At 63.8% G+C, this 115,343-nt stretch carries 97 protein-coding genes and 5 pseudogenes (1 of these 102 running past the window's edge); 53 read left to right on the forward strand and 49 right to left on the reverse strand.

Going from position 1 to position 115,343, the window contains the following annotated elements; all coding sequences use genetic code 11:
* Nucleotides 1–196 precede the first annotated feature (196 nt).
* Nucleotides 197–496, reverse strand: a complete 300-nt coding sequence (locus ACH49N_RS25120) for a hypothetical protein (protein WP_397504785.1) — start codon at nt 494–496, stop codon at nt 197–199.
* An 863-nt stretch (nt 497–1,359) separates the two neighbouring features.
* On the opposite strand from ACH49N_RS25120, the gene ACH49N_RS25125 reads away from it, so the two are divergent.
* From ACH49N_RS25125 to ACH49N_RS25170, 10 genes and pseudogenes are all read left to right on the forward strand, one after another.
* On the forward strand, nt 1,360–2,532 hold the full coding sequence (locus ACH49N_RS25125) for a thiolase family protein (RefSeq protein WP_358275408.1): 1,173 nt from the start codon (nt 1,360–1,362) through the stop codon (nt 2,530–2,532).
* A gap of 509 nt (nt 2,533–3,041) precedes the next feature.
* Nucleotides 3,042–3,482 (forward strand): PaaI family thioesterase, encoded by a 441-nt coding sequence (locus ACH49N_RS25130; protein ID WP_397504787.1) that lies wholly within the window; start codon nt 3,042–3,044, stop codon nt 3,480–3,482.
* A 27-nt stretch (nt 3,483–3,509) separates the two neighbouring features.
* Nucleotides 3,510–3,905, forward strand: a complete 396-nt coding sequence (locus ACH49N_RS25135; RefSeq protein ID WP_159923457.1) for a Zn-ribbon domain-containing OB-fold protein — start codon at nt 3,510–3,512, stop codon at nt 3,903–3,905.
* A complete protein-coding gene (locus ACH49N_RS25140) occupies nt 3,905–5,050 on the forward strand; it encodes a thiolase family protein (protein ID WP_358275404.1) in 1,146 nt (381 codons plus the stop codon). The genes ACH49N_RS25135 and ACH49N_RS25140 overlap by 1 nt, the downstream gene beginning before the upstream one ends.
* 253 nt (nt 5,051–5,303) lie before the next feature.
* On the forward strand, nt 5,304–6,428 hold the full coding sequence (locus tag ACH49N_RS25145; RefSeq protein ID WP_358275403.1) for an acyl-CoA dehydrogenase family protein: 1,125 nt from the start codon (nt 5,304–5,306) through the stop codon (nt 6,426–6,428).
* 5 nt (nt 6,429–6,433) lie between these two features.
* Nucleotides 6,434–6,892, forward strand: coding sequence for a MaoC family dehydratase (locus ACH49N_RS25150; protein WP_358275402.1), 459 nt, complete (start codon nt 6,434–6,436; stop codon nt 6,890–6,892).
* A gap of 34 nt (nt 6,893–6,926) precedes the next feature.
* Nucleotides 6,927–7,616 carry an SDR family NAD(P)-dependent oxidoreductase gene (locus ACH49N_RS25155; protein ID WP_358275400.1) on the forward strand — a complete coding sequence of 230 codons (690 nt, stop codon included), beginning with the start codon at nt 6,927–6,929 and terminating at the stop codon, nt 7,614–7,616.
* A gap of 390 nt (nt 7,617–8,006) precedes the next feature.
* Nucleotides 8,007–8,912, forward strand: a complete 906-nt coding sequence (locus ACH49N_RS25160) for an SDR family NAD(P)-dependent oxidoreductase (protein ID WP_358275398.1) — start codon at nt 8,007–8,009, stop codon at nt 8,910–8,912.
* Nucleotides 8,913–8,970: 58 nt separating this feature from the next.
* Nucleotides 8,971–9,423, forward strand: a complete 453-nt coding sequence (locus ACH49N_RS25165; RefSeq protein WP_358275396.1) for a nuclear transport factor 2 family protein — start codon at nt 8,971–8,973, stop codon at nt 9,421–9,423.
* A 564-nt stretch (nt 9,424–9,987) separates the two neighbouring features.
* A pseudogene (locus ACH49N_RS25170) lies at nt 9,988–10,357 on the forward strand (IS110 family transposase); the annotation flags it as partial.
* Nucleotides 10,358–10,561: 204 nt separating this feature from the next.
* Here the strand turns inward: ACH49N_RS25170 and ACH49N_RS25175 are convergent.
* From ACH49N_RS25175 to ACH49N_RS25195, 5 genes are all read right to left on the reverse strand, one after another.
* Nucleotides 10,562–11,425 (reverse strand): acyl-CoA thioesterase II, encoded by an 864-nt coding sequence (locus ACH49N_RS25175; RefSeq protein ID WP_358275395.1) that lies wholly within the window; start codon nt 11,423–11,425, stop codon nt 10,562–10,564.
* Between the two features lie 81 nt (nt 11,426–11,506).
* A complete protein-coding gene (locus ACH49N_RS25180) occupies nt 11,507–12,655 on the reverse strand; it encodes an acyl-CoA dehydrogenase family protein (protein WP_358275393.1) in 1,149 nt (382 codons plus the stop codon).
* Nucleotides 12,656–12,757: 102 nt separating this feature from the next.
* Nucleotides 12,758–13,816, reverse strand: coding sequence for an acyl-CoA dehydrogenase family protein (locus tag ACH49N_RS25185; protein ID WP_358275392.1), 1,059 nt, complete (start codon nt 13,814–13,816; stop codon nt 12,758–12,760).
* The gene (locus ACH49N_RS25190) at nt 13,813–14,967 is read right to left on the reverse strand and encodes an acyl-CoA dehydrogenase family protein (protein ID WP_159923471.1); all 1,155 of its coding nucleotides are present in this window, start codon (nt 14,965–14,967) and stop codon (nt 13,813–13,815) included. The genes ACH49N_RS25185 and ACH49N_RS25190 overlap by 4 nt, the downstream gene beginning before the upstream one ends.
* 86 nt (nt 14,968–15,053) lie before the next feature.
* Nucleotides 15,054–16,262: an amidohydrolase family protein gene (locus tag ACH49N_RS25195; RefSeq protein ID WP_358275391.1), complete on the reverse strand. Its 1,209-nt coding sequence runs from the start codon at nt 16,260–16,262 to the stop codon at nt 15,054–15,056.
* A 232-nt stretch (nt 16,263–16,494) separates the two neighbouring features.
* On the opposite strand from ACH49N_RS25195, the gene ACH49N_RS25200 reads away from it, so the two are divergent.
* Complete coding sequence (locus ACH49N_RS25200; RefSeq protein WP_358275389.1) at nt 16,495–16,800, forward strand: hypothetical protein; 306 nt, start codon at nt 16,495–16,497, stop codon at nt 16,798–16,800.
* A gap of 27 nt (nt 16,801–16,827) precedes the next feature.
* Here ACH49N_RS25200 and ACH49N_RS25205 read toward each other — a convergent pair whose 3' ends face one another.
* From ACH49N_RS25205 to ACH49N_RS25225, 5 genes are all read right to left on the reverse strand, one after another.
* Complete coding sequence (locus ACH49N_RS25205) at nt 16,828–17,424, reverse strand: TetR family transcriptional regulator (RefSeq protein ID WP_358275387.1); 597 nt, start codon at nt 17,422–17,424, stop codon at nt 16,828–16,830.
* Nucleotides 17,425–17,518: 94 nt separating this feature from the next.
* On the reverse strand, nt 17,519–18,988 hold the full coding sequence (locus ACH49N_RS25210) for a class I adenylate-forming enzyme family protein (protein ID WP_358275386.1): 1,470 nt from the start codon (nt 18,986–18,988) through the stop codon (nt 17,519–17,521).
* Complete coding sequence (locus ACH49N_RS25215) at nt 18,985–19,881, reverse strand: enoyl-CoA hydratase (RefSeq protein WP_358275384.1); 897 nt, start codon at nt 19,879–19,881, stop codon at nt 18,985–18,987. The genes ACH49N_RS25210 and ACH49N_RS25215 overlap by 4 nt, the downstream gene beginning before the upstream one ends.
* Before the next feature lie 151 nt (nt 19,882–20,032).
* Entirely contained in the window at nt 20,033–21,265 is a 1,233-nt protein-coding gene (locus ACH49N_RS25220; protein ID WP_358275383.1) for a CaiB/BaiF CoA-transferase family protein, read from the reverse strand.
* Nucleotides 21,262–22,503, reverse strand: coding sequence for an acyl-CoA dehydrogenase family protein (locus ACH49N_RS25225; RefSeq protein ID WP_358275381.1), 1,242 nt, complete (start codon nt 22,501–22,503; stop codon nt 21,262–21,264). Before ACH49N_RS25225 ends, ACH49N_RS25220 begins: the two co-directional genes overlap by 4 nt.
* Nucleotides 22,504–22,607: 104 nt before the next feature.
* Here ACH49N_RS25225 and ACH49N_RS25230 point away from each other — a divergent pair, with 104 nt between their 5' ends.
* The 10 genes from ACH49N_RS25230 (at nt 22,608) to ACH49N_RS25275 (ending at nt 33,374) form a co-directional block, all read left to right on the forward strand.
* Entirely contained in the window at nt 22,608–23,399 is a 792-nt protein-coding gene (locus tag ACH49N_RS25230) for an enoyl-CoA hydratase-related protein (protein ID WP_358275380.1), read from the forward strand.
* Between the two features lie 87 nt (nt 23,400–23,486).
* The gene (locus ACH49N_RS25235) at nt 23,487–24,374 is read left to right on the forward strand and encodes an amidohydrolase family protein (RefSeq protein WP_358275378.1); all 888 of its coding nucleotides are present in this window, start codon (nt 23,487–23,489) and stop codon (nt 24,372–24,374) included.
* A gap of 37 nt (nt 24,375–24,411) precedes the next feature.
* Nucleotides 24,412–25,599 (forward strand): acyl-CoA dehydrogenase family protein, encoded by a 1,188-nt coding sequence (locus ACH49N_RS25240; protein ID WP_358275376.1) that lies wholly within the window; start codon nt 24,412–24,414, stop codon nt 25,597–25,599.
* A 111-nt stretch (nt 25,600–25,710) separates the two neighbouring features.
* Complete coding sequence (locus ACH49N_RS25245) at nt 25,711–26,511, forward strand: enoyl-CoA hydratase-related protein (RefSeq protein WP_358275375.1); 801 nt, start codon at nt 25,711–25,713, stop codon at nt 26,509–26,511.
* Nucleotides 26,512–26,600: 89 nt separating this feature from the next.
* A complete protein-coding gene (locus tag ACH49N_RS25250; RefSeq protein ID WP_358275374.1) occupies nt 26,601–28,214 on the forward strand; it encodes a class I adenylate-forming enzyme family protein in 1,614 nt (537 codons plus the stop codon).
* Nucleotides 28,215–28,382: 168 nt separating this feature from the next.
* Nucleotides 28,383–29,147 carry an SDR family oxidoreductase gene (locus tag ACH49N_RS25255; RefSeq protein WP_358275373.1) on the forward strand — a complete coding sequence of 255 codons (765 nt, stop codon included), beginning with the start codon at nt 28,383–28,385 and terminating at the stop codon, nt 29,145–29,147.
* Nucleotides 29,148–29,187: 40 nt separating this feature from the next.
* Nucleotides 29,188–30,447: an acetyl-CoA C-acetyltransferase gene (locus ACH49N_RS25260; RefSeq protein WP_358275372.1), complete on the forward strand. Its 1,260-nt coding sequence runs from the start codon at nt 29,188–29,190 to the stop codon at nt 30,445–30,447.
* A gap of 128 nt (nt 30,448–30,575) precedes the next feature.
* Nucleotides 30,576–31,325, forward strand: coding sequence for a GntR family transcriptional regulator (locus ACH49N_RS25265; RefSeq protein ID WP_358275370.1), 750 nt, complete (start codon nt 30,576–30,578; stop codon nt 31,323–31,325).
* Between the two features lie 301 nt (nt 31,326–31,626).
* Entirely contained in the window at nt 31,627–32,526 is a 900-nt protein-coding gene (locus tag ACH49N_RS25270) for an SDR family NAD(P)-dependent oxidoreductase (RefSeq protein ID WP_358275368.1), read from the forward strand.
* Nucleotides 32,527–32,528: 2 nt separating this feature from the next.
* On the forward strand, nt 32,529–33,374 hold the full coding sequence (locus ACH49N_RS25275) for an enoyl-CoA hydratase-related protein (protein WP_358275367.1): 846 nt from the start codon (nt 32,529–32,531) through the stop codon (nt 33,372–33,374).
* Between the two features lie 17 nt (nt 33,375–33,391).
* Here the strand turns inward: ACH49N_RS25275 and ACH49N_RS25280 are convergent.
* From ACH49N_RS25280 to ACH49N_RS25290, 3 genes and pseudogenes are all read right to left on the reverse strand, one after another.
* Nucleotides 33,392–33,744 (reverse strand): annotated as a pseudogene (locus ACH49N_RS25280) (benzoate/H(+) symporter BenE family transporter); the annotation flags it as partial.
* A gap of 290 nt (nt 33,745–34,034) precedes the next feature.
* Nucleotides 34,035–34,355 carry a WhiB family transcriptional regulator gene (locus ACH49N_RS25285; protein WP_358275365.1) on the reverse strand — a complete coding sequence of 107 codons (321 nt, stop codon included), beginning with the start codon at nt 34,353–34,355 and terminating at the stop codon, nt 34,035–34,037.
* 216 nt (nt 34,356–34,571) lie between these two features.
* Nucleotides 34,572–35,537 (reverse strand): PDR/VanB family oxidoreductase, encoded by a 966-nt coding sequence (locus ACH49N_RS25290; RefSeq protein WP_358275363.1) that lies wholly within the window; start codon nt 35,535–35,537, stop codon nt 34,572–34,574.
* 275 nt (nt 35,538–35,812) lie between these two features.
* On the opposite strand from ACH49N_RS25290, the gene ACH49N_RS25295 reads away from it, so the two are divergent.
* Nucleotides 35,813–35,968, forward strand: a complete 156-nt coding sequence (locus ACH49N_RS25295) for a hypothetical protein (RefSeq protein ID WP_358275362.1) — start codon at nt 35,813–35,815, stop codon at nt 35,966–35,968.
* 147 nt (nt 35,969–36,115) lie between these two features.
* Here the strand turns inward: ACH49N_RS25295 and ACH49N_RS25300 are convergent, their stop codons facing one another.
* The 11 genes from ACH49N_RS25300 to ACH49N_RS25350 all read right to left on the reverse strand — a co-directional run bounded on the left by ACH49N_RS25300 (nt 36,116) and on the right by ACH49N_RS25350 (nt 47,982).
* A complete protein-coding gene (locus tag ACH49N_RS25300; protein ID WP_358275360.1) occupies nt 36,116–37,108 on the reverse strand; it encodes a nitronate monooxygenase in 993 nt (330 codons plus the stop codon).
* A 37-nt stretch (nt 37,109–37,145) separates the two neighbouring features.
* Complete coding sequence (locus ACH49N_RS25305) at nt 37,146–37,904, reverse strand: enoyl-CoA hydratase/isomerase family protein (RefSeq protein ID WP_358275359.1); 759 nt, start codon at nt 37,902–37,904, stop codon at nt 37,146–37,148.
* Nucleotides 37,905–37,908: 4 nt separating this feature from the next.
* Complete coding sequence (locus ACH49N_RS25310; RefSeq protein ID WP_358275357.1) at nt 37,909–39,189, reverse strand: cytochrome P450; 1,281 nt, start codon at nt 39,187–39,189, stop codon at nt 37,909–37,911.
* The gene (locus ACH49N_RS25315) at nt 39,186–39,908 is read right to left on the reverse strand and encodes an enoyl-CoA hydratase-related protein (RefSeq protein ID WP_358275355.1); all 723 of its coding nucleotides are present in this window, start codon (nt 39,906–39,908) and stop codon (nt 39,186–39,188) included. Before ACH49N_RS25315 ends, ACH49N_RS25310 begins: the two co-directional genes overlap by 4 nt.
* Nucleotides 39,908–40,711, reverse strand: a complete 804-nt coding sequence (locus tag ACH49N_RS25320; protein ID WP_358275354.1) for an SDR family oxidoreductase — start codon at nt 40,709–40,711, stop codon at nt 39,908–39,910. Before ACH49N_RS25320 ends, ACH49N_RS25315 begins: the two co-directional genes overlap by 1 nt.
* A gap of 75 nt (nt 40,712–40,786) precedes the next feature.
* Nucleotides 40,787–41,557, reverse strand: a complete 771-nt coding sequence (locus ACH49N_RS25325; RefSeq protein ID WP_358275420.1) for an SDR family NAD(P)-dependent oxidoreductase — start codon at nt 41,555–41,557, stop codon at nt 40,787–40,789.
* Between the two features lie 266 nt (nt 41,558–41,823).
* On the reverse strand, nt 41,824–42,579 hold the full coding sequence (locus ACH49N_RS25330) for an SDR family oxidoreductase (RefSeq protein ID WP_358275352.1): 756 nt from the start codon (nt 42,577–42,579) through the stop codon (nt 41,824–41,826).
* 231 nt (nt 42,580–42,810) lie between these two features.
* Nucleotides 42,811–43,599 carry an SDR family oxidoreductase gene (locus ACH49N_RS25335; RefSeq protein WP_358275351.1) on the reverse strand — a complete coding sequence of 263 codons (789 nt, stop codon included), beginning with the start codon at nt 43,597–43,599 and terminating at the stop codon, nt 42,811–42,813.
* A 120-nt stretch (nt 43,600–43,719) separates the two neighbouring features.
* On the reverse strand, nt 43,720–44,823 hold the full coding sequence (locus ACH49N_RS25340; RefSeq protein ID WP_358275349.1) for a Rieske 2Fe-2S domain-containing protein: 1,104 nt from the start codon (nt 44,821–44,823) through the stop codon (nt 43,720–43,722).
* Between the two features lie 72 nt (nt 44,824–44,895).
* On the reverse strand, nt 44,896–46,542 hold the full coding sequence (locus ACH49N_RS25345; RefSeq protein WP_358275347.1) for an AMP-binding protein: 1,647 nt from the start codon (nt 46,540–46,542) through the stop codon (nt 44,896–44,898).
* A gap of 42 nt (nt 46,543–46,584) precedes the next feature.
* Complete coding sequence (locus ACH49N_RS25350; protein WP_358275345.1) at nt 46,585–47,982, reverse strand: MFS transporter; 1,398 nt, start codon at nt 47,980–47,982, stop codon at nt 46,585–46,587.
* A gap of 231 nt (nt 47,983–48,213) precedes the next feature.
* Here ACH49N_RS25350 and ACH49N_RS25355 point away from each other — a divergent pair, with 231 nt between their 5' ends.
* Both ACH49N_RS25355 and ACH49N_RS25360 read left to right on the forward strand, forming a co-directional pair.
* Nucleotides 48,214–49,359 carry a CoA transferase gene (locus ACH49N_RS25355; RefSeq protein WP_358275343.1) on the forward strand — a complete coding sequence of 382 codons (1,146 nt, stop codon included), beginning with the start codon at nt 48,214–48,216 and terminating at the stop codon, nt 49,357–49,359.
* Complete coding sequence (locus tag ACH49N_RS25360; RefSeq protein ID WP_358275341.1) at nt 49,343–50,080, forward strand: TetR/AcrR family transcriptional regulator; 738 nt, start codon at nt 49,343–49,345, stop codon at nt 50,078–50,080. Before ACH49N_RS25355 ends, ACH49N_RS25360 begins: the two co-directional genes overlap by 17 nt.
* A 26-nt stretch (nt 50,081–50,106) precedes the next feature.
* On the opposite strand, the gene ACH49N_RS25365 is transcribed toward ACH49N_RS25360, so the two are convergent.
* Both ACH49N_RS25365 and ACH49N_RS25370 read right to left on the reverse strand, forming a co-directional pair.
* Nucleotides 50,107–51,075, reverse strand: coding sequence for an alpha/beta hydrolase (locus ACH49N_RS25365; RefSeq protein ID WP_358275339.1), 969 nt, complete (start codon nt 51,073–51,075; stop codon nt 50,107–50,109).
* A 47-nt stretch (nt 51,076–51,122) separates the two neighbouring features.
* Nucleotides 51,123–51,266 carry a hypothetical protein gene (locus tag ACH49N_RS25370; protein ID WP_358275337.1) on the reverse strand — a complete coding sequence of 48 codons (144 nt, stop codon included), beginning with the start codon at nt 51,264–51,266 and terminating at the stop codon, nt 51,123–51,125.
* Between the two features lie 205 nt (nt 51,267–51,471).
* Here ACH49N_RS25370 and ACH49N_RS25375 point away from each other — a divergent pair, with 205 nt between their 5' ends.
* Together ACH49N_RS25375 and ACH49N_RS25380 are read left to right on the forward strand one after the other, a co-directional pair.
* Complete coding sequence (locus ACH49N_RS25375; protein ID WP_358275336.1) at nt 51,472–52,497, forward strand: ferredoxin--NADP reductase; 1,026 nt, start codon at nt 51,472–51,474, stop codon at nt 52,495–52,497.
* Nucleotides 52,498–52,530: 33 nt separating this feature from the next.
* Nucleotides 52,531–53,142, forward strand: a complete 612-nt coding sequence (locus ACH49N_RS25380; RefSeq protein WP_358275334.1) for a TetR/AcrR family transcriptional regulator — start codon at nt 52,531–52,533, stop codon at nt 53,140–53,142.
* A gap of 78 nt (nt 53,143–53,220) precedes the next feature.
* Here ACH49N_RS25380 and ACH49N_RS25385 read toward each other — a convergent pair whose 3' ends face one another.
* Nucleotides 53,221–53,877, reverse strand: a complete 657-nt coding sequence (locus ACH49N_RS25385; protein ID WP_358275332.1) for a TetR family transcriptional regulator — start codon at nt 53,875–53,877, stop codon at nt 53,221–53,223.
* 228 nt (nt 53,878–54,105) lie between these two features.
* On the opposite strand from ACH49N_RS25385, the gene ACH49N_RS25390 reads away from it, so the two are divergent.
* From ACH49N_RS25390 to ACH49N_RS25420, 7 genes and pseudogenes are all read left to right on the forward strand, one after another.
* Entirely contained in the window at nt 54,106–55,134 is a 1,029-nt protein-coding gene (locus tag ACH49N_RS25390) for a phosphotransferase family protein (RefSeq protein WP_358275330.1), read from the forward strand.
* 1 nt (nt 55,135) lies between these two features.
* Entirely contained in the window at nt 55,136–55,891 is a 756-nt protein-coding gene (locus tag ACH49N_RS25395) for an SDR family oxidoreductase (protein WP_358275329.1), read from the forward strand.
* Between the two features lie 17 nt (nt 55,892–55,908).
* The gene (locus tag ACH49N_RS25400) at nt 55,909–57,225 is read left to right on the forward strand and encodes an acyl-CoA dehydrogenase family protein (protein ID WP_358275327.1); all 1,317 of its coding nucleotides are present in this window, start codon (nt 55,909–55,911) and stop codon (nt 57,223–57,225) included.
* A 1,281-nt stretch (nt 57,226–58,506) separates the two neighbouring features.
* Nucleotides 58,507–60,006, forward strand: a pseudogene (locus ACH49N_RS25405) (acyl-CoA synthetase); the annotation flags it as partial.
* 39 nt (nt 60,007–60,045) lie between these two features.
* Nucleotides 60,046–60,885, forward strand: coding sequence for an enoyl-CoA hydratase/isomerase family protein (locus ACH49N_RS25410; protein WP_397504788.1), 840 nt, complete (start codon nt 60,046–60,048; stop codon nt 60,883–60,885).
* Nucleotides 60,886–61,492: 607 nt separating this feature from the next.
* On the forward strand, nt 61,493–61,882 hold the full coding sequence (locus tag ACH49N_RS25415) for a hypothetical protein (protein WP_358275322.1): 390 nt from the start codon (nt 61,493–61,495) through the stop codon (nt 61,880–61,882).
* Between the two features lie 271 nt (nt 61,883–62,153).
* Nucleotides 62,154–62,412: pseudogene (locus ACH49N_RS25420) on the forward strand (IS21 family transposase); the annotation flags it as partial.
* Between the two features lie 351 nt (nt 62,413–62,763).
* On the opposite strand, the gene ACH49N_RS25425 reads toward ACH49N_RS25420, so the two are convergent.
* The 5 genes from ACH49N_RS25425 to ACH49N_RS25445 all read right to left on the reverse strand — a co-directional run bounded on the left by ACH49N_RS25425 (nt 62,764) and on the right by ACH49N_RS25445 (nt 68,910).
* Nucleotides 62,764–63,441, reverse strand: a complete 678-nt coding sequence (locus ACH49N_RS25425; protein WP_358275321.1) for a hypothetical protein — start codon at nt 63,439–63,441, stop codon at nt 62,764–62,766.
* Between the two features lie 11 nt (nt 63,442–63,452).
* Nucleotides 63,453–65,012 (reverse strand): phenylacetate--CoA ligase family protein, encoded by a 1,560-nt coding sequence (locus tag ACH49N_RS25430; RefSeq protein WP_358275319.1) that lies wholly within the window; start codon nt 65,010–65,012, stop codon nt 63,453–63,455.
* 762 nt (nt 65,013–65,774) lie between these two features.
* Nucleotides 65,775–66,515, reverse strand: coding sequence for an SDR family oxidoreductase (locus ACH49N_RS25435; RefSeq protein ID WP_358275318.1), 741 nt, complete (start codon nt 66,513–66,515; stop codon nt 65,775–65,777).
* Nucleotides 66,516–66,646: 131 nt separating this feature from the next.
* Complete coding sequence (locus tag ACH49N_RS25440) at nt 66,647–67,546, reverse strand: SDR family NAD(P)-dependent oxidoreductase (RefSeq protein ID WP_358275316.1); 900 nt, start codon at nt 67,544–67,546, stop codon at nt 66,647–66,649.
* Between the two features lie 128 nt (nt 67,547–67,674).
* Nucleotides 67,675–68,910, reverse strand: a complete 1,236-nt coding sequence (locus ACH49N_RS25445) for an NmrA/HSCARG family protein (protein ID WP_397504786.1) — start codon at nt 68,908–68,910, stop codon at nt 67,675–67,677.
* Here ACH49N_RS25445 and ACH49N_RS25450 point away from each other — a divergent pair.
* The 13 genes from ACH49N_RS25450 (at nt 68,832) to ACH49N_RS25510 (ending at nt 86,988) form a co-directional block, all read left to right on the forward strand.
* Nucleotides 68,832–70,178 carry an acyl-CoA dehydrogenase family protein gene (locus tag ACH49N_RS25450; protein WP_358275315.1) on the forward strand — a complete coding sequence of 449 codons (1,347 nt, stop codon included), beginning with the start codon at nt 68,832–68,834 and terminating at the stop codon, nt 70,176–70,178. The two genes, ACH49N_RS25445 and ACH49N_RS25450, sit on opposite strands and share 79 nt — an antisense overlap.
* A 154-nt stretch (nt 70,179–70,332) precedes the next feature.
* Nucleotides 70,333–70,917, forward strand: coding sequence for a TetR/AcrR family transcriptional regulator C-terminal domain-containing protein (locus ACH49N_RS25455; RefSeq protein WP_358275313.1), 585 nt, complete (start codon nt 70,333–70,335; stop codon nt 70,915–70,917).
* A 530-nt stretch (nt 70,918–71,447) separates the two neighbouring features.
* On the forward strand, nt 71,448–72,608 hold the full coding sequence (locus ACH49N_RS25460; RefSeq protein WP_358275312.1) for a thiolase family protein: 1,161 nt from the start codon (nt 71,448–71,450) through the stop codon (nt 72,606–72,608).
* Complete coding sequence (locus ACH49N_RS25465) at nt 72,605–73,009, forward strand: OB-fold domain-containing protein (RefSeq protein WP_358275310.1); 405 nt, start codon at nt 72,605–72,607, stop codon at nt 73,007–73,009. The genes ACH49N_RS25460 and ACH49N_RS25465 overlap by 4 nt, the downstream gene beginning before the upstream one ends.
* 1 nt (nt 73,010) lies before the next feature.
* Nucleotides 73,011–74,564 carry an AMP-binding protein gene (locus tag ACH49N_RS25470; protein WP_358275308.1) on the forward strand — a complete coding sequence of 518 codons (1,554 nt, stop codon included), beginning with the start codon at nt 73,011–73,013 and terminating at the stop codon, nt 74,562–74,564.
* A 212-nt stretch (nt 74,565–74,776) separates the two neighbouring features.
* Nucleotides 74,777–76,267 (forward strand): MFS transporter, encoded by a 1,491-nt coding sequence (locus tag ACH49N_RS25475; protein WP_358275306.1) that lies wholly within the window; start codon nt 74,777–74,779, stop codon nt 76,265–76,267.
* A gap of 193 nt (nt 76,268–76,460) precedes the next feature.
* Entirely contained in the window at nt 76,461–76,814 is a 354-nt protein-coding gene (locus ACH49N_RS25480) for a nuclear transport factor 2 family protein (protein ID WP_159923571.1), read from the forward strand.
* A 560-nt stretch (nt 76,815–77,374) separates the two neighbouring features.
* The gene (locus ACH49N_RS25485; RefSeq protein ID WP_358275417.1) at nt 77,375–78,922 is read left to right on the forward strand and encodes a Re/Si-specific NAD(P)(+) transhydrogenase subunit alpha; all 1,548 of its coding nucleotides are present in this window, start codon (nt 77,375–77,377) and stop codon (nt 78,920–78,922) included.
* A gap of 8 nt (nt 78,923–78,930) precedes the next feature.
* Entirely contained in the window at nt 78,931–80,346 is a 1,416-nt protein-coding gene (pntB, locus tag ACH49N_RS25490) for a Re/Si-specific NAD(P)(+) transhydrogenase subunit beta (RefSeq protein WP_358275305.1), read from the forward strand.
* A gap of 981 nt (nt 80,347–81,327) precedes the next feature.
* Nucleotides 81,328–82,275, forward strand: a complete 948-nt coding sequence (locus tag ACH49N_RS25495; protein ID WP_358275303.1) for an ABC transporter permease — start codon at nt 81,328–81,330, stop codon at nt 82,273–82,275.
* Nucleotides 82,272–84,254 (forward strand): dipeptide/oligopeptide/nickel ABC transporter permease/ATP-binding protein, encoded by a 1,983-nt coding sequence (locus ACH49N_RS25500; RefSeq protein WP_358275302.1) that lies wholly within the window; start codon nt 82,272–82,274, stop codon nt 84,252–84,254. The genes ACH49N_RS25495 and ACH49N_RS25500 overlap by 4 nt, the downstream gene beginning before the upstream one ends.
* Nucleotides 84,251–85,300, forward strand: coding sequence for an oligopeptide/dipeptide ABC transporter ATP-binding protein (locus tag ACH49N_RS25505; protein ID WP_358275300.1), 1,050 nt, complete (start codon nt 84,251–84,253; stop codon nt 85,298–85,300). Before ACH49N_RS25500 ends, ACH49N_RS25505 begins: the two co-directional genes overlap by 4 nt.
* 86 nt (nt 85,301–85,386) lie before the next feature.
* Nucleotides 85,387–86,988 (forward strand): ABC transporter substrate-binding protein, encoded by a 1,602-nt coding sequence (locus ACH49N_RS25510; RefSeq protein WP_358275298.1) that lies wholly within the window; start codon nt 85,387–85,389, stop codon nt 86,986–86,988.
* 315 nt (nt 86,989–87,303) lie between these two features.
* Here the strand turns inward: ACH49N_RS25510 and ACH49N_RS25515 are convergent, their stop codons facing one another.
* Nucleotides 87,304–90,798: a protein kinase gene (locus ACH49N_RS25515; protein WP_358275297.1), complete on the reverse strand. Its 3,495-nt coding sequence runs from the start codon at nt 90,796–90,798 to the stop codon at nt 87,304–87,306.
* 144 nt (nt 90,799–90,942) lie between these two features.
* Here ACH49N_RS25515 and ACH49N_RS25520 point away from each other — a divergent pair, with 144 nt between their 5' ends.
* A complete protein-coding gene (locus tag ACH49N_RS25520) occupies nt 90,943–91,614 on the forward strand; it encodes a cyclase family protein (protein WP_358275296.1) in 672 nt (223 codons plus the stop codon).
* Between the two features lie 41 nt (nt 91,615–91,655).
* Here the strand turns inward: ACH49N_RS25520 and ACH49N_RS25525 are convergent, their stop codons facing one another.
* The 3 genes from ACH49N_RS25525 to shbA form a co-directional block, all read right to left on the reverse strand.
* Entirely contained in the window at nt 91,656–91,946 is a 291-nt protein-coding gene (locus ACH49N_RS25525) for a ubiquitin-like small modifier protein 1 (RefSeq protein WP_358275294.1), read from the reverse strand.
* Nucleotides 91,943–93,043 carry an exo-alpha-sialidase gene (locus ACH49N_RS25530; RefSeq protein WP_358275292.1) on the reverse strand — a complete coding sequence of 367 codons (1,101 nt, stop codon included), beginning with the start codon at nt 93,041–93,043 and terminating at the stop codon, nt 91,943–91,945. Before ACH49N_RS25530 ends, ACH49N_RS25525 begins: the two co-directional genes overlap by 4 nt.
* Before the next feature lie 63 nt (nt 93,044–93,106).
* Nucleotides 93,107–93,697, reverse strand: a complete 591-nt coding sequence (gene shbA, locus ACH49N_RS25535; RefSeq protein ID WP_358275291.1) for an RNA polymerase sigma factor ShbA — start codon at nt 93,695–93,697, stop codon at nt 93,107–93,109.
* A gap of 177 nt (nt 93,698–93,874) precedes the next feature.
* Here shbA and ACH49N_RS25540 point away from each other — a divergent pair, with 177 nt between their 5' ends.
* A complete protein-coding gene (locus ACH49N_RS25540) occupies nt 93,875–95,062 on the forward strand; it encodes an ATP-binding protein (RefSeq protein WP_159927345.1) in 1,188 nt (395 codons plus the stop codon).
* A 78-nt stretch (nt 95,063–95,140) separates the two neighbouring features.
* Here ACH49N_RS25540 and ACH49N_RS25545 read toward each other — a convergent pair whose 3' ends face one another.
* A complete protein-coding gene (locus ACH49N_RS25545) occupies nt 95,141–95,569 on the reverse strand; it encodes a CBS domain-containing protein (RefSeq protein ID WP_358275415.1) in 429 nt (142 codons plus the stop codon).
* Nucleotides 95,570–95,810: 241 nt separating this feature from the next.
* On the opposite strand from ACH49N_RS25545, the gene ACH49N_RS25550 reads away from it, so the two are divergent.
* A complete protein-coding gene (locus tag ACH49N_RS25550) occupies nt 95,811–96,497 on the forward strand; it encodes a M50 family metallopeptidase (RefSeq protein WP_358275413.1) in 687 nt (228 codons plus the stop codon).
* Nucleotides 96,498–96,513: 16 nt separating this feature from the next.
* Here the strand turns inward: ACH49N_RS25550 and ACH49N_RS25555 are convergent, their stop codons facing one another.
* The gene (locus ACH49N_RS25555) at nt 96,514–97,521 is read right to left on the reverse strand and encodes an NAD(P)H-dependent glycerol-3-phosphate dehydrogenase (RefSeq protein ID WP_109333855.1); all 1,008 of its coding nucleotides are present in this window, start codon (nt 97,519–97,521) and stop codon (nt 96,514–96,516) included.
* 143 nt (nt 97,522–97,664) lie between these two features.
* On the opposite strand from ACH49N_RS25555, the gene ACH49N_RS25560 reads away from it, so the two are divergent.
* Complete coding sequence (locus ACH49N_RS25560) at nt 97,665–99,269, forward strand: FMN-binding glutamate synthase family protein (RefSeq protein WP_358275289.1); 1,605 nt, start codon at nt 97,665–97,667, stop codon at nt 99,267–99,269.
* Here the strand turns inward: ACH49N_RS25560 and nhaA are convergent.
* The 3 genes from nhaA to ACH49N_RS25575 all read right to left on the reverse strand — a co-directional run bounded on the left by nhaA (nt 99,260) and on the right by ACH49N_RS25575 (nt 104,295).
* The gene (gene nhaA, locus ACH49N_RS25565) at nt 99,260–100,561 is read right to left on the reverse strand and encodes a Na+/H+ antiporter NhaA (protein WP_358275287.1); all 1,302 of its coding nucleotides are present in this window, start codon (nt 100,559–100,561) and stop codon (nt 99,260–99,262) included. The two genes, ACH49N_RS25560 and nhaA, sit on opposite strands and share 10 nt — an antisense overlap.
* Before the next feature lie 86 nt (nt 100,562–100,647).
* On the reverse strand, nt 100,648–101,475 hold the full coding sequence (locus tag ACH49N_RS25570; protein WP_358275285.1) for a methyltransferase domain-containing protein: 828 nt from the start codon (nt 101,473–101,475) through the stop codon (nt 100,648–100,650).
* A gap of 120 nt (nt 101,476–101,595) precedes the next feature.
* Nucleotides 101,596–104,295, reverse strand: a complete 2,700-nt coding sequence (locus ACH49N_RS25575; RefSeq protein ID WP_358275284.1) for an AAA family ATPase — start codon at nt 104,293–104,295, stop codon at nt 101,596–101,598.
* A gap of 123 nt (nt 104,296–104,418) precedes the next feature.
* On the opposite strand from ACH49N_RS25575, the gene ACH49N_RS25580 reads away from it, so the two are divergent.
* Together ACH49N_RS25580 and ACH49N_RS25585 are read left to right on the forward strand one after the other, a co-directional pair.
* Nucleotides 104,419–106,353: a 2-oxoacid:acceptor oxidoreductase subunit alpha gene (locus ACH49N_RS25580; protein ID WP_358275283.1), complete on the forward strand. Its 1,935-nt coding sequence runs from the start codon at nt 104,419–104,421 to the stop codon at nt 106,351–106,353.
* A gap of 5 nt (nt 106,354–106,358) precedes the next feature.
* A complete protein-coding gene (locus tag ACH49N_RS25585; RefSeq protein WP_358275411.1) occupies nt 106,359–107,423 on the forward strand; it encodes a 2-oxoacid:ferredoxin oxidoreductase subunit beta in 1,065 nt (354 codons plus the stop codon).
* On the opposite strand, the gene ACH49N_RS25590 is transcribed toward ACH49N_RS25585, so the two are convergent.
* From ACH49N_RS25590 to ACH49N_RS25620, 7 genes and pseudogenes are all read right to left on the reverse strand, one after another.
* Nucleotides 107,420–108,757: an aromatic acid/H+ symport family MFS transporter gene (locus tag ACH49N_RS25590; RefSeq protein ID WP_358275281.1), complete on the reverse strand. Its 1,338-nt coding sequence runs from the start codon at nt 108,755–108,757 to the stop codon at nt 107,420–107,422. The genes ACH49N_RS25585 and ACH49N_RS25590 overlap by 4 nt on opposite strands.
* A 74-nt stretch (nt 108,758–108,831) precedes the next feature.
* On the reverse strand, nt 108,832–109,626 hold the full coding sequence (locus ACH49N_RS25595; protein ID WP_358275279.1) for a 1,6-dihydroxycyclohexa-2,4-diene-1-carboxylate dehydrogenase: 795 nt from the start codon (nt 109,624–109,626) through the stop codon (nt 108,832–108,834).
* Nucleotides 109,627–109,640: 14 nt separating this feature from the next.
* Nucleotides 109,641–110,783, reverse strand: a pseudogene (benC, locus tag ACH49N_RS25600) (benzoate 1,2-dioxygenase electron transfer component BenC); the annotation flags it as partial.
* A gap of 36 nt (nt 110,784–110,819) precedes the next feature.
* Entirely contained in the window at nt 110,820–111,329 is a 510-nt protein-coding gene (gene benB, locus ACH49N_RS25605) for a benzoate 1,2-dioxygenase small subunit (RefSeq protein ID WP_358275278.1), read from the reverse strand.
* A 14-nt stretch (nt 111,330–111,343) separates the two neighbouring features.
* Nucleotides 111,344–112,726, reverse strand: coding sequence for a benzoate 1,2-dioxygenase large subunit (gene benA, locus ACH49N_RS25610; protein ID WP_358275276.1), 1,383 nt, complete (start codon nt 112,724–112,726; stop codon nt 111,344–111,346).
* Between the two features lie 171 nt (nt 112,727–112,897).
* A complete protein-coding gene (locus tag ACH49N_RS25615; protein ID WP_358275274.1) occupies nt 112,898–113,905 on the reverse strand; it encodes a 2Fe-2S iron-sulfur cluster-binding protein in 1,008 nt (335 codons plus the stop codon).
* 2 nt (nt 113,906–113,907) lie between these two features.
* Nucleotides 113,908–115,119 (reverse strand): cytochrome P450, encoded by a 1,212-nt coding sequence (locus ACH49N_RS25620; RefSeq protein WP_358275273.1) that lies wholly within the window; start codon nt 115,117–115,119, stop codon nt 113,908–113,910.
* Between the two features lie 211 nt (nt 115,120–115,330).
* Between ACH49N_RS25620 and ACH49N_RS25625 the strand changes: the two genes are divergently transcribed.
* Nucleotides 115,331–115,343 carry the 5' end (the start) of an AraC family transcriptional regulator gene (locus ACH49N_RS25625; RefSeq protein ID WP_317765120.1) on the forward strand. Its footprint extends 929 nt past the window's final position, so 13 of the gene's 942 nt are visible here — the first part of the coding sequence; it begins with the start codon at nt 115,331–115,333; its stop codon lies beyond the right edge, outside the window.

Consider the following 115,343-nt stretch of genomic DNA (forward strand, 5'->3'; position numbering starts at 1 on the left):
AGAGGCCCTGATTGCGATGGCGACACTGACCCGAGGAGGGGCCTGCCCAGCTCTGCCACATCATTAATCGCCCATCAAAGGGTCAGGACAGCCACACATGATCGACGGCATTGCGGAGCCTGCGGAGACGCTGTTGCATACCCGTTCACGGAGAAGAACCCGCCACCCCGCCGCGAACTTGGCCTTCGGGGAAAGTTTAGCTGCGGGTCCCCCTGGCCGTCCCGGATCCCGCGCGAACCCTCTCGTTGCGAACGTTGCCCAAGACGATGCCGTGACGTTGTTTGCCGATCGTGCGGTTGCCGCCGTTCCGGGATTCACGCTCACGGGAGTCGAACGCTGCAGCAGTGGAGGCGATCTGCCGCAGGACCGACGGGCTTTCGGTGCCGGTTGAGCTTGCCGCCGCTCGGTTGCGGGCGATGTCGCCCGAGCAGATCCTGCAGCGGCTGCCGCCCAGCAGGTGCGGTGCGGACCTGGCCGCGGACGAGCTGCTGGACACTCTGTCGTCCGTGGTGAAAAAGTCGATCGTGATCCCGGAGGAGCACGGGATGGTGGTTCGGTTCCGGATGCTCGAGTCTCTCCGCGAATTTGGTTACGAGAAACTCGAACAACTCGGCGAGGCTCTCGCTTGCGCCGCCGGAGACGGGACTGGTACGAGGCGTTCGCGCTTGCATCGGAGGCGGAGTGGATCAGCGGCACCATCTCGACTGGATCGCCCGCCTGCGGCGGGAACAACCGGACCTGCGGGGAGCTCTCGACTTCAGCGTTGACGACGATCCGGCCCGCCGGGGCTGTGCACTCCAACGCGCTGTTCTTGTTCTGGGATTCCAGGATCTTTTTCGTTGAGGGGCGGCGCTGGCTCAACGAATTGCTTGCCCACGAAAGTGGTCCACGCACTGCCGAATGGACCAAAGCGTTCTACGGTGCAGACCAGTGAACCGATGGTATGCGCGTTCGTCTCCTCGACGGAATGCTTGCCCTTTACAGCGGTGATCTGAAGTGCGCATCCTCGCAACTCCGAACGGCCGTTGTGCCGTCCGGGAATGCCGAGATCGAACGCGTCGAGATTGACGAATCCACTAATGTGAGGTTCGCGCCCCCGCCGCCGAGGACTCCAGCGCAGGGCAGACCGTTCAACTTGCGTTGGTGCTGCCTCAGCGCTGTCACAAATTGGGTTCGGCGTTTCTCGATACAGTCCGCACAGTCTGCATGACGAGCCGCGGGTGGCCCACCGGCACCGCTCCTGACACGGCCCGCACAGTCTGGGGGACCGACCTGGTTGACGCACACTTCTTTCGCTATATAGTGAACTGATTAAGCTAAAACCCGGGCGTTGATCGGCCGGCTGAGGACGGGAAAAATATGAGGGATGCAGTTGTAGTTGCGCTGGCGCGGACGCCGATTGGAAAGCGTGGGGGAGGATTGTCGGCCCTTCATGCGGTTGACACGACGGCACAGGTATTAAATGCGCTCGTCGAACGGGCGGGAATCGACCCCTCCATCATCGAAGACGTGCACTGGGGCAATGTAATCAGTGTGGGCCAGCAGTCCGGGAACGTCGCACGAATGGGTGTGCTGGCCGCAGGCTGGCCCGAGAGCGTCCCCGGGTTCACAGTCGATCGTCAATGCGGCTCCTCCCAGCAGGCCATCTCCACCGCCGCGGCAACAGTGATTGCCGGTCATGCCGACGTCGTCGTCGCGGGTGGAGTCGAGATGATGTCGAGTGTTCCGATGGGCGCCGCCACTGTGGAGGGAACAGGTGAAATGGGTGGGCCGGCGGTGCATCGATACGCCGACGCCCTTTCGGCTCCCGGATTCGGCGGACGGTTCAACCAGGGTGCCGGAGCCGAGCTGATCGCTCGCGAGTGGGGGTTGTCCCGCTCACAGCTCGACGAGTACTCCGTGCGTTCACACGAGCGGGCCGCACAGGCGCAGGACAGTGGATGCTTCGACGACGAGATCGTGCCTGTTAGGGTGCAAGACAATATTGTCAGCGCTGACGAGGGTATTCGACGCGGGTCGACGGTCGAGAAACTCGCGACCCTCAAGACTCCATTTTTGGACGGGGGAGTGATCACCGCCGGTAACGCGTCGCAGATCTCCGACGGTTCGGCGGCACTGCTAATCACCACTTCGGAAAAGGCTAGGCAACTGGGGATCCGGCCTTTGGCACGGATCCACACTGCCGTCGTCACGGGTGACGATCCGGTCAAGATGCTGACCGGTCCGATCCCCGCGACACGACTTGTGTTGAAGCGTGCGGGGCTGTCCATCGAGGATATCGATGCTTTCGAAGTCAACGAAGCTTTCGCGTCGGTTCCGCTGGCGTGGCAGGCAGAGACTGGGGTGCCGGACAGCGCGCTGAACCCACTTGGAGGCGCTATCGCACTCGGGCATCCGCTCGGGGGATCAGGCGCTCGCCTGGCCGCAACGTTGATCAACCATCTCGCGCACACCGGTGGCCGATTCGGACTCCAGACGATGTGTGAGGGTGGTGGAACCGCGAACGCCACCATTTACGAGAACCTCCGATAGCAGGCGGTGAGGCGACCGCCGCAACCCGCCCGAAGACATCTCAGTGCACACATGCGGGCAGGACGGATGTCGCATTCCGAGTCCGTCAAGGTGCGGTGATGAGCGACCGAGTCGGGGACCGGATAGACCACAGCAGCCGGACGCACGACATCCCGTGCGTCCGGGGCAGGTGCCTCGGTTGTCGCCGCACTCGCCGGCAGGTGCGCCTTCGCTCCTGCGCCGCCCTCGCATCGGTGCTGGTCAGCGCACTCGAGCACATCCAGCTGCTTGTTGCTTCACTGGCCAGTTGTAGCCCCGAGGTTATCCGATTGCTTCCGGTCTCTAAGAGGCTCCCTCGGTTTAAGGCCTACTCTCCGTATCTCCACGCTGCACTTGAATCGGTGCGGCGTCTCAGCGTCGAAAGGGGCCTTGTGTCCACGACCGGCCGGAACCATGTCGAACAGCCGCCAGCATCGGTGGACCAGAGCGATCCATCCTCACCGTTCTATGCGCCAACTTCGCCTGGCGGAATGAGCCTGTGCCACGGGTGCCGTCGGTTGAATCGCTGCAGGCTCGGGATCGAGAGCGAACAACTCGACGAGACCGGTGCCGTGATCAGCCGTGTGGTGTGTCCCCCGACCGAAGAAGGAGGTCCGAAGGTCGCACATGGCGGGTGGACGGCTGCGGTCATGGACGAACTGGCTGGGCACACGCTGACGATGAACGCAGAATTTGCAGTCACGGGGACGCTGACCGTCAGGTTCGTTCGTCCGGTGCCACTTGGTTGGCAGCTGATTGGTCGGGCGTGGATCACCGAACGCGAGGGCAGAAGGGTGTTCATCAAGGCGACCCTGGAGCTCGGGAGTTCAGAGACGATCGTGGCGGAGGCCGACGCCATCATGATCAAACGTCCAGCCACCCACTTCGAGTCGCATTACAAGTGGTTGGAAGGCCAACAGCGTATAGATTAATAGTTTAGCTGATGATACTGTTTAGACATGACGACGTTCGTAGCGCCGGCCGACTTGTTCCGGGTCGACGGTGACCGTGTGTATTTGATCGCTTCGAGGTCCGCCACGTCGGATCACCTGGTTTTTCCTGCTGAGCCTGATCAGGAAGTCGTGGAGCTGGCACCGGAAGGCCTGCTTTACACGTGGACAAGCCAGGAGTTCCCGCCTCCGTCTCCCCCGGCGCTGCCCGACGGAGAATTTCGACCGTTCGGTGTGGGTTATGTGAAGTTCCCGGAGGGGCTCCTCGTCGAGGGCAGGCTGACGACGTGCAATCCCGACGAGTTGACGATTGACGGCCGTATGCGCGTTGTCGTCGTGCCCTTTGCTGGCGGTGACACCTTTGCTTTCGCTCCGGTGACGGACAGCGCAGAAGGAGAACAGTGATGGCGGCGGTATCGATCATCGGGGTGGGAATGCACCCCTTCGGGCGGTTCCCGGGTAAGTCCGCTCTCGACATGGGCGCGGAGGCCCTGCATTCGGCGCTCCGTGATGCCGGGATCTCCTGGTCTGACGTGCAGATGGGATTTGCGGGCAGTCTGGAGGTTTCCAATCCAGACTCGATCGTCGGGAAGATGGGACTCACTGGGATCCCCGTCTACGGCGTGTTCAACGGCTGCGCGACGGCCAACACCTCACTCTCGATGGCAGCCAAAGCAATCGAACACGGTGAGGCCGATATCGCGGTCGCCGTCGGATTCGACAAGCATCCGAAGGGTGCCTTCTCCGCGGATCCCTCCGTGCTCGGACTGCCGGACTGGTATGCGCAGACCGGGCTCTTCCTCACCACGCACTTTTTCGGGATGAAGATCAATCGTTACATGAGCGATTACGGCATCTCTCCGCGGACCCTCGCTCGGGTCGCCGCCAAGAACATGCGTAACGGTGAACACAACGAAATGGCATGGCGCCGGAAACCGATGTCCGAAGAGGAGATCCTGGCGGCGCGGTACCTGAATTACCCACTCACACAGTATATGTACTGCGCCCCGGACGAGGGTGCAGCCGCGATCGTGCTGTGCAGATCCGATCTGGCGCGCAAGTACGCCTCGACACCGATTACCCTGAGTGCGTCGGTTCTCAGGAGTCGGCGAGAGGGAGCGTTCGAGATGCAGAGCACCTCGCTTCCGCTGACCGGAGCGCCGAGCCCCACTGTCGATGCCTCGCGTGCAGCCTTCGAGATCGCCGGAGTGGAACCGAGTGATGTCGGGGTCGCGCAACTGCAAGACACGGACGCCGGCTCCGAGATCATGCACTTGGCGGAGAACGGATTCTGCGCCGACGGCGACCAGGAGAAGCTCATCGCTGAGGGGCACACCGAGATCACCGGCGTACTGCCGGTCAACACCGATGGCGGGCTGATCGCGAACGGTGAACCGATTGGTGCCTCGGGCCTCCGTCAGATCCGCGAAGTCGTCTTGCAAATGCGTGGCCAGGCCGGCGCCCGTCAGATCGAGAAGGTTCCCTCGGTGGGGTACACCCACCTGTACGGTTCGCCAGGAACCGGCGCGGTCAGCATCCTGGTCCGATGAGGGCATCGCCGGTTCCGCTCTGGCGCAACCGGGACGTCGCTGGCTTGCACAGAGATCAAGTCGTGTCGGCACCCCACGAGACGCTGGTGGGATTCGAAGTGCCGATTAAGTTTCGAAGAGTCACGGGTGACACGTCCCTCGGGGTGCCCTCGCCGCACACGCGAACGGTTCCCAGACGGAGTCGCCGACACGCGGTGCATACGCACGTGAGCACACGTCGACGAGAGCCGAAAGGGTATTCATGGGATTCACGGTGACCGCAGAACAACAGGCACTGCGCGAAGTCATGCAGGCGTTCACGACCAAGCACTCGTCCGAGGTGCAGGTGCGAGAACTGATGGACACGACGGAGTCTTTCGACCCGGTTGCATGGTCGGCTCTGTCCGAACAGATTGGTGCTCCGGCACTGGTGATACCCGAGAAGTTCGGTGGCGCCGGATTTGGATTCGGCGAATTGGGTATCGTGCTGGAGGAGAGCGGGCGGTCCCTACTGGCCGCGCCGCTGCTCTCGTCGAGCGTGCTGGCGACGTACACACTCCTGCTGTCGGAGGATGACGTGCTGTGCGCCGAGCTGCTGCCCGGGTTGGCTGAGGGTGCGCGACTGGGCACCCTGGCCGCCGGCGATGACGACTTGGTGATCGCCCCGAACGGACAGACCACCGCTCGGCACAGCGACGACGGGTGGCGCGTGACCGGCGCGAAGGCGTACGTACTCGATGCGATGTGTGCGGACTTCGTGATCGTAGCGGCCGATACCGAATCCGGGCATTCACTCTTTGTCGTCGATCTTCCACAGACGGAGGTCGACATCACTCCACTGACGGTGATGGACCAGACGAGGAGCTTCGCACGGGTGGACCTCTGCGAGGCGCCCGCGCGTCCGTTAGGGCGCGCTGGTGCCGCGGGAGAGATCCTGGAGCGGGTTGCCGACGTCGCCTCGGTCGCGTTGGCGTGCGAGCAGGTAGGTGCAGCCACGGAGGTATTGGAACGAACTGTCGAGTACCTGAAGGTGCGGAACCAGTTCGGGCGCCCGATCGGCTCCTTCCAGGCACTCAAGCATCGGTGCGCGGACATGCTCGTCGAACTCGAGTCGGCGAGATCCGCAGCGACCTACGCAAGTACGGCCGTCGAGGAGAACTCTCCCGACCTTCCTCAGGCAGCGGCCATTGCGAAGACCTACTGTTCGGAGGCCTTCTACCACATCGCCGCCGAGAGTATTCAGATGCACGGCGGCATCGGGTTCACCTGGGAACATCACGCCCACCTCTACTTCAAGCGAGCGAAGGCCTCGGAGTTGCTCTTCGGGTCTCCAGCACACCATCGAGCACGACTGGAAACACTGATCGGCCTTGTTCCGCACACGACCGCGAAAGGATAGTTCACATGCGCACATTCACCTCCATTGATGACATCTGCGCCGCAGTAGGCGACGAACTCGGCACCAGCGAGTGGATCCAGATCACCCAGGACCGCGTCGACCGATTCGCCGATGCGACCGGTGACCACCAGTGGATCCACGTCGACGTCGAACGCGCGACAGCGGAGAGCCCGTTCGGCGGCCCGATCGCACACGGCTATCTGACGCTGTCGCTGGTACCGATGCTCGGATGGCAGATCTTCGAGATCAAGGGTTCGAAGATGGGCATCAATTACGGTTCGAACAAGGTGCGGTTCATCAACCCTGTGACAGTCGGCTCGCGCTTGCGCCTACGTGCGAAGCTGCTGTCGGCAGAAGCATTGCAGGATGGATCACTCCAGATGATCGTCGGTCAGACGATGGAGATCGAGGGGCGGGACAAGCCTGCACTCGTCGCAGAAACGGTGAGCAGGGTCGCTTTCTGAACGGCGAATATCTACGGACTGGAAGGGAAGACCGGTGGCGGAGCGCGCGGTAATCGTGTCGGGAGGCAGCGGGGGACTGGGTGTCGCTGTCGTCAGGAAACTCATCGACACCGGATGGCACGTTGTTGTGCCATGGATCGCCGAGGCGGAACTCGAACGGTTGCCGCAGTCGGAACTAGTTACTCTGTGCAAGGCAGACCTGTTCGTCGAAGAGCAGGCCCGGTCCGTCATCGTTGCAGCGCAACCCAACTCAAAGGCACCGTTGAAGGCCGTCGTGAACCTGGTCGGAGGATTTGCCATGGGCGACTTGGTTGCTGAAACTCCGATCGATGATTTCGACCGCATGATGCAGCTGAATCTTCGGCCACTCTACCTGCTCACGCAAGCTGCACTTCCGTCGCTGATCGAATCGGGCGGTGGCTCGATCGTGGGAGTCTCGGCGCGCTCTGCCTTCACTCCGTTCGCGGGAGCCGCCGGGTATATCACGGCCAAAGCGGCCGTGTGGGCGTTCGTGCACGCGCTTTCTGTGGAGTATCGCGACTCCGGAGTCAGGGCCAATGTCATCATGCCGTCGGTGATCGACACCCCCGGTAACCGTGCATCGCAACCGGAGGCCTCGCATCATGGATGGGTGTCACCCGAGCGGGTTGCCGAGACGATCGAGTTCCTGGTATCCGACTCAGCGAGTTCGGTAAACGGTGCTCGAGTGCCGGTCTCCGGATAAATTCTCGGCAACATAATGGTGGACGGCCGACGTGGCCACTCGCCGATATGTTCCGATGTCAGCATGGACTGACGCGGTGCGATCGCCGCCAAGAACACACCGCGTCAGTCCGCTCGAGAGTATGTCAAACAAAATACGAAAAGACTGAACTCGATCAAGACTCCCTGATCGCATCCGCGCCCCGAAGGCATCCGTCACGAGGCCCAATCGCGAGGAATCTGACCGAAACCGGAACGGTTCAGGCATCGAAGTCCTGCTCGGAGCGGAATGCGTGCTGTCATTGACGTGGTCAGTCGTGAATTCCCATGTGTCGCAAACGTAAGACATACGTTCGATTGAGATTGGTCCTTCGGGACCTCGGGAAGGCCAACAGTTCAGAAGAGGTGCCGAATGCACGAAACGCGAGTCGCAGTGGTGACGGGATCTTCCGACGGGCTTGGGTTCGCTCTGGTCAGACATCTCGCGACCTCCCTTGGGCCGGATTCAGCAGTTTACGTCACCGGCCGGAACGTAGAACGCGGTGAGGCCGCGGCACACCGCCTGCGGCGGGCTGGGCATCACGGTGTGAGATTCGCGCGTCTTGATGTTTGCGATGAAAACGACGTAGCGCAGTTCGTGTCCGATATCGGAAAAGAGCACGGCGGCATCAACATCTTCATCAGCAATGCGACAGCACATTTCAGTCGCGATAGGCCGCAGGCGCAAGATGTTGCCCAATTCATCGGGACCAACAATCTGGCGCTCACTCGCCTGATGCGTGAGACGAGGGACTTGCTGAGGCCCGGGGGCCGCTTTATCACGATGGCGAGCAGTTTCGGTCGTCTACGTCGTGAAGCGGCAGTGGGGTACCCGCGTCTTGAGGTTTTCGCTGACGCGTTCGGACAAAACTGGTCCTTTTCCGAAGATCAGGCGGCACGTCTGTCCGATGCCGCCCTCACACTCGACGACATCGATGACATCATGACAAACTATGTAGCCGATGTTCGTACTGGCGTAGCTGCCCAGAAGGGCTGGCAGGACTGGATCAACGTTCCCTCCAAGGCCGGTCAGATTGCAGCAACCCGTGCGTTCGCGCGTCTCTTCAACCCGGGCGATGCGAACGGTGTTCTGGTCAACGCCGTGGATCCAGGCTTCACCGACACCCCTGGCGCTCGCGGGTTCGGTCTCGACACTAGATCCGCTCGCAACGTGGACGAGTCGGCAGCGATCGCTACGTGGGTAGCACTGCTGCCCACGGGGACGACGGCACCACATGGAGAGTTGATCAAGGATCGCCGGGTTGTGCCGTGGCCGTAGCCGGACTCCTCCGGGGCCCGAGCCCCCTCCGTGCGTAGAGGGAAAGTGATGGCAACCAATGGATTTGTCGGATATCGACTCGGGCCGAACTGCCACGGAGCGCATGTTGGACGAGCAAGGAATTCGCGATGCCTGCATGCGTTACTGGGCTGGTGTGGACCAGCGCGATCCTGGACTGTTCGCCTCCGCCTTCACCGCCGAGGCAGAGATTTCACTGCTTGGCCGGGCAGTCAAGGTAACCGACCTGGTGCGACAAGGGCTCGACGGAGGCTTCATTCACTCGTCTCATAGTTTGGCGAGTCAGTCGATTACCCTCGGCCGCGCAGGAACCGCCTCAGCCACCAGCTTTGCGGTGGCGCATTTGCTCGCCGCCTCAGGTTCGATCTTCGTGCGCGGACTCAGGTACGACGATGCCCTTGTCCTGGTTGAAGGTGGGTGGCGAATCAGTCGGAGAGAGCATCGAACACTTTGGCAGTACGACGTGGCATCGGTTGTTCCCCACATCTCATGACTGCGAGCCTTGATGCTTGGACGTTCCGACTGTTGCTGGTCCAGATTCACCGTCGATCGATGGCCGAAACCGGGGTGGGTCTACGGGAAGTACCCCGTTCGAGGCGAAGGCATGTCAAGTAGGTGAGGCTTGCCGGTCGAATAGTCGAACAGCAGAGAAGGACACCATCGTCATGGACGCAACCCCGTGGCTCCCGCATCCCCCGACCTAGTCTAGTCCGTCTCGCCGGAACTCCGTTGATAAATCGAACACGACTGTCGCGGACCGCACCATGCACTTGTCCTCGATCCACTTCAGGCGCCGCACTCGTATTCGGTGACATCTCCACACCCTGGTCGTCACCGCCACCCACCCGATCGCAACATTTCGTGGCTTGGTGGACCGAGCATCAGCGGGTCGGGTTCGGTTTCGATATCGCCGGGAGACTTTGTCGGCCGGTCTCCATCCCGGCGGGCGTTCGCGGGGATCCTGCAAGCCCGGAAAGGCGCCCACACGCTGTTGCGTTGAGAAACGGGAACTGACCGTAGAACGTCTGGCACGGGCCGTCACCTGCTAAAACTAATGCCCCTCACGGCCGCACGCTACCGACACTGTCACCACGGCTCGGGCGCAAGGTTCGACGCCGGTGACGCCAGCCTGCTCGCCATCTGGTGGACACGAACCAACACAACCACCGGTCGCACGCCGGCGACAGCCCGTCCGCCGACGCGATCAGGGTCCTTGCCCGCGGCACCAGGATTTGATCTGGGCGGACTCGGTACCAATGCATTGCGCTCGGCGCTGCGCGTGTATTAGCCAGCTGCGCCGAGGTATCGACGCCTGCACGACCGCGACGCGCTGGCCATATCCGATCGCGCACCGACGGCCGCGCACCTCACCCTGTCGGCGATCCGCGCGCCCTGAACGAGCTGGTCACCAATGCAACCTCGGCACGCCTATCAGCCACAGGCGAGCCACTTCGAGAACATGGTCTGCCGTGAGGTTTCGCGTCGGGGTTTTCGTGGGCATCGGAAACTGACTGACCGGACGGGGCGCAAAGGCTCTTGGGAGGAGCAGAATCTCGGTTTAACAAGGCATTTCGGAAGAGCCGCTTCATTGTGCCGGTGCTCGACATCGTCGCCTTCCGCCCCACTGAGTCTCACGACACAGGGCGAATGAGGCCCTCCTGAAGTACCGAGGCCACGTGGACACCGTCCGCGGTGTAGAACGCGCCCCGGCACAACCCCAGCCCGCCGTAGGCTGTGGGCGACACCTGGTCGTAGAGGAGCCATTCGTCGACCCTGAATGGCCGGTGAAACCACACGCAGTGATCCAGGGAGGCGATCATCACGCCTGGATGGGTGGGAGGAAGGCCGTGAGGGAGGAGTGATGTAGAGAGGAATGTCAAGTCTGCGATGCAGGCCAGTAGGGCATTGTGTGTGTTCTGTCTGGAGGTGGGGAGTGGCTCGACCGCACGCATCCAGACCTGAGAGTGTGCAGTGAGACCGGTAGTGCTCGCCGGGGCGCTCGCTGGTCCCGTGGGCACGATCCGGATATCGAGTTGCTCCCACTCGCGGTAGAACTGGGGCCACTCGTCGGGGCGATCATGGGCCAGGTCGGCTGCGCTGTGCAGGTCGTCCGGCGGCGTGGTGCTCGGGACAGGAAGCTGGTGGTCGAATCCGTCCACTTCCTCGCGATGATAGGACATGCGTGCCGAGAACAGTCGAACATCGCCCTGGTACGCGTCGACATTCCGGCTCGCGAATGAACCGCCGTCTCGTACGCGTTCGACGGCGAATCGGATCGGCCGGTCAGCGCTACCAGGACGCAGGAACTGGCACTGGACGGAGTGTGCCGGCCAGGGTTCGGGCAGAGTCTGTGAGGCGGCCTCCATCGCCATACCGGCCACCTGGCCACCGAACACTCGGGGAAGCCGGTAACGTGTCGGTTGGCCTTCGAAGACCGTCGGCGCGATCTGTTCGAGATCGATCAGCTCCAGCAGATCACGGTGCTTCACGGACATGAGTGCTCCTCGGGGCGTGTTGTTCCACGGCGGCGGTTACGGGTTGTTGGCGTCGGATCGCGGCCTGGGATTGCCGAGGCGTCAATAGCCCAGTTTGCGGCCGACCAGATCGAGCATGATCTCGTTCGTGCCACCGTAGATCCTCTGGACACGCGCGTCGCGCCACAACCTGGCGATTTCGTACTCGTTCATGTAGCCGTAGCCACCATGCAATTGGAGGCAGCGGTCGACGATTTTCCACTGGGTTTCGGTCGTCCACCACTTCGCGCCGGCGGCCTCCTCGGCCGTCAACTCGCCCGAGTTCACTCGCATGATGCACTCGTCGACATAGATCTGCATAACATCGATCTCGATCTTCATCTGTGCGAGCGCGTGACGATTGATCTGGAACTTGCCGATCTCTTGGCCGAAGGCCTTGCGTTCGAATGCGTATTCGCTGGTGAGAGCGACGGCACGGCGGGCCTGCGCGACGGCGTGGATTCCGATCGCCAGTCGTTCGGCCGGCAGGTTACGCATCAGGTGGTAGAAGCCCCGGTTCTCTTCGCCAAGGAGGTTCTCCACCGGAACTCGCACATTGTCGAAGAATAGTTCGGCGGTGTCCGCGGCCTTCTGGCCGATCTTGTCGAGATTGCGGCCGCGGGTGAAGCCCTCCATTCCGGTTTCCAGGACGATCAGACTGATGCCCTTGTGGGGCTTTTCGGCATTGGGATCGGTGCGGCAGACGACGACGACGAGGTCGGCCAGCATTCCGTTCGAGATGAACGTCTTCGCGCCGTTGACGACGAAATGGTCACCTTCGCGTCGGGCGGACGTCTTGACGTTCGCCAGATCCGATCCGGCGCCCGGTTCCGACATCGCGATCGCCGTGATGTACTCACCGGACATGTACTTGGGCAGCCAGCGCTGCTTCTGCTCATCCGTTGTCAAATCGCGGAAATATCCGGCGAGAATGTCGTTCTGGACACCAAGGCCGATTCCGACAGAGCCTGTCGCGTGGTACTCCTCGTTGAGGATCGCGTTGAAGCGAAAATCGTCGAGGTCGGAACCCCCGAACTTCTCCGGCATGTCCCACCCGATGAGGCCGAGCTTTCCGGCCTCGAGCCAGGCGTCGCGATCGGCGTAGCCACGTTCCTCCCATTCCACGGAGTGCGGTGCGCAGTGGGTCTCGAAGAACGCTCGTGCGGTTGCCCGGAACTCGTCGTGTTCGGGTTCGAAAATTTTACGTCGCATCGGTTATCCCTCCGTCTGGAACTGGAACGGTGACCGCTGTGCGGTCTCGGCAATCAGCTGAATTGAGTTTCTGTTAACTGTTGTGGAACGTCCTGCAGGGAGTCAGTGGGAAACCGCGAAATCCCACACCGATCCGTCTGAGCACATGGCGCGACGTCCGAGGTCGGTCGACCACTCGGTCGGTGTCCCGAAATCACGGTTCCAGGACAGGGCACGAGTGGTGAAGTGCCGCAGCTGGTGGTCGAGGGTGAATCCGATGGCACCGAACGCTTGGTGCACGTTGCGGCCGACTCCCACCGCGGCTCGCCCGGCCTGAATCTTTGCCACGGCTGTGGCAATCGAGCTCGTATCGGACACGAACCCGTCCTCAGCGGCGACGGTGACGGCGTGTGCGGTCGCGGCCTTCGCGGTCGTCAACAGGCCGACGGAGCGAGCGATCAGATCCTGCACCGCCTGGAATCTGCCGATCGGCCGACCGAACTGGTGCCGTTCCGAGACATGAGTGATCGCGAGATCGAGGGAGCGCTCCAGCGCACCGCAGATTTGGATCGATCGAGCCCATGCTCCCCGTGTCCGCAGCTGCATGCGAAGGTCGGACGACACCGAGGTGACATCCAGATCGCGGCCGGCGAAGCGGACGACGGCGCAGTTCTCGCCGGCTAGGTCGCCGACGGGCGTGATCGTCGCACGATCCAGCGGAAGGTACCCGATGAAGTCCTTCCCGACGATCAGGATGTCCGCGGCCACCGCTGCCCACGGAACTGCAGGCAAGCGGATGTCGTCGGCGGAGATATGCGAACGTGCCAGATCGACGCAGACGGCGGTGCTCGGAGATCCCGATGGGGTTTCGCCGAGCTCGGTGAGTAGCCAGGCGCCCAGCAGATCGGTTTCGGCCAGGGGGGCGGGAAGTGCATGGAATCCGGCGCGATCGAGCAGGACGGATGCTTCCATGAGCCCGGCGCCGCTACCGCCCGAAGACTCCGGTGTGGTCAACAGTGTCAGACCGGCCTCGCCGAGGAGGTTCCATGCGTCGACAGAAAATGGGAGGGACACAGTCGGACTGTGGAGGTGGGGCTCGACGATCGATGCGAACATGTCGTCGGCCAGTTCGCGCAACGCGTTGATTTCGTCCGCGGTCGGTACGTGCAAGGTCGATGTCATCGAAGTCCCAATCCTCGGGCGATGACCCCGCGGAGAATCTCGCTGGTGCCACCGCGAAGTGTAAAACCGGGGGAGTGCAGCAGAGCTTCGGCAAGGAGCCGGGAGATCTCGTCGTCCGACTCCAGATCAGGACGGACCTCGGGAATCAGCTCCGCGCACTCGCTCACGAGGCGTTGCTCGTAGGACGTGCCGATCTCCTTGACCACGGCCGCGCTCAGATCGGCCGACTCGTTACCGGATAGCGCACGCGCGACGGAACCGGAGAGGTGGCGCAACGTCATCAGGTCGGCGACAAGGCCGCCGAGGGTCGTCATCGCACCGCTGTTCTCGGGGTCCAGTCGGGTCGCGACACTGTCGAGTAGCGGTTGCGGTGAGAGGAACCGCTCCGGCCCACTCCGTTCGAAACCGAGTTCCGACCCGACCTGGCCCCAGCCCGAACCTATGGCGCCCACGACCATGTCATCGGGTACGAAGACGCGGTCGAGGACAACCTCGTTGAAGTGGTGCTGTCCGGTCAGTAATTTGATCGGTCTGATCTCGATGCCCGGTGAGTCGAGGGGGACGAGGAATTGGCTCAGGCCGTCGTGGCGGTGGGTCGGATCGAGTTCGGACGTACGGGCGAGGACGAAGAAGGCTTCGCTGTGGTGGGCTCCGGAAGTCCAGACCTTGGTCCCGGTGACGTGCCATCCGCCGTCAGCGCGAACGCCCCGGGTGCGAACTGCGGCCAGGTCGGAACCGGCCTCAGGTTCGCTCATTCCGATCGCGAAGTGGCAAGTACCGTTGGCGATTCGGGTCAGATAGCGTTCACGTTGAACGGTGTTCCCGTGCCGGACCAGTGCCGGGGCGACCTGCCGGTCAGCGACCCAGTGGGCGGCGACGGGGGCACCGTGGGCAAGGAGTTCCTCGGTGACGACAAAACGTTCCAGGTGGGTACGTCCCGGACCCCCGAAGTCGGTAGGGATTGTCATACCGACCCAACCCTGACGGGCGAGACGTTGGCTGAATCCGGGATCCCACGAGGAGATCCAGGAGTCCACACGGGACTCCCACCGGTATTGCTCGCGATCCGCGGCGAGGAATTCCCTGACCGCTCTGCGGAGGTCAATTGTCTCCGCAGGGAGCGGGACAACGTCCGGGACTAATCCAATCATGGTCGGAACCACCTCTTGCTCGATAGGTGTTGCGCGGCGCCGTGGATTCGGGAGGGACCACGGCGCCGCGCTCGATCAGCCGACGGTCAGGCGCCGGTGAACAGCCCTATTCCGTTGTCGCGCAGGAACAGTTTTCGTCGTTCTTCTCCGAGCCCTTCGGCCTTCTGGAAGAAGTCGGCCGGTTCGCGCAGACCCTCGGCGTGTGGCCAGTCCGAGCCCATGACCAGGCAGTCCACCGTGCCGAGCTTGTCGGCCATGGTGACCGTGTCGTCCTCCGGATACGGGACTACGCGGATGTGGTTCTTGAAGATCGTGCTCGGCCGCTCGGACAACTGGCCTCCGAGCCAGCGGCCGTTTCGTGCCATGCCACGACTCTTGTCCATGTGCCGGATGAAGTGCGGAACCCACTCGGCTCCGAACTCGCTGACGAGGACCTTGATATTCGGGAAGCGGCCGAACAGGTTGTCGAAGATCAGGGCCGACAGGGTGTCGGTGATTGGCCGCTCGCCGTAAGTGTTCTGCCACTGCCATGCGGAGAACTGGAAGGGCGGAACCAACTTCCAGCCCCAGTCTGCGGCGACATTGGCCTGATAGTAGAACTCCGAGATGTGGTAGGAGACGACAACCTTCGCCTCGTTGACGCGGGCCCAGAACGGGTCGAAGTAGGGATCACCGGGGGATCGGCCGTAAGCGGGGCCGGCAGGGAGCATGATGAACCGCGCGCCCGCGTTCAGAACTCGGTCCAGCTCGGCACAGGCCCGATCAAGGTCGCGCAACGACAGCAACGCAGGAGCGTGGATTGTGTCCTTGTAGCAAAAGCCCCAGTCCTCGTCGATCCAACGGTTGAACGACTCGAGGTTGTCGTAGAGAACCTCCGCGTCGTCGAGGTAGGCCTCCGCGAGCAGTCCCCAGCCGCCCGGGTACATCACGGTCTTCTCGATCTGCTGCTCGGCGAGCTGGATGAGACGCTTGTCCCGGTCGCGGTACTCCGGCTGGATGGGCTCGTAGAACCGCTCGGCGTCGGTAGCGTTACCTGAAGCCCGTTGCTTGAGCATCTCGACCAGAGATCCCGGTACGTAGGCCTGTTCGAGGTCTGCTTCGAGGGCGGTGACGATGCGGTCGTTCGCAAGCAGGACCTTACGGTCGAACCCGGGTGCTTCGATCGGCCGTACCGCCGTGTGCAGCTTGTTCTTCGGCATGAAGCGTGTGAATGCGTCCGGTGCCTCGTAAGAGTGCTGGTCGAAGTCTGTCAGTAGGTAGGGGAGCTTTCCCACAGAGTTCTGGATCAGCGCCATTGCTCACCTCCGGGTGTGTCGTCTCGGCAGGACGAGGTTTGGTGGAGATCTCCACCGTTGATGTGGTGGAAGAGTTCCACCGTTGATGTGGTGGAAGATCCACCGTTGTGAGACAGAGTATCAGTCTGAGATATTGTCGCGCAATGGGTATACCGGTATATAATTAAGCTTATCAGTGAGGGTGTTCTGCCCGAACATCATGACCAGTGGACGTACTTTTGGAGGTAGGTACATGGATCCTAAGCGGGTCGGAAGCGACTCCGTTCTTCGCCACGCGAGCAGGGATTTTCGCCCAGTGGAAGGCGGCCGAAGGCTGGCGGTGCCGCGTGTCGGCGTCCTGCCGGGCCGGCCTGCGCACGAGATAGTGGCGTTTGCTCGGATGTGGTTGCCCTACGGTGGGGCTCCCGCCGAGGAGATCTTCGAGCAGTTCGGCATGTCGACGCGCCGCTTCCGTGAAGCGCTCTGGGCAAGTGTCCGTGCTACCGGTACGAATTTGAGCGACCAGATAGCCCTCACTGCCGTCTATCCGCGCGTGTAGGCGCGGGTCGGACCCCGCGCGTCCGGCTCACCGGCCCTCTGGGCCGCACAGACGAAGTGCGTCAGCGAACTGATCCCCGAGAATCCGTTCGATGGTGGTGTCCTCCGGGCTGGCCTGCCATGCCCAAAGGGCGGCCGCGAGGCAGGCCACGGCGAGGTTGGCGAGAAGAATATCCGTGGTGGCGGGAGACTGCTCATCGCGTTCCCGCGCGAGCTGGCGGGCAATGCCACGTTCCCACCGCAGTCGCATTCGCATGCTGCGTGCCTCGAGTTCACGGGTGGTCATGACCAGACGTGTCAGGCGCTGTCCCTCCGAGGAATCATCGTCGAGCAGACCGCGACCGAAGCGGGCCACCGGTGATGCCAGGGCGGCGAGGTTCTGGCGCGGGTCTTCCCGTTCGGCGATGTGTGCCACCATCTCGGCGACCGCGTCGGTCTCGTTGGTGAACAGCACTTCCTCCTTGGACCCGTAGTAGCGAAAGAAGGTCGCGCGTGACACCCCCGCCAATTCCGTGATCTCGTCGACACCAGTGGCGTCGTAGCCTTGCTTCTCGAAGAGCTCCAAAGCGGCATCCTCGATGTCGCGGCGCGTCCGGGTTCGGTTCCGTTCGCGAAGCGACGTCATGATGTCTACTCTCCTGTTCGGGTGCTGTGCCATGCACGATGGGATAGAGCGACGATAGCAACGTCGAGCTGTCGAGGATGTGGTCGTCGGCTGGCTAGCCTTCTTTACCGCTGCGAAGAAGCGCCCGTTGCAGCTTGCCTGCCGAGGTGCGGGGGAGCCGGTCGACGAAGACGACCTTGCGAGGGAGTTTGTAGCTTGCTAAGCGGTCCGCGAGGTCGGCCAGCACATCGTCCGGCGAGACCGGCTCGGAAGCGACCACGAATGCGACAACCTGTTCGCCGCGCCGTTCGTCGGGGAGCCCGATAACTGCGGCGTCCGTCACTGCGGGATGGCGGAGGAGCTCGATCTCGACCTCGGCCGGCGCTACCTGGAATCCCGACACCTTGATCATGTCCTTTCGGCGGTCGACAATCCACAGACGGCCATCGGGATCGATCCGGCCCACGTCCCCTGTGCGGAACCACCCACCGGGGAGAAACGTCTCGTCGGCGGCATCCGCGGGTTGCGTCGTGTAGCCGCTCGCCACACACGGGCTGCGCACCTCGATTTCATTGTCCACACCGAGCCGAATCTGGGTGCCTACGGTTGCGAATCCGGGTGAGTCCAGGCGCCACAGGGCAGGCGAATCGACCGGGTTGAACGCAGTCGCGAATGCTTCGGTCATGCCATAGGAGCAGAGAAATCCGATTCCGGTTCGGGACGTGATCACCGACGCAAGGTGCTCCGGAACGGCGCTTCCTCCCCACATGAAGAACCGAAGACCGGGGAAGTCTCGCCGGCTCAGGGTGGGGAGTTCCGCCAAGCGGTTGGCCACACTTCCGGCAAGAGGCCACACTGTAACGGCGTCCTCCCTGAGTTGTCGGATGCACTGGTCGAAGTCGAACCGCTCGAACAGGGTGACCTTCGCCCCCGCGGATACTGCGGCGCCCATCATGGACGTACCGAAGATATGGCACAGCGGCAGGGAGATCTGGAGTCGATCCTTTTCCGTCAGGTTCAGATGCCGTACGAGCTGGCCGATGCCGCCCGCCAGGCTTGAGTGGGTGTGCACCACCCCTTTAGGAAGGCCGGTCGTGCCAGAGGAGAATGGAATGCACAGTTCCCGGCGCGAATTCCCGGAGCCGGACTCGTGGTCCGTCGAGATCACCGGAATCTCGGTTCCGCACGGACTCGTGCGGATCTCCTCGGCGCGAATGCAGACAGGAAAACCGCCTGCCATCCGCTCGTGCCGTGCCGCGACGATCGCTGCTTGCGCACTGACCGGCGCAAGCGTACGCCGGAGCTCCCCGTCGGTCCAGTAGGGATTCGGTGTCACGAACGCCGCGCCGATCCGGGCGAGTGCGAACTGCGCAAAGACATACTCAGGGCTGTTCTCCAACAGAAGCACGGTACGCATTCCGGCACGTATACCGGCGTCGACAAGTATAAGTTCGGTTCGATGGACGGCGCGGTCGAACTCCCGGAATGTCCATCGCGCTCCTTCGAATTCGAGAGCGACCCGCTCAGGCCACCGTTCGGCGGCTCGTGCCGGAAGCGATGCGTAGTCGGTGAATCGTTTGATCATGCGCGGTGTGGATTCGCGGTCTGCAGCGGTCCGGCAGCTTTCCAGTCCTCGATGTCAGGGCCCGGTTTCGCCGCCGGGAACTTGTCCTCGTGCAGCGCCGTCCAGTGTGCATGACCCAGCTGGTGCAGACCGAAACTGTGGCGGAGCGACTCCTGAAATCCCATCGCATCCACTGCGCCATTGACCGAGTCCTTGATCAGGAGGCGGGCCATCGCCGGGCGGCGGGCGATGCGACTCGCGAACTCGACGGTACGCTCGCCGAGTTCCTCCCCGGGGAACACCTTGGATACCATGCCGATCCGGTGCGCCTCCTCCGCATCGATGGCATCTCCGGTCAGGAGGAGCTCCTTCGCCCTGCGCGGACCGAACTCGAACGGGTGCGCCATGTACTCCACCCCGGGCATCCCCAGCCGAACCGCCACGACATCGGCGAACAATGTGTCCTCCGCCGCCACAATGAGGTCGCATGCCCACATCAGCATAAGCCCGGCCGAAATCACCTTGCCGTGGACCTGTGCGATGGTGATCTTCCGCAACTCCCGCCACCGCCGGGTGCACTCGAAGTAGTAGTGCCACTCCTGCCGCATACGGCGCTCGACGTGAGACTCCGCCGTACCACCGTCGATGCGGAACGTCGGATGCTGGCGTGGCCCGGGCAACTCCTCGAGTGCCGCGATCTCGGAGCCCATATCGTGACCGGACGAGAATCCGGCTCCGCTGCCGGACAGAATGATCACATCGATCGAATCGTCCTGCTCGGCTCGCCGGAACGCATCGTCAAGCTCGGTCAGAAGACCTCGGTTCTGCGCGTTCCTCGTCTCGGGTCGATCGAGGACGATGCGAGCGATGTTGCCCGCGCCCACCGTCTCGTACCGGATGAATGTGTAGGTCATCTCGAGTCCTTCATTCTGTTTCTGACATCACAATTGCAGCGGGTGCCGTTGGATACTCGGTTGGGGGACGCGCGCCGGTGATCGTCAACTCACACCGCGCAGCTCGTGTGGTAGCGAGCGATGCAGCCGGAGTCGACTATCCAGGGTTCCATCAGACGACGCCCAATTTGCGGAGTCGGGCAACATCTTCCGGACCCTTGCCGAGGACTCCGGTGAGAATTTCGTCGGTGTGCTCACCGAGATTCGGCGGCCGACGGTACTCCGCGATCGGCGTCTGCGAGAGCCGTATCGGGTTCCGGAGCAGGTCGAGCGCGTCGTCCTCGTCACGCTGGAGCATCCCACGGTGGACAACCTGAGGATTCGCGAACACCTCGGGGATCGAGTTCACCGGACTACATGGAACGCCCGCCTCCTCCAACCGTTCCACCCAATACGCGGACGGGTGCTGTCGAAAGATCGCTGACAGCTCATCGAGAACGAGATCGCGATTCTCGATGCGGGCCGAGACGGTCGCGAACCGCGGATCGTCGACGAGTCCGTCCCGGCCGAGAGCCCGTGCGAGTGCGGAGAATTGAGGTGCTGTGCTCGCGACGACGAAAATGTCCTCACCGTCCGCGCACTCGAAGGCCTGGGACGGGATGCCGCCGAAGCCACCGTTGCCGCGGCGAGGGGCGGGAACGCCGGAGACGAGGTAGTTCTGCACGTAGTGCGAGAGGGAGGCCAGCCCGCAGTCGAGCAGCGATATGTCGATGTACTGACCGGCGCCGTCCGAGACATCGCGATGCCGAAGAGCAGCCAGGATGGCGGAGGTCGTGTAGAGGCCGGTGATGACGTCGACCATCGAGACACCGACCTTCATCGGGCCCGCTCCGGGCTCGCCGTCAGGAAGGCCGGACACGCTCATCATGCCGCACATTGCCTGGAAGACCCCGTCGTATCCGGCACGTGATGCGTAAGGGCCGTCCTGACCGAAGCCCGTCACGGAGCAATAGATCAGGCCGGGATTGACCTCACGCAGTTCGTCGTAACCGAGCCCGTACTTTGACAGCACCCCTGTTCGAAAGTTCTCGATGAATACGTCGGACTCGGCGGCGAGCGCGCGAATCAGATCGGCACCCTCCGTCCGTGAGTGATCAACCGTGATGGATCTCTTGTTCCGGTTGGTGCTCAAGTAGAAGCCGGACGTGTGATCCTCGGGATCGCCCAGGAACGGGGGGCCGTACTGTCGGGCGTCGTCACCGGAGCCTGGGCGCTCCACCTTGATGATGTCGGCGCCGAGATCGCCGAGGAGCTGTGTGGCGAACGGAGCGGCGAGGATGCGGCTGAGATCCAGAATGCGTATCCCGCTCAGCGCGCCTGCGACTGGATTGGCAGAGCGGGTCATCGGCGGGGCTCCTTCGGAAGATTCAGCACACGCTCACTAATGATGTTCTTTTGGATTTCACTGGCGCCCGCATAGATCGTTTCTGCGCGACTTCGGATGAATGCGCGACGCATCGCCGTCGCCTCGTCGATGGTCACTTCCTGGGCGTTCGGATCACCGTCCGTTCGCCAGTCCGTTCCGAGCAAAGCCTCCGGACCGAGCACGTCCATTGCTACGTCGGTGAACTTCTGGTGCCATTTCGACCAGTAGTACTTGCCGATCGATGCCTCCGGGCCGAACTTGCCCTCGCGCAGCGCGGTGGTCAATGTCCGCAGATTGTTGTATGCCATGATCTGCAGGCCGATATACGAGTCGACGATCCGGCTCCGCAGCGCCGGATCGTCGAGTGCACCGCGATGCCGTGCGAGCGTGTCCAGATGCTTCATCTCGCGGACGAACGAGAACTGGTAGTTGAGTACCGACGTGGCCCGCTCGTGTCCGAGGGTGGTCATCGCGGCACTCCAACCGACACCCACCGGACCGAGGACGTTGTCCTGAGAGGTGCGGGCATCGTCGAAGAAGACCTCGTTGAAGCCGCTGTCTCCGAGCATTGTTCGAATGGGCCGGACGGTGACGCCTGGCTGGTCCATTGGAATGAGCAGATAGGACAGACCGGCGTGCTTGGAGGAGTGAGGGTCCGTCCGCACGATGGCAAACATCCAGTTCGCGTGGTGGGCGAAGGTGGTCCAGATCTTCTGACCGTTGATCACCCACTCCGTTCCGTCGAGCTGCGCCCGAGTTCCCACATTGGCAAGGTCGGAGCCTGCGCCGGGCTCGGAGTACCCCTGGCACCAGACCACCTCGCCGCGGGACATGGGTAGCAAGAGTCGCTTCTTCTGTTCCTCGGTGCCGTAGCTCAAGGCCGTCGGCGCCATCAATGTCTCTCCGTGAAAGGCGGCACGTGGCGGGGCGCCGGAACGCGCATACTCCATCGCGAAGATGATTTCTTGGGTCATGGTGGCGCCGCGGCCACCATATTCGGGCGGCCACGAGAGGCCGAGCCAGTTGCCGCGTCCGAGTTCGTGCTCCCAGGCGCGACGCAACTCCCAGTTGTCATCATCATCGGGGCCGCCACGGTCGGCCTGGCCGGCGAACTCCCCGGTCAGGTGGTCGGCGAACCAGGTCCGCACCTCCTCTCGGAAGTCGCGGTCGGCGTCGGAAAGGGTGAGCCCGCCGAAACTGTCTACTGAGGCATCCATGGTCGTATAGTACAATTAGTTATCGAATTATACGAGATGCGCGGGTGGATGGTCGGAAATCCCGAAGGCCCGGACCCAAGCGGAGTGGTGTGGAGGAGTGATCGATGCAGGAAATCTACTGGACGTTCGACGAGGGCGTCGGCACGATCACACTGAACCGGCCGGGTGCCCGTAACGCTTTCACTTTCGCGATGATTCGCGAGTGGGAGCGTCTGATCCGTCATGCAGGCGACGACGACGACGTCCGTGTCGTCGTCCTGACCGGGGCAGGCGACAAGGCGTTCTGCTCGGGTGTGGATCTGGGGCAGATTTCCAATGCCGATTCCGGACTGACTCCGATCGAGCGGAAAGCACAGTTACACGACGAGATACATAGAGTGGCCCGGGCAATGGCAACTCTCGACAAACCGGTGATCGCCGCGATCAACGGCGTGGCGGTCGGAGCAGGTCTCGACATGGCCCTCATGTGTGACATGCGGATCATGTCGTCGACCGCATCACTGTCCGAGGGATATATCCGTGTCGGGCTGACGCCCGGCGACGGTGGAGCCTATTATCTGCCGAGAATCGTCGGCACGTCCAAGGCGCTGGAGCTGCTGCTGACCGGCGACTTCGTCTCGGTGGACGAGGCCCTTCGCATCGGACTGGTCAACCGTGTAGCGCGTGCGGAAGACTTCGCAGAGGAGACCCGTGCGTTCGCGCAGTCCATCGCTCGGCACGCGCCGTTGACGAGCCGGATGATCAAGCGGATCACTTACCAGTCGGCCGGCGCAGATTTGAATACCGCACTCGATCTTGCCTCCTCACACTTCGCCGTCATCGCGGCGACCGAGGACTCGGCCGAGGCGTTGTCGGCGATGAAGGAGAAGCGGGCACCGGTCTATCGAGGCCGGTAGCCCTCTGATGAGACCGCCGCGAAGTCGGTCAGGCCAAAGGGGATCGTGCGGTGATGTGCCGACCCCGACGAGAGCGAGGAGATGGACATGACAGATCAAACGGCGGCGTCCGCGGAGCCGGAAGTGTTCGATGCCTGGATCAACCTGCCGTACCTGCCGGGAGAGGTGACTCCCGACCCCTCCGTTGTGGCGAGGTTCAAACGGGGAAACAGCGCCTACGAGGGCGGTGAGACGATCGCCGATGTGGTAGCCGAGATGGACCGACTAGGTATCGCGGCCGGCGTGCTGACCAAGGTGCCACGCGAGATCACGCCCCCGTTCGTGCACGGCACGAAGTCCGGCGAGCAGGTGCTGCGCGAGACGTGTGCGCGGCTGGCCGAGATTCAGCGTGACTACCCGGGCCGCTTCGTCACCTCGGTCGGCATCGACCCACGACTAGGTTACGAGGCCGCGCGGCATGTTCGCATCGCAGTGCGGGAGTATGGGATCAAGTGTATCCGTATCATTCCGATGTTCACCGGCATCGCCATCGACGACAAGCTGGCCTATCCGGCCTACACCGCCGCCTGCGACGAGGGTGCGGTCGTCTCGATCAATGTCGGCGTACCGGGGCCGATGAAACCCGCGAAGCTTCAGCGCACGATTCTGATCGATGAGGTCGCCCTCACCTTCCCGGACCTGAAGCTCGTGATGAGCCATTTGGGTGACCCGTGGATCAGCGAGACGATCGCCATGCTGATCAAGCACCCCAACGTTTTCGCCATGACGGCGGGATGGGCTCCGAAGTACGTCCCCGAGGAAATTCTCACCTTTGCGCAGCGCCGCAATCCGCGCAAGCTCATGTGGGCCTCGGACTATCCGATTTTGCCGATCGAACGCACGATCGTGGAGGGCCGCGCCCTGCCTCTTGCCGGGGCTGCCCGGGACGGCTACCTCGGTGCCAACGCGGTCGAGGTCTTCGGTAAGCCGAGTTGATCATTTTACCGCCCGTCTAGGATCAGGATTCCACGACATGGACATCGATTTCGCCCCGAACGTCGCCGACTTCCGCGAGGAGGTTCGAACGTGGTTTTCCGAGCATCTGGTCGGAGACTTTGCCGCGCACCGCGGTGTCGGCAGTCCCACCGACGACACCGCGTGGGATCTCAGGGTCGAGTGGGAGCGCGAACTCTCCCGAGGCGGCTGGCTGGGTCTGACGTGGCCCACTCGCTACGGAGGTAGAGGGCTCGGCCTCGCCGAGGAGATCGTATTCGAGTACGAGTACGCGCGTGCTGCTGCACCGGCGAGGGTCAGCACCCAGGCGCTCGATCTGCTCGGTCCGACCCTGATCGCCTGTGGCACCGAAGAGCAACGCCAACGCTTCCTGCCGAAGATCCTCGCGGTCGAGGAGATGTGGGGGCAGGGGTGGAGCGAACCCGGTGCGGGTTCGGATCTGGCCGATGTGCGCACACGCGCCGCTCTGGATGCCGAGAATGTATGGCACGTCAACGGGCAGAAGATCTGGACCACCTTTGGGCATAACGCGGACTGGCTCTACGTGCTCTGCCGTACCGATCCCGATCTGTCGTTGCGTCACCGGGGATTGTCGCTGCTCCTGATCGACGTCGCCCAGGACGGAGTCGAGATCCGGCCGATCGAGAACATCGTCCGGTCGACCGAGTTCAGCGAGTGCTTCTTCAACGATGCACAGACTCCGCTCGATCTCACCGTGGGTGAGGTCAACGGTGGATGGCCGGTCGTGATTACGACCCTCGGGTTCGAGCGAGGGAGCGCCCTGATGCCGATACAGCTCGGTATGGAGCGGGAGTACGACGCCATGCTCGACCTGGCTCGACGCGGTGGTGCGATTGACGATCCCGCGATCCGCCGACGCCTCGTGGACGTGTATATCGGCGTCAAGCTCATGCGCGCGACGAACCTGCGGGTGGTCGCGGACCTCCTCGACGACGAAGCCCCGGAGCCGGGCGCAGCGACGGCCGCCGCTTCCGTTACGACGAAACTCTTCGCCTCGACGCACCATCAGCGCATGGGCGAGCTCGCCATGGACATCGTGGGAGCGGAATCATTGTTCGAGGGAACCGAGCCTGCCGCAGGAATGCGAAAGCTGTTCCTGTCGTCACGCGCGGAGACCATCTACGGTGGCACCGCCGAGATCCAGCGCAATATTGCCTCCGAGCGCCTGCTGGGACTTCCGCGCTGATCGTCCCCTACCACCCGGACGGCGATCGAACACTGATGGGCTGTGGCGACTGCGATAAGCCGATCCGGACCGCAAACTCTGCGCTACACAGCGCGATTGGAAGGACTGACCATGGATGTCGACGAGTCGCTGCTCCTGGTGTCGGAGCCCGCAACGGGTGTTGCAATGATCACCCTCAATCGTCCCGAGAGTCTCAATGCCCTCACTTGGCCACTGATCGACGAGCTACGCAGGGTCCTGTCGGAGGTGCACCGGCAGCACGATGTGCGCGTAGTTGTCCTTACCGGTGCCGGTCGCGCGTTCTGTGCCGGCTCGGATGTGGGGGGTGCCCGAGGGCGCAGTGACGTGGATATCCCGACTCGTTTCGAGGCACAGCGCCGCACGTCCGGTCTGGCGCTCGCCGTGCGTCAGCTTCGGCAGCCGGTAATCGCGGCGATCAACGGTCCGGCCGTCGGCGCGGGCCTCGGACTCGCACTTGCTGCCGATGTGCGGATCGCCGGCGAGTCGGGTTCGTTCCGTGATGGTGCGATCCGAATGGGGCTGAGCGCGTGCGAGGGCGGGATCAGCTGGAGCCTCCCGCGTCTGGTGGGGACGTCCAACGCGCTCGAGTTGATGCTGACCAATCGGTTGGTTTCGGCGGGGGAGGCGGAGCGGCGCGGGATCGTCTCGGCTGTCCACCCCGACGACGAGTTGCTTCCTGCAGCCATTGACCTGGCCGCGCAGATCGCGGGTTTCTCACCGTTCGGGCTTGAAGCGACGAAGGAAGCATTCTGGGCGAACCAGAATTGTGGCTTCGGCGAGGCGGTTGACCGGGAGAACCGTACCCAGATACTCGCGGTGAACACTGCCGATTCGCGGGAAGCGATGTCGGCCTTCCTCGAGCACCGAAAGCCGGTGTTCGAGGGCCGGTGACGGTTCGGACCGGGGCGGCAGTTGGCCGGTGTACACGATCTCGGAGCCCGGACACCCGCGATCGACGAGCGAGTGAGGTGTGAGTAATCGTGACTGAAGTATGCAGGCTACCCGAGCTGGGCGAGAGCGCCCGTCCCGGTTGGTCGTACCTACCTCATGGTGCGGTCGACCACAACCCGACCGGCACAGCCAGGACCGTCGACGACTGGTTCTCCGATGTCGCGAGTCGGCATCCGGCCCGGGTTGCGATCTCCTGGCTCGACGGGACGACGGTGTGCACGTTGACCTGGGGTGAGCTCTTCGCTCGGGCCACCTCGGTGGGTGCGGCTCTCCGCGATCGTCCCCTTCGGCATCGGAGGGTGGGGTTGTTGGGGCGTGAGCGGGTTTCGTGGATGGTGGCGATGTATGGTGCCGCTCGCGCCGGGTGCGCGGTCGTGCCCATGCCGTCCGGTGAGACGGCGGAGGGTCTCGCTGCCCGTTGTGCGCAAGTCGGCATTGATCTGCTCGTTACGGTCGGAGAGGTACCCATCGCCGACTCCACGCTGCTGGTACCGGAAGTGGTGAGCGTGGGCGAACTCGAAAATGTCGGAGTCGGCTTCCGAGATCATTCGGATGGCGCGCACCCTGATGACCCATTCCTTTTGCAGTTCACATCGGGTACGACCGGACAACCCAAGGTGGCCGTGCTATCCCATCGAGCCGTGCTGGGGTCGGCTCGGCACTATGCGGCCGCTGCCGGCGCCACCGACGGAACCGTTCTACTCAACCCGCTGCCCCTCGAGCATGTCGGCGGCGTCGTCGGAGGGGTGATGAGCGCGCTGGTGACTGCGGGAACCTATGTCGCAGTGGGACGAATCGACCCCCGCTCGACAGTCGAGGCCATCCGAAGACTCCGGCCTGGCATTGTCGGGATCGTGCCGACGATGGTCATCGACATCCTGTCCCTGGACGGTGTCGTGGCGGAGGACTTTGCCTCAGTCGCGGCCGTGGTTGGTGGTGCGACCAGTGTCGACCCGGTGCTCATCGATTCGCTCGAGGAGCGACTGGATACCAGGTTCCTCGTGGCATACGGCCAGAGCGAAGCTCCGTGCATGACGATGAGTTCGCCCGATGATCCGCCCTACGAACGAACTCGTACGCTCGGTCGGCCGCTACCGGAACGGGATTACTGCGTAAGCGCGGATGGACGTCTCGTCGAGGAGGGAACGGTCGGTGAGTTGTGTGTTCGTGGGCCGCTCATCATGTCGGGCTATCTCGACTCCAGTGGGCGAACGGTCTCGGTGTGCGACGAGCATGGATGGATGCGCACCGGGGATCTGTGCTCGATGAGCCGGGGCGTTGTCACCTTTCACTCACGCATTCGAGAGGTCGTGATCCGGGGTGGCGAGAACCTCTATCCCGCGGAGATCGAGTCCGTAATCGCCCGCATGGCGGGTGTGGAGGAGGTGGTGGTGTTCGGCATGGCAGATCCCAGGCTCGGGGAGCAGCCGGTCGCAGCGGTGCGGCTCGTGCCGGGATCGACGATCACCGACACCGACCTCGCGCAGTACGTGAGCGCGTGTTTACCCCGGCAGAAGCAGCCGACGCGGTGGTTCCTCGTCGAGGACTTTCCCCGTACCGCCACCGGCAAGGTGCGCAGGCTTGCCCTTGCCGGGCAGCTCGGACGATGGGATGGGCAACCGGTAGTACGGGGCCGAGATTAGTGCAATAATTAATCGGTATCCCCGAACCGGTGGCATGGTCGACCAGATCGTGCCGGCTTGGCGGTGGAATGCCGCGAGCGTCTCACACCGAGACACAGTCTGCGCGGAATCACCGGATACCGGTGCGATTCGGAAGAGTCGAATTCAATCAACAAGCGAGGAGTGCAGATGTCGTCGTTGTCCGGGCGCGTCGCCCTGGTCACGGGTGCCGCGGGGGCTGGGATAGGCAAGGCGATCGCCACCAGGCTGGCAGCGGAAGGTGCGACGGTCGTCGTCACGGATTCGCACGAGCGTCGGCTGGCGGAGGCAGTGACCGACATCCGCCATGCGACCGGAGGTACCGCGGTCGGGCACGTGCTCGACGTCGGTGACCGCGAGCAGATCGTGGCCGTGACCGACGCCGTTCGCGCGGAGTTGGGACCGATCTCGATCCTGGTGAACAACGCGGCGGTGAACGTGATCGGGTCGATCTTCGATTACGAGCCGGCCTCGTGGGACCGGGTGCTCGCGGTCAATCTGACTGGTCCGTGGATGCTTTCCCGGCAGGCCATGAACCACATGCGTGATGCTGGAGCGCCTGGAGTGATCCTTAACGTGTCGACCTACGCTCCGGATGTCGGTGGGGAAGGGATCGAGACGCCCTACGCGGTCAGCAAGGGCGGCCTCAGCGTGTTGACCCGTTGCTGCGCCCATGAGGGAGGCCCCCACGGGATCCGGGTGAATACCCTGTCGATGGGCATGGTGACCGGGACGCGCTTCACCGACACGCTGCATCCGGAGATGCAGGAGGGCGAGCGGGTCAAGACGGCCCTGGGGCGGCTGCCGCGCGTCGAGGACATCGTCGAGGCCGCGGCGTTCCTGGTGTCGGACCGCTCCGCATCCATCACCGGCGAGATCGTGAACATTTCTGCGGGATCGCACATGCGGTACTGACCTCGAATTCATCGACGAGAAATTCAACTGGAGGAGACCAATGGCAGAGGCAGTGATCGTCGCCGCCGCGCGCACACCGATCGGCCGCGCGTACAAGGGCGCCTTACGTGACATGCGCCCCGACGACCTGGCTGCGACAGCGGTGCAGGCCGCTGCGGCGCAGCTCCCTGCGCTTGACCCGAGTGAGATCAAGGACCTCATGCTCGGGTGCGGTGCGCCGGGAGGTGAACAGGGCTTCAATATGGGACGGGTGGTCGCCACGCTGCTGGGGTGGGACACCGTACCCGGAACGACCATCACCAGGTACTGCGCATCCAGCGTGCAGACGACGCGGATGGCACTGCACGCAATCCGTGCGGGCGAGGGCGACGTCTTCGTCGCAGCGGGCGTCGAGGCAATCAGCAGGGGACGGCGTGGCCACGCGGACACCCCACCCGTCGACGAGAATGCAGATCCCCGGGATCGCTCCGCGAATCCGTGGACGAATCCACTCTTCTCGTCTGCCCAAGCACTGACCCGCGAGCGCACGCAGGGTGATGCCCCCGTTTGGCAGGATCCCCGGACGTCCGGTGGTCTGCCGGATGTGTACATCGCAATGGGACAGACCGCGGAGAATGTCGCTCAGGCGTACAACGTTTCGCGGCAGGAACAGGACGAGTTCGCGCTGCGTTCCCAGACGCTCTATCAGCAGGCCGCCGAGGCCGGCTTCTGGAAACGGGAAATCACTCCGATCACGCTGCCTGATGGCCAGGTGCTGGATCGTGACGAAAGTCCCCGTGCCGGAACCACGCTCGAAAAGCTGGCGGCATTGTCTCCGGCATTCCGGCCGGACGGAACCGTCACCGCTGGCAACGCGTGCCCACTCAATGACGGCGCTGCGGCGCTGATCATCATGTCCGATCGGAAGGCTGCAGAGCTGGGAATCACCCCCCTGGCACGTATCGTTTCGACCGGGGTGTCCGCCCTGTCACCCGAGATCATGGGACTCGGGCCGATCGCCGCCACCCGCAACGCACTCGCGAACGCCGGGATGTCGGTCGGGGACATCGACCTCTTCGAGATCAACGAGGCGTTCGCGGCTCAGGTGATCCCCTCCTACAAGGAACTGGGGATCCCGCTCGACCGGCTGAACGTCAATGGCGGCGGCATCGCTGCAGGTCACCCCTTCGGAATGACTGGTGCTCGCATCGCGACGACGTTGATGAACTCCATGCGGTGGCATGACAAGCAGTTCGGGCTCGAGACGATGTGTGTGGGCGGCGGTCAGGGTATGGCAATGATCTTGGAGCGCCTGAGCTGAGGATCCGCTGCGTCCGCCAGTAGCTGGCCCGTCGAGGCATCGGTGACCGATGCGCCCTCGTCAACGCGGCGATCCTGCGGGTTGATATGATTGAATGATTGCACGATTGACCGCCGAATGGAGGGCATATGTCGGTTGGTACAGAGTCGTCGTTGGTGCGGGTTCCGAAGGCCGGTGAACTGGTAGCGGCCAAGTTGAGGCGACAGATCGTGACCGGCGAGCTGAAGCCCGGGGACCCGCTCCCCGGTGAGTCCGCGCTCATGGAGCGGTACGGTGTGTCCCGGCCGACCATGCGTGAGGCATTTCGCATCCTCGAGTCGGAATCCATCATCGTCGTGCTGCGAGGCGCCCACGGAGGCGCGCGGGTTCTGGCGCCTGACGAGTCGGTTGCGGCGCGTCACATGGGCTTGCTCTTGCAGTACCAGGGAGTGGCACTGGCCGATGTCTATCGCGCTCGCACAGAGATCGAGATTGCCGCTCTGCGCGCGTGGGGAGGCAACGAGCCGGACCTGAAAAGGCTGACCGAGCTCGTCGAGGAGGGGCGTAGTTTGCTTGGGGATCCGGTCGGGTTCGCGAGACTCGACACTCGGATCCATCAGGCGATCGTGGACCTGGCTGGGTCTCAGACCATGTCCATCATGATGGGGATGCTCCTGCACATCATGGATGCGCACAACCGTCTATACATTACTACTCACGGCCCCGAGCATGAACTCGTCGTCGACCAGTTGGCGTACCGGTCCTACCGGCGGCTGTTGAAACTGTTGAGAGAGGGCGACATCGACAGCGCAGTAGCCCACTGGCTTCGCCACCTTCGCAAGGTGGCCAACGTCATGCTCGACGATTCCGGTACGACACTCGTCGAAGTACTGTCGTAGAACCACCCTGCGATTCGCAAAGGGCGCGTGATGTCATCACGCGCCCTTTTTCTCTGTCCGATAACGACTCCGGAACGACAACCGTCGAGGCCTGCCCAAGGCCGCAAACGGTTGGCTCCAGCTCGTGATTAAGGTATAAATAACTAACTGATTAAGCTCTTGGTTGTGAGGGCCGCAGATCTTCGGCCGAATGCGGTCGGAAGTCCGCCGCCTCCCTGGACCCCCGGTTGACCGAGGGCGAGCTCAGTCAATTCCAGATTCGGAAGAACCCGCGAGTTCGGTATACACAAGGAGAAGTTCTATGGGTCTGCATGATAATCGTGTCGTCGTCGTGACAGGTGCGGGCCGCGGCATCGGCCGTGAGCATGCCCTCGAGTTCGCCCGCCAGGGGGCCAAGGTGGTCGTCAACGACCTAGGGCCGGTGGACGAGACCGTCGCCGAGATCCGCGACGCCGGGGGAGAGGCAATCGGAAACAACGACGATGTCTCCGACTGGGACGGTGCCGGCCGCCTCATCCAGTCCGCACTGGACGCCTTCGGCGATCTGCACGTTCTGGTCAACAACGCCGGAATTCTGCGTGACAAGATGTTTGTGAACATGGACGTCGACATGTGGGATGACGTCATGCGGGTCCACCTCCGGGGAACGTTCTGCCCGACCCGGCATGCCGTGAACTACTGGCGGGCCAAGCACAAGGAGGGCGACCCCGTGCAGAATCCCAGCATCGTCAACACGTCCTCACCCTCAGGTCTGTACGGCAATGTCGGCCAGTCCAACTATGGAACGGCGAAGGCGGCGATCGCCGGGCTCACGGTGATCCTTGCGGATGAACTCGCGCGGCTGGGAGTTACGGTCAATGCGATTGCCCCCAGCGCACTCACACAGATGACTGCCGGACTCGACGCCTACGTCGCGCATCTGGAGCAGATCAAAGAGAAGACGGGCTTCGACTATGGTTCACCGGCAAACATCGCTCCGCCGGTGGTGTGGCTGTCCTCGCCGGAGGCTGCGTCCATCACCGGCCGCGTCTTCAACGTCAAGGGCGGCAAGATTGGTGTGGCGGAGACCTGGGTTGCGGGGCCGGAAGAAGAGCGGTTCGAAAAATGGGATTCGGCCCAGCTCGGCGAGGTCATTCCTCGCCTGGTGGCCTCGGCTCGCCCCAATTCCGACGGTTCCGGCAACCCGCGTGTGGGCGGCTGACAGTGCCGACCCACGGGATCAGCGTCGAGCGGGACGGGGCGGTCGCGGTCGTGTGGCTCGATCGCCCCGACCGTGGCAACGGGTTCACCTCCGCGATGCAGGTCGAGTTGCATGATCAGCTCGCTACACTCGACTGCGAAGATGACGTTCGAGCGATCGTCGTCACCGGCCGAGGGCGGTTCTTCTCCACTGGCGCTGACATGGACCCCGAGGGCACCAACTTCGCTTTCGATGAGGACCGGACCCGGCAAGCACGCCTCATGATGCGCGATCGACCACGCCCGTGGAAGATGCGCACCCCGATTATTGCCGCGATGAACGGATCAGCGGTCGGTCTCGGTCTGACCTTCCCTCTGCAGTGGGATATACGGGTGGTCAACGAGGAGGCCAAGTACGGGTTCGTATTTACCCGGCGCGGTCTTATACCGGAACAGAATTCGCTGTGGCTCCTGCCGAAACTGGTTGGTCTTGCGACTGCAACGGAGCTTCTCCTCACCGGTCGGCTATTCAGTGGTGCCGAAGCCCGACAGATGGGAATCGCCACCCACGCGGTACCTCCTGACCGGGTGCTTGACACCGCCATGGGACTGGCCTCTGAGATCGCCCGCTGTACTAGTCCCGCTGCGGTTGGCGTGACGAAGCAGTTGATCTACTCGCTTCTCTCAGAAGCCGACCGAGAGGTGGCCTTCCACCAGGAATGGGAGATCTTCCGCGATCTGGGGAGTAAGCCCGACTCGGCGGAAGGAGTGGCCTCGTTCATCGAGAAACGTGATCCGAACTTCACCTCCGGAAAGCATTACGAGATCGCTAGCGACGGCTTCAGGGCCTGGGAGCGCCCCAAGATCTGACCGCCGGTGCCCGGTACCCATATCTCATGCCTAACAGACGATGCGCCGATGATGATCGTCCCGGGAATGGTCCAGAAAAAAGCGAGTGGCAGGCGATACAACCAGCTGCATAGCACCGGCAGCAGGCCGTTGAGAAAGAAGACCCTGAAGATCCAGGACGCCATCTGAGAAGGTGACAAACCGCCGGCCGACCCTGCCGCCAAGATCACTGCGACCCGCCCGGCGGCGGAGAAGATAAGACCGATGAGGCCGTTCGCGGCGTAGATTCCGCCGAGATCTGCGATGACGCGGCCGGCCATGAGGGTCGTTCGAAGCGCGGGTATCGAGACGCGACGTCCGTGACGCGGGACGGTTTCTCCGTGGTGGCCATGCGGCGCGCTCCTACCGACGGTGTGGCTTTGTACGCATAGCGGTCGCAAGAAACGCTTTGCGTACGAAAGTCATGGCGTGGATCATAACCGCATGGGTCTCGAAGCTCGAAACGGTCAACCGATCGGACGGCGCAGCTACCCGAAATCACGACAGCCATGTACGGACGCGCTAGGGAGGGAATGTCATTGATATTGACATGCCCATCCGCGTGTTGAGGAGAGAAGGTTCCGCTGCGGTAGCGGGGCGGCCGCCGTATCGATTCACCGCGGACGAGTGGTCGCGGTGGCGTTAACTCGGTTGTGGTGCTGCCGTAGCGGGTGTGTTCCCGCGGTGACGAGCCGTTCGGCGTGTACGTCGGGTGTGGCGGGCGCGTTCATTCTCGGACATGCCACCCCAGATGCCGTAAGTCTCGGCGGCGGTGAAGGCGTGGGCGCGGCAGTCGGCGAGCACGGGGCAGTCCTGGCAGATCTGTTTGGCGGCGCGCTCACGTTGGGCCCGGGTCGAGCCGCGTTCACCGTCAAGGGAGAAGAAGATCTCGGTGTCGGCACCGCGGCAGGAGGCGCGGCCTTGCCAGGCAAGGTTGATGAGGTGGTGCGGATGATCAGGCACTGCGGGATAAGTCGCTTTCGGAGTCGAACGGTCGAACGATTCGCAGGCAAGCGGGCACGCACTAGTGCGAATGGCGTCGTTCGCGTGACATATCGTGGTCAGGCGCTCTTGGCCCGTGATTCGACGAGCTCCACATCAAGTACCCGGCTCCGCGGATGCGGAGCCGGGCACTTCTCGCTGTGTCCCCGACGATGTCGACTGGGAAACGCCCTGGAGTCAGAGCTCGAGAACGAGCCGGGGACAGGCGGCACGCGAGACACAGATGTACATGCGGTCGTTCGCTGCCTGCTCCTCCGCGCTGAGAATCGAATCGCGATGCTCCACTTCGCCGGCCAGGACCGTGGTCTCGCAGGTTCCGCAGGTTCCGTCCTGGCACGAAGAATACACATCGACGTCGGCGTCCTGTAAGACCTGGAGAACCGAGCGGTCCGGGGGAACGACGAGAACCGTTCCGCTATCGGACAGTTCGACTTCAAACGAGCCCATGGATGTCTGCTGGTCGAACTCCTTGGGCTCGAAGCGCTCCATGTGCACCGAGCCGACCGGCCAGCCAGCGGTGCGCTCCTCGATCGCCTGCAGCAGTCCGCTGGGTCCGCAGGTGTAGACCAGTGTCTCTGCGCGATGCCCGTCCAGCACAGTGGCTAGGTCGATAAGTCCGACCTCGTCCTCCGGATAAAGCCGGACTCGATCGCCGGACAGCGTGGTGATCTCGTCCAGGAAACCCATCGACTGCCGCGAGCGACCGCCGTAATGCAGTTCCCATTCCGCACCGGAGGCCTCGGCGGCGGAGATCATCGGAAGTAACGGCGTAATACCGATACCACCGGCGATGAACACGTAGCGGGGGGAGGGGAGCATACGGAAGTGGTTCCGCGGCCCCTTGACCTCAATCGCGGCCCCGACGCCGATCTCGTCCACTATGTAGGACGAGCCACCCCTGCTGGCCGGATCCCGCAGGATTCCGACACGATAAGTGCCGTTGTCGGAGGGAGTGCCACACAGGGAGTACTGGCGTGTCAAACCATTCGGGAGACAGAGGTCGATGTGGGCGCCCGGATCCCAGGAGGGCAGAGGGGCTGATGTGGAATTCTCGAGTTCGAGCACCACCACGCCCTCGGCGACCGCGTCACGTCGGCGAACTCGAAGGTGAAGATGGGCCTCGTCTCGGCCGGATACTGCCATGGGGACTCCTTGGACTGTTGCTTTATTTGAAAGTGTGCGCGACACCCGCGCGGCTCAACGTCATTGATATAGTCCTTCGCCCATCGGAACGGGAACCGCCCAGATCGAAGTCGTTTCTGGGCATGATCAACCAGTGGCGAAGGATTACAGTCGGCTCTTCATCGACGTGAAAATCCAGATCGACCCGGCATTTTGGTGGACGTCAACCCCTGATTCTCGGCAGTGCGTCGCGGCGGGCCCTCAGCCGTCACCTCTTCCATATCGATATGTTTCCCTTGAATGAGTCTTCGAACTACGCGGGGAGCGTCGCTGCTACCTCTATCGGCGACTCCGACGCCGAGATCGATTTCGCGACGACGATGACCGTCGCGGCTCAGATCCGCTCGGCTGCCGGATCCGTGGTCGACCTGATGACGCCGTCGGACAGCTAGTGGTTACACCGCCGGGGCATTGTCGACTACGCCCTGTGCTTCGGCCTGCCTAGGTACGTTCTTCGGCACGGTTATCGCTTCTCCCTTTGCGGGTCCGCGGGACTCCGTCACCGCCGCGCCTGGTGAAGTGTCGACGATCTCACGGTGTCAGACCGAGACGGGGGAATCCGTGGCGACCAGGTCGGATAGGCGGGACCGGATGAGGGACTCTGCGTCACCGACTATTCCGTTCACCAGGTCCGCGACCGTGGGTATGTCGTGGACCAGGCCCTGTGCCATTCCCGCAGTCCAGATGCCGTAATCCAGGTCTCCGGTGACGTACACCTGCCGTCCCCGCTTGCCCGCCACCAGATCACGAACATCGTCGAACGTCGCTCCGCCGCGCAGCATCTCGACCACTCGTTCGCTGACGGCATTGCGAGCCACCCTCGAGGTGTTCTTCAGCTCGCGGAAGATGAGATCGGTCTGACGGATATCGGCCTCGAGAATGTGGTTCTTGACGTTCGGGTGTATCTCGGCTTCGGCGGTGCACATGAATCGCGTGCCCATGTTGATGCCGTCCGCGCCCAGTGCCAAAGCGGCGACGAGACCACGTCCGTCCGCGAATCCGCCGGAGGCGATGATCGGGATTTCCAGTTCGTCCGCGGCTGCTGGGATCAACACCAGGCCGGGGATGTCGTCCTCGCCTGCGTGTCCCGCGCATTCGAAACCGTCGATACTGACGGCATCGACGCCGAGTTTCTGAGCGGAGACCGCATGGCGCACGGTTGTGCACTTGTGCACCACAGTGATTCCGGCTGCCTTGAAGTCGTCGAGGTGTTCCACCGGGTTGGAGCCGGCGGTCTCGACGATCTTGATCCCGGACTCGATGATCGCGCGCCGGTACTCGGCGTACGGTGGCGGCGAGATGGACGGCAAGATGGTCAGGTTTACGCCGAACGGTTCGGAGGTGAGTGACCGGCATCTCTCGATCTCCTCGCGCAGTGCTGCCGGGGTGGGTTGAGTCAGCGCGGACAGGAACCCCAGTGCGCCGGAGTTCGCCACGGCGGCCACCAGCGGAGCGGTTGCTACCCACTGCATCCCGCCCTGGACCACTGGGTGACGGGTGCCGACGAGATCGGTCAGGCTGGTTCTGATCATAGGAGCTCCAGTTCGATTCGAGAGTGCATCGTGACAGTCACGACTTCGTCTGTCCTTCTACGAAGGTGCGATGCTCATCGGAAGCCATGCTGTATCGCTCGGTCATCAGAGAGTGGCCGACGGGCCCGGTCAAACTCGATTCCAGGTACATATTGAGGGCACGCTTCGTGTCTTGGAGCGCACCCGGCGGCTGCGCGGCCAGACGGTGCGCGATTGTGGTGGCCTCGGAGAGAACGTCGTCACGTGGTACGACCCGATTGGCGATGCCCATCGACTTCGCCTCGTCGGCGCCGATACGCCCTCCCAAGAGCAGCATCTCCTTTGCCCGGAGCAGGCCGACATGCAGCGGCCAGGCCACCCCGCCGTCTCCACAAACCAACCCGACGGCGATGTGCGGATCGGCGATGAAAGCGGTTTCCGACATCACCACGAAGTCGCTGAAGGCGAGGAAGCTCGCGCCCAGGCCGACGGCGGGACCGTTGACGGCAGCGACAATGGGAAGCGGGAAGTGGACTAGTTCGACGAGAAGACGGCGGGCTTCATCGACATTGCGCCAGCGGCCTACGGGATCCAGCGATAGTTGCATCATCTCGTAGTCCCCGCCGGCGCTGAAGGCCTTGCCGGCTCCGGTAACGACCACAGCTCGCGCCTCGCTGTCGTCGGCGAGCTGTCGCCACAGCGAGAGAAATGCGTGGTGCATCGTGACGCTGGTGGCGTTACGACTCTCGGGCCGATTGAGTGTGACGATTCGCACGGGTCCGTCGGATTCGATGAGGATCTCGGGTTCCTCGGTCATGAGATCAGGCGCCTTCCGAATCGAGGTGTGGAGCGTCCCATCGGACCGGGAGGGTCTGACGACCCCAAAGGTGGAACTGAGGGATCCGCTCGGACTCCCCGTCGAGCCGAAGATGGGGGAGACGGGTACGGAGGAGCTCGAGAGCCCGGTTCCCTTCGGCGCGGGCCAGCGGCGCACCGAGACAGAAGTGTGCACCCCCACCGAAGGCCAGATGCCGACGGAGAAACTTCATGGGGCGGTCGAGGCGGAACTCGTCCGGATCCTCCCACTGTTGCGGATCCCGATTCGCAGATCCGAACAGCAGCATGACCTTCGACTTCTCGGGAATCGGGCAGCCGGAGACAGTCACGTCGTCGGCGGTGGTACGAAACAGTCCCAGAACGGGCGGATCCATCCGGAGACTCTCTTCGATGGCCGGTTGAATCAGTTTGCCGTCCTCCACGATCCGGTCCCACAGCGACGGCGTCGAGAGTAGGCGATATGTGACGTTCGTGAGCATCGAGGTGGTTGTGTCGTTACCCCCGGTGAGGGCGGTGGCCAGCACGTAGTCAATCTCGGAAGGCGTCAGGGTACGGTCACCGTACTTCTTGACGAGCATGAAGCTCAGCAGGTCGTTCGGAAGGACGGTTCCGAGGTGCGTCTCGTCGGGTTCCTCGATCGAGGCGCCTCGAAGCAGTTCCCGCCGGCGCTCGAGGTGTGGCTCAAAGTACGCGTGAAGTCGGCGGGCCGCGGGGGCTACACCGTTCTGTTCCGGAATGCAGAAGGCCCCAAGGAACTCGTCGGTCATCTCCTTGATCTCGAGTGCGTCCTCGGGGGAGACGCCGATGAGCTGCGCGATGATCCTGATCGGGAGCAACACCGCGAACTCGGATGCGAAGTCACCCTGTACCCGGTCGTCGGCTGTCATCTCGTCGATGAGATCGTTGATCGTCGAGTCGATGAGATCGGCGTAGACGACACCGGCATTGGCCGGCAACCAGGTTCGGAACAGCGCGCGGAAGGCACGACTGTCCTCGGCGTCTTGATTGAATCCGATGGCGCGGTGGAACTGGGGGCTGCTCCCGTACCGGGCAGACCATCGCGCGGCCTCGGCGTCGTTCAGGGCGGCAAAGATGTCCGAGAACCGGGTGAGGCTGTAAAACTCGGGCGAGAACTCGGCAGTGTGGCGAACGGGACACTCTTCTCGCGCCTTGCCGAACGCGACGAACGGATCGTCCGCGAACTCCGCCGACATCGGATTGAAATCTTCGTCCACCATCGAACCTGCGAAGTCGTGATTACTCATGTGGCTGTCTTCCATGCTCGGCCCCTCTTTTTGTGCTCCTGAAGTGCTGCTGCTTCCAGCTGTTGACCTTCCGCCGGCGATACCCGGTCGATCTCGACGCACAGTTGTTTGACCGTCGACGCCAAGTCGGGGTCCATCGCGGCGATCCGGCCCGCCAACGCGACCGCGTGCTGGTGGAGGTGCTCTGCCGGAACTACTTCGGTCACCAACCCGAGCCGCAGAGCGACGTCCGCCGGCAGCGGATCGTTTGCAAGGATCATTCTTCTGGCCCAGCTCTGCCCCACGGCCCGGGGCAGGTGAACGGTCAGCCCGCTTCCGCTCATCGCACCGATCTTCAGGTGTGTATCGCGGAACACTGCGTCAGGACTTGCGATCAGCATGTCGCATGCGAGGGCGAGTTCCAGTCCACCGGTGACCGCAGGACCGTTGATGGCGCCCACCAAGGGCTTCGGGAAGGAGTGCGCGCGCCGGATGGCGTCGCCGACGACTCCGCGGGGCGCATCCGGTTTGCTGAATTCGGCGAGGTCGAGGCCGGCGCAGAAGCCCTTCCCTGCGCCGATCAAGACGATGGAGTGGACTGCGGTCTCCGTTGCCGCTCTGTCCATCTCGGCGACCAGCCGACGCGCGAGCGTGCTGGTGAGTGCGTTGCGTGCATCGGGTCGATTGAGGGTCCAGACTTCGACGCCGCCGGGCTGTCCCTGGACAAGTAGCTCGCTCATCAGTACGAATCCCAGAGAACGGAGTACCCACCGTCGACATTAACCGTCTGCCCGTTGATGTAGCCGCCTGCGTCGGAAGCCAGGAGCAGGGCGAGACCTGCGAATTCGCGCGCCTCACCTACTCGTCCCGCGGGGCAGCGATCCAGATACCGGCGCAGCCGACCCTCGTCGGACAACACCGCCTCAGCCTGGCGCGTCTCGAACAGCGCTGGCGCGATTGCATTCGCGCGAATCCCGTGTTTTCCATACTCGCACGCGAGATTGCGGGCCATCTGTGCCAAGGCTGCCTTGGTGATGCCGTAGGGGCCGTTGTCCGAACTTCCGAGGGTCGATCCGATGACGGACGACGTGAAGATGATCCTGCCCCACCCCTGATCCACCATGTGTGGCAGCACATCGCGACAGAACCAGTGGGCCGACATGATGCTGCTGTCGATGAACTTGGTCAGAGTGCGATCCTCGAGGTCGGTCGTTTCGCCGACCCAGATGTTCATTCCGGCGTGCAACAGCAGCGCATCGATCTGTCCCACCTCTGCACGTGTCCGGGCCATCAGGTCGGTGACCGAGTCACGGTGGCCGATGTTGGCCACGATCGGGTGGGCGCGGTCGGCGCCGACCGCCTCGTTGACCTGGGCGGCCGCAGCGCCGGTACTTTCGGTGTCACGCCCGACGATGACTACGTCGGCACCGTGTCGGGCGAGTTCGTGAGCCGCGGCGAGACCCATGCCGCGAGTGGATCCGGTGACGAGGGCGACGCGCCCTGTCATGGAGAAGATGTCTGAGTCGGTAGAGGCGATTGCCATCGCGGCGACGTCCTGTTCGTAGGGAGTTTTGCGTCGGTGTCGGGTTATGGTCGACAGGAACTCGGTGGACACCGGTCAACGTGGGGTGAAGCGCTGCGCGCCGTCGAGGCGAACGACCTCCCCGTTGAGGTAGTGGTTGGTCAGCATGCCGAGCGCGAGATCCGCGAACTCCGATGTTCTACCAAGCCGTTTCGGAAGGGGAACGTTGGAGCGGAACTTCTGCAGTGCCTGCTCGCCGACGGTTTCCATCGTCGCTGTCTGCATGGTGCCAGGGGCGATCGTGTTGAGTCGAATACCGAAGGTGCCGAGGTCGCGGGCACCGGCCAGCGTCAGTCCGATGACGCCGGCCTTCGCCGCCGCATAGGCGCTCTGGCCGATCTGCCCCTCGTACCCAGCGATCGACGCCGTTTGAACTATGGCACCGCGCTCGCCGTCGTCGTCCGGATCATTGGTGGCCATGTGCGCGCTGACCAGTCGCAGAACGTTGTAGGTTCCGGTGAGATACAGGTCCAGCGTCCTGGTAAATCCGTCGAGAGTGGCCGGGGAACCGTCCCGCTGGACGATGCGCTCGGCAACGCCCCATCCGCCGTGGGCAAGGACGGCGGAACGCAGGTGGCCGAGACGGGATGCGGCCTCGATCGCCGCCGAGACACTGTCGGAATCGGTGACGTCGGTGCGTGCGTACACCACGGAACCACCCAGCTCGTCGACCAATTCACGGGACCGGTCGTCGGCGAGGTCGGCGATGACCACTGCTGCGCCGTGCTCGTGCAGTCGACGGACCACCGCCTCGCCCAGGCCCCCGGCGCCACCGGTGACAATGGCAGCGGTGCCGGACAGATTCATCGAGGTCATGGTTTCCTCCCTTCGTCTCGATTCGTCCGGGTGTGGATCGCGGTCGAGCCGCGACGCCCTCAATAAGACAAACTATCTACCGGATTAACTTCGGTCAAGACAGACGGCATGTGCCTTCCGGAACCCGAGCATGGTCCACGACGAGGTCACGCACCGGGCGTGGGAGGCGCACGGTGCGTGACAGGGTCGGGCGCGGAAGGGGCGGACGTGTGGGTGAACGGCGGCGACGCGGTTCCGAGGTCGATGCCTTCCGGTGATTACCGGAACTTCGACCGGCCCCCGTCGGCGAACAGCGTGCGTCCCGTCATGTAGTCCGAGTACGGACTGCTGAGGAACACGACGATACGGCCGATGTCGTCGACGGGGTGCCCCATGCGCTTGATCGGACGCTCTAGCATCTTGTCGAGCTGCTCGTCGCTGAGACCGGCCTTGACGCGTTCCCACGCGGGTGACGAACCCGTCGGGACGATGACGTTCACGGTGATGCCGTACCGCCCCCACTCTGTTGCGACCGCCTTCGTCAGGCCACGAACCGCTTCCTTCGCAGCCGCATAGGTGGCCATGGTAGCGCCACCTTCGGTGCCCGCGTTCGAGCCGAAATTGACTACTTTCCCGCCCCTTTCGCGGAGGTGTGGGAAACATGCCTGCATGCAGTTGAACGTTCCGAGAACCGAGGACCGATAGGCATCGAGGAGGTCGTCGGAGGTGGCGTCTTCGAAGGGCACGAATCGGAGGGTCATCGCGTTGTTGACGAGTATGTCGAGCCTGCCGAACTCGGACACAGTGGTGGCCACGGCGGCGTCGACCGCAGTGCGGTCCCGGACATCGCAGGCGACGGCCAGGGCGGAGCGGCCGGCTGCGGTGAGGTCGTCGGCCACCTTCCGTGCGTTGGCGGGCGAGATGTCGGCGATCACGACGGCTGCGCCGTCCGCGGCCAGTGCGTGAGCGGTTCCTTCACCCAAGCCCTGCCCCGCACCCGTAATCAAGGCGACCTTGCTATCCAGTAAACCCATTGTGATTCCTCTAGATCGACGTTGTGACGTGGTCATGGATGCCTGAGCGGCAGGGCGGTCCGTATGGGTACGTATCGGTACATCGAGATTCCGATATCCCAGATGCGTCAGTCACCCGCCGCGTTCGGTCGGGCGTGTCCGGCATTGGCAAGGTCAAAGTCGCTCTTGGATGCCATGGCCCAGTCGGCGAAGGGCAGCTGCGGCATTTCCGGCCGATGTCCCCGGCAGCAATCAGGAGGTCGCGGGCAGTCCGAAGCCGGGCACCAGCCTGCGGTGCGTGTCCTGCAGTCCGGCGATGTAGGCGTCCGGATCGGTCGCCCGCAGGGCATACTCCTCCATTACGGGCGGGTAGGTGGTCGAGAGGAAGCGGTCACTTTCGATGAGATCGATCAGCATCGTCGCGGCGGCCTCCGATGTCACCGCGGTGCGGACGGACTCCCGCACGTATTCGTTGTCGTCCGCATGCGCAATGAGCATCGGGGTGAGCATGCCCTTCGGGCAGAAGCAACTGGTGATCACCCCTCGCGGACCGTAGGTCATGGCCATCCACTCGGCGAGGGCGAGTTCGGCGTGCTTGGAGGCCGCGTAGGCGGCCGACATGGGGTTGGTTGTCAGCGCGTTGGCCGAGGCGACCATGGCGAAGTGTCCCTCGCCGCGCTCGATCCAGGCGGGAAGCAGGGCGCGGGTGGCGTACACGACTCCCATGACGTGCACATCCCACATCCGCTGCCAGATACCTTCATCGCTGAAGGGGGTGGTCTGCGCGCCGATCCCGGCGTTGTGCACCCAGATGTCGACGCCACCGAGTTGATCGACGGCGGCGCGGATCTGTGCCTCATCGGTGACGTCGGCGGTGATCGGGATCCCGCCGACCTCGGCAGCGATTTTCTCCGCTGCCTCGGCGTCGAGATCGATTACCCCGATGCGCGCGGCGCCTCGTTCACGGGCGATGCGGCAGGCCTGCGCGCCCAGTCCTGCTCCGCCGCCGGTGATCGCGACTATACGACCGGACAACTTCATTTCGATTCCTTCACTGGTGGGGACGTCTGGGCTGATCCCGTGGTCCGAGGCTCACTGCGGCCACTGTGGGTGCCGAAACAGTGGTGGGCGCCCTGGAAAGCCTGGGTACCCACCACATGATCAGCGTGCGGCGCCCTGCGCTTCGAAGGCCGCACGCTCGGGCACATCGGGGCTCGCGTCGGTTCCGGCGGTCTGCAGGTGCGGAGTCGACGCACTGCCGAGTTCGCCGTCCGGGTAGAACTGCATGGCCCACTTGCGGATTGCACGGAAGCCCTTACCCTCGGCGGTGGCCAGCGCCGGCGGGTCGGAGTACTTCTGGTGCTTCCAGATGACGATATCTGCCTCGAACTGGTTGTTGGCGTAGCGCTGCCGTCGCTCGAGCGATGCCGGTTGGTGCGGAGAGTCGTCGCCAGGGATTCGGTCCAGCCACACCGATGACCGGATGTCCGAGGTCTCGTCGTCGACCGGAGTTACGGTGACAATCACCCGCTGGTTGTCCGGGCCCTCGAACGCGGCCATGCCGATACCGATACCGATGTTGATCACGTGGCCGAAGCCGTGGACGGCCCCGTTCGGTGTGAGCACCGTCTTGTCCTTTGTTGCACCGAAGACCATCTCGAAATCCACGTAGGCGATTGGTCCTTCGAATTCCTGGCGGAGGGATACCGGTAGATTGGCGGCACGATGCACGAACTTGAAGTGTGCGAGGTCGACGCTGTTTTCCATCACGTACTGCGGGTGAAGCTCGAGGCCGGAGTAGGACAAGGTGCCCTCCGGGTAGGTGCGGTAGAAGTCCTTGGCGGTGCGGCCGTCCGAGTAGGCCTCGAACACATCCAGCACGTCGAAGAACGGTTCGCGCCCTTCGAGGTCATGCCAGATGTAGACGCTTTCATTCTTCTCGACCACCGGCCACGTGCGCATTCGACGCGTCGGGTTCGGACGACCCTGGTAGGGGATGCATACGTTGCGTCCCTGCCCGTTCCACTCCCATCCGTGGAATGGGCAGACGATCCGGTCTTCTTCGACCCGGCCGCCATGACCGAGGTGGGCGCCCAGGTGCTCGCAATAGGCGTCCATGACTGTCAAGTTTCCGGAGGTCGACCGCCAGGCAACCATCTCCTGACCGAAGTACTTCATTCGATGGACTTGGCCGGGTTCGATCTCGGCGGACCAGGCAACCTGGAACCAGCCGGTGGGTTTCATCGACAATGCAGGCTTGACCATGTTTACGTTCCCTTCGAACTAGTGCGAAATAGGCCGCTGTCGGCCGGTGGAGTCAACGACTCTGGTTGGGGCTTATCGCGTCGGGCTCCAGTCCGGCGCCTCGACGAGCCTGTCCCAAGCGTCCTCGGGAAGGCCCTTTTCCCGGAGCTTGTACTTTTGCACCTTGCTGGTCGGTGTCATCGGGAACTTCTCGACCTGGTGGACGTAGCGTGGGACGAAGAAGTAGGGAGCATGTTCGTCGATGTAGCGGCACAACGCGAGCGGGTCGATCGTCGTCCCGGGCTTCGGGAGCACGTAGAGCAGCAGCTCGTACTCGTGCAGCTGGGATGCGTACTCGATGTCGGTGGGTCGGACACCCACCGCGGCGGTGTCCAGGACACCGGGGAAGGCTCGAGCAATGTGCTCGACCTCGAAGGACGACAGGTTCCGGCCCTTGAACCGCAGCGAGTCCTTCTTGCGGTCGACGAAGAACATCTCGCCGTCCGCGTCCTTTCGCCCCAGGTCGCCGGTGTGGTACCAGAGATTGCGGAAGGCCTCGGCGGTCTTGTCGGGTGCGTGGAAGTAACCGTTGAAGATGGTGAAAGGCTGGCGAGGCCGGATGCAGAACTCGCCGACCTCGTCGACACCGACCTCCCGATCGTAAGTATCCAGAAGCGCCGTTTCCACCAGATCATCCGGCTTCGGGACGCCGCAGGCTCCTGCCTTCAGGCCCCAGTCATCTCGGTACATGACCGCGCCCAAAACCTCGCTCTGCCCGTATCCGGAGAACACGGTCTCGATACCCCAGCGCTTCTTGGCCACCTCGATCAGATCCGGCACCGGCGGATTCATCACTAGACTGCGCAGGGTGTTATCGCATTCCGCGGCACTCGGCTTCTGCTGGGACAGGAACACATGCATCGTGCCCAGCATCATGGTGTGGTGCGCGTCGTAGAACCTGATCCGATTCCAGTAGTCGCGCACCGAGAAGCGCTTGTCGATACCCGCCTTCGCGCCCGTGACCAGGGCCGCGTAGACGTTCATCGACCAACCGCTGGAGTTGTACATCGGTACGCAACCGTAGAAATTCTCACCTTCGCGCACGCCACCACGAATATCGTTGTGGTGCAGGGCATGGGAGATCCAGGCGTTGTGCGGCTGCTCGACGCCCTTGGAGCGGCCGGTGGTCCCAGAGGTCCACATGATCGAGTTGGTGTCACCGTAGTACCACTCCGGGGTGGTCGTGATCCCGGCATGCTCAGCGAAATCGACCAGCCGGTGCACGGTGACACCCGGGAGCCGGGTGTCGAGATCGGTCGGAAGATCGCCATTCACGACCAGATGTTCGAAATTCGTCTCGGCCAGGCTCGTGATCGTGGGCAGCAGGTGGGCGTCGACGACCAGAACGCGGGATCGGATGTCCTGCAACAGCTCCTGCAGCCATTCGCCGCGGTACTCGGTGCTGACCGGCGACCACATAGCGCCGGCCTGGTTGGCCCCGAAGGCGGTGATCGCCATCTCGGGCGAGTTGTCCATGAACATGGCGACCGTGTCACCCCGGCCGACCCCGAGCTCGGACAGCGCTCCTGCGTAGCGCCGGGATCGTTCCCACACCTCGCCGTAACTGTGAGTGCCGTGTTCTCCGGCCAGGAAGATCTGGTCCGGTACGGCCTCTGCTTGTCGGCGCAGGACGGTGGTAACTACCCGCTCGTCTGGGTCGGTGAGGTTGACAAGGTGCATGGGGGCGAGCCTCTCGCAGGGAAGGATCTTGAAGGGAGGAGGTTAGGAACTTGGCTCAGCCGATCGGGAGCTGATGCTGCCGCGCAATCCGAGGCCGAGGAGGGCGATGGTTACCCACGCGGCCAGCAGGACCCAGCCGATGATGCCGGCGCCGTACGCGTGGAGCGCGGCCGCAACGGTGAAGGGGAAGACGATGCTCCACAGTCGGCCGGAGGAGTATGCCGTGCCAGCACCGGTCGAGCGTAGTGCCGAGGGGTACTCGTCCATCATTGCAGCATTCAACACTGGCGAGAACCAGGCGATCAACACGAAGTGGACGAAGGCCATCACCGCGATGACTCCGGCCGCCGGCACGATGCCGAAGAGCAGGCCAACGATGCCCGCGACCACTGCGACGCCGAAGAACTGGGCCTTACGAGGCAGCCGGTCGGCGAACGTGAAGGCGAGGAGCATGCCCACCGGGGCACCGACGATGGCGACCATGGTGATGGTGAGTAGCGTCTCGCTGTCGAATCCCCGCATTTGCAGGATGGTCGCCAGCCAAACCGAGAACACCTGGGTAACAGTCGAATACACGATCCATATCGCCATGAGGATGATGGTCGGCCGGAGCAACTTCCCACGGAAGGCTGCGCGCCAGCCACTGCCCTGAACCGATTCCTCCTCCGCGGCGACCGCGGCCATACTGTGCTTGACCACCGCTGGGGGGAGGGCGGTGCCGACGGCCTGCTCGACGCCGCGCTCGAGCCGTTGAAGCTCTCGCTCGGCATCCTCGGGACGGCCCCGGGAGAGCAACCACAGCGGCGACTCGGGAAGGCGGAACAGCAGGCCGAGGGCGAGCAGGCCAAGGCCACCGATGGCGAACAGCCAACGCCAGGCGTGGGGATCCAGCGGAATGATGGTCCGGCCCAGTATCGCCACCGTTGCGCCGCCGATACCGCCGAAGAAGGCGGTCAGGGCGACACGCGAGCCGCGGCGGTGGACGGGCGAGACCTCGACGAGGTAGGTCATAGCCACGACGAAGATGATGCCCATACCGATCGCGGTCACCAGGCGGAGGACGCCGAAGGCTATCAGGCCGCTGGCGAAGACGTGGGCGAGCGAGCCCAGGGACGCCAGGACGAGGCCCGCTCGCAGGATGGGCAGCCGTCCGTGCCGGTCGGCCACTCGGCCACCGATCAGCGCGCCGATCAGCATGCCGGTGAAGGTCACGGAGACCAGGGTCGCGATGTTGTTGAGCGAGAAGCCTTCCGCGGTCCGCATCGCTGGGGCCACAATCCCGAATGCTGACTGGTCATAGAGGTCGAAGAAGTAGGCGGCCGCGGTGGCGACCATGATGCGCAGCGCAATGCCCTTGGCGGGGAGTCGGGACAGGCGTGCGGCAATTGAGGCGGCATCCAGTGAGGCCGGAACGGTCTCGCTGGTGGGGGTACTCGACATTGATCGCTCCAGTGGGGTGAGGTAACCGAAGAGTGGAGGGGTTGCCGAAAAGGGCGCTCGTTCTTGTGACAAAACGGGCGTCCTCGAGCGGTGTCTGCATCGACTCGAGGTGGCGGAGGCTGGGGGGATTCGGTCGAATCCCACGAACCAGATCTAGTCGCATCACTCCAAGCGATGTGATCTACGCTACTGACTTGACAGCTATGTCGCAAGTGCAACATTGTTGTCACCATGAATGGATACCAACCACTGGCAGGCATCAAGGTCCTCGATCTGGGGATTCTCATTCCTGCGGCATTGACCTCCGGAAAGCTCGCTGCTCTCGGCGCCGATGTGGTGAAGGTCGAGCAGCCGCCCGCCGGCGACCGCATCCGCAAGATCCCCCCATTCGCTCCCGACGGCGGCAGCCCCCAGCACATGAGCCAGAACTGGGGTAAACGGTCGATCGCGCTGGACGTCCGGAACGAGGCCGACCGGGAGACGCTCATCGCCCTGGTGCGGGCAGCGGATGTTGTCGTCGAGAATCAGCTCGCGGGTTTCTGGCTGGAGGCGGGTGTCGACTTCGCCGAGCTCCGGAAGGAGCGACCGGAGTTGGTGATCTGCTCGATCACCGGTTTCGGGCAGACCGGCCCCTGGGCAGGCCTGCCTGCGCACGGCCTCAATGTCGACGCCCTCGCGGACGGGATCAACCTCGTCTGGGAGGACGGCAGGCCGCACCGCGGCTGGGCCTTCACGTCGTGGGGCAACGAGCTTGGTGCGCTGTCGGCGGTGGCCGGCACATGTGCGGCGATCGCGTCCGTCCGGGCCGGTGGCGAGGGTGCCTGGGTCGACGTATCCTGCTGGGATGCCCTGGTCGAGACCCATCGCACCGAGATCGCGATGACGCACCGCACCGGCAAGGCATTCTCCTATCGGGACACTCCGCGACAGGCGCTCTACACCACCTACCTGTCCTCGGACGGAGTGCCGATCCTCATCGGCGCGCTCGAGCATAAGTTCTGGAAGCGTTTCTGTGCGGGCATCGGCCGGGAGGACCTGGTATCCCACCACGAGGGCGGCGAACTCGAATACGGTGACGCGGATGCGGCCCTCGAAGCAGAGCTCGAAACCGTGTTCGCAAAGGAGGACGCGGCGACCTGGATGGAGCGCTTCCGAACCTGGGACGTGCCGGGCGGACCAGTGCTCGATGTCCAGGGCTTCATGGCAAGTGATCACTTCGCCGCCCGCGAGATCATGTCGGGGCCGGAGGGTGAGTGGCCCACCGTGGCCACCGCGATCCGATGGCACCACACCGGAACGCGCGCCGGCGACAGCCTGAATCCCCCGCCGGACTTCAACATGCACGCGGATGGGATCCGCCGTGACTGGCTCGGCTGAGCCCGCCGAGGCCCGTGACCTCGGCCGTTCGTCAGCGCGCACGGAGCTGATGAGGGCCGAGGTCCGGCGCGTCGCGGCGGAGGTGTTCGCCACCCGCGGGTCCGACGCGACCGGGCTGCAGGACGTCGCGGACAGGATGGGAATCAGCAGATCCGCCCTGTACCGCTACTTTCCGAGTCGGGACGCTTTGGTGAGTGAGATCGTCGCCGAGCACGCCGAGCGGGCGGCGAAGATCATGGCCGAGACCATTCCTGACAGCTCGCCGGAGGTGCGGCTGCACGACCTGGTCCGGAGCCTCGCCTCCTTCGCGATAGAACACCCACAGACGACGCGGATGGTCGACACTATCTGGCCGGTGCTTCCGGAGGCCGCCCAGGCGATCGTGCGAGACTTCAACCGGTCGTTTTTCGCCTCGCTGCGCAGCGTTATCGTGGTCGGAATAAGGACCGGGGTTTTCCGGGAGGTCGACCCCGGTGTGGCGGCGCAGACGATGGCCTCGGTGACACGTTCGCTGGCGATCTGGTTCGATGCCGACGGCCGACTCAGCGCGGAGCAAGTCGCCGAACAGATCGCTTCGATCGCGGTGGCCGGGTTGCTCGCCCCGTCGGCGGCGACGTCGGCGGTGCTGGATTCGGCACAACGGGCAGCGACGGCAGTCCGATCCGAACTGGACCGACTCGAGCGGATTCTCGGGCAGGCGAGGCCCGTCGACGACGCGTAACGATGTGCGAGCGGTCGGTACGAGGATCATCGTTCTCGCACCGACCGCTCATTCGTAGGTCCGGCAAGCAGCTGTTCCGCGAAGGACAGCACGCGCAAATGGTACGAGCGCGCACCGAATCCCAGGGATAGATTGTGTCCCGAGCCCGGAACCGTGAACAGCTCCGACCCGGGACGCCGGAGGATCTCTGCGGCCCGCGTGGAAACCTCTGCGGCGGATGCCATGGTGGATTCGAATTCGGCCACCGCGAACTGCACCGGAACATGCGCTTCCGAGAGCAGCTCCGCCAGCAATTCGGGCGCGTTCGCCGCATCCGCCATCTCGCCGGACGGCACCCGGGAGACGACCTCGTGGAGATGCTCGCGCAGTTGAGACGGGTAACTCCCCTCCGGTCCCAGCCAGTCATCCGGGTCGCGCGGGGCGCCGGGTGGCCGCCGGATGGTCGTTCCGCTGGCGTCGACGGTGGCATGCATGGCCCGCTGCTCCGCGGTGTACACCAGTGGTGCGCCGCCGACGGCGACGCCGAGCAGTCGGATGTCTCCGGGTCCTCGCTCGATGTGACGGGCGAGGTGCAGTGCGGTGATGGCTCCCAACGAGTGGCCGACGAGGAGCATGGGGGCGCCGGCGGCGAGCCGAGCTGCCACTGCTCGCAGCAGCCCGGCCTGCGCAGCGAGGTCCAGTCGGCGTTCCTGGAGGCCGGTCGATGCCCCGTACCCGGGGCGATCCAGCGAGACCGCGCGCCAACCGGTGGCGGCGGCGAGCGCGAGGAGAGAAGATTCCGGGCACACCGGGGAGTGGAAGTACGCCGCACCGGATCCGCCGCCGTGCAGGGCGACGAGCAGCCCGCGAGGTGACCCCGCCGGCTCGGCGGTGATTCCGGACAGCGTGCCGTACGCCGTGTCGATTCGAATCGGTCGCGGCGGGTCGCCGACGCCACCGGAGGAGGCGAGGCCAATGTCACGGGTGCCCATGTCAGGGTCGGTGAAGAACGACACGTGAATTACCATACCATTGTGGACTAATTTGTAATAGGAGATGGAAGTCATTCGGGGTCATCCGATCCCATGATGCGGCGCACGGCGTACCGGACCGACTGGTCGGGTGTGCGCCCTCGTCTGATCCGGCCCGGGTTGCCGAGATGGCACTCGCGGGTATAGAGGCGGACCTGCTGCGCATCGTGACCCATCGGGACAGTGCGGCTCGTCGCCGCCTCGCCACGATCGCGGCGGACTTGCCGGACTGACTCGGAAATGCGGAGGCGCTGGGGTCCACGGGCATGCCCTCTCCAGTTCCGATGTGCCTCACCGATACTCGTCCCTATGAATTACTAGACCACTTTGGTATGCTTTTTCTGAGTCCGGATGAGTATGGAGAATCGCTAGGAGATGGCCATGAGCAGGACAGCAAAGTCATTGCGGTTGCGGGTCGCAGATGTCGTGCACGAGACGCCGGATGCGGTGTCGATCCTGTTCGAGGAGGGTGGTTCTGCCCTCGCTTATCGCCCGGGTCAGTTCCTGGTATTGCGAGTGCCTAGCGAGCGGACGGGCTCGGTTGCCAGGTGCTATTCGCTCGCCAGCTCGCCCCACCGTGAGGAGCCGGCCCGGGTGATCGTTAAGCGCACGCCCGCCGGCTATGCGTCGAACTGGTTGTGCGACAACATAGCAAGCGGAGACGAGCTGGACGTACTTCTTCCGTCTGGTGCGTTCACTCCGAAGTCACTGGATGCGAACCTGCTGTTGTTCGCGGCGGGCAGCGGAATCACCCCGATCCTGTCGATCGCGAAGTCCGTGCTCAGCGAGGGCGGCGCTGTCGATCTCTTCTATGCGAACAGGGACGAGGCCTCGATCATCGCGGCCAGTGAGTTGCGATCGCTCGAGGCCGAGTTTCCCGAGCGCCTCATGGTGCACCACTGGCTCGAATCCGTTCAAGGGCTGCCTCGATCACACACGCTGGCCCGAATCGCCCAGTCGTTCCCAGACCGGGAGGCGTACACCTGTGGCCCGAGCCCCTTCATGGAGGCAGTTCGTGTGGCCTGGACTGCGGCGGGGCGTGACCGGTCCTCTCTGCATCTCGAGGTGTTCACCTCCCTCAGTGGAGACCCATTCGAGGAATCGGTGACCGTCGAGGAGATCGATGGTGGCGAGACGGTGCCACTCGAAGTGAGCGTCGACGGCGCGACCCACGACCTGCAATGGCCAAAGGGCGTCACGCTGGTCGACTTCCTGCTGACACGGGGCATCGAGGTCCCCTACCTCTGCCGCGACGGCGAGTGCGGAACCTGTCTGGCGACCTGTTCGTCGGGGCAGGTGACGATGGCGGGTAACAATCTGCTGGAGCCGGAGGACGTCGCGAACGGTGATGTGCTGGCCTGCCAGCTGGTGTGCGCCGGGGATGAACCCGTCAAGGTTGTATTCTGACGCGGCGCTGGCGGGACGCGACTCGGAGGTGTAATGACAGGCGAAGCGGGGACACGGAAGGCCGTCGTGCACCCTCGTGTGGGACGGCCGCGTGACTCGTCGCTGCAGGAGCGACTGCTGCGGGCGGCTCGCGAGGAGTTGACGGACCGAGGTGTCGCAGGCTTCAGTATGCGTAGCGTGGCGAAACGGGCCGGCGTCGCGCGATCGAGTCTGCTGCTGCGCTGGACCGAGGCGGAGGCGCTGATCGTCGACGCGATCGACGCGATCGTCCTGCCGGAGATTCCAGAATTGCCCGGCACCCTCCGGGGGGACCTGCTGGTGCTGCTGGGCGCTATCGCCGATCAGATGGGGACCGAGACGATGGACCTCCAGATGCGGGTGATGGCTGATGCGAGCTCGAACCCCGAATTGCTGGCTCGTTTCCAGGAGCGGTTGCTGCACCCCACTGCGCGGCGGTTCGCGGAGGTCCTTCAGGCGGCGGTCGACCGTGGTGAACTCGCGGCCGACGTCGATCGGGCACTCTTGGCGGACAGCCTGGTCGGGATTGTGTACATACGGACAATGGCCTCGCCGAAACGCAGGCCGCCGGGTCCGCAGGCGCGACGAACTCTGATCGACCGGATGCTTCGGATGGTGCAGCGCTGACCCGGATTACGCGCCGGGCGAGTTAGGCGTCCAGCGGTCAGATCCGCCCGAGGCGGGGCAATCACGCGCGGGGCGCGCTCAATCGGTCAAACCGAGCAGATCGATCGCGGCAGCCACGATCGTGCTGGGGTCATCCTCGCCGGTGGAGCGCGCCCAGCAATTCCACCCAGTTGCGGCCGCGGCGGACACGGCCGCGGCCAGAACGGTTGGCTGCAGGTCTGAGGCAGCGACATCCATTCGTCGGGCCAGCTCAGCGACCACCGAGGTGTCGGTGATCGTCTCGCCCAGGTCCTTGGCCCAGATGGCGGTCGTGGTCGCCAGGAGCCGTTCGAGTGCGTGGACCTTGGGCCGTTCGCTCTCGGGAACGTGCGAGCTCTCGAGGTAGGCGCCGCGCAGGGCAACGAGTGGGGATTCGTCGCTCGGCCGCGCCTCGAACAACCGCAGAAACCTCGCGGAGAGCGAGTGGCGATATCGACGTAGTACTGCCTCTTTGGACGGGAAGTATCGAAAGAACGTCCGCTCTGACATCCCAGCGGCGGCGGCCACCTCTTCGACGGACACCGCGTCGTAACCGCGGTCGAGGAAGAGGTGCAAGGCGATCCGGGCCAGATCATCCTGTACCCACTGTCGGCGGAGCGCGCGCAAGTTCTGCGGCATCGACTGATCGCCATGCGAGCCGTCGGGTCGAAAGCCGGCGGCGGACTGCAGATCGGACGTCAGGTCATCGCGCTGCATTGTCCTCGTCACTTCCCTTCGCGGTTGCTGGGCGGCAAGTCGCAAGTCTGTCATTGATCGTCGGCGGGGAGGACCGGCGAATCACTTGACTCGATGTCATACACACAATAATGTCAGCCTCTGTCAACTTGTGTCAGTCACTGTCAGCGGCTGGCAGTCACTGTCAAATAGAACCTTTCTGGAGGTCCGGTGTCGGCTTCGAGTGGAACCACTGAGGACGCGGTCGTGATGGATGATCCCCAACTCGACCTGGCGGCCCTATCCGCCTGGGCGGGCGATGCGCTGGGCGTTTCGTCCGAGCCCATCAGTGCGACTCGGATCGGCGCGGCGACAGGCATCGCCAACGCGCTGTACGAGCTGCGGCGCGGCAACGATGTCTTCGTTCTCCGTCGTCCGCCCGCGGTGCTGAATGACAAGAGCGCGGGCGACACGGTCCGGGAGTGGCGAATCCTCCAGGCTCTGGAGGGCACGCCAGTTCCGCACCCCACGCCGCGGTTGCTCTGCGAGGACGCCACAGTCATAGGTGCCCCGTTCATGATCATGGACAAAGTCGACGGCTTCACGCCGGGATACGAGCTGGCCGAGCCGTTCCATTCGGATCCGAGCTTGCGGCGTGGTCTCGCCGAGGCATATGTCGACGGTCTGGTCGAATTGGCCGCGGTCGACTGGCAGGCCCGCGGGCTCGGAGGGCTGGGAAAGCCGGAAGGATTCTTGGAACGGCAGGTGTCGCGCTGGCTCGCGCAGCTGGATCGGTACCGCACCCGAGACCTGCCCGAACTGGACTTTGTCACGGACTGGCTCGAGCGCAATCGGCCGACCATGAGTCCCGCCGCGATTTTGCACGGCGACTACAGCCCTTTCAATGTGATGGTCGCGCCCGAACCGCCGGCCCGACTGGCGGCGATCATCGACTGGGACACGGGCACCATCGGCGATCCACTGCTCGACATCGGTCACCTTCTGGCTCGCTGGACAAACCCCGGCGAGGAGCCGGTCCTGACTTTGCAGGCCGGCGGTGTCGATCACTATCCCACTCGCGCCGAGCTGGCAGCCCGTTACGCGGAGCGCTCCGGCCGGGATCTGTCGGCTCTGCCGTACTACCAGTGCCTGGCGCTGTTCAAGCTCGCGGTCATCCTCGAGGGTCGCGTCGCCCGGGCGGTGGCGAACGGGGTTCCCGACAAGGACAACACCATGGCGCCGCTCGTGGAGCGCCTCATGGTTGCCGCGGCGGAGTTCGCGCGCGAAGAAAGGATCTGAAATGAATGAGTTGGCGGGAAAGGTTGCGATTGTCACCGGCGGCAGCCGGGGGATCGGCCGTGCGATCGTCGAGGGGTTCGCCGCCGCAGGCGCGGATGTCGTGATCGCCAGTCGCAAGTTCGACGCATGTGCAATTGCGGCTGAGCAAATCGCCGAGAAATTCGGAGTCCGCGCATTTCCGGTCGCTTACCAAGCCGCGAATTGGGAGGAATCCGACCACCTCGCCGAGACGATCGACCGCGAGTTCGGTCGGTGTGACGTGCTCGTCAACAACGCGGGCATGACCCCGCGCTATCCGGATCTTCTGTCCATCGACGAGTCCTACTACGACAAGGTCGCCGGGGTGAACCTCAAGGGTCCGTTCCGGCTGTCGGTTCTGCTGGCCGAGCAGATGAAGGCAGGCGGCGGTGGCTCGATCATCAATATCAGCACTATTGGAACGCTCCGGCCCGGAACCGACGAGCTGGTCTATGCCTGTGCGAAGGCCGGACTAAACGCGCTGACCGTCGGTCTCTCGGGTGCATACGGGCCCACAGTCCGAGTTAATGCCCTGCTCCCGGGGCCGGTTGCCACCGACATTTCGGCCGGGTGGAGCGATGAGCTTCGCGCCCGCGCGGTCGAGGGGATGCCGCTGGCTCGGATGGGCACCCCGGAGGACTTCGTAGGACCGGCCCTCTGGCTGGCCACACCGGCATCGGCCTTCGTTACCGGCACCCTGATTCGGGTCGACGGCGGCCTTTACCGACAGAACCCCTGACAAGGAGTAGTGCAAGTATGTGGAATTTCAGCACGGAACCTGAGTTCGAAGAGCAGCTGGAGTGGATGCGGCGTTTCGTGGTTGAGGAGGTCGCCCCTCTCGACCTGCTGTGGCCGCACGATCACCATCGGACGCCTCCGAAGTGGCTCAAGGATGTCATCGACCCGCTCAAGGACGAGGTCCGCAAGCGTGGGCTGTGGGCCTGTCACCTGGGCCCGGAGCTGGGCGGCCAGGGTTTTGGGCAGGTGAAGCTCAGCCTGATGAACGAGATCCTCGCCCCGTACCAGTGGGCACCGACCATTTTCGGGGTGCAGGGGCCGGACACCGGCAATGCTGAAGTCATCGCGCACTACGGCACCCAGGAGCAGAAGGACCAATACCTACAGCCGCTCCTCGATGGCGAGCTGTTCTCCGCCTTCTCGATGACCGAGCCGCAGGGTGGTTCGGATCCCACAGGCTTCCGCTGCCGGGCAGAGCGAGACGGCGATGGCTGGGTAATCAACGGCGAGAAGTTCTTCACCTCGAACTCCGAGGAAGCCGCCTTCCTCGTGCTGCTGGCCGTGACGGATCCCGAGGCATCGACCTACAAGCGAATGTCGATGTTCCTCGTCCCGCGGGATACCCCGGGAATCGAGACGGTTCGCCGCACGCAGTTCATGGGTGAAGCCGAAGACGCGATGGATCACGCACTCGTTCGCTACACGAACGTCCGGGTTCCCGCTGAGGGTCTGCTCGGTGAGCCCGGCCAGGGCTTCGAGATAGCACAGACCCGGCTTTCGGGTGGTCGCATCCACCACGCCATGCGTGGTGTCGGCCAGGCACGCTACGCCTTCGACATGGGCTGCGAGCGAGTGCTGAGCCGGATCAGCCGCGGCTCCCACCTGGGGAACTTCCAACTGGTGCAGCAGGCGATCATGGAAAGCTACGCCCAAATCGAACAGTTCCGGCTGTTCGTCCTTCGGACCGCCTGGATGATCGACCAGGGGCATGGCTACAGCAAGGACATCCGACGCGACATCGCCGTCGCAAAGGTGCTGTCTGCCCGTGTGGTGCGCGATGTAGTCGAGCGGGCGATGCACCTGCACGGCGCGCTGGGAGTCTCCAACGAAATGCCGTTCGGTGAGCTGTGGGCCCTGGCGGCTGCGTACGGAATCTGGGACGGCCCCACCGAGGTGCACACGATCACAGCGGCTCGCCTGATTCTTCGGGACCATAAGCCGGCGCCGGGCGACTACCCGACCGAGTGGTTGCCTGCGCGGGTCGAGGCCGCGCGTGCCAAGCACGCCACAGCACTCGCGGCGCAGGCTGCCACCGAGGCCGAGGCACACGCGTAAGGGACTTGAAAGGGCAATTCGCCCATTCCGACACCGGACCCAGCCGGGGTAAGTGTTGTCGGGCCACCGCCCGAAAGCCTGTTGGCCCGACAGCATTGGAGTGTTTTCAGCTATGAGGGCTCCTCCGATGTCAGCATTGACGCGCGCAGACAATGTCGTGCGTGTCCCGATGTGCGTGGGCGTGGGTTCGGCAGATGACGATTTGCGATAGCGTCGGATGCCAGGCGCTGAATTAAGTGGCGGTCCATCGTCGAGAAAGCCGTGCGGGAAACTCTCCGCATCAACGAGTGCGAGCCGGACTCGAGGATCCTTGCCGTGGTTGCGGAGCATCTAGTGCGTCGTGGGATGAGTACCTTGACTGCCACGGTGAAAACGACAGGCGTCCCCCGGCATAGCCCTCGCTGGGGTAGGACTCTCGACGCGTTAGCAGACTTCTTCAGTCACGATCAGAGGGGTGAAATCCCGTGAACTCTCGTGAGTATCGCCAATTGCGTCAGAGGCGTCGAGCCGCCTTGCTCGCGGCCAACCGCAAACGCAATCACCGTGACATCGAAGCGGAGCGCCTCATCGAGTTCGCCGTCAAGTGGGCGCCGTACGGGGGGGCGACCGAGGAAGAAATCCTTGTGCACTTTGGAATGACGCGGTGTCGATTTATTGAGCGATTGTGGCAGGTTATCCCCGAGTCGAACTGTGTCGACGACGAAATGAGCCGTTTGGCGAGCGCGTACCCTACCGATAGGTAGGGTTCCTCCTTCGTTCCCTCAGCAGTCGGCGATCTCTTTCATGGGTTAACAAATAATTGACGATCCGGCAGGTCCCGCGAACGAGGCATCAGAGTTAAAGAATCAGGTAGGAAGACGTGTGGCAGAGCCGTATCGACCATGACATTCTCGACTTTGCGCTTCTCTGGGATCCGCTTGGTCTGCGTGCCCGGGAAGGCAATGCAACTACGTTCTCCATAGAGATGAGCGAGTGCCACCAGAGACTCCGAGGTGCTGCGAGGCTCCAGTTAGCCCACCTTCGGAAATGGACCGCCTCTCCGCCGCACATCTATGGGTCGTCGGCGCATGCAGTGCGCGCGCAAGATTCCGCAACGTCACCACAAGAGGTGACCGGCTCGTCGGTGACAACCCGACCGTTAAATGCCTTACCCCACGCCGCACTAGGAGCACAGCCGGCTCCGGCACTCCTTACTGCAGTGGCTGGCCCGGGTGCCGGCCCGCTTCGAGTCCAGGCTGCCCCGGATCCCCGCACCCATATCTAGGAAGGAGCGGAATCTTGATGGACACCGATGTCCTGACCCGTTTCGACGGCAACCGGGCGGCGATCATCGTCGAACCGGACTTGCACGTGGTGACGTTCGCCGAGCTGGAGGCACGGTCGAACCAGATTGCGCACTACCTCCGCGAAGCAGGTCTACGTCCGGGCGATCGAATTGGCATCATGTCCGAGAACTCGGCTGAGTACCTCGAGATCGCGTGGGGAGCCCAGCGTGCGGGGCTCTACTACGTCGGGATCAACACCCATCTAACCGCCCCAGAGGTGTCCTACTTGGTCGCCGACAGCGGTGTGCACGTGCTTTTTGTGTCTGCTCGCTTCGTGGACCTGGCTGAGAATGTCCTCACCGCCCCAAACCTGCAGCCACGCCGGATCGTTATTGGTGACCGCTGCGAGGACTGGGAGTGCTATGCGGACATACTGACTAGCTACCCGACGACACCGATCGATGACGAGTGCGAGGGTGACTTCCTTCTGTACTCGTCGGGCACGACCGGACAACCCAAGGGGATCAAACGCCCGCTACCAGGCGGACCGATGGGCACCTATTCCGATCTGCCCGGCCGGTGGTTGCGGGAAACGCTCGGATTCAATCCTGGCGACGTCTACCTTTCTCCCGCGCCGCTCTATCACGCTGCGCCGCTGGCGTGGTCGATGTCGACCCATCGCAGCGGCGGCACGGCAGTAATATTGCGCAATTTCGATCCAGAGCTCTCGCTCCGGACCTTGGAGAAGCACCAGGTGACCCATAGCCAATGGGTGCCGACCATGTTTGTCCGCATGCTCAAGCTGCCCGAAAAGGTGCGCACAGGTTATGACCTCTCCAGGCTGCGCCATGTGATCCATGGAGCAGCGCCGTGCCCAGTCGAGGTGAAACACCGAATGATCGAGTGGCTCGGCCCGATCCTCTACGAGTTCTACTCCAGCACGGAGGGCATGGGTGCGACCGCGATCACTTCTGAACAGTGGCTGCTCAAGCCCGGGTCTGTCGGGCTTCCGGTGATGGGAACGCCCTACATCAAGGACGAGGACGGCAATACGCTCCCAGCGGGTGAAGTCGGCACGATCTGGTTCACTGGTTGTGAGCAGTTCGAGTACCACGGAGACCCGTTGAAGACTGCGGCCAGTCGCGACTCGAATGGTGGTGTCACGGTAGGCGACCTCGGATATCTGGATGAGGATGGTTATCTGTTTCTCAGCGATCGTCGCCCGCATCTAATCATCTCCGGTGGTGTGAACATCTATCCACAAGAGATCGAGGACGCACTCGTGCTGCATCCGCGGATTCTCGATGTCGGCGTCATCGGCCTTCCCGACCAGGAGATGGGTGAACGCTTGGTCGCGGTCGTTCAACCCGTCTCGAAGGACGATGTCGAGGGGTTAGCCGAGGAGCTCCGTGCCTACCTCAGGGAACGGTTGGCCGGGTTCAAGGTCCCCCGCGAGTTTCGGATTGTCGACGAACTACCGCGGACACCAACTGGAAAGCTACGCAAGCATGAGTTGAGGGACCAGGTCATCGCCCCTGAACTCGCTGGCGGCACCGTGCTGACCCAATGGCCCAGAACCTTCGACGGAATCCGAGTAGACGTCAACGACCGTGTCGCCACACTGACACTGGACCGCGAAACGCACCGCAACGCCTGGACCATTCCCATGGTTCGAGCTTTCAGTGATGCCCTCCGCCGCTGTGCTCACGACGATGAAATTCGAGTCGTGGTTCTCACCGGGGCCGGCGACTCGTTCTCCGTAGGCGCGGACCTTGCGGCAGGACTAGAACCCTCTTCTGACACGGCGACGAACCCGTCAGATGTACTCCAGAACTTTTTCACACCACGTGATCTCGACAAGCCCGTCATTGCAGCGATCAACGGCGATGCGATCGGTATGGGAGTCACGCTCAGCCTCCTGTGCGACATTCGCATCGTAGCCATCGATGCGCGCCTGGCAATCCCGATGACCCGTCTCGGGGTCATTCCGGAACTGGGCTCCCACTGGACTCTTCCACGGATCGCGGGCCTGGCAGTCGCCTCAGATCTACTCCTGACAGGTAGACGTTTTTCCGGCGCGGAGGCCGAACGCCTGGGAGTATGCAGTCACGCGGTACCCAGGGGCGAGGTGCTCGAGAGGGCTCTGGAAACGGCCAAGGACATAGCGAACCACACAGCACCTCGTGCCGTCGGGCTCGCCAAGCGACTCATGCTCGATAGCCTGGAGACCTCGTATGGGCCGTCGTTCGCACGAGAGTCCGACTTGTTTGTCGCCCTCGCGCGCGAGCCAGATGCGGCGGAAGGGGTGGGCGCGTTCCTCGAGAAGCGTGCACCGCGCTGGACTGGGAGCGTCAACCGCCTTTTGCCGCAGGTGGGCCCCTCGGACTTTGAGTAGTTCGAGAAACCTGGTTTGGACACCACCTCGCGCGACGCGAGAGCGCGGCGCCGCGTTGGCCACCCGTAGTGGTCCTGCATCAAGGGCGGGGTCGTGGTGAAGGTGGTGATGAACCATCTCGGGTTTCTTGCCGCTCTTATATCGGTGATGGCTCCGGTTCTCGAGCTGACAGATGAGTAGTACGCCGCCTCGAACTCATCCGGAGGGATATATCCGAGCCGACTGTGCAGACGACTGCGTGTGAACCAGTCAACCCACTCCGTCGTGGTGTACTCGACATCCTCGAGACATTTGTCGGGACCCGGATGGAACGGATTGCCCTTGGCAATTACTTGGGTATTGAACAACCCCCGATTGTGCTCTCCGCGAGAGCATAGGTGCGTCCTGAAGACGATTGCGCGGTAGCGATGTAGAAGGCGTAGTCGCGTGATGCTAGCGGACATACCAACCTCCCTATAGGCGGACACGTTCGTCCCTGCTGACGGACAGCTGACCTCCCTGTCGATAAACATGGGGCCGGCGGTGTGTCGGTCCCGAAACAGGCGCCCCTCCGGGGTTTCGCTCGAGGTCTTCGACCACCTCGAGCGACTCCCGCCGGGAGGGACGCATGAAGAAGTCTGACAGGGACATCATGGAAATTCTCGAGGCCTACGACGCCACCGGCAGCGCGCACGGATCCGAAAACGGTCCGCCGCTACGTCACCGCCCGTGCGCCGGGATGCCGGTGACCGGCCCCTCGCGGCGACCGCGCATCATCGACGACCACCTACCCAAGATCGAGGAGTGGGTCGAGCGCAGCAAAGGCAAGGTCCGCGCCGACATCGTCCACGAACGACTCCGCGAGCTCGGGTCGACGGGACTGAACGCACCACCCGGCGCGGTGGCGGATGCGAAGTCGGCGTGGCAGGCCGCCGCACCTACCGGCCTGGGGGCACCTCCCACGCAGTGGGGGAGGATCACCGTACCCGGGGTAATGGATGCAATTCGACTGGGGTGAGGGCCCGAAAGTGCCCGGACAGGACGGGATCGTACGCTCGACCTGTTGTTCTGCCCAGGCTGGCGTGGTTACGCTTCCGTGTGGTGATCCCGGTGTGGGATCAGACCTGGGCGGTTTCGACGATTTGCGGATGGCGCACCGGTATCCCGGCGATGGGGTCGATGCTCACGGTGCGGGGATTGTCGGTCAACGCGTAGGTCGGCACTCCACCGAAGCGACACCGGGCGCGCAGGTCGGCTCCGCGGCTGCAGGTGCTCCACCGCCGTCGGTTCCGGAGTCGGCCCGAGTGACCGCGAGCTTCGCCGGCGTCTTGAAGCACTACGGCGTTTCGGTGGCGATCTGCCCACCCGAAGCCGGGAACCGCAAAGGGTGGGTCGAGAAGACCAATCATAATGGCGCTCAGCGCTGATCGCGCACCCTTCCTGACAACGTCACCGTCGAACAGGCCCCAGCATCGAGTGGACGAGTTCTGCCGGCTGCGGGGCGACACCCTGATGCGGGCCACAGCCGACCCCAAGGCCTCGGAGGCGACCGGGGTGGCCGCCCGAAACACTGACCGCGCGGCCGGCCTGGTCCCGGACGGCGTCGCCGCCGCAGACGTGTTGCACCGCAACCACCGGAACCCACCGGGACCACCACCACGACATCGAGCGAGGTCGAACAGTCGGCCGCAACGGCCTCGAACGGTCATCGACCTGTCCATCTACGAGCGGCTCGCCTGCGGGAGAACGTCGAGGCCACCGAGGCCCGCCGATTCGCCGGACGATTGCGGTTCGCGTGCCTGCCGATCCCGGCGGCGTCGCGAACAATCCACCGCGCCGGCGGGCGGAGAACCCGACGTGGTGGATTGTTCGCGCCCACTCACGGTTCCGGAGTCGAGGTCAGGACAGCTGAACCAGGGTTCCGCCTTCCTTGGTCGTGGTGACCGTAGCGCGGACCCCTGTAGGCACATCCACCAGGCTGGCCCTCCGCTGCGTCGTAGCGGAGACGATCAGTTCTCCGTCCCGGGAGCAAAACTCCCACTCGTCCCCGTCGAACTGCAAGTCATCGTCGTCGGGCAACCCGATCCCCACAGCAGGACCGAGCAGTGCGAACGGCAAAGACTGAACTCCCGCGGCTAACAGCTGCCGATGGGCCTCGGGCCTAGCCCAAATCAGCCGGGTGTCGGAGAAGACCCCCTGAAGGTCGGGCCTACTGTCCGTGATCGCAGCCAGGGTCTCCGGCCACAGTCCGAACACGACCGTGATGGGAAGTCTGTCGAGCATCGCAAGGAAACGGCGGGAGTCCCAACTATGCTGCTCCGCTGGAACGTACGTCGCGCCGATCTCGCGAAAGGCGCGGATGAACGGGCTGGTCCATGGAAGTTCGTGGTTGGGCGTTGTGCACAGGATGTAGTCATCCGAGGTGACGCCCGCGCGCCTTAGAAGTCGCAGAGCCCACTGGAAGTCACGTTCAGCGTCATCCCAGCCCACCTCGTACTCGTATGGCTCACCGCCGAAATCAGTAACGACTATGCCGTAAATGGGGGCTGCGGGGACTTTGCGGATCGCCTCAACCATTGAACGCCGACTCACTGCTTCACCACTCTCGGGAACTTGGCCACACTTGAACTGAACTTGAGAATCTCGTCGACAGTCAACAAAGTGACGTCCACTCCAACCCGGAGTCTCTGCTCGAGGAGAGATCTAACCCGCTCACCCAGGTCGTCAATATCGGCGGTTCGGTCCGGTGCATAACCGACGCGCAGCTCGAGTCGATCCATCTTCGATGCGTACTGCACGATCTGGAACATCCCGTCGCTGGTTTCGCTCAGGGTCTCGATGGCTGCCCAGATGTCGCTGACAAGGACGGCTCGTCCGTCAATCATAGTCTGGTCGCCCATTCGCCCGATTACCCACATCCGAGCATGGTGGCGGCCGAGCGACGATTCCTTCTTGGTTCTGCGGACGAGATCGCCTGACCGGAATCTGATGTATGGCGCGACTCGATTGTCGAAATCAGTCGTCACCAGTTCACCAATTTCGTCGTCCCCGACCTCATGGTGAGTCACAGGGTCGATCACCTCAGGAAGGATCGTGTCCTCCCAGAGGTAGAACCCGTCCTGATCCGTGCCTTCCCACGCCAGACCACAATCGCCGGCGCTCGTGAACGTGGCTATCTCCACACCCCAGTCCTCAGTGATCTTTCGCCGGAGTACTGCGCCGAGTGGCTGACCGGAGAAGGACACGTACTTGAGCGACGACAGCATCTCCCGCAGGTCGTAGCGATCCTCGAGAGCCTCGAACTCGAGAATCAGAGGCATCGGCAGCAGCATGTACGCCACGTTGTGGCGCTTGATCACGTTCAGGACCCGTTCACCGTTCCCGATCCAGGTGTCCACAAAGATCGGAACCAGACCCATGGCGTTGTAGAGCGTGTCCCAGTAGTTCTTGAATGTCCCCGCCGGGACGATAATACGATCGCCGGGTCGCAAACCCCACTCCCACTGGTCACGGAGGCACGCAGCAGGGATGGGTGGAATCTCGTCCCAGATCTCCGCCACCGGCTCAGGCTCGCCCGTCGTACCCGAAGTTGTGATGACAGAGGTAAGTTCAGAAGGATCGACACACAGGAGCCCGCCGAACGGATCACCAGTGCGTGCGCGAAACGCGCGAATGTCGTCTTTCGTCATCAGTGGCAGCTTCTCGACGAAGTCGCGAACGGATTTGATGTCGTCCGGCGTGATGCCACTTGCCCCCCAGAACTCGCGGTAGAAGGCTGAACGATCCCAGGCATACTGGACCAACTCCAGGATCTTCTGTTCCTGGTTCGATTCAATCGCAGCACGAGACGCCAGCTCTACCGCTGGCTCCAGCAGTGCGCCGCTTCCATGCCGTCGAGCGCTCACCCTGCCTTCGATGAGTGGGCTACGTTGTGCTGTCAAGATCAACTCCGTCCGTGGGTGCTTAAAGGTCGCGCGCTTCGTCCATCGCACGCGGAGCGGCAACCCCAAACGTAGCGTAGTGTGACGCAAGCAACGATTCAATAAGCATAAGTATCTATCGGATAACGGGTTCGGGCGGCCCCCGCCGAACGTAATTCGGAGTGCTGGAAACCGGTCCCATTGGGTCAATGAGACCTCGCGCAGCACCCGAGATCGACTGTTGTGCAGACTGAGTCAGCTGCCACGCCGCTGCGAGACGGCCGCCGGTCCGGTGAAACCTATCGGGACCCCGAACATCTACGGCGATCAGAATCTCTTCAATTCTCCTCGGGTGCCGGCCCAGGAGGAACGATCGCGCGCCCATATCCCCGGACGGTATGGGAAATCGCGTTGAGCGGGGGAGCGGGGCCAGGTAGTTGGCGACCAGGAAGCGCCTCCTTCCCGGTACTTCCGACAGGTTGAGCCCCGGTGTGCACTTAGCGGATGGGCGTGGGACCGGAAGTGCACGCGCTTTCGGTCGCGACAGGGATCCTCGGCGGCGTCATGGTAAGGCGTTCGAGGTCAGGGTGACCCAGTGAACGAGGACGTCAACCACAAATCGTGGACCTGTGCGAAGGCGAGCACGTGTCACTCCAGGAAGTCGGGTCCCGATTGTCGATGCCGGCCTCGACCGTGCACCCAATGCTGTTTCGTTGCCGACTCAACGGGCGCTTGCACGGCGACATCCGTACCGAAGAAGTAGTACGCAGTCCTGCAACGTCCCGATGTGCTGTCGGTGGTAGAACGCCTGGTGTGCCGCGAGCTGTCGTAAAGCGTGGCCTGGGATTCGCCACCATGTTCATAGGCAAGCGACGACACCGCGGTGTAAGGCCTGCGCTCAGCTGACGACGACCCACAGATTGCGCGGCCCGGGCGGTTTAGTGAACCGACATTCACCGGACAAACATCTACCGTCAAAACGTTGGACATCTAGCCAGCAGTACGACCGCCGTCGATCAAATAGCACTGCCCAATGATGTGGGTCGATTCATCGGATGCGAGAAAGAGCGCCAGCGATGCGACTTCCTCCGGCCGACCCAGTCGCTTCTCCGGTGAACGGGATTGAAGCTCTTCCATAAGCTCGTCTGAGATGCCGTCGAGTATGGGTGTCTGGATGGTCCCAGGGGCGATCGCGTTCACGCGGATTCCCTTGTCTGCGTATTCGTACCCGGCTTGCCTCGTCATCATCACCACACCGCCCTTCGAGATGACGTATCCGGAGGACCCTGGGGTGGCTCGAAATCCGGCGGTCGATGCGGTGTTTACGACCGTTCCACCGCCGCTATCGAGCATGAGGCGGATTCCCGCCTGAAGCACCATGAAAGCACCGCGGACGTTTACAGCGTGCGCTCTATCGAATGCTTCGATCGGGTATTCGTGAAGCGGCACTCCGCTCAAGCCGCCGATGCCGGCGTTGTTCGCCAAGATGTCGAGGCCCCCGAATCGCTTTCGGGCCTCCTCTTCCAGCCGTTGAACGTGTTCCTGGTCGCTTACATCGCACAAGATGGGATTGATCGCGTTCGACTGCGATGCAGTTTCTTTGACACCATCGCTAATGTCAGCCGCGAGAACTTCAGCGCCTTCTGCCGCGAATCGCAACGCGATGGCGCGTCCGATACCAGAACCGGCACCAGTAACGATCGCAGACTTTCCTGCGAGTCGACCTCCCATGTCGAGCTCCCTTCATTTTCAGGTGGCGTCAGGATTGATAGATGTGGACGCCTAACGGCGATGACCTGCCGAAGCGGTTCGGCAGGTCTGTCGACTGAAGTTGCCGGAGCAGGATTAGTCGACTTCACGGATCAGCGAGTCGCGTCTGCCCCTGTTCGCCTTCGAGCCTTTTCTACTGCTTCGGTAGATTCTCGCGAACTGGGATACGCGTTCTGCGCCGCCGTGTCAGTTACTTCGGGCCAATGTTCAAGAATCGACTCGGGTGTCTGGTCGCGGTCGTAATAACCTACGTTTGTGAAAGGAGTGACCATGCCAACCCGACCCGACCCTACGTCGAAATTGGCGCCCGTCGTGGGGCACTGCTCACTGCACAGCAAGGCAACGAGAGGGGACACCAGGCTGGTGGGTGACTCCATTCGCATCTTTTCCGCCCATTCTTCACTCACGTAAGACTCGGCCATTGGCGTAAACGCGGTTGGGCAAATGGAATTAACCATGATTCCGAAGGGCTTGCCGTCGAGTGCAGCCGAACGCATCATGCCGAATATCCCGCCTTTAGTGGCCGAATAACTGATGGAGTTATTCCCGCCCAGCAGGCCGTGGCCTGATGTGGTCATTACGATTCGCCCATACTCCCGGGCGGCCATGATTGGCCACACCGCTCGCGTCACGTAGAATGTGCCGTCCAGTCCGACTTTGCGCACCAACTCGTACTCTTCGATTTCCACATCCAGAAAGCTGGAATACCGACCAATAGCGGCATTATTGACAAGGATGTCGACGCCTCCGCATTGCTCTTCGGTGAAATCGACCAAGCCTTTGGCTCCCGATGGTGTCGAGATATCGTGGTCGCTTGCGATAGATAATCCGCCGGCGCCTCGTATGGCGTCTGCAACTTCGCCGGGGTTCGTCACGTCATTGACGACCACTATCGCACCGCGTGCGGCCAGGATTTCCGCATAGGATCGTCCCAATCCTCGGCCGGCGCCGGTAACGATCGCAACGCGGCCGCTGAAATTGATGTTTCGCAACGGTCTCTCCCTAAGAGGTTCTGCATGTGGGTCAAGATATAATCGCCCGGGAGCGAATCACTCGACCCGGTGGCGTGTAATGGCGGAATATTGTAGGTTCCCCGCGGTTTACAGACTTCCGAGGGCGATCACTGGTGTGAAGAAAGCCAATCTCGGAGGCTTGTGCCGATATCGATCCCGTATGCGGCAGCGTGTTCAGGTCGAGCCGGGTAGCCGACAGCGTCGAGCCAAATCTGCATGCCGGACCAGTACCTGTGGCCCAACCGCTCCTCGATTTCATGTGGAGACGCCGAACAGGCCTTGGTCCGAACCCCGGTAACATCGCCGTAGGTGTCGGCAATCTCCGCAAAGCTCAGTGCGGTGGAGGAAAGCTCGATTTCCGCCTTCGCAAAGCGGGCGGGGTCGGCGACAACAGTGGCAACTGCTTTGCCGAAGTCGTCACCCGAGACCATCGCCAGGGGCGTGGTAATACCACAGGCTACGACGATCTCGCCACGGCTCAGGAAGGGAAACATGTGAGCCACCTTGGGCGCCACGAAGTTTTCCATGAAGAATGCTGGCTTCAGTATGGTCCAGACTGGGAACCCGGCGCTGCGTACGGCGTCCTCGACGGCCTCCTTACTGTCCCAGTAGGCATCTGTCCCACCAGAAGTTGCTTCCGGATGAGACTTTCGCCAGCCCGTTCCGGAGACTGAACTGTGTACAAAGTGCGCGACATTCGAGTCTCTCGCAGCCGTAATCAGGTTGTTCGCTTGATCTCGCTCGGAGGTTGGGTTGACTGGACTCGGGGCGAGCTGGACTGAAAAGACGGAGTCGTGTCCCGCACATGCTGCCCGAAGCGAGAAGCTGTCCTCGAGGTCGCCCTCAATCAGACGTATTCCGGACTTCTCGAGCTCCACGGCAGCCTCGGAACGAGGGTCGCGGACAAGAGCTGACACGGAGGCACCCCCGCGGCTGAGATTACGAGCAACGGACCCGCCCTGCATCCCGGTTGCGCCGGTCACAAGGACCGACCGATTCTTAAGGTCACTAAGATCTACTGTCACAATGACTCCTTCGTAATTTGGCTGTGCCGCAATCATGGCGTCTCCGGAACCTGTCTCCTGAGTGAGCCATGATTTCTGACTCGGCGCCGTCTGCCCTAACAGTAGTTCGTCGCGCCGGTCATATGAGCCCTCCTTGGGCGGATGTTTCCTCCGCGGGTATAGCGTGAACTTAGATACTTTACAGCGTAACGTAAAGGGTTCATTCTGTGAAGGTACCGTCCGAGACTCCTGGAGAGCTGATGACGCACACGACCGCCACCGCGGTGATGACATCTGAACAGCGCGCCGACTACCTCGATCGACTCGATGTCGAGACATTGTCAGCGCTGATGCGCTCCACCTGGACCTGGGACGATCGCGCTGTGCGGCGACAGCTCAGCAAAATCCTGGTCGGTCTCGCTGCGGTGCGCGAACTACGCACCGGAATCGTCGACGGCCCGGCCCCTGTGATCGAGGCCGCAGAGTGCGGTGTACTGGCAACCGCCGGCGAGTTCATCGCCGAAATCCTCGGTCCTCGCCTGCTTGCAGATGCCGGGAACCCCTTTCGTGGTCCGTTCTTGCCGCTGGTGTCGGCGACGGGTGGACTGGTCTATCAGGCAGAGCAGGCGCTGAACGCGATCTCTGTCGAAGTCACAGGTCATGTGATCGAGCGCAACGAGTCCCTGTCGACCATCCTGCCCGAAACTGCCTGGGCTGAGAATTCCTCGTCTGCGAGGGGGCTCGCGCAGGTCGCATACTCGGCCGGCTTCACACTGTCGGCGACCGACTACTTCGCTTCGGCAGGGCTTGCCGCCCAGGCGTACTCCTTGGCGTCCGCATCCAACGGCGATTGTGCCGATCTCCGGAAGGCAACTCTGGCTGTGGCTGAGGAGTCCGGGTCGTGGGACCCGGCACTCGTTCGCGCCGTTGCGTCTCCAGATGGCGACTCCTGGAGGGTCTCCGGTGAGAAATGGTTTGTCCCCAGTGCCCTGGGGTCGGACACGATTCTCACGATCGCACGCACGGTTGGTGGTCCGTCCCTGTACCTCGTCGAAGCCTCAGCCCCGGGAGTGAGTGTCAATTCGCTCCCGACACTTGATGCTGATCGGCCTCTGGCCCGGGTCGGATTCGACGATACGCCCGCGGTGATGATCGGCCGGGAAGGTGCTGTCGGACAGATCATGAACAGTATCGTGGACCGGGCGACGACCGCCCTCGCTGCCGAGCAGGTGGGCCTGGTGGATCGTGGCCTGAAGACGTTGTCGCAATTGCCTCCGTCGTGTGGTGACAGCGAAGCGTGGCGTCGGTACACCCGCGAGATTGCTGCGATGGAAGTTCTGCGATGGAGTGCAACTGCTCTGTTGCTCCGAGCGATTAAGCTCCAGGGAGACAACAGGAGCGGCGAGAGTTCAGTTGCTTCCGCGATGGCGCACATCGGGTGTTCCTCGGCGGCTCGTCGTGTGTTCCGGCGGCTTCAGACGGCCGGCTCGAGCGAGTTCGAACCAGCGGTCGCCCAAGCAATCGGTCTGCGCGTTCAGACGACAGACCTGCTTCTCGGGGGCCCGATTGCGGCGCACGAGAGGCTCCTTGAACGCCTCGGAATCTAATGCGTGTGGTGATGGCGGCACGGGCCTGTACTCGTCGTCTCCGGGGTGCGTGCGGGACGATGAGTACACTATCGCTGTGAATTCGAACGAGCGTTCATCTTCCTCGCGCGCTACGACGGACGCTGTTCGGCGCGGTAAAGGACGCCCGCCGTCGTTGACCGAGGATCAGATCGTCGATGCAGCCCTGACGATCATTCGAGCGGACGGGCTCGATGCGCTCTCGATGCGGCGTCTGTCTCGTGAGCTCGGACGCTCCCAAATGGCTGCTTACTCTCATGTCGCCGACAAGCAGGAGCTTCTCGACCTCGTCGCTCGGCGAACCCTCGCGGAGGTTCGCATCCCTACTGCGGACGATGGGCCGTGGGACACCCGGCTCCGGCTGCTGATCGAGAGGAGCGATGCGCAGCTGCGCCGACATCCTGGGATCGCCAGCCTTCTACTCCAGCGCATGTTGTACTCCGACTGGAGGTTGGTCGACGCGCTGATGGCGATCCTGCTGGAGGCGGGGTTGGAAAAGAGGCAAGTCGTTCTGACGTACGCGATGATCCACACCTATCTGTTCGGGCGTTACCAGGTGGCGTTGGACGCCGTGCCCCAACCCGAAGACCAGGTGGGGGTACCGTCGGCCTTGGCGCAGATCATGCCGTACCTCGACGACTTGCGGGGTGCCGACTACTTCAGTTTCGGTATCGATACCTTGATTGACGGAATCCGAGCCCGCGCTGGTAAGCCCAGCTGAAAGCGGAGACTGGCCGCGCAGAAGGATCCTCCTTAAACGCCTCGCACCCTTCCGGTGCGAGGCGGCAATCGAGTGAATGCCGCCAGCACCTGATGGGCTGACATGTGTGAACCGAGGCCTTCCTGATCCCAGGACCGCGATGATTTCGACGCAGGGAGACGAAGCCAGGCGCGATGTCCTCATGTCCTAGAACGTTGCCGTACCCACTGTGCCCTTGCCGGATACGGCACTCGGCGCGGCTGTACTCGGCTCGGCTGGTGGGAGGTACTGCTGCGGTCACGAGGCTCCCGGCAGCTTGAACGACATCGGCTGTGGGCTACGGGTGGGTCCGGCCCGCGGGCGAAGCCCTTTGGGTCTCCGGCTGGCTGAGCTGCAAAAACGCGGTTGCTACTTTACACTGTAACGTGACGTGGTGCACACTGCTATCAGATAAAGTATCTATCTATATGCGGTTCGACTGGCTTGGAACGCCGGTTGGGCCAGTTGGTGAAGGTCAGTCATCACCTTCGCCGAGATCTGGAGGAACATTGATGCCGCTACAAGACGTCGCCTTGGTGGGTATCTATGCCACTGAGCAGTCTCGAGCACTCCCGCACCGCACGTCGCTGGAACTTGCACAAGAAGCTGTCTTTGGAGCGATCGCGGACGCGGGCCTGAAGCCATCAGACGTCGACGGAGTCGCCGCGGAATGGCCGGGTGCGGGCGGTCGTCCGGGGGAGGGCTCTTTGTGGGCTCGCGCCCTCGGTGGCTCCGTTCGGTGGATTGCCGATTCGCTGCTCGACACGTCCGGCGTGCGGGGTGTCCTCAAGGCGGCCGCAGCGATCAACGCCGGCCTGTGTGACGTCGCGGTGGTCGGCGGAGGCATGGCGGGGATGTTCGGGCCGGGCGCAACCGTCAGCGCAGGAGTCGAGCCGGGGGAGTTCACCGACGTCTGGGGGGCCTACGTCGTCCCTCTCTTCGCCCTGGTTGCGGCCGAGCACATGCATCGTTTTGGAACCACGCCCGAGCAGCTCGCCAGTGTGTCCGCGACAATCCGAAACAATGGTCACACCAACCCGGAGGCGATCATGTTCGGACGGGGACCGTACACCGTTGACGATGTTCTGGCCTCGCCCATGGTGGCTTCGCCCTTGCACCGGCTCGACGTGTGCCTCTCCGGCGAAGGAGGTGCCGCAGTCGTGCTGACATCGATGGCACGTGCGCGGGATCTTCCACACATACCGGTGTCTGTACTTGGTGGATCCATGGAAGCCATCGGGGGACCGTATTTCACGCCTCCCTCCTACAGTGCGGTAGGCAGGCTAGGCGCCGCCGCCGCCGAGCGTGCCTTCGCCATCGCCGACCGGAGCCGTGATGACGTAGACGTCCTGAGTCTCTACGACCCGAATTCGTTTGAGGTCATTCGGCAGCTCGAGGTGCTGGGGTACTGCCCTGAGGGCGAGGGAGGCCGCTACGTAACCTCCGAGTCGATCGGAATCGGCGGTCCTCGTCCGCTAAATCCAGACGGAGGATGCCTCTCGTATGCTTGGAATGGCACTCAACAGATGACGCTGAAAGTGGTCGAGTGTGTCCGGCAGATCAGGGGTACCGCGGTGCATCAAATTCAGGGCGTCGAGACCGCACTGGCCGCGAACGCTGGTTCAGCTGCCGGTCACTACGAGCTCGCCATCTTTGGAAAGGGACCGCGTTGAGAAGCCTTGCTGCAGTTCCTTCCGCTTGGTCGTCCGAGTTCTGGGAGGCCGCGCGAAACCACCGCTTCGTGACTCCACGATGCAACAGAACCGGTCGGTACTTCTTCCCGCCCGAACGATGTGTACCCGGAACGGGCTCCACGGACTGGTCCTACGTCGAATGCCGTGGTACTGGGACGGTCACCACATTCACTGTGGTGCACAGGCCCCTTTCCGCCGACTTCGAGACGCCATATGTCCTTGGCGTCGTCACAGGCGACGAAGGCTGGACGTACCTCACCAATATTGTCGGGTGCCCACCAGAAGCCATCAGTATTGGCACGCGGGTGCGAGTTGTCTTCCACGACGTCGAGGGCACATCGCTTCCGATGTTCACGCCCGTCGAACCCATAGGAGCGTGACATGGTCTATCAACCGACGATCTCCGACATCTGCCGGGAGAACAGTCACAGCTACCCCGCGACCGAGGCGGTTGTCGACGGGGCCACCAGATTCACTTGGCAGCAGTTCGATCTACGGGTCGATCGTGTGGCACACGTGCTGGCGCAGTCGGGTGTCTCGCACGGCGACCGCATTCTCTGGTTGGCGCAGGGGTCGTTCCGTTTCCTCGAGTTGTTGACCGCTGCCGGGCGGCTGGGAGCAATGATCTGCCCCGTGAACTGGCGTCAGCCGGCTGAAGAGATGGCGTTCGTCATCAACGATCTCGAGCCGTCAGTTGTCTTCTGGCAAGAGGAAGAGATCGGCGAGGCAGTAAAGGCCGCCCGGCAGGCCGCGCAGTTCGACGCGACCTGGATTCAACACGACGGCACCGGGCCGGATGGCTATGAGGCGAGAGTCGCTGCAGCGCCGCCAATTTCAGCTCCGAATGCAGATGTTAGCCCCGACGATGCACTGCTGGTGATCTACACCGCCGCAACCACTGAGCGCCCGCGCGGTTCGATGCTGAGCCATCGCAACCTCATCTCCATGGCACTGATGACCGGTGATATTACGGGCGCTGCTCACGATTCGATATTCCTGAACTCGGGTCCGCTGTTCCATACCGCCAACTTCCAACTCGAATCTCTGCCGGTATACGTGCGGGGCGGGACCAACGTCTACACACCCCGTGTCGATGCCGCCAACGTCCTGCAAATCATCGCCGATGAGAAAGTGACCTCCGCCTTCCTCATGCCCCCCACCATTGCGGAGATCAAGCAGCTCAACAGGGAGGCCCGACTCGACATCTCCACGCTGAGAGCCGGTGCGTTCGGATCGATGTGGGGCGACGACCTGCCTGCCGACACATCACCATGGGGACAGCGCCCCGGCGGCTACGGACAGACAGAGCTGACCGGCTTGGCCCTCCTGAAAGCAATCGGACCGGATTGCCTCGGCAACGCGGGTAGACCCTTCCCGGGGACACAAGTGAAAATTGTGGACCCTGCAGGGGCGGCGGTACCGGACGGCGAGATGGGGGAGATCGCGATTCGTGGGGACACCGTCCACAGCGGGTACTGGAACCGCTCGGAGACGAATGCTGCGCGGTTCCTCGACGGTGGATGGTGGCGAACGACAGATGCCGGCCGACGGGAGCTCGACGGATCCGTGTCCTTTCTCGGCACCCTGATCCGGGTAATCAAGTCCGCGGCCGAGAACATTTACCCACCGGAGGTCGAGGGCTGTCTGAAAACCCATCCCGCCGTGAAGACAGCCGCAATCATTGGCGTACCTGACCCTGTCTTCATTCAATCCGTCAAGGCAATCGTCGTCTTGAAAAACGGTGAGTCGGTTTCTGAAGGCGAGCTGCGGGAGTACTGCAGGACACGCATAGCCTCCTACAAGAAACCCAAGTTTGTGGAGTTTGTCGACTCGATCCCGACGGTCGGCGGTGCCATCGACTACGACGCGCTCGATACCGCCTTTGGGGGCGGCGGTTACCCGGGCGAGTCCGACATTACGAAGGCGAAGGTCTGATCTCCGGCTCACGTTTTGATCCGGGGTCATCCCTAAACGGCCAGTGTGGAGGCGCTCGTGAGTTGGATCCATTTTTCGGATAGTTGTCAGCGTTTTTCAAGTTCAAATTTCAGACTCACATCACAGGCCCGCATGCGCGTGGCGAAAAATCTTTTCACCTCCGTTGCGGATCGTCACAGACGACTGCTGATGTCCAGAACAGGAGCGAACGAATGAAGCACTCAGACGGAGAGCCGGTGCACTCATCACAGCGTACCCGGGTTCACGAAAACATCGCCGCCCGTCTTGAAAATCTACCGGCCCGCGGTAGATCGAGGATGGTGGTTGTGGTCGCTGCCCTAGCCGTATTCTTTGATATTGGTGACGGTGCCTCGCTTGGGCTCGTCGCTCCGACGTTGCGGGATGCTATTGGGCTGACCACTACCATGTTCGCTCTCACGATGTCCGCGACCTTTATCGGGTCCTTCCTTGGCGCTTCTATCGGTGGCTATTTGTCGGACAGATATGGTCGAATTCGATTCTTTCGTTTGGCATTGGCTATCACGACGCTCTTCACTCTGGCGCAATCTGTCATCCAAACGCCGGTTGAACTGGTCATTCTTCGCTTCCTTGCGGGGATCGGAATCGGATCACTATTCGTTGTCGCGTTGATCTATCTCGTTGAGATGAGCCCACCGTCTCGAAGGACTGCGCGCACAGCGATTGTGGCAGGCATTGGTGTAGGAGGCTCGGCCGTTTTCGCAACGTTGGCTCGACTCATCATTCCAGTCGGGCCCGAGGGCTGGCGTCTCGTGTTTTGTATCAGCGCCTTGGCGATCCTCTTGTACATTCCGTTGCGACTGCTCCCCGAATCCCCGCTGTGGTTGGTTACGCGTGGGCGCCTGGACGATGCAGAAGCGGCAATGACCTCGCTGGAACGAAACTCGGCCGTTTCCTCAACGCAATCGCCGGCACTCGCTACCCGCGAAGAAGTTTTCACCTCGGACGCGGCAGGTTCGACTGCCACGGAATCGGTGAGTGCAGAACCTGATACCGTAGATATAGCTGGTGGGGAACCAGTTCGACTGACACGCGGACCCCTACTCGTCTCCCTTGTTCTGGTGTCGGTGATGTTGATGCTCTATTCGACCGCGGGGCAGTCGTTCTCCATGTGGCTTCCCACGATTCTTGATGCTCGGGGATTCGACTCCTCATTGGCGCTCACAGTCACCGCCGCGTCGTTGTACGGAGCGCCACTGGGTTGCGCAATTGTGTACCTGTCCAGTCGTTTTGTTTCGCGGTGGACGATGATGTTTGCAATGGCCGCGCTGGCCTGCATCAGTATCGTCGTCTTCTTTGCATCAGATGCGACGTCTGTCGTAATCGCTTCTGCATTCGTGGTGATGGCGGTGAGTGGTGGCTACTCGCCACTGACCAACGTGACAGCCGGCGAGGAGTTCCCGACCTCTGTGCGAGCGAGTGGAATGGGCTTCGCCCACTCGACGACCCGAGTATCAAATGCTGTCGCTCCTTTCTGGCTTGCTATGGTGCTCAATTCGGGCCTGTTCGTACTTGGGTCGTTCCTTGTCGGCCTGTGGGCCGGAATTCTGGCCGTGGTGTCCATGCTGCGGGCTCGCCACATCGCAGCGCAACGACGTGCGTCGAAACAGCAAGATGTCGATGCGTTTTCAATTGTTGCTGGGGGCGGCAAGTCGCTCAATTAGGGCCGCACCATATTTTCTGGACGTAACTTCTGCTGACCGAATCGGTGAGGGTCTTTATCTTGAAGTTGCTGGTCTTATCCCGGCTTCGCCGGCGGATACTTACGCACCGGCGCGAGGAATGGAGCCCGAGGCTTGGAAGATGGCCCAATCAGAACCAACCGATATAGAATCACACTGGAAGGATTTACTGAACATGACGACTCCTACCCGCGCGTTCGCCGAACGATACGTGGAGTTCACCAATGCCGGCCAATACAACCGGCTTGCATCCTTGTTCGCAGAAGATGCAGTCTTTCTCGCTCCGAAGGGGCGCGAGCTGCGAGGACGGGAACAAATTAGCTCGTTTTACGAGAATTTCCTGCCCTCCATCAAGTCCAGACTCCGACTCGCCAGCTTCGTCGAGCAGGGCGACATGTGCGTCTACGAGTTGGATGCGCAGATCAACGACGAGACCGAGTACTTTTTGAGTGCCATCGACCACGCGACGCTCGACGGCGACGGTTTGGTCAAACGTTTCGTCGTGTACACGCGGGAGACTGGTCGATAGCCGGCGCCTTCGACGGAGTGGTCGGGCGGGCTGTGTCCCGTGCGCGGTCTGCGAACCGGCTTTGCGATGGAATGGTGGCGGTTGGTGAGCGCGGACTGTTGTAAGGGCGTCTTGGTCGACGACGAGACAGCGCTTCCGAAGAACAAAATGCGCTCGGCGGTGCCCGACAATATTCGGTACGGCGAATTGCGAACATCCCGGACGGAGGCTACACCTACGCCTCCGTCCGGTCGGGCGTTTATCGACCGTGATTCGTATCTGCGAGCCCTGGCCTGAGGACCGCAGCGATGCCGTGCCGCCGGAAAGCTGGTGACTTCGCCTGCCTGACGATTCTGCGGGGTCCTCCAGGGAAATCACCAACGGTGTACGCGACCTGAATCACCCTTCATGCAAGCAAGAACCAGAGTTCCCCAGCATGGGCTGCAGACCAACGGTTAGTGCCCAGATCAAACTGCACGCCTCATCCTGTGCCAAGCATGCACGCCGCTGATCAAGGAGTACGAATGAGTGAAAGTCCACCAGCGCCCACCTTCCCGGCGCCAACTCCCGCCCCATCACCGATGCGAATCGGGCTGGTCGCGGAAACCGTCAAGGCCGAGACGCGGGTCGCGCTCACTCCGGAGGCGGTGCGCAAGATCGTAAGCCTCGGCTATACGGTGACCGTGGAGTCCGGGGCGGGGGAGCGAGCCGGATTCGACGACACCGCCTACCTCGACGCTGGTGCCGAGATCTCGGCAAGTCCTGTGTGGGACGCGGACGTAGTGGTGATGATCAACGCCCCGCAGCCCGACGAGATCACCGCACTGCGTGCCGGCAGTGTCCTGATCGCGATGCTCGCCCCGGCGCTCGATCCTGAACGCCTGGCTGCGTTGGCCGAGCGGGGAGTCACCGCACTGGCGATGGACGCGGTACCGCGCATCTCGCGGGCGCAGTCGATGGACGTGCTCAGCTCGATGGCGAACATCGCCGGCTACCGCGCCGTGGTCGAGGCTGCACACGCCTTCGGCCGATTCTTCACCGGTCAGGTCACCGCGGCGGGCAAGGTCCCGCCCGCGAAGGTGCTCGTTGCCGGTGCCGGCGTGGCCGGGCTGGCCGCGATCGCGACCGCGAACAGCCTCGGCGCCGTGGTGCGAGCCACCGACCCGCGGCCCGAGGTCGCCGATCAGGTCAAGTCGCTGGGCGGCGAATATCTGGCTGTCGAGGTCGCTCAGGAGAAGAGCGCCGACGGCTACGCGAAGGCGACGTCGCACGAATACGATAGACGCGCATCGGAAATCTACTCTGAGCAGGCCGCAGACGTCGACATCGTGGTCACAACCGCCCTGATCCCGGGCCGTCCGGCCCCGAGGCTACTCGACGCCCAGCAAGTCGCCTCCATGAGACCCGGCAGCGTGATCGTCGACATGGCGGCCGCGCAGGGTGGCAACGTGGCGGGCACGGTCGCCGGTGAAATCGTCGTGACCGACAACGGGGTCACGATCATCGGCTACACCGACCTACCCGGCCGACTACCCACCCAGGCCTCACAGCTGTACGGCACGAACGTGGTCAACCTCCTGAAGCTGCTCACCCCGGGCAAGGACGGGCACATCGTGCTCGACTTCGAGGACGTGGTGCAGCGCGGACTGACCGTCACCCACCAGGGTGAAACGCTCTGGCCGCCGCCGCCGGTATCGGTGAGCGCCGCCCCCACGTCGGCTGCACAAGCCGCCGACACCCAGGTCGAACCAACGCCGAAGAAGGCCCCGTCGCCGTGGGCGCGAGCATCAATGGGGATCCTCGGAGCGATCGCGTTGTTCCTGGCCACCGCATTCGCGCCTCCTCAACTGGCCGGACACCTGACGGTGTTCGTGCTGGCGGTGGTGATCGGCTTCTATGTCATCGGCAACGTCCACCACGCCCTGCACACGCCATTGATGTCGGTCACCAACGCCATCTCCGGAATCATCGTGGTCGGTGCCATCGTGCAGATCGGCACCGGCGGCGCGAATGCCGGCGGGGAACTGGTCACCGGGCTGGCCGCGTTTGCCGTGTTGCTGGCCGCCATCAACATCGTCGGTGGCTTCGCGGTGACCCGCCGCATGCTGTCGATGTTCTCGAGGAGCTGAGAATAGGTATGAGCGTTTCGACGTGGACTGCGGCGGCCTATCTCATCGCCGCCCTGCTATTCGTGGTCAGTCTCGCGGGGCTGTCCAAGCACGAAACCTCCCGCTCAGGCGTGGTAGTCGGTGTGGTCGGAATGATGACCGCGCTGGTCGCCACCGTGCTCACCGCACTCGACTCGGCGTCCGGTCTCGGAATCGCCCTGCTCCTGATCGCATTGGTGGTCGGCAGCGGAATCGGGCTCTGGCGGGCCCGGGTCGTCGAGATGACCGGCATGCCGGAGCTCATCGCGCTGATGCACAGCTTCGTCGGCCTTGCCGCGGTGTTAGTGGGCTGGAACGGCTTCCTCGAAGTCGAGAGCGGCCACACCGAACTGGCCGGTTCCCTGCTGGGGATCCACCACGCCGAGGTGGTGATCGGGGTGTTCATCGGCGCCGTGACGTTCACCGGCTCGATCGTCGCCTACCTGAAGTTGTCGGCACGGATCCCGTCGACGCCGCTGCAGCTGCCGGGGAAGAATCTGATCAACCTCGCTGCGCTGACCGCGTTCGTCGTGCTCACGGTGATCTTCGTGAATGGCCCTACCCTGTGGCTGCTCGCCGCAGTGACGATCCTGGCGATGCTCCTGGGAATCCACCTGGTCGCCTCGATCGGCGGCGGCGACATGCCCGTGGTCGTGTCGATGCTCAACAGCTACTCCGGCTGGGCCGCAGCGGCATCCGGTTTCCTGTTGGCCAACGACCTGCTGATCATCACCGGCGCACTCGTCGGGTCCTCGGGCGCGTACCTGTCCTACGTGATGTGCAAGGCGATGAACCGGTCGTTCCTCTCGGTCATCGCCGGCGGCTTCGGAGCACCCACCTCCTCCGGCGGGGCGAGTGTCACCGGTGAGCACCGGGAGATCAACGCCGACGGGGTCGCCGAGTTGCTGGCGGGCGCCAAATCGGTTGTCATCACTCCCGGCTACGGCATGGCCGTCGCGCAGGCGCAGTACCCGGTCGCGGAGCTAACTCGTCGCCTGAGTGAGCAGGGCGTCGAGGTCCGGTTCGGAGTACACCCGGTGGCCGGTCGGTTGCCCGGCCACATGAACGTGCTGCTCGCCGAGGCACAAGTGCCCTACGACATTGTCTTGGAGATGGACGAAGTCAATGACGATCTCGCCGACACGGACGTCGTCCTTGTCATTGGGGCCAACGACACGGTGAATCCGGCCGCCGCCGAGGACCCTGCCAGCCCCATCGCTGGAATGCCGGTGCTGCGGGTCTGGGAGTCCGCCGACGTCGTGGTGTTCAAGCGATCCATGGCCACCGGATACGCGGGCGTGCAGAACCCCCTATTCTTCCGGGACAACACCCAGATGCTGTTCGGTGACGCCAAAGAGCGTGTGCAGGACATCCTCGTCGCCCTGAAGACCCACGCGAAGGTCTGAACAACCTCGGAATTTCTTCGAAACCTCGCTGCGGCAGTGTATGTCGGCAGTGAGGGTCTCGACCAGGCGGTCGGTGCTGCGCCAGAGTGGGGGCCGTGCACCGACCACCTCGTCGTCGAGGGCCCGTCCTACCGTCTACGCACCCGATCCGGCCGTGTCCCGATTGACAGCTCAGAAGGCCAGGTCGATGCCCGATGACACATTCGGGTGGTCCCATGTTCGTGGCAACGAGGTGGTCCCATCACCCTGGCAAGCGACACGATCGCGGGCCTGAGTGATCGTGCTGGTTGCTTGCCCGTGTCCCAGGACATTATTGGGAACCCGTCTGGCTCTGCTGCGGATGCGGTTGCGTTGCGGAGTTCTTCTGCTGCCGTGACCGCGTTGGGCGACCTTCACCGGGCAGGCGCGCACGTTCGTGCCTGAGCGTGCAGATCGACTAATGGGCGGACGGCCAACCCTGATGTCCGCGGATTAGCCACCGCAGGAGAGATATTCGGCTGGAGTAGCTCCTTCGCCCGACGTAGAGCGTGATACCCCGAGCCGTTGAACGTCGGCGTCCGGGTTCACGATCACGATGACATAGGTGTTGGGGGCCGCACCTCGGGTATGCGCCCAGCGGATTCCGCGACCTATTTCACAACCGGATTCGTTCATTGCAGCACTGCAGCAACGTCACCCGCGGGATCGATGCACTTTCAAGCCACAAGAGCCCGCATAGGTTCGAGTTTCGAAGAGTGCATCGACTAATCGTCGCCAGCGGATCCCCCGTTCATCGGGCAGCTCCACTTCCCGGGGATATGGTGCGGAACAACTCATACTTTACAGCGTAACGTGATGTAGTGCACACTACCCTCTGACGAGGCCGTGTTCGGGAAACTACCGATGCCTGCCTCGGAACCCATTACGCTTCTACACTTCCAGGCTGGAGCCCAGCATGCTCACCCATTTTTTCCATGGCGAGACGGCAGAGCGGAGACCGCAATGGCCGCGCTGATACTGAGGAGGCTCGGGGCCCTGATCCCCGTGATGTTGTTGGTGTCATTCGTCGTCTTCATGCTGTCGACGCTTATTCCCGGTGACGCGGCCGCTGTGTTGGCCGGCGGCGATAACGCTACGCCGGAGCGCATCGCCCAAGTTCGTGCAGAGTTGGGTTTGGACCAGCCTTTGCCGGTTCAGTACTGGGACTGGCTGCGTCACGCGATTGTCCTGGACTTCGGTGACTCGCTGGTCGACCGGCGCTCCGTGACCGGGACCATCCAAGATCGGTTCCCGGTGACACTGACGCTCGCGCTCGCCGCGATCGCGTTTGGTGTGGTTGTCGGCGGTGTGGCCGGATTTGTGGCAGGCAAGCGGCCAGGCAGTGCACGCGACCGATTCGCAACGGTCGGCTCCAGCATCGGTATGGCGGTCCCCAACTTCTGGCTCGGAATGCTTCTCATCTCGGGGTTGTCTTTGCAGCTCGGATGGTTCCCACCAGGGGGTCTCCCGATGTTCGGTGAAGACCCCGTCGGCTGGGCCCGGTCGCTGGTGCTGCCGGCCATCGCGCTGGGGCTGCTCCCTGCGGCGATCATCATGCGGCAATTGCGGGCATCGCTGGTTGACGTCATGGGATCGCACTACGTCCGCACTGCCTGGGGCAAGGGTGGGGGAGCCGCCCGCGTCGTCGGCAAGCATGCATTGAAAAACGCGGCCATGCCGACAGTTACGGTGCTGGGTCTGACCATGGGATCGCTCATCGGAGGCTCCGTGTTGGTCGAGCAGATTTTCAGTATTCCCGGTCTCGGCACCCGACTACTGCAGGCCGTCCTCGACTCCGACTTGCCAATGATTCAGGGCATTGTGGTCTTCTTTGCCCTCATCCAGGTGCTGCTCATGCTCCTGGTCGACATCGCCTACAGTTTCCTCAACCCGAAGGTGCGTGCGTCTTGACCGGTCAGACACGTGAAGTCGTCGACGTTACGGACGCCATTGCAGCACCGCCGGCCGAACGTGGCAGCCGCGGTTCGTCGGGGCCACTCGCGAAGGCCATGCGACGATTCAGGAAGAACAACGCGGCGATGCTTGGCCTTGCCTGGCTGATCGTGATCGTTGCCTGTTCCATATTCGCCCCTCTCATCGCCCCCCACGATCCAGCGACCCAAGACTCCGTTCCATTCCTGGGTCCGTCATCGGACCACCTCTTGGGCACCGACGAACTCGGGCGGGATGTCTTCAGCCGACTGGTGTACGCATCGCAGGTTGCCCTGCAGGCAGCGTTCACGATCGTGGGTCTGGCGCTTATCATCGCGCTCGCTCTGGGTTTGACGGCTGGATACGTGGGCAAGAAATTCGACTACAGCGTCATGCGCGCGATGGACGCGCTCTCTAGCTTCCCTCCGCTGGTCTTCGCGATCGCCATCGCCGCAATGCTCGGCGCGAGTCTGGGAAGCACGACAATCGCCATCGCGGTCATCTTCGTCCCCGGACTTACCCGCCTAATTCGTGCCCAGACGCTTGCGGTCAAGGAGGAGACGTTCGTCGAAGCCTCACGTGCGATCGGAACCCGCACCCACACCATCCTGATGCGCAGAATTCTGCCGAACCTGGCGTCACCCTTGATCGTCCAGGTCACCGTGCTCCTCGGTGCCGCGCTGCTGGCCGAAGCATCGCTGAGCTTCGTCGGGCTGGGCGTGCAGCCACCCGATCCCAGCTGGGGTCAGATGCTGCGACGCGCATACGATGCGATCTTCGCCCACCCGTGGCAGATGCTGGCGCCCGGAATTGCGATCGCCCTGACAGTCCTCGCCTGGAACGTCATCGGGGATGGGCTGCGCGACTCCCTGGGCCACCAACCAGTGAAGGCGCCTCGCGCCATCCGACGGGGGGCGGGGCTGGGGGTCACGTCGGTCAAGGAGAATCGGACCGCCACCAAGCAGCCGTCGTCGAGTGCGGTGCTCTCCGTCCGTGATCTCGAGATCCGCTTCGCTACGGAATCGGGAGCGGTCACCGTGGTTGACGGCGTGAGCTTCGATATCGAGCCGGGCGAGATCGTGGGGCTGGTCGGCGAGAGTGGATGTGGCAAGTCCATGACATCGCTCGGCATCATGCGGCTGGTTCCCACGCCGCCGGGATGGATCGAGCGCGGATCGGTGACTTTCGACGGCCGCGACCTCACTTCGATGTCGGCCAGGGAATTGCGGTCGGTCCGCGGCAAGGACATCTCGATGATTTTCCAGGACCCGATGTCCAGCCTCAACCCCGCATTCACCATCGGCAATCAACTGACTGAAACCGTGCGACTCCACACCGACCTGACCGCGAGTGCGGCCAAGACCCGCTCAGCTGAATTGCTCGACATGGTTGGCATCTCCGACCCGCATGTGCGCCTTGACCAGTACCCTCACCAGCTCTCTGGCGGCATGCGGCAGCGAGTGATGATCGCCCAAGCTCTAGCGTGCGAACCGCGATTGTTGATCGCAGACGAACCAACCACAGCCCTGGACGTGACCATCCAGGCAGAAGTGCTCGATCTGTTGCGCTCGCTGCAACGAGAGCTCGGCATGTCGATGATCCTCGTGACCCATGACCTCGGGGTCGTGGCGGACATCTGTGATCGGGTGGTGGTGATGTACGCCGGTCAGGTTGTGGAGCAGGCACCGGTTGACGAGCTCTTTCGGCAACCCAGGCACGTGTACACCCAAGCACTGATGAAGGCGATGCCTCAGCTTGCTGGGCGTGGGGAAAGGCTCACCGCGATCCCCGGAACGGTGCCGCTGCCGTCCGCGTTCCCGGAGGGATGCCGATTCGCGCCGCGCTGTCCGCACAGCCGTGTCGAGTGCGACCGACCGATGCAGTTGACGCAACCGGAACCTGCGCACCAAGTCCGCTGCATCCGCTCCGACGAGCTGCTGGAGGTCGTCTCCTCATGAATGACAATGTCCTCGAACTTCACGATGTGCGAAAAACCTTCACCGTCGACAAGAACCTGATGGGGCGAGGTACCCGGCACGTGACGGCCGTTGCCGGCGTCAGCTTGTCGCTCAGACCAGGGCGAACGCTGGGGCTGGTAGGAGAGTCCGGTTCGGGAAAATCCACCCTTGGTCGGTTGGCCCTGCGGCTGGATGCGCCCACGAATGGCCACGTCATGTTCGACGGTAAGGAGATCACTTCCCTCCGCGGTGCGGCGTTACGTGCATTGCGGCGTCAGATGCAAGTCGTCTTCCAGGATCCCTACTCGTCCTTTGATCCCATGGCCACCGTGGGGTCCAGCGTCGCAGAGCCGTTGCGGACCCACCAATTACTCCCGCGGTCCGCTCATCAAGATCGAGTCGCTGAACTACTGGCCACCGTCGGCCTGCAACCGTCTCATGGGCAGCGCTATCCACAGGAGCTCTCGGGTGGACAGTTGCAGAGGGTTGCCATCGCGCGTGCTTTGGCCTGTGGGCCCAAGCTGCTTGTGCTCGACGAGCCGGTCAGCGCGCTCGACGTTTCCACGCAGGCGGACGTCATCAATCTACTCACCGACCTTCAACGCGACCGACATGTCGCCTATCTTTTCATCGCACACGACCTGGCCGTCGTGCGACACGTCAGTCACGACATCGCGGTCATGTACCTGGGACAAGTAGTGGAATACGGGTCCGCAGAGGAGGTTTACACCCGTCCTCGCCATCCATACACGCAGGCACTGCTCTCCGCGATCCCGGTAGCAGATCCCGCGGTGCAGCGGGCTCGAGAGCGGATCGAGCTGAAAGGCGAGATTCCCTCGCCTGCGAACCCGCCTCAGGGCTGCCGATTCCATACCCGTTGTGCTCATGTCATGGAAATCTGTCGGACAGTCGAGCCGGAGGCGTATGTTGGGCCCGCCGGTGTGATGGCACGCTGCCATCTGCACACACATGGCCCTCAACTCGCTGGGCGATCCGTCACCGACCTCCCCATGCCGCAGCCGGCACCCAGCTCCGGGCGAGCATAGGAATACGGGTGTTCACTCGCAGGTCAGAGGGTCACGAGCCGAGCCTTCACTCACATCACCACCGCCCCAGGAATGCTTTCGCCGCTATGAATTTTTCTCTTACCAGGAGGCCAGCAAGGATGAGACGTCATATCACCGCCCTAGGAATCGGGCTGCTCTTAAGTTTCGCCATGTTGTTGTCCGCGTGCGGATCCGGCAGCAACGCAAGCTCCAGCGGAGAATACGATCCCGACGGAGTGTTCGTCCGGGGTGTCGACCTGACATTTCAGGGAGGCATCAGCTTCGATCCAGCCACCATCGGGCCCGGTTGGTACGGATACGTTTATCCGGTGACGAACTCGTGGCTGAAGATTGACGAAAACGGCGAGTACGTCATGGATCTTGCAGAGGAAGTTACTGTCGCCAACCCTACGACGGTCAGCGTGACCATGCGCCCCGACCTGAAGTTCAGTAACGGTGAGACGCTGGACGCGCAGGCCGCCATAAACAGCATCAAGCGCACCATAGAGGCTCAGCCCCCAGGGTTGCGCTTGTCGGAACTCAAACTTGTCAACTCGATGACAATAGACTCGCCTACCAAGTTCACCATTCAGCTGACCGAGCCGAGAATGGCATTGTTCTACCCACTGTTGGCGGACGCCGAGACCGCCCCGGTGTCGCCGAAAACCATCAGCGCGCCAGGCAATCACAACGGAGATGTCATCACTGCGGGTCCATTCAAGCTGGAATCGTTCGAACCGGGTGCCAGAGTGCGAATGGTCAAGAACGACTTGTACTGGAATGCGGACAACGTTAAGTTGGCGGGCATCGAATATCGGCACATCGGCGACGGGGCAGCCGGGATGAACGGGCTGCGCGGCGGCACCATCGATTTCGTCGCCGGTCTCAACCTGGTCTCGGAATCTGATGCGTCCGCGTTGGGTGGAGCCTTACAGGGCTATTCCAACCGCCTCCCCGGCACGGACTCTGCATTGTTCTGCATGCGAGAGGGCGAGCCGCTCGGCGACCTCAGGGTGCGCCAGGCCCTCAACTACGGCACGGACCGTGACAGGGTCAACGAGTTGTACACGGGCGGGAAGAGCGAGGCGGCTGTGGGTCTCGTGCCGAGTGGTCACCGGTTGTTCGCGGAGGACCTCGCAAACGCCTACCCCTACGACGTTCAGAAAGCCAAGGACCTTCTCGCAGACGCCGGCTACGCCAACGGCCTGAATCTCGAGGCCGTCGTTATGCCGAACGAGTCCAAGCACTTCGAGATTCTGCAGGCCCAATGGAAGGAGATCGGCGTTGACCTTCAGCTCACCGCCGCAACTGACCTCAATGAGCAGTGGTATCAAGCAAAGGGAGCGAACGGAGAGGTGGCGGGAGTGCCCATGCTCCGCGGGATCCCGGGAACGTTCTTCCGCTTGTTGACCAGTGACGCCGTCTCCAACGCTTGCTCGTACCCGGTGCCCGCGCTGGACACGTGTGCCGAGGCTCTGGCCGCGCTGGACCCGGCGAGTGACGAGTTCGTTGCCAAGGCGGTGGAGTGCCAGGAGATTGCATTCAAGGATTCTGCGCTCACCGTGAACACGATCTTCATCCTGGATAACGGTGGCTACAACAAGAGCCGGATCGGTGACTTGCCTATGCAGAGTGATCCACTCGGGCAAAAGCAGCCCGACGTGACGAAGTTGTACATGACGAGGTAGTCGTACGCACATACTGCAGGTGGCCCGCGTCAGCATTGGCGCGGGCCACGCTGCGTGTGAACCGCGAATCATGCCCGACCGGGCGCAGGACAGTGCGAAGTCAGATTTTTGATCAACACGGCAGTCGCCGAGGTGCTATGAGCAGAACAGCGTGACCGCGTTACGCTCACCGAACAACGTCACGGGCGAGCGCACCTTGGAAGTCGCCGGAGTGTGTGTTGCAGTTGGGCACGATTTGCGCGACCCGTGTCGATCGAATCCATCGACACGCCGTCACTGCCTCGGTCAGTGGCTGCTCCGCGATGAATGATCCACTCACAAGGTGTACGGGGCAGTCGACGCCTGGATCTGTTCGAGGAATTCGGGTGGGACGGCAGGCCACTCCGGCTGCCAGTCGCCGGCCAGTTGATCTGCCCGCAGATCTGCGGAGAGGGCGACGACGAGCGGTCCACCGTCGGGGAGAATGCGGCGAAGACCCCGGACGGCGCAGATGGACGCCACGGAAGCGAGTACTTTCTTGGCCTCGTCTTCGCGGCCCGCCGCGGCAAGGCACGCCACCAGCAGTCGATCGGCCAGGAGCAGCGCCCGTCGGCGTCCGCTGCCCTCCAGCCTGCCGGTCCACTCGTGCGCCCATGTGCAGGCCAGCTCGATGTTCTCCTGGGAACGGGTGGCGAGGAGGAGACGGATGGCGGTGGCTTCTTCTACCTGCGCTGTGATCGAGTTCAGCCCGTGCACCGGTCGGCGCCGCTCTGCATAGGTGATCGGTGTGGCTGCTCCGAGTGCGGGATGGGCGGAGATCCCCAATCTTCGGCGCTCGTTCTCCACGCGGGCCTTCAGGCGCGGAAGTCGATGCGCAGTGGCGATTTCGTAGCCTTCGTGCAGCCGGCGGGCGGCTTCGTCGCGGTCATTGCGGAGTGCCTTGATATGGGCCCCAGTGACGTACCGGGCGATCTTGAAGTCCACGCCGCCGCTTTCCGCGCCGAGGCGGTACCCGTCGTCGAGAAGCTGCTCCGCCTCGTCGAGTTCGCCCCGCTCGTAGAGGAGCTCGCCGAGAAGGGAACCCGCGAGCCGGCCCGAGGGCGCGTGCACTCCGCCGGCTTTCCGCGCGCCACCCCTTGCCTTGCGGAAGCGCTTCTCCGCCTCGTCGACGTCGAGTTCTTCCTGCGCGCAGATGCCGACGTAGCATTCACCGTGAACCATGTTGTGCGGTCCCTTGTTCCGCTGGTAATAGGGTTGGGCGCGTTCCTGCAGCCGTCGCGCTTCGGCGAAGTCGAATCGATACACCGCGGCGAAGGTGGCGACGTTGGAAGCGGCCGACACCACCCAGGGGTGCAATGATTCCGGCTGGGCGAGGCTCTCGGCGACGAGTTCGTCGATGTCGTCGATCCGGTCGGCGCGCAGTTCACCGACCCCGCGGACAGCACCGATCTCGGCGCGGAGATCCGCGATGTCCCCCGCGTCGAGTTCGCTGTGTTCAAGGGCACGCTCGGCCAGTTCGAGGGCCCGCCGCGCCGGATCCATGCGGCTCAACATCATGTCTGCCCAGGCCACGGTGATCTGCAGTCGGGCACTGCGCTGCACCAACCGCGGCGGGAGCTTGCCGACCAGGGAGAGCAGTGTCGCGGTCTGCGAATGCTCGAAGAGCGACAACCCGTCGGCCTCAACCAACTCGACGGCCCGTTGTTCGTCACCGGCCGCCAGAGCATGATCGACAGCCTCCCGGAGCAGTCCGTGGTTGCAGAACCAATCCGACGCTGCCCGATGAAGTTCCCGAAGACGTTCGGGCTGATCGCGTTCGAGCCTTCTGCGGAGAAATTCGGCGAAGAGGGTGTGGTAGCGAAACCACGTCCGCTCGTCGTCGATGTGACGGAGGAACAGATCCCGGTCCTCCGCCTCCTCGAGCATGGCCTGCCCCCGCGCCGTGTCTGCGAGGGTGCAGGCGAGGCGTCCACAGATGCGGTCGGTGATCGACGTGGCGAGCAGAAAGTCGAGCATCGCCGGTTCGAGGGTGTCGAGGACGTTCTCGGCGAGAAATTCGCCGATCGCGTGATGCCGTCCCGACAGCCCGGCGATGAGTTCCCCGGGATCGGATCGGCCCCGCAACGACAACGAGGCCAGCTGCAGCGCCGCCACCCAGCCGTCGGTGGAATCTCGGAGTTCGGTGACGTCGTCGTTCTCGAGGGGCAGGCCACCGAGGTCGACGAGGAACTCTCGCGCCTCACCGTTGTCGAAACGGAGTTCGGCATAATCGATTTCGACCAGTTCGTCTTTGACTCTCATCCGGCTCATCGGCAGGCCCGCCCGGGTTCGGCTCGCGACGATCACCTGCAGGTGGTGACACCCGTTGTCGAGGAGGAACTCCAGGGCGGCGATCGTCGCCGGATCGGACACCCGTTGCCAGTCGTCGATGATCAGAGCGACGCGTTCACCGCTCGAGTGGATCTGGTTGACGAGGGAGGTGAGTACGTACCGCTCGGCCTCGTTGTCGTGCTCTTCGAGAACCTGACCGAGTTCCTCGGCCAAACTCGGCCGCACGTGCCGGATCGCCTCGATGAGGTGCGCGACGAACCAGACCACGTTGTCGTCGTCGTTGTCGACGGTCAGCCATGCGACGGCCACACCGTCCGCGGTCAGGACATCACGCCACTGCACAGCCAGGGTGCTCTTCCCGAAACCGGTCGGGCCGTGGATGACTGTGAGTAGCCGGCGACGGCCGGCCCGCAACAAGTCGATGAGGCGTGCACGCTCCACCAGTCGCCGGGTGGGCACCGGCGGCCGGAACCGGGTAGCCGGCGTCGGCGGAGGCGTCGAGGTGTCCCGTCGCCTGCCGGTGGTGGAACGAGGGGTGTCACCGGTTGTGGTGCCGGACGGTGCGGCATCGGCGGGATGGACGACGACGATGCCTTTGTCGACGGGCATCGCCATCTCGTCGACGGTCAGCCCGTGACGGCGTTCGATGTCGCGGAGTTCGTCTCCGAACGCGGCGGCGGAGGCCGGACGCTCCTCCGGGTTACCGGACATCGCCCGTTGGATCACGTCGCTCACGTCGTCGGGAAAGCCTTCCTGGCGCAGATCGGGCACGGGCTGGGTGGTGATCCGCAGGAACTGGGCGATCACCTCCTCGCCGTGGTGCCGCTCGAACGCGGCATGACCGGTGATGGCGCTGAACAGCGTGGCGCCCAGGCTGTACACGTCGGACGCCGCGGTCGGTGCCCGTCCCGACAGCACTTCGGGCGAGGTGAACGCCGGTGATCCCGTGACTGTGCCGGCCGACGTCTCGAAAGCCCCGGACATCCGTGCGATTCCGAAGTCGGTGAGCTGCGGCTCGCCGTATTCGGTGAGGAGGATGTTGCCGGGTTTCACGTCGCGGTGGAGTATTCCCACCCTGTGGGCGGTCTCCAGGGCGCCGGCGAGTTTGACGCCGATTCGGAGCGCCTCGCTCCACGGCACGGGACCCCTTCTACGGATCTGCATGTCGAGCGAGTCGTGGGGATGAAATTGCATCACGATGAAGGGTTTGCCGCTGTCCGTAGCGCCGACCTGCATGATGTTGACGATGTGTGGGTGTCCGCTCAATCTGCCCATCGCGCGTTGTTCCCGCAAGAATCGTTCGAGGTTTTCTGCGTCGAGTTCCGCGGTGAGCACCTTCACGGCGACGGTCCGGTCGAGCTGGGGTTGCATACAGCGGTAGACCACTCCGAATCCGCCGCGGCCGATTTCTACGGCATCCTCGAGCCCGACAGCGGAGAGTTCGGCTGCGAGCGTGGGAGCGGCGCCACGCTGAGTCGCGAGCGGATCAAATTCGGCCATCGTCGGCCTCGACCTGACGTTGTGGCGTCAGCAACCGCGCGGGCATGCAACCACCTCTTTGCTCGTCGTCGAGCATATCGTGGCGCGCAGTTCCGTGCCGCCGCCACAGCGTGCACATGCCCGCGAACCATGGACAATCGAACGATGCCACACGTGCGGAGAATCGTGGACCTTTCCCACACGATCGGTCCCGGAATGCCGGTGTATCCCGGTGATCCGGTGCCGATGCTGACGCCGCACCGCACGATCGAACGCGATGGCTACAACGTCATGGGTGTCCGTTTCGGATCGCAATCCGGCACCCATGTAGATGCGCCCGCCCACATGGATGCGACCGGCGCCACCGTCGACGCCCTGCCGCCGGAGCTGTTCGTCGGCCGCGGAGTGTTGTTCGACGTCCGCGATCTCGGTGCGCGCGAACGTATTACCGTTGATGCGATCCGGGCCGCTGCCGAACGCGTACGGCCCGGCGACATCGCCCTGTTTCATACCGGATGGTCGCGTTATTACGGCAGCGACGCCTATTACACGCACCCCTATCTCGATCCCGATGCCTGCGAATTACTGCTCGATCGGGGAGTTCGGACATTTTGCGTCGACGCACCGAGTGTCGACGAGACGCCCTCCGCCGGGCAGGCCGAGAACGGATATCCGGTGCACCACCTGATCGCCGCTGCCGGGGGAGTGATCGGCGAGAACCTGTGCCGCCTCGACCTCATCGACTTCCCCGACCCCCTCGTCAGCCTGTTGCCGATCACCATCGAGGGCTCGGACGGCGCCCCCACCCGTGCGGTGGCGCTCGACCTCGGGTACTGATGTCGACGGCGCGCTCGAACCACGTGCACGCGCGGTGGGTGTCAGCCTCCGGCGACCGACTGCAGAATCTGTATTTCCTGTCCGGACGCTACTTCGGTGCTCACGCCGCTCAGTAGGCGAACGTCCTCGCCGTCCACGTAGACGTTGACGTACCGGCGCAGGGCGCCGGTCTCGTCACGAATGCGCCTGCCGAGCACCGGGTACCTCTCGGCGAGAACGTCGAGGACGGCGGCCACTGTCGCCACGGAGTCGATAGCCACGTCGATGGTGCGTTCACCGCCCACGATCGAGGCGAGGGCGCGCGGAACCCGAACGGACACCGCCCCGGTCACGGCACGGCCACCACCGCCGCGCGCACACAGAGGACGTCGGGAACGTGTCCGATCACCTCGGTGAACGTGGCGCCCTCGTCGGCGCTCGCATACACGGCACCGCCGCGCGTACCGAAATACACTCCCGCGGGGTCGGCGGTGTCGACCGACGCGGCGTCACGCAGCACCACGTTGTACTCGCGTTCGGGTAAGCCGCGGTCGAGCCGGGTCCAGGTGTTGCCGGCATCCTCGCTGCGGTACACGGCGAGGCGGCCGTCCGGTGGGATCCGTTCGGCGTCCGCCTCGATCGGCACCACCCACACCGTGCCCTCGCGAGACGGGTGGGTGAGCAGGACGAAACCGAAGTCCGACGGCAACCCGTCGGCAATCGACTTCCACGTGTCGCCGTTGTCGTCGGATCGGTACACGCCGTGATGGTTCTGCGCGTACAGCCGATTCTCGGTCACCGCGTCACGGGCGATCTTGTGGACGCATTGCCCGAACTCCGGATTCGGATCCGGCAGGAAGCCCGCCGAGATGCCCGCATTGCGCGGCTGCCAGGTGCGGCCGCCGTCGGTGGTGCGGTAGACGCCGCCCGTGCTCATGGCGACGTGCACCGTGTCCTGGTGGCGGGGATGCGGAACCACGGAATGAGCTGCAGCGCCGCCGAACCCGGCACCCCACTGCGACCGGTGCGGGTGGTCCCACAGCGCGCGCTCGAGTTCGAAGTGCTCGCCGTTGTCCAGGGATCGCCACACCGAAATCGGTTCACAGCCCGCCCACACGACACCGGGCCGGTCTTCGCTGTCCGGTTGGAGTTGCCAGATCCGCTCGAGCGCGGCGTCGTCGGTGTCACCGAATCGGATCGCCCCGTGGTCGGGTTCGACCCATGTGGCGCCCAGATCGTCGGAATGGGCGACGGTCGGTCCCCAGTGCTCCGACCGGACCCCCACGAGAATGCGGGTGCGGCCCGCGCGGGTGTCGATGCCGATGCTGGGGATTTCGTGCATCAAGAAGTGTGGGCCCGAAAACGACCACGTGTTGCGGTTTCGGCTGGTGGCCAGCCAGAGGCCCTTCTTGGTTCCGATCGCGAGCAAAACTGTGTCGGCTGCGCTCATCGTTACATCGGACCACTCGGTCCGGCGAATGGCAATGGTGCGATAGCACCTCGGGTGGTCAGGTCAGCTGGACAGGGAAAGCGACGCGTGGATCCGGGACCGCAGGTGGGCGAGCGCGCGGTGCTGGGCGACGCGAATGGCCCCTGGGGTGGTGTCGAGTACGCGAGCCGTCTGTTCGGCGGACATCCCGACCACGATGCGCATGAACACGATCTGCTGGTGCCGGACCGGGAGCGTCTGCACCAGTTCGTCCATCTCCCCCCGAAGTTCGGTGCGCAGCACGTGGTGCTCGGGCCCCTCGTCGATATCCACGGTGTGATGCGCGGTGGCCGATCGTGCGGTGGGCACCGACAGGCGATTGGCGCGCCGACGGGCATCGGACACCTTGTGTGCGGCGATACCGAAGATGAACGACAACAGGGATTTACCTTCGTCGCGGTAGGTGCGCAGTGCGCTCATCAATGCGAGGGAGACGTCTTGGGTGACGTCGTCGGCCGAGGCGTGCGGGTGTTCCACCGATTCGAGTCGGGAGGTGCAGTAGCGATGCACCACCGGGTGGGCGATGCGGAGAATCTCTTCCACGGCCTCCTCGTCCCCGACGGCGGCGAGGGGTGCGAGGCGCTCGAGCTGCGCTCTGACGTCCGTCTCGATCATGGTGTTCTCCCGTTCCGTGTGACTGCTTCCAGCCTCGGCGGAACGGGCGCCCGTCGATAGGCACCGAAGGGTGACGAACACCCACCCCCTCGTGCGCGTCGTGGACTTCATAGCGGGATCTAGGACACGCGCTAGATGTCCGCAGATTCGGCTATCGAGGTTGTTACCTTCGAGGCCATGGACCCCGTCCGTAATCCCTACGCCCCCGGTGCAGGCCAGCGTCCACCGGAGCTCGCGGGCCGAAGCAGACAGCTCGATGCGTTCGACGTGGTGCTCGAGCGGATCGCCCGCGGCCGTCCGGAACGCAGTGTGGTGCTCACCGGACTCCGCGGAGTCGGGAAGACGGTGCTGCTCAATCATCTGCGGTCGGCGGCCATCTCCCGCAGCTGGGGAACCGGCAAGATCGAGGCCCGCCCCGACCAGGACGTGCGCCGACCACTGTCGTCGGCGCTGCACATGGCAGTGCGCGAGATCGCGGGGGCACACCGCAACCCCGATCGGGTCGAGGAGTTCCTGGGCGTTCTGAAGTCGTTCGCGTTGCGGGCGACGGCGGACAAGGGCATGCGGGAGAGATGGCAACCCGGGATCGACGCCCCGGCCGTGAAGGGTCGGGCGGATTCGGGAGACATCGAGATCGATCTGGTGGAGTTGTTGCTCGACGCCTCCTCGCTGGCGCGAGATGTGGGCGTCGGGATCGCGCTGTTCATCGACGAGATGCAGGACCTCGGTGCCGCGGACGTCTCCGCGATCTGCGGCGCGTGCCACGAACTCAGCCAGGACGCGGCGCCGCTCATCGTGGTCGGTGCCGGTCTCCCGCACCTGCCTGCGGTGTTGTCGGCATCGAAGAGTTACTCGGAACGGCTCTTCAGTTACCACCGCATCGACCGGCTGGACCGGGCGTCGGCGGATCGCGCGCTCATCGCGCCCGCAGAGCGGGAAGATGTGAAGTTCGCCGATGAGGCTTTGGATGCGTTGTATGCGGCCGCCGACGGTTATCCCTATTTCGTGCAGGCGTACGGGAAGGCCACCTGGGATGTGGCTGCGGCCAGTCCGATCACCGAGGAAGACGTGCGGGTGGCGGCACCGACCGCGGAAGAGGAACTCGCCGTGGGGTTCTTCGGTTCCCGCTACGAGCGCGCGACCCCCGCCGAACGCGAGTACATGCGGGCGATGGCGGATCTCGCGGGCGACGACGGCCCCGTCGCGACAGCAGCGATCGCCGCCGAACTCGGTCGTAAGCCGGCCTCGTTGTCACCCGCCCGGGACGGCCTGATCAAAAAGGGCTTGATCTATTCGGCCGAGCGTGGATCCATCGGGTTCACCGTCCCGCACTTCGGCCGGTATCTGCGCGGCCAGAGCGACTGAGAGATCGGTAGTGCAATCTATCGCTTTCTAGGCTCATCGCTAGAGAGTCGAATACGACGCTAGCGGGAGTCGTGGAGTTCAGCCCTGATCGATGTAGTGCTCGAGCTGGTCGCGTTCGCTCTGCAGCTCGCCGATCCGGCTCTTCACCACGTCACCGATGCTGACGATGCCGACGAGCTGCCCCTCCACCACCACGGGCAGGTGCCGGATCCGGCGCTCGGTCATGGTCTCGGCGAGGCTGTCCACGCTGTCGGTGGGCAGACAGGTGAACACCGAAGTGCTCATGATGTCCGCGACCCGTGCCCTCAGCACATCGGGTCCACGCTCGTGAATCTTGCGCACGACGTCGCGCTCGGTCACGATGCCGACCAACGAGCCCTTCTCGAGCACCACCAGCGCGCCCACATTGTGCTGGGCGAGCTCGTCGACGACGCTGCTCACCGACGTATCGGCGTCGACCGTCGCTACCGCCGTACCCTTGCTCCGCAATACATCCGCGATCCGCATCTGGACACCCCGATCCATCCGCACTCGTACCCGCCGGGTCGATCGCGGGCAACTATCGAGCCTAGGCCAGCGCTACGGCAGCTCTCCGCATGTTTACCTACTCGTGACCGTAGTCTTGCGAAGGATCCTGCTCCTCGGGTAACGCCGCTCCTCCGTACACTCGGCGCCGATGACTCAGGTGAGCGGGGCCGCCGCATACGACGCGGCGGGTGTAGACGGTATTCGATCGCTGTGGGAGCGCGTGAGCGCGATCAGCCCCACCCCGGCGACATGGATCGTCCAAGTGGTAGCAGTGGTCGCGGTGGTGCTCGTTCTCGAGCCCCACGCCTGGCGCATCACGCGCAACGTGGTGACGATCATCCACGAGGGTGCGCACCTCGTGGTCGCGCTGCTTTTCGGTAGACGACTGAAAGGTGTCCGGCTGCACTCGGATACGTCCGGGGTCGCGATTTCGTCGGGCAAGCCCACGGGACTCGGTGTCGTTCTCATGACCTTTGCGGGGTATGTGGGTCCCGCGGTCCTCGGCCTCGGCGCAGCCTGGGTGCTCGGGACCCGCCATGCCGTCGCGGTGCTCTGGATCGGGGTGGTGGCACTCGCCGCCATGCTGATCCTGGTTCGGAACCTCTACGGGCTGTTCTCCCTCACCGTCGTCGGAGCCCTGCTGTTCGGATTGGCCTGGCTCGGCACGGAGCAGCAGCAAGTGGCGGCTGCCTACCTGATCACGTCCTTCATGCTGGTGGCGTCACCGCGGCCGGTCATCGAACTACAGCGGAGTCGGGCACGGCGGGCCGCCCCCGACTCCGACGCCGATCAGCTGGCGCGGCTCACCCGTGTTCCCGGCATCGTCTGGGTGGGTCTCTTCCTGCTGGTCAACATCGGATGTCTCCTGCTCGGGGGCTGGTGGATCCTCCGTCCGGTCGGGGCGTGATCGCCGGCCCCGCTCGTCACGCGACCTCGTGCTCGCTGCCCGCCGCGACCTTGCGCAGGCCGCGGTAGGCACCTTCCGCTGTCTGTCGCCCCGCCACCACGGCTTCCACCTCGGCGGCGATAGGCATGTCCACACCGTGGTCACGGGCGAGTTCCATGACGGTCGGTGCGGTCTTGACACCCTCTGCAACCTGGCCGAGTTGGGCGACGGCCTCCTCCACGGTCAGCCCGCGGGCCAGCGCTTCGCCCACCCGGCGGTTACGGGAACTGGGGCTCATGCACGTCGCGATCAGGTCACCGACACCGGTGAGGCCGGCGAAGGTTCGTGGGTTGGCGCCCATCGCCTCGCCGAGCCTGGTCATCTCGGCGAGCCCTCGGGCGAGCACCATAGCCCTAGTGTTGTCGCCGACGTCGAGTCCGTCGGCCATACCCGACGCGATGGCCACGATGTTCTTGAGCACGCCACCGAGCTCGCACCCGAGCACGTCGGTGTTGCGGTAGACGCGGAAGACGGGGGACGCGAACAGTGGCTGCAGGGCGGTCGCTACTCGAACGTCCTGGGTGGCCACGACGGAAGCCGCGGCAAGTCCGTCGACGATCTCCCGAGCGATGTTCGGCCCCGCGAGGAGCCCGACGGGATGGCCGGGGAGGCATTCCGCGATCACCTCGGTGGGACGCAGCCGTGTGCCGGGCTCGAGTCCCTTGGCCAGCGACAGCACCGGTACCCACGCGCGCACCTCGTTGGCGATCTGCGAGAGGGTGCCGCGGACGGCATGTGAGGGCACCCCGACGACGAGGACGTCTGCCTCCTGCGCTGCCTCGACGAGGTCGGCGGTCGCGCGCATCGAGTCGGGGAGGACGCGGTCACCGAGGTACCGGGAGTTCCGGTGGACGGTGTTGATCTCGTCGGCGGTGTCCGAGCTCCGCGCCCACAAGAGGGTCGGTGTGTTCCGCGCCGCCAGTCCGGCCACCGTGGTTCCCCACGAGCCCGCTCCGAGAACGACGACGCGTACCGGCCGGGCCATTATCGATCACTCCTGTATCGATCACTCCTGTATCGATCACTAATGGGGCGAATAGGGTTCATACCGTCAAGCGTGGCACCGGAAGCCGGCGACCACACCGAAATCGCCAACGGAGCCCCCGGACCGCGACGTACGGTGGCTTCATGAATTGGTCGAACGCCCTCGGGATCCCGGCCGCCGCGCTGGCCGCCGTGGCCTCGTATGACCTGCTCCAGCGGCGGCACGCTCTGCTGCGCAATTTTCCCGTCCTGGGCCACGGCAGATATCTGCTGGAGTCGCTCGGGCCGGAGCTTCGGCAGTACATCACGACCAATAACGACGAGGAGCGTCCCTTCACCCGCGATCAGCGTCGCTGGGTGTACGCGTCGTCGAAGAAGGAAACCAACACGTTCGGCTTCGGCACGGACAACGACATCGAGTTCACCGACGGCTACACCATCATCAAGCACCGCACGTTCTCCGACATCGCCCCGTCGGCCGTCCCCGGGGGTGGTGACACACTTCAGCTCCCGTCGGCCAAGGTTCTGGGGGCGGCACGCGGCCGGGCCAAGGCCTTTCGTCCGCACTCACTCGTCAACATCTCGGCCATGAGTTTCGGCTCGCTGTCGTCGGCGGCGATCACCGCCTTGAATCGCGGTGCCACGGCGGCGGACTGCCTGCAGAACACCGGTGAGGGTGGGCTGTCGCGTTACCACCGGAACGGTGCGGATCTGGTGTTCCAGATCGGTACCGCCTACTTCGGGTGCCGGGACGAGGACGGCCGGTTCGATCTCGATCGACTGGTATCCCTCGTCGACTCCGCCCCGGTACGGGCCATCGAGATCAAACTCAGCCAGGGTGCGAAGCCGGGGCTCGGTGGCCTGTTGCCCGGTGCGAAGGTCACGGCCGAGATCGCCGAGATCCGCGGCGTCCGGGAAGGCAGCGACTGTGTCAGTCCGTCACGGCACACCGCGTTCCACGACGTCGACAGCATGCTCGACTGGGTGGAACTCGTCGCCGCCGAGACGGGACTGCCGGTGGGCATCAAGTCGGCCGTCGGAGACTCCCGGTTCTGGGAATCGCTGATCGAGGAGATGACCCACTCCGACCGGGGCGTCGACTTCGTGACGATCGACGGCGGCGAGGGTGGCACGGGTGCGGCACCGCTGGTGTTCTCCGACGCGGTCTCGTTGCCGTTCCGCAGTGGATTCGCCCGGGTGTACTCGATGTTCGCCGAGGCGGGACTCACCGACGGCATCACGTTCATCGGCTCCGGGAAACTCGGTTTGCCCGACAACGCAGTGGTAGCGATGGCTCTGGGTTGCGACATGATCAACGTTGCCCGCGAGCCGATGCTCGCGATCGGCTGCATCCAGGCCCAGAAATGTCACACCGATCGATGCCCCACGGGAGTGGCCACCCAGAGCAGCTGGCTGGAACACGGCCTCGACGCCCAGGCGAAGTCGGTGCGGGCCGACAACTACGTCCGGTCGCTGCGGCGGGACGTGTTCAAGGTGGCCGAGGCGTGCGGAGTCGCACATCCCGGACTGATCACAGCTTCGGATGTGGAGGTCGCGGACGGCAACCGCCGCGCGACTACGCTCGCCGAGCTCTACGGTTACCGGGACGGGTGGGGACTTCCGGGACTCGCCGATCGCGACGAGATCACCCGGCTGATGGCCGAATACGCGGCCGGCCCGGTCGGGGAGACCGGCTCACCCGACGCGCAGACGAAGCCCGGAACAACCGGGGCAGACGGTCACCGCTGATACACGTCGGGGATGCCGTCGCCGTCGTCGTCCCGGCTCTCCGCAAGCGCGATGGTGCGGTAAGCGCCGTTGCGCATTCGCAGGACCGCCGCGGCCAGGACCGCGGCGGTCAACGATCCCGTCAGTACGCCCACCTTGACGTGATCACCCCGCAGGGAGTCCATGCCGAAGGCGAGGTCGCCGACGAGGAGGGAGACGGTGAACCCGATGCCGCCGAGGAGGGCGACTCCGAGGACGTCGAGCCAGGCGAGGCCGGAGTCGAGGGTCGCCCGGGTGAACCGCGACATGAGGTACGTGGTGCCGAAGATCCCGACTGCCTTGCCGATCACCAGGCCGGCGACGATACCGAGCGCGACCGGGTCGCGTAGTGAGGTGCTCAGTCCGGAGAATCCGCCGATGGTGACCCCTGCGGCGAAGAAGGCGAACAGTGGCACTGCGAATCCCGCCGAGATGGGCCGAATCCGATGCTCGAAGTGTTCGGCCAGACCGGGTCCGGCCTCGGGACCGCCGGCCTTCTCACTGCGCATCACGGGAACGGCGAAGCCGAGGAGCACGCCTGCCACGGTCGCGTGAATCCCCGACTCGTGCACGAGGATCCACGTGGCCGCGGCGAGGGGCAGCAGGATCCACCAGGAGCGAACGCGTCGTTGCACGGCAACGGTGAACAGTGCCAGTGGGATCAGCGCGAGAAGCAATGGGCCGAACGCGAGCTCGTCGGTGTAGAAGACGGCGATCACGGTGACGGCCAGCAGGTCGTCCACGACTGCGAGGGTGAGGAGGAAGGTGCGCAGGGCCGCCGGAAGGTGAGTGCTCACGATGGCGAGGACGGCCACCGCGAACGCGATGTCGGTGGCCGTCGGAATCGCCCAGCCGGCGAGCGCCCCCTCACCGGTGCGGGCGTTGATCAGAACGAAGACCAGCGCGGGGACGGCCATGCCACCGACGGCGGCGGCGATGGGAAGAGCGGCGCGGCGAGGATCACGCAGGTCTCCGGCCACGAACTCCCGCTTGAGTTCGAGGCCCACGACGAAGAAGAAAATCGCGAGCAGCCCGTCGGCGGCCCACGTCCCGAGCGAGAGGTTCAGGTGCAGGGAGGCCGGCCCCACGGTGGTGTCGCGCAGCGCCATGTAGCCGTCGGACCACGGCGAGTTCGCCCAGACCAGAGCGATGACCGAGCCGATCAGGAGCAGCGCTCCGCCCACCGTTTCCTTGCGCAGGATGTCGGAGATCCGCGCGGTCTCCGCCCACGATCCGCGGGAAAACAGCGTCGATCGGGTCTGGGATTCGCTCACGGCACACTCCTGGAAATCGGGTCGGCAATATACTTGCCGACCAGACTTCCCGGCGCACCGTTGACTACCCTACCGTCCCAGGGTGGTCACCGTCTGCGCGCGGTCACCAGGAGGTACTCCCATTCCATGGCGGTCCCGTCGAAGTGGCGTCGCGCGAGGTCGGCGAGTTCACCGTCCAGTGCGGCCACCCGCTCCGGGTCACCGGCGATGTTGCGGTACACGGCGATCGTGGGGCCGTACCGCTCCTTGAAATAGTCGCGGAACTCCTCGGGCGTCGGAAACTTCTCGACGTGCAACGTCTGCCGCGTCGCCGTCAGATCGGTGACTCTGTCGCCTAGCAACGCCCGGACGTGTTCCTCGCGACCCCAGAGCGGTGGGGGTTGCGCGCCGGGTGGGGGAGCGGGGGCATACGGTTTCATCGTCGCGAACATCTGACCGATGAAACCCTCCGACGTCCAGCTGAGCAGTCCGATCCTTCCACCCGGACGACAGACACGGACGATCTCGTCGGCGCTCTGCTGGTGGTGCGGCGCGAACATGACACCCACACAGGACATGACGACGTCGAACTCCTCGTCGTCGAAGGGCAGTGCCTCGGCGTCCGCTTGCTGCCATTCGACAGCAGCCCCCGCCGCGGCAGCCTCACGGCGTCCCACATCGAACAGTTCCGGGGTGAGGTCACTCGCGACGACGTGACCCCCTGCGAGCGCGGCAGGAATAGCGGCATTGCCCGACCCCGCTGCGACATCCAGAACGTGGTCGCCCGACCGCACCTCACACGCTGCCACCAGCGCCGGTCCGAGGTCCGGGATCACCTCGCCGGCCAGCGAGGGGTAGTCGCCGAGCGCCCACATGGCGCGGTGCCGGGATTTCAACTCGCGGTCGGCCTCGACCGCGTCGATCGTGTCCTTCATCTCGAAGACCTCCTGTGGTCGGATGGGCGCCTGGTTGTCAGGACGCTCAGGTGCCAGCCTTCGCGCAACGGGTGCCCGGGAAAAGGCACCCTGGGGTGGTTTCCGGCCCCCCGCCCGACCTCAGCCGTCGTTGCGGAACTGCGCCGCGAGCTCGCTGCGGGAGCGCACGCCGAGCTTCGCGTAGACCCGTGTCAGGTGGTACTGCACCGTCTTGACCGACAGAAACAGTTCTCCCGCTGCCTCCTTGTTGCTGGCACCACCTGCGACGAGTTCCGTCACCGCCTGTTCCTGAGGCGTCAGGTCCGCGAGTGAGACACGACTGCGCTCGAGGTTGAGTCCGCCCGCCTTGATTTCGCGGTCACACCGCAACACGTACGACGTGGCACCGAGAGCCGAATATCCCTCCCGCGCGGCCTGGATCACCGCATCGGCCTCACGGCGTTTACCGGCCCGTCGCAGGGTCTGGCCGTACGCGAAGTTGACCCGGGCGCGGTCGTAGGGCAACGGCAGCGTGTCGAGATGCTGCAGTGCTTGCTCGAAGACGGCTCGGGCGGCGTCGATATCCCCGCGGGCGCCGAGTATGCGTCCGCGGGCATAGCCGAGCCGCGCCTGGGCGGAACGGTGCTGTCGCGCTGCGGCCCGTTCCTCGTGGGGGAGGAGAAAGGTGTCGGCGTCGTCCACCCTCCCGACCATGACGAGCGCATTCGCGTAGACGTCCGGCCAGTGCCAGAACCCGGGTTCATCGACTCCCTCCCGCGGCTGGAGCCGGGTGAGGGGTTCGAGTGCGCGAATCACCGTGGGGTAGTCGGCTTCCACTTCGGCGCACTGGGCGCGTGCCAGCGAGGACGGTAAGAACATGATCGGGTAGTCGTGGAGGCTCGCGGCCGCCCGCCGGAGGTGGTGCTGCGCGGCATCGCGATTGCCACGCAGCGCCTGCGTCTGCGCTCCCGTCCAGTGCACGAGTGGCCGCAGTAGATCCAGCCCGACATCCTCCAGCTGACGCGCGGCACGTTCGACGGTGGCCACGGCCCCACTCCAGTCACCGAGGGCGAACTGGGTGCGAGCCAACCAGGCCTGCGCCCACAGCGAAATACGGGCAGAGCCCATCCGAAATGCCGTCGGCACGGCACTTTCGAGTTCCTGCCGCGCCGCCTCCGGCTCGTCCAACGCCAGGTCGAGCCACCCCCGGGCCATCTCGAAGCGTTGCGACTGGGCGCCCAGTGCGACTGTGGCCGACAGGTGGTCGTACGCGGCCCGCGCCTCGGCTGTCTTGCCCGTCGCTGCCAGCCCGAGGCCCATGATCGCCGCGGATTCCACGGCCGAAGGATCGCTCGGGTCGACGAGTGACACTGCCCGCGAACCCCACTGGACGAGATCGGGCCCGTGCCACCGGGCCAGGGAGTCGAGGACCCGGCGCTGACAGATCAGTGCGGCAGTCGCCGGATCCGTTGCGGGGTCGCAGGCAGACCACGACTGCGTGAGCAGCAGGTCGGCCTCCGCAGGTCGGCCCCGCTGGATGGCCAGATAGCCGAGGACGGCGTCACGGAGCGGGCTTGCGGGGAAGCTTTCGATTTCGGGTGCGAACGCGATCGCCTGCGGCAGATTTCCGGTCCCGACCAGGGCGTCGACGGCGCGGATCAGGCGTTGCTCTCGAATGCGTCGGTCTGCGCTGAGGCGGCTCGACTTGATCAGGGCGTCCGCGACGGCGGACCAGGCCCCGACCGTGGCCCGGTGGACGGCGTGGCGGTCGAGTTCATCGGCGAGTTCGGGGTGGGGAAACGGTGACGCGGCAGCCAGATGGTCGAGGCGCTGACTGTCGTCGTCGACGATGCGTGCTGCGTGCTCGTGCAGGTCGCGCAGTCGGATCGGGCCGAGGTCGCGGTAGACGGCGGCCCGGGTGAGTGCCGAGGGGAACACCAGCACGGTGACGCCGCGATGCTCGCCCATCGTCAGCAGTCCCGCTCGGTGCGCCTCGTCGAGTGCTTCGACGGGATTTTCGATGTCCGCAAGTTCGGCGGCATCGGCGAAACGCGGATCACCGACGAGGACGGAGGCCGATTCGACCAGGGCGCGCGCGGGCGCCGAGCACGCCGTGAGCCGCGAGCGCACCGATGCGGTGACGGCCCGGGGGACGGGCAGCACGGGTTGCCAGTGGGACCAGGCGTCCGGCTCCACTTCGTGCAGGAGTTGCGTGACGTGCCGGGGATTTCCGGCCGTGTGCTGCGTGAGCTGGTGCGCTACGGGCGCTGGAAGATCCACGTGCGCAATACGGTTCGCGAGTGTTCGAATGTCGGACGCATCGAGGGGCGGGACACACAGCCGGTGACGGTGATGTCGGTCGAGGAGCTCGATCACGTCGGGCGAGACGTCGGCGGCCGGTTCCGACGTCGTGATCAGCACCAGCATGGCAGGCCGGTCGAGAAGATGACTGGCCGACGTGACGGCCTGCAAAGATTCGAGGTCAGCCCAGTGTGCGTCGTCGAGCACGACCACGACCTTCTCCCCGGGAAGTGCGGTCACCGCGGCGGCGAACTCGTGGGCGACGTCCAGAGGATGTCGTGCGGTCACTGCGGACCCCAGCAACTGCTCGACCACGCCGAACGGGTGCCCCGTCGCCCAGGGCGTAGACACTGCGGCAAGCGTCGGCACCTCGGAGTGCGCTGCAAGGAACGCCTCGACGAGGGTGGTCTTGCCGATGCCGGCGGCCCCTTCGACCACCACGACGGCCGGCAGGTCGGGAGTTGCCCCGCGCAGGAAAGCCTCGAGACTTGCGAGCTCACGCGAACGGCCGACGAGTTCGCTGTTGGCTGGGTCACTCACAAGGCTCACCGTATCGCGACGCGATTTCGGGCGGGTGCCTGGCAGAACGGCGGAACGCTTGTAACGTGAGGTGAGAAGCAGCTGATCGACACGGACGCAGCAGTCGAGAGATCCGGTGCACTTATGACGACGGACGCGAACTCCACCAAGCTGGAGCGGGTGGTCATCCGCTTTGCCGGCGATTCGGGTGACGGCATGCAGCTGACCGGGGACCGGTTCACCTCGGAGGCGGCGGCATTCGGCAACGATCTCGCCACGCAACCGAACTTCCCCGCCGAGATTCGTGCGCCGCAGGGCACGTTGCCCGGGGTGTCGTCGTTCCAGATCCAGATCGCCGACTACGACATTCTCACCGCGGGTGATCGCCCCGATGTGCTGGTGGCAATGAACCCGGCCGCGTTGAAGGCGAACCTGCCCGACCTGCCGCGCGGCGGGATGATCATCGTCGACATGGACGGGTTCACCAAGCGGAACCTGTCGAAGGTCGGGTACGCGGCCAATCCGCTCGAGGACGATTCCCTCGCGGACTACACGGTGCACCCGGTCCCGATGACGACGCTGACGGTGGGCGCGGTGCAACCTGCGGGCCTGAGCCGCAAAGACGGTGAGCGGGCCAAGAACATGTTCGCGCTCGGATTGCTCTCGTGGATGTACAACCGGCCCACACGCAGTATCGAGCAGTTCCTGCGCACCAAGTTCGCGGCGAAACCCCAGGTCGCGGAGGGTAACCTCCTCGCCTTCACGGCGGGGTGGAATTACGGGGAGACGACGGAAACCTTCGCCACCACCTACGAAATCTCGGCCGCGACCCTGCCGCGGGGCACCTACCGTCAGGTGACCGGCAACACCGCGCTGGCCTACGGAGTGGTGACGGCGGCGCAGTTGGCCTCGCGCGAGGTGTTCCTGGGTACGTATCCGATCACTCCGGCGTCGGACATCCTGCACGAGCTGAGCAAGCATCGAAACCTGGGTGTCACCACCTTCCAGGCGGAGGACGAGATCGCCGGTATCGGGGCGGCCCTCGGGGCGTCGATCGGCGGGGCGCTGGGGGTGACGAGCACGTCCGGGCCGGGCCTGGCGCTGAAGAGTGAGGCGATCGGGCTGGCGGTGATGACGGAGGTGCCGTTACTGGTGATCGATGTGCAGCGCGGTGGGCCGTCCACCGGACTGCCGACCAAGACCGAGCAGTCGGATCTGCTGCAGGCGATGTACGGGCGCAACGGTGAATCGCCCGTCGCGGTGCTGGCTCCGCGGTCACCCGCCGACTGCTTCGACACCGCCGTCGAGGCCGCGCGGATAGCCCTCACCTATCGCACTCCGGTGCTTCTGCTCTCCGACGGTGCCATCGCGAACGGCAGTGAACCGTGGGCTGTTCCGAATGTGGCGGACATGGACCCGATCGACGTGGACTACGAGAAGGCGCCTCCGTCGGAAGGGGTGTTCGCGCCCTACGCGCGCGACCCGGAGACGCTGGCCCGCGCCATGGCAGTGCCGGGTACCACCGGGCTCGAGCACCGGATCGGTGGGCTCGAGAAAGCCGACGGCAGCGGTGACATCTCCTACGATCCCGCCAACCACGACCTCATGGTCCGGCTTCGGCAGGCGAAGATCGACGGCATCACCGTCCCGGATGTGGTGGTCGACGATCCGTCCGGTCAGGCGGAGTTGCTGTTGATCGGGTGGGGTAGTTCGTACGGTCCCATCGCTGAGGCGTGCCGCCGGGCCCGGCGGGAGGGGAAGAAGGTTGCCCGGGTACACCTGCGACACCTCAACCCCCTGCCGTCGAATCTCGGTGCGGTGCTCCGCAGTTATCCCACAGTGGTGGCACCCGAAATGAACCTGGGCCAGCTGGCGATGATTCTGCGGTCGAGGTACCTCGTCGACGTGCAGTCGGTCACCAAGGTGCAGGGTCTCGCATTCCTCAGCGACGAAATACACAGGGTGATCGACGCGGCGCTGGCGGGAACGTTGCGCGAGCAGGAGCTGGCCAAGACCTCCGACGCGCTCGCTTCGGCCACCTATCGGACGAACCGCCCCCGGCAGGAGGAACCGGCGTGACCCAGATGATCAATCGCATCGGGAGGACTCTCGGGCTCAGCGCGACCGCGGACGTCCCACACACCGATGTAGCGCAGAAAGCCAAGGACTTCACCACGAACCAGGAGGTGCGGTGGTGTCCGGGCTGTGGTGACTACGTCATCCTGGCCACGATCCGCAGTTTCCTGCCGGAGCTCGGCCTGAAGCGCGAGAACATGATGTTCGTCTCCGGCATCGGATGTTCGAGCCGGTTCCCCTATTACCTCGACACGTACGGCGTGCACTCGATCCACGGCCGTGCCCCGGCCATCGCGACCGGGCTGGCGGTTACGCGTCCGGACCTGTCGGTGTGGGTGGTCACCGGTGACGGTGATGCCCTCTCCATCGGTGGCAACCACCTGATCCACGCGTTGCGGCGCAACGTCAATCTGACGATCTTGTTGTTCAACAACCGGATCTATGGCCTCACCAAGGGCCAGTACTCACCGACGTCGGAGGTCGGGAAGGTCACCAAGTCCACCCCGCTGGGGTCGGTGGACCACCCGTTCAACACGTTGTCCCTGGCGCTCGGTGCCGAGGCGACGTTCGCGGCACGCGCCCTGGACTCCGACCGCAAGGGCCTCACCGAGGTGCTGCGCGCGGCCGCGGCGCACCGGGGCACGTCGTTCGTGGAGATCTTTCAGGACTGCCCGATTTTCAACGACGGCTCGTTCGACGTGCTCCGCAAGGAGGGTGCGGAGCAGCGGCTGATTCCGTTGACACACGGAGAGCCGATCGTGTTCGGGAACGCCGGCGAATACTGCGTCGTGCGTGCCGGTTTCGGTCTGAAGGTGGTCGAGACCGCCGACGTCGACCGGAACGAGATCGTCATGCACGACGCCCACACCGATGATCCCGATTACGCGTACGCCCTCTCGCGGCTGTCCGACCAGGACCTCACCCACACGGTGACCGGCGTATTCCGCAGCGTTGTGCGCGACACCTACGACGATGCGGTGCGCAGGCAGAACGACCTCGCCCGCGAGAGGGATCCCGTAGACGAGGGCTCGCTCCAGCGGCTTCTGACCGGTCACGACACCTGGACCGTTTAGGCGGTGACGGGCGCAACCTCGGCGCGGAGGGCGACTCGTGCGCGCGGTACGAAGAACGTGACGAAGGCGCCCAGTACGGCAATGCCCGCGAACACGGAGAACGCGACCTGGCTGCTGATCCCTGCACTGATGAGGGCGCCGCCGATGAGGGGTCCGAAGATTCCGCCCAGCCGGCCGAATCCGGCGCACCATGCCACTCCCGCAGCGCGGGCGGAGGTCGAGTAGTAGTTGGACACGAAACCGTAGATCAGCACCTGAGTTCCGATCGTGCCCACTCCGGCGACCGCGACCGAGGCGAGCAGCACCGGGAGTGGGAATCCCAGGGTGAGCACCACCAGCGCGACCGCAGCGAGGAAGAACGTGGTGGCCACGACGCGCTGAGGGCCGATACCGTCGGCGATCTTGGAGGCGATCAGACCGCCGATGATGGCGCCGCCGTTGAGGACCAGCAGGAAGGACAGTGACCCCTTGGCGTTGAAGCCCGCGTCTCCCATGATTTTCGGCAACCAGGTGTTGAGTCCGTAGGTGAGGAGGAGACCGGAGAAGCTCATCACACCGAGAAGTCCTGTCGCCCAGGCATACCGTCGGGTCGCGAGGGCCGCGAATCCGACCTTCTCGACCGATGCGCGTTCGAGGGCGAGCTCCTCTGCGTCGGGCATGGGGATACCCGTGTGTTCGGAGATGCGGCGGGCCTTGTCCTCGTGCCCGCGTGCGACGAGCCACTTCGGGGACTCCGGCAGCTTCATGAGGGCCAGTGGCAGCAGCGTGACGAGCGGGAGTGCGCCGATCCAGAACAGGCCGCGCCAGCCGATCGCGTCGCGGAGCACTATGGCCAGCAGAGATGCGAGTACACCGCCGGCTGGGACTCCGCTGTAGACGATGGCGTTGTACAGATTGCGTTTTCCGGGAGGCGCGAATTCGGCGACCATCGCGCCCACGGTGGCGACGAGTCCGCCGACACCGATCCCGGTGAAGAATCGGAGCAGTCCGAAGGTGGTGATGCTCGTGGCAAGCGCCGCGAGCCCCATACCCACGGAGAACCACACGATGTTGATCAGCATCATCCGGCGGCGGCCGAGATAGTCGCCGATGGCGCCCGACGCCAGCGCGCCGACCATCACACCGACGAGGGCGTAGGAACCGAGCGCGCCCGCCTGGGCCGGTGAGATCGCCCCGAGTTGAGTGGGGTCGTCGAGCAACATCGGGAGGATGGTGCCGTAGACGACGAGGTCGTAGCCGTCGAAGACGATGGCGATGGTCGCGAGTGTGACGATCCAGGTGACAGCCCTGCGATGGCGGGGGCTTGCCCAGCTGTCGGTCGTGGACGGGTTCATGACGATCTCCGCTCGGGAAGTGTGACGGCGAGCCGGATTGCCCGCCGATGAGGCGGTGGAGATGTGTGGGGCTGCTAGCCGAGGTCGCCACCGGCGACGGGCAGTACCGAGCCGGTGATGTAGGAGGCCTCGTCGGAGGCGAGGAAAAGGATCGCAGCAGCCTGTTCGTCGAGGGTGCCGTACCGTTTCATCAGCGACGAAGAGACGGTCTGGTCGACGATGTTCTGGTACCACGCCTTCTCTTGCTCGGATTCGGTACCGGGACCGCGTGGGACGCGGCGCGCCGGTGCCTCGGTCCCTCCGGGAGCGGTGGCCACCACGCGAATTCCGTACTGTGCCGCCTCGAGCGCGAGCGACGCGGTGAGAGCGTTGACCCCGCCTTTCGCGGCTGCATAGGGCACGCGATTGACTCCGCGGGTTGCAACCGACGACACGTTGACGATCGTGCCGCTGTGCTGCGCGATGAGATGCGGCAGTGCGGCGCGGCACGTCCACAGCGTCGGGAACAGCGACCGCTGCACCTCCGCGGCAATCTGTTCCGGCGTGTAGTGCTCGTACGGTTTTGCCCAGATCGTTCCGCCGACGTTGTTGATCAGCACGTCGATCCGGCCGTGCTGGGCGCGGGCCTCGTCGATCGCGTCCTGCGCGCCGGTGAACTGTTCGAGGTCCGCGGTGATGCTGTGTGCCTCGGCCCCCCTCTCCCGCAGTTCCTTGGCGACATCGTGGACGAGTTCGGCGCGGTCGACGAGGATGACGGACGCGCCCTCGTCGGCGAGCCGGGTTGCGACGGCCAGCCCGATTCCCTGTGCGGCGCCGGTGACGGTGACGGCCCGCCCGTCGAACCGATTCGCGTAGAACGCCGGCCTCATGCGACTGTGCTGTTCTCGAGTGCCATGCGGGCGTCGAACTGCGCACCCGACTCGGACAGCGGCTGGTGCTCCTCGCCGATCTCGTGCTCGGGCACAGCGGATTCGGGCGTGTCGGCCGGTCGCGGTGCGGGCGTCTCGGATCCGTGGGGGGTCGCCGCGTTGTTGAACTTCTCGAAGTAGAAGTTCGCCGGCGTGATCCCCTCCGACTTCAGGTGGTCGCGGACGGCTTCGACCATGGGCGGCGGCCCGCACAGGTACACGTCGACATCACCGTCGTTCAGATGCGCCGGTTCGAACAGCCCGGTGACGTATCCCTTGTTCGGCGCGCTGCTCGCCGGATCGGACACGCAGTAGTCGAATGTGAACTGCGGCAGTGACTTCGTGTATGTCTCGAGCTTGTCCAGCTCCACCAGATCTGCGTCGGTGGACACGCCGTAGACCAGGTGGACGGGGTGGTCGGCGGCGTCGGTGCGCATCTTGTCGAGGATCGACAGCAGCGGAGCGAGCCCGGTGCCGCCGGCGAGTAACACGGCGCGACGCTTCTGCTCGCGGAGGAAGAAGCTTCCCATCGGGCCGGTGAACTCGAGCGTGTCGCCGACCTGTGCGCGGTCGCGCAGGTATTCCGACATCAGGCCGCCGTCGGTGATCTTGACCAGAAACGACAGTTCCTCGGACGTGGGCCCGGTGCTGAACGAGTACGAGCGCGTCGCCTCGGTCCCGGGCACGGTGATGTTGACGTACTGCCCTGGGAGGAACACCAGATCCTCGCGGTTCGCGATCTCGATCGTGAACCCGATGGTGGTGTCGGAGAACCTGCGGATCTCCGTGATCGTCGACGAGAACGTGCCTGCGGCGGTCTTGGCGACGTCGGAGGTCGTCGGGATCTGCAGCACCAGATCACTTTCCGGCATCATCTGGCACGGAAGGCAGTAGCCCTGCTCCGCCTCGTCGTCGGTGAGCGCTTCCTCGATGTAGTCGCCGCCGTCGTACGTGCCGGATTCGCAGAGCGACTTGCAGGTGCCGCACGCCCCGTCTCGACAGTCGAGGGGGATGTTGATGCGCGCGCGGTAGGACGCGTCGGCGACCGTCTCGTCGCCGTCACACTTGATGAAGCGGGTGATCCCGTCCTCGAAACTCAGTGCAACTTGGAAAGTCATAAAAACAGCTCGATTCGCGAAGAATGGGGAAGAAGATCAGATGTGATAGATGTCGACCACGTGGTGGATGTAATCGTTCTTGAGCACGACCTTCTTCTTCAGGATCAGTGGCTGCTCACCGGAGAAGTCGATGGTGTAGAACGAATTTCCGAAGTACGTGTCGACCGTGTTGTAGCGGAAGTAGAGCGTGAACCAGTTGAACCGGACGTCCACGACATGGCCGCGACGCTCGGTCACCTCGACGTTCGAAATGTTGTGACCGGTACGCGGTTCCGGCAGGCTCGTCGCGCTCGACCTGTCCGTCTTGATGCGGAACACCCGGTCCTCGATGCCGCCGCGGTTGGCGTAGTAGATCAGGGAGATCTCGGTCATCGGGTCGGTGGTCAATTCACCGTCGTCGGCCCACGCCGGCATCCAGAACTCGGAGTCGGGGTGATAACACTCGATCCACTTCTCGAATTCGCGGTCGTCGAGGTAGCGGGCCTCACGGTAGAGGAACTGCTCGATATCGTTTTGGGTGACGGTGTTTTCGGCTACTGCAGTCATGTAACTTTTCTCCCTCAGCGGTTGTTCGCAGCAGCGGCAGCGTCGGCGTCGAGTGCCTTGGTGAGCGCCTGCACCCAGTACCCGTGCTGGATCGGGTAGAGGCCCTCGTCCTCGGTTTTCACACCACTGGAGATGGGGTTGATACCGATTTTCTTTGCATCCTCGTCGGGGCCCCGGAGTTGGTGGGTGACACCGCGGCTGAGGTCGTTGAACGGTGCGGCTGCGGCCTGGTAGGTCTTCTGGCAGGAGCGGAACTCTTCGAGATCATCCGGGGTAGCCATGCCGGTGGCGTTGAAAAAGTCTTCGTACTGGCGGATGCGGGCGGCACGTGCCACCCGGCTCTCACCCTTGGGGGCGATGCAGTAGATGGTGACCTCGGTCTTGTCGACGGAGATCGGACGGAAATGCCGGATCTGCGAACCGAACTGGTCCATCAGGTACACATTCGGGTACAGGCACAGGTTGCGGGACACCCCGATCATCCAGTCGGCGCGGTCCTCCCCGTACTCGGCGACGAGTTCGTCACGACGCTCGTTGAGGGGACGGTTGGCGGGGTCGGCCCACTTGGTCCACAGCAGCAGGTGCCCATTGTCGAACGAGTAGTACCCGCCCTGCTGCTTCGACCACTTGCCGGCGTCCATCGCCTTGGTGGCGTTGGTGGATTCGCCCGACTCCCGACGCGACGTGGTCGCGGCGTAGTTCCAGTGGGTGGCGGACACGTGGTAGCCGTCGGCGCCGTTCTCGGTCTGCAGCTTCCAGTTGCCGTCGTAGGTGTAGGTGGACGCACCGCGCAGCACCTCGAGGCCCTCGGGTGACTGGTCGACGATCATGTCGATGATCTTCGTGGTGTCACCGAGGTGTTCTTCGAGCGGCGGGACATCGGGGTTCAGGCTGCCGAACAGGAATCCGCGGTAGTTCTCGAACCGCGCGACCTTGGTGAGGTCGTGGGAACCGTCCTTGTTGAACTGTTCCGGGTAGCCGGCCCCACGCGGGTCCTTGACCTTGAGGAGCTTGCCGGAGTTGTTGAACGTCCAGCCGTGGAACGGGCAGGTGAATGTGGTCCGGTTGTCCGTCTTCCGCCGGCAGAGCATGGCGCCGCGGTGGCTGCACGCGTTCACCAGGGCGTTGAGTTCGCCCTCCTTGTTCCGGGAGATGACGATCGGCTGACGGCCCATGTACGTGGTGAAGTAGTCGCCGACGTTCGGGATCTGGCTCTCGTGGGCCAAATAGATCCAGTTGCCCTCGAAGATGTGCTTCATCTCGAGTTCGAACAGGTCCTCGTCGGTGAAGACGCTGCGTCGCACCTGGTAGCGTCCGGTTTCCGCGTCCTCGATCAGTGCGTCGGCCAGCTTGGCGCGCACGTCGTCGGACGGCGCTGTATACAGGGTTTCAGTCATGGGATCCTCCAAGATCTCCGGGGGCTTGCGCCCTGCGAGGGCGCCCGGGTCCGGCAATGGATTCCACTCTTGCAGCCTGTGCGCTGCATCACACTAGGTATTTACCGAGTACTGCCTAGGACATGTTCACGATGCGCACACCGGGGCCGGCAACCCCGGTGTGCGCGACGATCAGACGGCCGGGGTGAACTTCTCGCGGAAGATCCGCCTCGGAGCCATACGCCGGCGCTTGAACGCCTTGACGCCGGCGTCGACCATGGCGGGTGGCCCGCACAGGTAACCGGAATAGCCGCGACAGCTGTCGAAATCGTCGACGAATGCATCGGTGACGTAGCCGGTCCGACCGGGCCACATCTGGTCGCTCAGGCATGGCCGGTAGCGGAAGCCGGGGTGCGCGCGTTCCCACTCCTGGAACAGGTCCACGTCGTAGAGGTCGGCTTCCTCGCGCACGCCGTGATACAGATGAACGGTGCGGTCGGGTGTAGCCCTGAGAGCCTGCGCTGCTATCGATTTGAGCGGCGCGAGCCCGGTTCCGCCGCCGAGCAGGATCATCGGCCCGTCGTCGTCGGTGTCGAGGCAGAAGTCGCCGAGCGGACCCACCATGTCGACGCGATCGCCCACACTCAACGGTCCGAAGATCCAGTTGTCGGTGGCCAGCCCGCCGGGTTGGCGGCGAATGTGGAATTCGAGCACTTTCGATTCACTGGGGGAGTTCGCCATCGAGTACTGGCGCCCCTGATCCGAGCCCGGCACCCGTAATTCCACATACTGCCCCGCCGAGAACTCGAGCGGACTGTCGAGAGTGACGAGTAAGCGCCGGGTGTCGCGGGCGATGTCCTCGATTCCGCTGACCGTGCCCACCAGATCCCGCAGGGCATGAACGGTCGCCGCGGGTGCCGAGTCCAGCCGCTCCACCACCGTGTCTCCGCAGGGAGCAGCCTGGCAGGCCAGCGCGAACCCGGCGTCACGCTCGGCCGCACTCAGTGTGCTGTCGGGAGATCTCCGATGATCCACCGAACCCGACACGACCCGCAGTTTGCAGGTTCCGCAGGTGCCCTGGTTGCACGAGTTGGGCATCCAGACGCCGCCGCGGAGAAAGGCGTCGAGGATGGCCTGATCGGGACCGCACTGGACTGTGTCGGTGCCGACGGACACGGTGTGTGTCTCGGTGCGGGTCATGGTCATACCTCCCAGGTGGTGTGCAGTGCTGTCGGGCCGCGGAAACCCCAGCCCCAGAATTCGACGTCGGCGCCGGTGTCCCGTTCGAGGTTGGGGATTGCCTCGAAGAGCTCCTCGAGCCCGATGCGGCACACGTGATTGGCGAAGTAGATACCGGCGCAGGCGTGCTGTCCGGCGCCGAACGCCAGATGGGGCAGCGGTGGGCGGGTCATGTCGTACTCCGTCGGAGCGTCGTAGACCTCGGCGTCGTGGTTGGCGGAGCCATAGGACATCAGGACGACCGAACCCTCGGGCAGGAAGACGTCGCCGACCGTGACATCCTTCGTGCTGATGCGGGCCGTCGCCGACCAGATCGGGGAAGTCCAGCGCATCCCCTCGGAGATGGCGCGCGGGATCAACGCGGGTTCGTCGATCACCGCCTCGAGCTGCTCCGGACGGCTGAACAGGCCGACGAGGGTCGACGCCATTGCGTGCCCGGGCTCCTGCATCGCGCCGAGCAGGAAGACGAAGAGTGTGGGATAGATGTAGTCCCGCTCCCGTACCTGTCCCTCGGGCATCCCGTCGTGCAGCCAGTGGGAGATGGCGCTGTCATCGGGATTGACGATCCAGTTGTCGATCAGGGGGTCCACGATGGCCCGGATCTCGGCCTTCGCGTCATCGCCCTGGATGAAGCCCTCCGGGTTGGTGAACTCACCGTTCTCGTCCACGCCGGCGTTGGTGAAGGAGTTCGACAGCCGGTGGAACCAGTCGCGTAGCGTGTCCGAGCTGACGTCGTTCAGGCCGAGCAGGTCGCCCAATGCTCGGACGCTCACCGGCTCGCAGTACTGCGACACCAGGTCGGCCTTGCCGTCGTTCTCGAACTGCTCCACGTAACGCCGGGCAATGGGGCGGACGAGTGAATCGACCCAGCGGTCCACCTCCGACGGCTGCAGAGCGGGGTCGACCATCGAGCGGAGGTCGCGGTGGATATCGCCGTTGACCCCGATCACCGCGGGGTGGCCGAACGTGCGGCCGCCGGCCTTCGTGATGATCCCCTCGAAGTCGGGGCTGGTGGCGATGGCTCGGCACAGCTCCGCAGTGGTCGCCACGTAGGAGCCGAGAACTGGGAGGTATGCCAGTGGGGCCTCGACGCGCAACCGCTCGTACACGGGGTAAGGGTTGCGTTCGAGCTCCGTCATGGTGATCTCGTCGATCCAGGAAAGGGTCGCAGTCATGTGATTCTCCTTGTTCGATAACAACTTTCGCTGCAGCGGCGGGTGAAGGAGAATGTAGGGGCCAGCTCTCGGGTGCGTCTAGCCGATTCGCGCGACGGCTGGACGATGTGCGCGACTAGTTGTGATTGGTATCTCAGTTATCCTCGACTCAGCGGGACGGCACAGCTTCAATGGAGGTCGGAACGACGTGTGGACGAGGCAGGTGTAGGCGATGGCATCGACGA

It is taken from the genome of Rhodococcus sp. NPDC019647, from assembly GCF_044389235.1.
In the GTDB taxonomy this organism is placed as follows: Bacteria; Actinomycetota; Actinomycetes; order Mycobacteriales; family Mycobacteriaceae; genus Rhodococcus_F; species Rhodococcus_F oxybenzonivorans.

Bases quoted from the DNA above. Each gene is read 5' to 3' on its own strand.
- ACH49N_RS25125 (WP_358275408.1), top strand. From the start codon at position 1,360: ATGAGGGATGCAGTTGTAGTTGCGCTGGCGCGGACGCCGATTGGAAAG.
- ACH49N_RS25130 (WP_397504787.1), top strand. From the start codon at position 3,042: ATGAGCCTGTGCCACGGGTGCCGTCGGTTGAATCGCTGCAGGCTCGGG.
- ACH49N_RS25135 (WP_159923457.1), top strand. From the start codon at position 3,510: ATGACGACGTTCGTAGCGCCGGCCGACTTGTTCCGGGTCGACGGTGAC.
- ACH49N_RS25140 (WP_358275404.1), top strand. From the start codon at position 3,905: ATGGCGGCGGTATCGATCATCGGGGTGGGAATGCACCCCTTCGGGCGG.
- ACH49N_RS25150 (WP_358275402.1), top strand. From the start codon at position 6,434: ATGCGCACATTCACCTCCATTGATGACATCTGCGCCGCAGTAGGCGAC.
- ACH49N_RS25160 (WP_358275398.1), top strand. From the start codon at position 8,007: ATGCACGAAACGCGAGTCGCAGTGGTGACGGGATCTTCCGACGGGCTT.
- ACH49N_RS25165 (WP_358275396.1), top strand. From the start codon at position 8,971: ATGGATTTGTCGGATATCGACTCGGGCCGAACTGCCACGGAGCGCATG.
- ACH49N_RS25175 (WP_358275395.1), bottom strand. From the start codon at position 11,425: ATGTCCGTGAAGCACCGTGATCTGCTGGAGCTGATCGATCTCGAACAG.
- ACH49N_RS25180 (WP_358275393.1), bottom strand. From the start codon at position 12,655: ATGCGACGTAAAATTTTCGAACCCGAACACGACGAGTTCCGGGCAACC.
- ACH49N_RS25185 (WP_358275392.1), bottom strand. From the start codon at position 13,816: ATGACATCGACCTTGCACGTACCGACCGCGGACGAAATCAACGCGTTG.
- ACH49N_RS25190 (WP_159923471.1), bottom strand. From the start codon at position 14,967: ATGATTGGATTAGTCCCGGACGTTGTCCCGCTCCCTGCGGAGACAATT.
- ACH49N_RS25195 (WP_358275391.1), bottom strand. From the start codon at position 16,262: ATGGCGCTGATCCAGAACTCTGTGGGAAAGCTCCCCTACCTACTGACA.
- ACH49N_RS25200 (WP_358275389.1), top strand. From the start codon at position 16,495: ATGGATCCTAAGCGGGTCGGAAGCGACTCCGTTCTTCGCCACGCGAGC.
- ACH49N_RS25205 (WP_358275387.1), bottom strand. From the start codon at position 17,424: ATGACGTCGCTTCGCGAACGGAACCGAACCCGGACGCGCCGCGACATC.
- ACH49N_RS25210 (WP_358275386.1), bottom strand. From the start codon at position 18,988: ATGATCAAACGATTCACCGACTACGCATCGCTTCCGGCACGAGCCGCC.
- ACH49N_RS25215 (WP_358275384.1), bottom strand. From the start codon at position 19,881: ATGACCTACACATTCATCCGGTACGAGACGGTGGGCGCGGGCAACATC.
- ACH49N_RS25220 (WP_358275383.1), bottom strand. From the start codon at position 21,265: ATGACCCGCTCTGCCAATCCAGTCGCAGGCGCGCTGAGCGGGATACGC.
- ACH49N_RS25225 (WP_358275381.1), bottom strand. From the start codon at position 22,503: ATGGATGCCTCAGTAGACAGTTTCGGCGGGCTCACCCTTTCCGACGCC.
- ACH49N_RS25230 (WP_358275380.1), top strand. From the start codon at position 22,608: ATGCAGGAAATCTACTGGACGTTCGACGAGGGCGTCGGCACGATCACA.
- ACH49N_RS25235 (WP_358275378.1), top strand. From the start codon at position 23,487: ATGACAGATCAAACGGCGGCGTCCGCGGAGCCGGAAGTGTTCGATGCC.
- ACH49N_RS25240 (WP_358275376.1), top strand. From the start codon at position 24,412: ATGGACATCGATTTCGCCCCGAACGTCGCCGACTTCCGCGAGGAGGTT.
- ACH49N_RS25245 (WP_358275375.1), top strand. From the start codon at position 25,711: ATGGATGTCGACGAGTCGCTGCTCCTGGTGTCGGAGCCCGCAACGGGT.
- ACH49N_RS25255 (WP_358275373.1), top strand. From the start codon at position 28,383: ATGTCGTCGTTGTCCGGGCGCGTCGCCCTGGTCACGGGTGCCGCGGGG.
- ACH49N_RS25260 (WP_358275372.1), top strand. From the start codon at position 29,188: ATGGCAGAGGCAGTGATCGTCGCCGCCGCGCGCACACCGATCGGCCGC.
- ACH49N_RS25265 (WP_358275370.1), top strand. From the start codon at position 30,576: ATGTCGGTTGGTACAGAGTCGTCGTTGGTGCGGGTTCCGAAGGCCGGT.
- ACH49N_RS25270 (WP_358275368.1), top strand. From the start codon at position 31,627: ATGGGTCTGCATGATAATCGTGTCGTCGTCGTGACAGGTGCGGGCCGC.
- ACH49N_RS25290 (WP_358275363.1), bottom strand. From the start codon at position 35,537: ATGGCAGTATCCGGCCGAGACGAGGCCCATCTTCACCTTCGAGTTCGC.
- ACH49N_RS25300 (WP_358275360.1), bottom strand. From the start codon at position 37,108: ATGATCAGAACCAGCCTGACCGATCTCGTCGGCACCCGTCACCCAGTG.
- ACH49N_RS25305 (WP_358275359.1), bottom strand. From the start codon at position 37,904: ATGACCGAGGAACCCGAGATCCTCATCGAATCCGACGGACCCGTGCGA.
- ACH49N_RS25310 (WP_358275357.1), bottom strand. From the start codon at position 39,189: ATGAGTAATCACGACTTCGCAGGTTCGATGGTGGACGAAGATTTCAAT.
- ACH49N_RS25315 (WP_358275355.1), bottom strand. From the start codon at position 39,908: ATGAGCGAGCTACTTGTCCAGGGACAGCCCGGCGGCGTCGAAGTCTGG.
- ACH49N_RS25320 (WP_358275354.1), bottom strand. From the start codon at position 40,711: ATGGCAATCGCCTCTACCGACTCAGACATCTTCTCCATGACAGGGCGC.
- ACH49N_RS25325 (WP_358275420.1), bottom strand. From the start codon at position 41,557: ATGAATCTGTCCGGCACCGCTGCCATTGTCACCGGTGGCGCCGGGGGC.
- ACH49N_RS25330 (WP_358275352.1), bottom strand. From the start codon at position 42,579: ATGGGTTTACTGGATAGCAAGGTCGCCTTGATTACGGGTGCGGGGCAG.
- ACH49N_RS25335 (WP_358275351.1), bottom strand. From the start codon at position 43,599: ATGAAGTTGTCCGGTCGTATAGTCGCGATCACCGGCGGCGGAGCAGGA.
- ACH49N_RS25340 (WP_358275349.1), bottom strand. From the start codon at position 44,823: ATGGTCAAGCCTGCATTGTCGATGAAACCCACCGGCTGGTTCCAGGTT.
- ACH49N_RS25345 (WP_358275347.1), bottom strand. From the start codon at position 46,542: ATGCACCTTGTCAACCTCACCGACCCAGACGAGCGGGTAGTTACCACC.
- ACH49N_RS25350 (WP_358275345.1), bottom strand. From the start codon at position 47,982: ATGTCGAGTACCCCCACCAGCGAGACCGTTCCGGCCTCACTGGATGCC.
- ACH49N_RS25355 (WP_358275343.1), top strand. From the start codon at position 48,214: ATGAATGGATACCAACCACTGGCAGGCATCAAGGTCCTCGATCTGGGG.
- ACH49N_RS25370 (WP_358275337.1), bottom strand. From the start codon at position 51,266: ATGGGTCACGATGCGCAGCAGGTCCGCCTCTATACCCGCGAGTGCCAT.
- ACH49N_RS25375 (WP_358275336.1), top strand. From the start codon at position 51,472: ATGAGCAGGACAGCAAAGTCATTGCGGTTGCGGGTCGCAGATGTCGTG.
- ACH49N_RS25380 (WP_358275334.1), top strand. From the start codon at position 52,531: ATGACAGGCGAAGCGGGGACACGGAAGGCCGTCGTGCACCCTCGTGTG.
- ACH49N_RS25385 (WP_358275332.1), bottom strand. From the start codon at position 53,877: ATGCAGCGCGATGACCTGACGTCCGATCTGCAGTCCGCCGCCGGCTTT.
- ACH49N_RS25390 (WP_358275330.1), top strand. From the start codon at position 54,106: ATGGATGATCCCCAACTCGACCTGGCGGCCCTATCCGCCTGGGCGGGC.
- ACH49N_RS25395 (WP_358275329.1), top strand. From the start codon at position 55,136: ATGAATGAGTTGGCGGGAAAGGTTGCGATTGTCACCGGCGGCAGCCGG.
- ACH49N_RS25400 (WP_358275327.1), top strand. From the start codon at position 55,909: ATGTGGAATTTCAGCACGGAACCTGAGTTCGAAGAGCAGCTGGAGTGG.
- ACH49N_RS25415 (WP_358275322.1), top strand. From the start codon at position 61,493: ATGAAGAAGTCTGACAGGGACATCATGGAAATTCTCGAGGCCTACGAC.
- ACH49N_RS25425 (WP_358275321.1), bottom strand. From the start codon at position 63,441: ATGGTTGAGGCGATCCGCAAAGTCCCCGCAGCCCCCATTTACGGCATA.
- ACH49N_RS25435 (WP_358275318.1), bottom strand. From the start codon at position 66,515: ATGGGAGGTCGACTCGCAGGAAAGTCTGCGATCGTTACTGGTGCCGGT.
- ACH49N_RS25450 (WP_358275315.1), top strand. From the start codon at position 68,832: ATGACGCACACGACCGCCACCGCGGTGATGACATCTGAACAGCGCGCC.
- ACH49N_RS25445 (WP_397504786.1), bottom strand. From the start codon at position 68,910: ATGTCTCGACATCGAGTCGATCGAGGTAGTCGGCGCGCTGTTCAGATG.
- ACH49N_RS25460 (WP_358275312.1), top strand. From the start codon at position 71,448: ATGCCGCTACAAGACGTCGCCTTGGTGGGTATCTATGCCACTGAGCAG.
- ACH49N_RS25470 (WP_358275308.1), top strand. From the start codon at position 73,011: ATGGTCTATCAACCGACGATCTCCGACATCTGCCGGGAGAACAGTCAC.
- ACH49N_RS25475 (WP_358275306.1), top strand. From the start codon at position 74,777: ATGAAGCACTCAGACGGAGAGCCGGTGCACTCATCACAGCGTACCCGG.
- ACH49N_RS25480 (WP_159923571.1), top strand. From the start codon at position 76,461: ATGACGACTCCTACCCGCGCGTTCGCCGAACGATACGTGGAGTTCACC.
- ACH49N_RS25485 (WP_358275417.1), top strand. From the start codon at position 77,375: ATGCGAATCGGGCTGGTCGCGGAAACCGTCAAGGCCGAGACGCGGGTC.
- pntB (WP_358275305.1), top strand. From the start codon at position 78,931: ATGAGCGTTTCGACGTGGACTGCGGCGGCCTATCTCATCGCCGCCCTG.
- ACH49N_RS25495 (WP_358275303.1), top strand. From the start codon at position 81,328: ATGGCCGCGCTGATACTGAGGAGGCTCGGGGCCCTGATCCCCGTGATG.
- ACH49N_RS25505 (WP_358275300.1), top strand. From the start codon at position 84,251: ATGAATGACAATGTCCTCGAACTTCACGATGTGCGAAAAACCTTCACC.
- ACH49N_RS25510 (WP_358275298.1), top strand. From the start codon at position 85,387: ATGAATTTTTCTCTTACCAGGAGGCCAGCAAGGATGAGACGTCATATC.
- ACH49N_RS25515 (WP_358275297.1), bottom strand. From the start codon at position 90,798: ATGGCCGAATTTGATCCGCTCGCGACTCAGCGTGGCGCCGCTCCCACG.
- ACH49N_RS25520 (WP_358275296.1), top strand. From the start codon at position 90,943: ATGCCACACGTGCGGAGAATCGTGGACCTTTCCCACACGATCGGTCCC.
- ACH49N_RS25530 (WP_358275292.1), bottom strand. From the start codon at position 93,043: ATGAGCGCAGCCGACACAGTTTTGCTCGCGATCGGAACCAAGAAGGGC.
- shbA (WP_358275291.1), bottom strand. From the start codon at position 93,697: ATGATCGAGACGGACGTCAGAGCGCAGCTCGAGCGCCTCGCACCCCTC.
- ACH49N_RS25540 (WP_159927345.1), top strand. From the start codon at position 93,875: ATGGACCCCGTCCGTAATCCCTACGCCCCCGGTGCAGGCCAGCGTCCA.
- ACH49N_RS25545 (WP_358275415.1), bottom strand. From the start codon at position 95,569: ATGCGGATCGCGGATGTATTGCGGAGCAAGGGTACGGCGGTAGCGACG.
- ACH49N_RS25555 (WP_109333855.1), bottom strand. From the start codon at position 97,521: ATGGCCCGGCCGGTACGCGTCGTCGTTCTCGGAGCGGGCTCGTGGGGA.
- ACH49N_RS25560 (WP_358275289.1), top strand. From the start codon at position 97,665: ATGAATTGGTCGAACGCCCTCGGGATCCCGGCCGCCGCGCTGGCCGCC.
- ACH49N_RS25570 (WP_358275285.1), bottom strand. From the start codon at position 101,475: ATGAAGGACACGATCGACGCGGTCGAGGCCGACCGCGAGTTGAAATCC.
- ACH49N_RS25580 (WP_358275283.1), top strand. From the start codon at position 104,419: ATGACGACGGACGCGAACTCCACCAAGCTGGAGCGGGTGGTCATCCGC.
- ACH49N_RS25585 (WP_358275411.1), top strand. From the start codon at position 106,359: ATGATCAATCGCATCGGGAGGACTCTCGGGCTCAGCGCGACCGCGGAC.
- ACH49N_RS25590 (WP_358275281.1), bottom strand. From the start codon at position 108,757: ATGAACCCGTCCACGACCGACAGCTGGGCAAGCCCCCGCCATCGCAGG.
- ACH49N_RS25595 (WP_358275279.1), bottom strand. From the start codon at position 109,626: ATGAGGCCGGCGTTCTACGCGAATCGGTTCGACGGGCGGGCCGTCACC.
- benB (WP_358275278.1), bottom strand. From the start codon at position 111,329: ATGACTGCAGTAGCCGAAAACACCGTCACCCAAAACGATATCGAGCAG.
- benA (WP_358275276.1), bottom strand. From the start codon at position 112,726: ATGACTGAAACCCTGTATACAGCGCCGTCCGACGACGTGCGCGCCAAG.
- ACH49N_RS25615 (WP_358275274.1), bottom strand. From the start codon at position 113,905: ATGACCCGCACCGAGACACACACCGTGTCCGTCGGCACCGACACAGTC.
- ACH49N_RS25620 (WP_358275273.1), bottom strand. From the start codon at position 115,119: ATGACTGCGACCCTTTCCTGGATCGACGAGATCACCATGACGGAGCTC.